General features: G+C 68.5%; 109 protein-coding genes and 4 pseudogenes (2 of these 113 running past the window's edge). 44 read left to right on the top strand and 69 right to left on the bottom strand.

Features of this window, described 5'->3' with window-relative positions; translation table 11 throughout:
- The 3 genes in view from ACQ859_RS20540 to ACQ859_RS20530 are tightly spaced (at most 17 nt apart) and all read left to right on the top strand, a layout consistent with a single transcriptional unit that may run on beyond the window.
- Positions 1-2,477, top strand: partial view of a winged helix-turn-helix domain-containing protein gene (locus ACQ859_RS20540; RefSeq protein WP_431262514.1) — the 3' portion only. The gene continues 1,129 nt to the left of window position 1, outside the view; the window shows 2,477 of its 3,606 coding nt (coding positions 1,130-3,606); its start codon lies off the left edge, out of view; it ends in the stop codon at positions 2,475-2,477.
- On the top strand, positions 2,474-3,004 hold the full coding sequence (locus ACQ859_RS20535; protein ID WP_431262513.1) for a hypothetical protein: 531 nt from the start codon (positions 2,474-2,476) through the stop codon (positions 3,002-3,004). Before ACQ859_RS20540 ends, ACQ859_RS20535 begins: the two co-directional genes overlap by 4 nt.
- 17 nt (positions 3,005-3,021) lie before the next feature.
- Positions 3,022-3,528 carry a hypothetical protein gene (locus tag ACQ859_RS20530; protein ID WP_431262512.1) on the top strand — a complete coding sequence of 169 codons (507 nt, stop codon included), beginning with the start codon at positions 3,022-3,024 and terminating at the stop codon, positions 3,526-3,528.
- Positions 3,529-3,610: 82 nt separating this feature from the next.
- On the opposite strand, the gene ACQ859_RS20525 is transcribed toward ACQ859_RS20530, so the two are convergent.
- From ACQ859_RS20525 to ACQ859_RS20495, 7 genes are all read right to left on the bottom strand, one after another.
- Entirely contained in the window at positions 3,611-4,156 is a 546-nt protein-coding gene (locus ACQ859_RS20525) for a hypothetical protein (protein ID WP_431262511.1), read from the bottom strand.
- 89 nt (positions 4,157-4,245) lie between these two features.
- A complete protein-coding gene (locus ACQ859_RS20520; RefSeq protein ID WP_431262510.1) occupies positions 4,246-4,647 on the bottom strand; it encodes a hypothetical protein in 402 nt (133 codons plus the stop codon).
- Between the two features lie 170 nt (positions 4,648-4,817).
- On the bottom strand, positions 4,818-5,243 hold the full coding sequence (locus tag ACQ859_RS20515) for a hypothetical protein (protein WP_431262509.1): 426 nt from the start codon (positions 5,241-5,243) through the stop codon (positions 4,818-4,820).
- Positions 5,244-5,422: 179 nt separating this feature from the next.
- Complete coding sequence (locus ACQ859_RS20510; RefSeq protein WP_431262508.1) at positions 5,423-5,944, bottom strand: GAF domain-containing protein; 522 nt, start codon at positions 5,942-5,944, stop codon at positions 5,423-5,425.
- Positions 5,941-7,173: an EAL domain-containing protein gene (locus ACQ859_RS20505; RefSeq protein WP_431262507.1), complete on the bottom strand. Its 1,233-nt coding sequence runs from the start codon at positions 7,171-7,173 to the stop codon at positions 5,941-5,943. The genes ACQ859_RS20510 and ACQ859_RS20505 overlap by 4 nt, the downstream gene beginning before the upstream one ends.
- A 132-nt stretch (positions 7,174-7,305) precedes the next feature.
- Complete coding sequence (locus ACQ859_RS20500) at positions 7,306-7,776, bottom strand: MarR family winged helix-turn-helix transcriptional regulator (RefSeq protein WP_431262506.1); 471 nt, start codon at positions 7,774-7,776, stop codon at positions 7,306-7,308.
- A gap of 104 nt (positions 7,777-7,880) precedes the next feature.
- On the bottom strand, positions 7,881-8,189 hold the full coding sequence (locus tag ACQ859_RS20495) for a DUF3224 domain-containing protein (RefSeq protein ID WP_431266611.1): 309 nt from the start codon (positions 8,187-8,189) through the stop codon (positions 7,881-7,883).
- A gap of 286 nt (positions 8,190-8,475) precedes the next feature.
- Here ACQ859_RS20495 and ACQ859_RS20490 point away from each other — a divergent pair, with 286 nt between their 5' ends.
- Complete coding sequence (locus ACQ859_RS20490) at positions 8,476-9,336, top strand: DUF6597 domain-containing transcriptional factor (protein ID WP_431262505.1); 861 nt, start codon at positions 8,476-8,478, stop codon at positions 9,334-9,336.
- A gap of 42 nt (positions 9,337-9,378) precedes the next feature.
- Here ACQ859_RS20490 and ACQ859_RS20485 read toward each other — a convergent pair whose 3' ends face one another.
- From ACQ859_RS20485 to ACQ859_RS20450, 8 genes are all read right to left on the bottom strand, one after another.
- On the bottom strand, positions 9,379-9,711 hold the full coding sequence (locus tag ACQ859_RS20485; protein WP_431262504.1) for a hypothetical protein: 333 nt from the start codon (positions 9,709-9,711) through the stop codon (positions 9,379-9,381).
- An 11-nt stretch (positions 9,712-9,722) separates the two neighbouring features.
- Positions 9,723-10,379 carry a hypothetical protein gene (locus ACQ859_RS20480; RefSeq protein WP_431262503.1) on the bottom strand — a complete coding sequence of 219 codons (657 nt, stop codon included), beginning with the start codon at positions 10,377-10,379 and terminating at the stop codon, positions 9,723-9,725.
- Positions 10,363-10,716 carry an Imm8 family immunity protein gene (locus ACQ859_RS20475; protein ID WP_431262502.1) on the bottom strand — a complete coding sequence of 118 codons (354 nt, stop codon included), beginning with the start codon at positions 10,714-10,716 and terminating at the stop codon, positions 10,363-10,365. The genes ACQ859_RS20480 and ACQ859_RS20475 overlap by 17 nt, the downstream gene beginning before the upstream one ends.
- Positions 10,713-10,955 carry a hypothetical protein gene (locus ACQ859_RS20470; protein ID WP_431262501.1) on the bottom strand — a complete coding sequence of 81 codons (243 nt, stop codon included), beginning with the start codon at positions 10,953-10,955 and terminating at the stop codon, positions 10,713-10,715. The genes ACQ859_RS20475 and ACQ859_RS20470 overlap by 4 nt, the downstream gene beginning before the upstream one ends.
- Positions 10,956-11,568: 613 nt before the next feature.
- Positions 11,569-12,078, bottom strand: a complete 510-nt coding sequence (locus tag ACQ859_RS20465; RefSeq protein WP_431262500.1) for a hypothetical protein — start codon at positions 12,076-12,078, stop codon at positions 11,569-11,571.
- Between the two features lie 11 nt (positions 12,079-12,089).
- Entirely contained in the window at positions 12,090-12,356 is a 267-nt protein-coding gene (locus ACQ859_RS20460) for a hypothetical protein (protein ID WP_431262499.1), read from the bottom strand.
- Positions 12,357-12,519: 163 nt separating this feature from the next.
- Positions 12,520-13,092 (bottom strand): YceI family protein, encoded by a 573-nt coding sequence (locus ACQ859_RS20455; RefSeq protein WP_431262498.1) that lies wholly within the window; start codon positions 13,090-13,092, stop codon positions 12,520-12,522.
- A 123-nt stretch (positions 13,093-13,215) separates the two neighbouring features.
- The gene (locus ACQ859_RS20450; protein ID WP_431262497.1) at positions 13,216-13,830 is read right to left on the bottom strand and encodes an FMN-dependent NADH-azoreductase; all 615 of its coding nucleotides are present in this window, start codon (positions 13,828-13,830) and stop codon (positions 13,216-13,218) included.
- A gap of 72 nt (positions 13,831-13,902) precedes the next feature.
- Here ACQ859_RS20450 and ACQ859_RS20445 point away from each other — a divergent pair, with 72 nt between their 5' ends.
- Positions 13,903-14,310, top strand: a complete 408-nt coding sequence (locus tag ACQ859_RS20445; protein WP_431262496.1) for a winged helix-turn-helix transcriptional regulator — start codon at positions 13,903-13,905, stop codon at positions 14,308-14,310.
- A 21-nt stretch (positions 14,311-14,331) separates the two neighbouring features.
- On the opposite strand, the gene ACQ859_RS20440 is transcribed toward ACQ859_RS20445, so the two are convergent.
- Positions 14,332-16,527 (bottom strand): DUF4132 domain-containing protein, encoded by a 2,196-nt coding sequence (locus ACQ859_RS20440; protein WP_431262495.1) that lies wholly within the window; start codon positions 16,525-16,527, stop codon positions 14,332-14,334.
- A 130-nt stretch (positions 16,528-16,657) separates the two neighbouring features.
- A complete protein-coding gene (locus tag ACQ859_RS20435; protein ID WP_431262494.1) occupies positions 16,658-17,629 on the bottom strand; it encodes a zinc-dependent alcohol dehydrogenase family protein in 972 nt (323 codons plus the stop codon).
- 209 nt (positions 17,630-17,838) lie between these two features.
- Between ACQ859_RS20435 and ACQ859_RS20430 the strand changes: the two genes are divergently transcribed.
- Complete coding sequence (locus tag ACQ859_RS20430) at positions 17,839-18,150, top strand: ArsR/SmtB family transcription factor (protein WP_431262493.1); 312 nt, start codon at positions 17,839-17,841, stop codon at positions 18,148-18,150.
- 45 nt (positions 18,151-18,195) lie between these two features.
- Here the strand turns inward: ACQ859_RS20430 and ACQ859_RS20425 are convergent, their stop codons facing one another.
- From ACQ859_RS20425 to ACQ859_RS20390, 8 genes are all read right to left on the bottom strand, one after another.
- A complete protein-coding gene (locus ACQ859_RS20425; protein WP_431262492.1) occupies positions 18,196-18,654 on the bottom strand; it encodes a hypothetical protein in 459 nt (152 codons plus the stop codon).
- A 27-nt stretch (positions 18,655-18,681) separates the two neighbouring features.
- Positions 18,682-19,272 carry a GNAT family N-acetyltransferase gene (locus tag ACQ859_RS20420; protein ID WP_431262491.1) on the bottom strand — a complete coding sequence of 197 codons (591 nt, stop codon included), beginning with the start codon at positions 19,270-19,272 and terminating at the stop codon, positions 18,682-18,684.
- A gap of 74 nt (positions 19,273-19,346) precedes the next feature.
- On the bottom strand, positions 19,347-20,783 hold the full coding sequence (locus tag ACQ859_RS20415) for a chloride channel protein (RefSeq protein ID WP_431262490.1): 1,437 nt from the start codon (positions 20,781-20,783) through the stop codon (positions 19,347-19,349).
- A 109-nt stretch (positions 20,784-20,892) separates the two neighbouring features.
- Complete coding sequence (locus ACQ859_RS20410) at positions 20,893-22,152, bottom strand: hypothetical protein (RefSeq protein WP_431262489.1); 1,260 nt, start codon at positions 22,150-22,152, stop codon at positions 20,893-20,895.
- A gap of 111 nt (positions 22,153-22,263) precedes the next feature.
- Positions 22,264-23,928, bottom strand: coding sequence for a hypothetical protein (locus ACQ859_RS20405; protein WP_431262488.1), 1,665 nt, complete (start codon positions 23,926-23,928; stop codon positions 22,264-22,266).
- A gap of 215 nt (positions 23,929-24,143) precedes the next feature.
- Complete coding sequence (locus ACQ859_RS20400) at positions 24,144-24,578, bottom strand: hypothetical protein (RefSeq protein WP_431262487.1); 435 nt, start codon at positions 24,576-24,578, stop codon at positions 24,144-24,146.
- Between the two features lie 13 nt (positions 24,579-24,591).
- Positions 24,592-24,846, bottom strand: coding sequence for a hypothetical protein (locus ACQ859_RS20395; protein WP_431262486.1), 255 nt, complete (start codon positions 24,844-24,846; stop codon positions 24,592-24,594).
- 112 nt (positions 24,847-24,958) lie between these two features.
- Positions 24,959-25,858, bottom strand: a complete 900-nt coding sequence (locus ACQ859_RS20390; RefSeq protein WP_431262485.1) for a GlxA family transcriptional regulator — start codon at positions 25,856-25,858, stop codon at positions 24,959-24,961.
- Between the two features lie 11 nt (positions 25,859-25,869).
- Here ACQ859_RS20390 and ACQ859_RS20385 point away from each other — a divergent pair, with 11 nt between their 5' ends.
- Positions 25,870-26,556, top strand: coding sequence for a DJ-1/PfpI family protein (locus tag ACQ859_RS20385; protein WP_431262484.1), 687 nt, complete (start codon positions 25,870-25,872; stop codon positions 26,554-26,556).
- Positions 26,557-26,596: 40 nt separating this feature from the next.
- Here ACQ859_RS20385 and ACQ859_RS20380 read toward each other — a convergent pair whose 3' ends face one another.
- Together ACQ859_RS20380 and ACQ859_RS20375 are read right to left on the bottom strand one after the other, a co-directional pair.
- Positions 26,597-27,892, bottom strand: coding sequence for an aspartate aminotransferase family protein (locus tag ACQ859_RS20380; protein ID WP_431262483.1), 1,296 nt, complete (start codon positions 27,890-27,892; stop codon positions 26,597-26,599).
- Positions 27,893-27,999: 107 nt separating this feature from the next.
- Positions 28,000-28,854: a LysR family transcriptional regulator gene (locus ACQ859_RS20375; RefSeq protein WP_431262482.1), complete on the bottom strand. Its 855-nt coding sequence runs from the start codon at positions 28,852-28,854 to the stop codon at positions 28,000-28,002.
- Between the two features lie 650 nt (positions 28,855-29,504).
- Between ACQ859_RS20375 and ACQ859_RS20370 the strand changes: the two genes are divergently transcribed.
- The 4 genes from ACQ859_RS20370 (at position 29,505) to ACQ859_RS20355 (ending at position 35,037) form a co-directional block, all read left to right on the top strand.
- Positions 29,505-30,287 (top strand): hypothetical protein, encoded by a 783-nt coding sequence (locus tag ACQ859_RS20370; RefSeq protein WP_431262481.1) that lies wholly within the window; start codon positions 29,505-29,507, stop codon positions 30,285-30,287.
- 86 nt (positions 30,288-30,373) lie between these two features.
- Complete coding sequence (locus ACQ859_RS20365) at positions 30,374-30,760, top strand: hypothetical protein (protein ID WP_431262480.1); 387 nt, start codon at positions 30,374-30,376, stop codon at positions 30,758-30,760.
- Positions 30,761-30,903: 143 nt separating this feature from the next.
- Complete coding sequence (locus ACQ859_RS20360; RefSeq protein WP_431262479.1) at positions 30,904-32,868, top strand: M6 family metalloprotease domain-containing protein; 1,965 nt, start codon at positions 30,904-30,906, stop codon at positions 32,866-32,868.
- 63 nt (positions 32,869-32,931) lie between these two features.
- Positions 32,932-35,037, top strand: coding sequence for an OmpA family protein (locus ACQ859_RS20355; protein WP_431262478.1), 2,106 nt, complete (start codon positions 32,932-32,934; stop codon positions 35,035-35,037).
- A gap of 102 nt (positions 35,038-35,139) precedes the next feature.
- Here ACQ859_RS20355 and ACQ859_RS20350 read toward each other — a convergent pair whose 3' ends face one another.
- The 9 genes from ACQ859_RS20350 to ACQ859_RS20310 all read right to left on the bottom strand — a co-directional run bounded on the left by ACQ859_RS20350 (position 35,140) and on the right by ACQ859_RS20310 (position 45,315).
- Entirely contained in the window at positions 35,140-35,994 is an 855-nt protein-coding gene (locus tag ACQ859_RS20350) for a hypothetical protein (protein WP_431262477.1), read from the bottom strand.
- A gap of 248 nt (positions 35,995-36,242) precedes the next feature.
- Positions 36,243-36,677: a hypothetical protein gene (locus ACQ859_RS20345; protein ID WP_431262476.1), complete on the bottom strand. Its 435-nt coding sequence runs from the start codon at positions 36,675-36,677 to the stop codon at positions 36,243-36,245.
- Positions 36,631-37,713, bottom strand: coding sequence for a response regulator (locus ACQ859_RS20340; protein WP_431262475.1), 1,083 nt, complete (start codon positions 37,711-37,713; stop codon positions 36,631-36,633). The genes ACQ859_RS20345 and ACQ859_RS20340 overlap by 47 nt, the downstream gene beginning before the upstream one ends.
- A 90-nt stretch (positions 37,714-37,803) precedes the next feature.
- Complete coding sequence (locus ACQ859_RS20335; RefSeq protein WP_431262474.1) at positions 37,804-38,592, bottom strand: sensor histidine kinase; 789 nt, start codon at positions 38,590-38,592, stop codon at positions 37,804-37,806.
- Positions 38,593-38,788: 196 nt separating this feature from the next.
- Positions 38,789-39,400: a hypothetical protein gene (locus ACQ859_RS20330; RefSeq protein WP_431262473.1), complete on the bottom strand. Its 612-nt coding sequence runs from the start codon at positions 39,398-39,400 to the stop codon at positions 38,789-38,791.
- Complete coding sequence (locus ACQ859_RS20325) at positions 39,397-40,326, bottom strand: DUF2272 domain-containing protein (protein WP_431262472.1); 930 nt, start codon at positions 40,324-40,326, stop codon at positions 39,397-39,399. Before ACQ859_RS20325 ends, ACQ859_RS20330 begins: the two co-directional genes overlap by 4 nt.
- Positions 40,327-40,535: 209 nt before the next feature.
- A complete protein-coding gene (locus ACQ859_RS20320; RefSeq protein WP_431266610.1) occupies positions 40,536-41,414 on the bottom strand; it encodes an aliphatic sulfonate ABC transporter substrate-binding protein in 879 nt (292 codons plus the stop codon).
- A gap of 190 nt (positions 41,415-41,604) precedes the next feature.
- Positions 41,605-42,981 (bottom strand): LLM class flavin-dependent oxidoreductase, encoded by a 1,377-nt coding sequence (locus ACQ859_RS20315; protein WP_431262471.1) that lies wholly within the window; start codon positions 42,979-42,981, stop codon positions 41,605-41,607.
- Positions 42,982-43,032: 51 nt separating this feature from the next.
- A complete protein-coding gene (locus ACQ859_RS20310; RefSeq protein ID WP_431262470.1) occupies positions 43,033-45,315 on the bottom strand; it encodes a TonB-dependent receptor in 2,283 nt (760 codons plus the stop codon).
- Between the two features lie 144 nt (positions 45,316-45,459).
- On the opposite strand from ACQ859_RS20310, the gene ACQ859_RS20305 reads away from it, so the two are divergent.
- On the top strand, positions 45,460-46,479 hold the full coding sequence (locus ACQ859_RS20305; protein ID WP_431262469.1) for a LacI family DNA-binding transcriptional regulator: 1,020 nt from the start codon (positions 45,460-45,462) through the stop codon (positions 46,477-46,479).
- A 54-nt stretch (positions 46,480-46,533) separates the two neighbouring features.
- Here ACQ859_RS20305 and ACQ859_RS20300 read toward each other — a convergent pair whose 3' ends face one another.
- On the bottom strand, positions 46,534-47,163 hold the full coding sequence (locus tag ACQ859_RS20300; RefSeq protein ID WP_431262468.1) for a nitroreductase family protein: 630 nt from the start codon (positions 47,161-47,163) through the stop codon (positions 46,534-46,536).
- 254 nt (positions 47,164-47,417) lie between these two features.
- On the opposite strand from ACQ859_RS20300, the gene ACQ859_RS20295 reads away from it, so the two are divergent.
- The 4 genes and pseudogenes from ACQ859_RS20295 to ACQ859_RS20280 all read left to right on the top strand — a co-directional run bounded on the left by ACQ859_RS20295 (position 47,418) and on the right by ACQ859_RS20280 (position 50,965).
- A complete protein-coding gene (locus tag ACQ859_RS20295; RefSeq protein WP_431262467.1) occupies positions 47,418-48,452 on the top strand; it encodes a Gfo/Idh/MocA family protein in 1,035 nt (344 codons plus the stop codon).
- Positions 48,449-49,309 (top strand): LysR substrate-binding domain-containing protein, encoded by an 861-nt coding sequence (locus ACQ859_RS20290; RefSeq protein WP_431262466.1) that lies wholly within the window; start codon positions 48,449-48,451, stop codon positions 49,307-49,309. Before ACQ859_RS20295 ends, ACQ859_RS20290 begins: the two co-directional genes overlap by 4 nt.
- 110 nt (positions 49,310-49,419) lie before the next feature.
- On the top strand, positions 49,420-50,139 hold the full coding sequence (locus tag ACQ859_RS20285) for an MCP four helix bundle domain-containing protein (protein ID WP_431262465.1): 720 nt from the start codon (positions 49,420-49,422) through the stop codon (positions 50,137-50,139).
- Positions 50,130-50,965: pseudogene (locus tag ACQ859_RS20280) on the top strand (methyl-accepting chemotaxis protein). The gene ACQ859_RS20285 and the pseudogene ACQ859_RS20280 overlap by 10 nt, the downstream one beginning before the upstream one ends.
- A 94-nt stretch (positions 50,966-51,059) precedes the next feature.
- Here the strand turns inward: ACQ859_RS20280 and ACQ859_RS20275 are convergent.
- Positions 51,060-51,509, bottom strand: coding sequence for a hypothetical protein (locus ACQ859_RS20275; protein ID WP_431262464.1), 450 nt, complete (start codon positions 51,507-51,509; stop codon positions 51,060-51,062).
- Between ACQ859_RS20275 and ACQ859_RS20270 the strand changes: the two genes are divergently transcribed.
- Positions 51,452-52,360: an SMI1/KNR4 family protein gene (locus tag ACQ859_RS20270; RefSeq protein ID WP_431262463.1), complete on the top strand. Its 909-nt coding sequence runs from the start codon at positions 51,452-51,454 to the stop codon at positions 52,358-52,360. The genes ACQ859_RS20275 and ACQ859_RS20270 overlap by 58 nt on opposite strands.
- A 269-nt stretch (positions 52,361-52,629) precedes the next feature.
- On the opposite strand, the gene ACQ859_RS20265 is transcribed toward ACQ859_RS20270, so the two are convergent.
- The 3 genes from ACQ859_RS20265 to ACQ859_RS20255 are packed head-to-tail and all read right to left on the bottom strand — an operon-like array spanning position 52,630 to position 54,361.
- Positions 52,630-53,622, bottom strand: a complete 993-nt coding sequence (locus tag ACQ859_RS20265; RefSeq protein ID WP_431262462.1) for a hypothetical protein — start codon at positions 53,620-53,622, stop codon at positions 52,630-52,632.
- Entirely contained in the window at positions 53,619-53,966 is a 348-nt protein-coding gene (locus tag ACQ859_RS20260; RefSeq protein WP_431262461.1) for a hypothetical protein, read from the bottom strand. Before ACQ859_RS20260 ends, ACQ859_RS20265 begins: the two co-directional genes overlap by 4 nt.
- A 44-nt stretch (positions 53,967-54,010) precedes the next feature.
- Positions 54,011-54,361 (bottom strand): energy transducer TonB, encoded by a 351-nt coding sequence (locus ACQ859_RS20255; RefSeq protein ID WP_431262460.1) that lies wholly within the window; start codon positions 54,359-54,361, stop codon positions 54,011-54,013.
- Between the two features lie 225 nt (positions 54,362-54,586).
- Between ACQ859_RS20255 and ACQ859_RS20250 the strand changes: the two genes are divergently transcribed.
- The gene (locus ACQ859_RS20250; protein ID WP_431262459.1) at positions 54,587-54,967 is read left to right on the top strand and encodes a hypothetical protein; all 381 of its coding nucleotides are present in this window, start codon (positions 54,587-54,589) and stop codon (positions 54,965-54,967) included.
- Complete coding sequence (locus ACQ859_RS20245; RefSeq protein WP_431262458.1) at positions 54,964-55,461, top strand: hypothetical protein; 498 nt, start codon at positions 54,964-54,966, stop codon at positions 55,459-55,461. The genes ACQ859_RS20250 and ACQ859_RS20245 overlap by 4 nt, the downstream gene beginning before the upstream one ends.
- A 34-nt stretch (positions 55,462-55,495) precedes the next feature.
- Here the strand turns inward: ACQ859_RS20245 and ACQ859_RS20240 are convergent, their stop codons facing one another.
- The 10 genes and pseudogenes from ACQ859_RS20240 to dgoD form a co-directional block, all read right to left on the bottom strand.
- Positions 55,496-57,388 carry an NPCBM/NEW2 domain-containing protein gene (locus ACQ859_RS20240; RefSeq protein WP_431262457.1) on the bottom strand — a complete coding sequence of 631 codons (1,893 nt, stop codon included), beginning with the start codon at positions 57,386-57,388 and terminating at the stop codon, positions 55,496-55,498.
- 141 nt (positions 57,389-57,529) lie between these two features.
- Positions 57,530-58,474, bottom strand: a complete 945-nt coding sequence (locus ACQ859_RS20235; protein ID WP_431262456.1) for a LysR substrate-binding domain-containing protein — start codon at positions 58,472-58,474, stop codon at positions 57,530-57,532.
- Positions 58,475-58,476: 2 nt separating this feature from the next.
- Complete coding sequence (locus ACQ859_RS20230) at positions 58,477-59,244, bottom strand: SDR family oxidoreductase (protein WP_431262455.1); 768 nt, start codon at positions 59,242-59,244, stop codon at positions 58,477-58,479.
- A 4-nt stretch (positions 59,245-59,248) separates the two neighbouring features.
- A pseudogene (gene araH, locus ACQ859_RS20225) lies at positions 59,249-60,133 on the bottom strand (L-arabinose ABC transporter permease AraH); the annotation flags it as partial.
- Positions 60,134-60,327: 194 nt separating this feature from the next.
- Positions 60,328-61,839 carry an L-arabinose ABC transporter ATP-binding protein AraG gene (gene araG, locus ACQ859_RS20220; protein WP_431262454.1) on the bottom strand — a complete coding sequence of 504 codons (1,512 nt, stop codon included), beginning with the start codon at positions 61,837-61,839 and terminating at the stop codon, positions 60,328-60,330.
- Position 61,840: 1 nt separating this feature from the next.
- Complete coding sequence (locus ACQ859_RS20215; RefSeq protein ID WP_431266609.1) at positions 61,841-62,833, bottom strand: arabinose ABC transporter substrate-binding protein; 993 nt, start codon at positions 62,831-62,833, stop codon at positions 61,841-61,843.
- A gap of 102 nt (positions 62,834-62,935) precedes the next feature.
- Positions 62,936-63,895: an SMP-30/gluconolactonase/LRE family protein gene (locus ACQ859_RS20210; protein ID WP_431262453.1), complete on the bottom strand. Its 960-nt coding sequence runs from the start codon at positions 63,893-63,895 to the stop codon at positions 62,936-62,938.
- 25 nt (positions 63,896-63,920) lie between these two features.
- Positions 63,921-64,538 (bottom strand): 2-dehydro-3-deoxy-6-phosphogalactonate aldolase, encoded by a 618-nt coding sequence (locus tag ACQ859_RS20205; RefSeq protein WP_431262452.1) that lies wholly within the window; start codon positions 64,536-64,538, stop codon positions 63,921-63,923.
- The gene (locus ACQ859_RS20200) at positions 64,538-65,476 is read right to left on the bottom strand and encodes a 2-dehydro-3-deoxygalactonokinase (RefSeq protein WP_431262451.1); all 939 of its coding nucleotides are present in this window, start codon (positions 65,474-65,476) and stop codon (positions 64,538-64,540) included. Before ACQ859_RS20200 ends, ACQ859_RS20205 begins: the two co-directional genes overlap by 1 nt.
- The gene (gene dgoD / locus ACQ859_RS20195) at positions 65,476-66,624 is read right to left on the bottom strand and encodes a galactonate dehydratase (protein ID WP_431262450.1); all 1,149 of its coding nucleotides are present in this window, start codon (positions 66,622-66,624) and stop codon (positions 65,476-65,478) included. The genes ACQ859_RS20200 and dgoD overlap by 1 nt, the downstream gene beginning before the upstream one ends.
- Positions 66,625-66,748: 124 nt before the next feature.
- On the opposite strand from dgoD, the gene ACQ859_RS20190 reads away from it, so the two are divergent.
- The 5 genes from ACQ859_RS20190 (at position 66,749) to ACQ859_RS20170 (ending at position 71,516) form a co-directional block, all read left to right on the top strand.
- The gene (locus tag ACQ859_RS20190) at positions 66,749-67,201 is read left to right on the top strand and encodes a cupin domain-containing protein (protein ID WP_431262449.1); all 453 of its coding nucleotides are present in this window, start codon (positions 66,749-66,751) and stop codon (positions 67,199-67,201) included.
- A gap of 290 nt (positions 67,202-67,491) precedes the next feature.
- Positions 67,492-68,889, top strand: a complete 1,398-nt coding sequence (locus ACQ859_RS20185) for a radical SAM protein (protein WP_431262448.1) — start codon at positions 67,492-67,494, stop codon at positions 68,887-68,889.
- Positions 68,890-68,896: 7 nt separating this feature from the next.
- Positions 68,897-69,931: a hypothetical protein gene (locus ACQ859_RS20180; protein WP_431262447.1), complete on the top strand. Its 1,035-nt coding sequence runs from the start codon at positions 68,897-68,899 to the stop codon at positions 69,929-69,931.
- On the top strand, positions 69,928-70,680 hold the full coding sequence (locus ACQ859_RS20175) for a class I SAM-dependent methyltransferase (RefSeq protein WP_431262446.1): 753 nt from the start codon (positions 69,928-69,930) through the stop codon (positions 70,678-70,680). Before ACQ859_RS20180 ends, ACQ859_RS20175 begins: the two co-directional genes overlap by 4 nt.
- 77 nt (positions 70,681-70,757) lie before the next feature.
- On the top strand, positions 70,758-71,516 hold the full coding sequence (locus ACQ859_RS20170; protein WP_431262445.1) for a gamma-glutamylcyclotransferase: 759 nt from the start codon (positions 70,758-70,760) through the stop codon (positions 71,514-71,516).
- Here the strand turns inward: ACQ859_RS20170 and ACQ859_RS20165 are convergent.
- From ACQ859_RS20165 to ACQ859_RS20150, 4 genes and pseudogenes are all read right to left on the bottom strand, one after another.
- Positions 71,501-72,265: a 2OG-Fe(II) oxygenase gene (locus ACQ859_RS20165; RefSeq protein WP_431262444.1), complete on the bottom strand. Its 765-nt coding sequence runs from the start codon at positions 72,263-72,265 to the stop codon at positions 71,501-71,503. The genes ACQ859_RS20170 and ACQ859_RS20165 overlap by 16 nt on opposite strands.
- Positions 72,262-73,410, bottom strand: coding sequence for a bifunctional DNA-binding transcriptional regulator/O6-methylguanine-DNA methyltransferase Ada (gene ada, locus ACQ859_RS20160; RefSeq protein WP_431262443.1), 1,149 nt, complete (start codon positions 73,408-73,410; stop codon positions 72,262-72,264). The genes ACQ859_RS20165 and ada overlap by 4 nt, the downstream gene beginning before the upstream one ends.
- A 145-nt stretch (positions 73,411-73,555) precedes the next feature.
- Entirely contained in the window at positions 73,556-74,206 is a 651-nt protein-coding gene (alkB, locus tag ACQ859_RS20155) for a DNA oxidative demethylase AlkB (RefSeq protein ID WP_431262442.1), read from the bottom strand.
- A gap of 4 nt (positions 74,207-74,210) precedes the next feature.
- Positions 74,211-74,920: pseudogene (locus ACQ859_RS20150) on the bottom strand (2OG-Fe(II) oxygenase).
- A 302-nt stretch (positions 74,921-75,222) separates the two neighbouring features.
- On the opposite strand from ACQ859_RS20150, the gene ACQ859_RS20145 reads away from it, so the two are divergent.
- A complete protein-coding gene (locus ACQ859_RS20145; RefSeq protein WP_431262441.1) occupies positions 75,223-75,675 on the top strand; it encodes an ester cyclase in 453 nt (150 codons plus the stop codon).
- Positions 75,676-75,732: 57 nt separating this feature from the next.
- Here the strand turns inward: ACQ859_RS20145 and ACQ859_RS20140 are convergent, their stop codons facing one another.
- Positions 75,733-76,278, bottom strand: a complete 546-nt coding sequence (locus tag ACQ859_RS20140; protein WP_431262440.1) for a GNAT family N-acetyltransferase — start codon at positions 76,276-76,278, stop codon at positions 75,733-75,735.
- Between the two features lie 132 nt (positions 76,279-76,410).
- On the opposite strand from ACQ859_RS20140, the gene ACQ859_RS20135 reads away from it, so the two are divergent.
- Positions 76,411-76,785 carry a hypothetical protein gene (locus tag ACQ859_RS20135; protein ID WP_431262439.1) on the top strand — a complete coding sequence of 125 codons (375 nt, stop codon included), beginning with the start codon at positions 76,411-76,413 and terminating at the stop codon, positions 76,783-76,785.
- Positions 76,786-76,894: 109 nt separating this feature from the next.
- Here ACQ859_RS20135 and ACQ859_RS20130 read toward each other — a convergent pair whose 3' ends face one another.
- Positions 76,895-77,344 carry a hypothetical protein gene (locus ACQ859_RS20130; RefSeq protein WP_431262438.1) on the bottom strand — a complete coding sequence of 150 codons (450 nt, stop codon included), beginning with the start codon at positions 77,342-77,344 and terminating at the stop codon, positions 76,895-76,897.
- Positions 77,345-77,421: 77 nt separating this feature from the next.
- Here ACQ859_RS20130 and ACQ859_RS20125 point away from each other — a divergent pair, with 77 nt between their 5' ends.
- The 3 genes from ACQ859_RS20125 to ACQ859_RS20115 all read left to right on the top strand — a co-directional run bounded on the left by ACQ859_RS20125 (position 77,422) and on the right by ACQ859_RS20115 (position 79,326).
- Entirely contained in the window at positions 77,422-77,907 is a 486-nt protein-coding gene (locus ACQ859_RS20125; protein WP_431262437.1) for a hypothetical protein, read from the top strand.
- Between the two features lie 124 nt (positions 77,908-78,031).
- Entirely contained in the window at positions 78,032-78,832 is an 801-nt protein-coding gene (locus ACQ859_RS20120; protein ID WP_431262436.1) for a DUF4198 domain-containing protein, read from the top strand.
- A complete protein-coding gene (locus tag ACQ859_RS20115) occupies positions 78,829-79,326 on the top strand; it encodes a hypothetical protein (RefSeq protein ID WP_431262435.1) in 498 nt (165 codons plus the stop codon). Before ACQ859_RS20120 ends, ACQ859_RS20115 begins: the two co-directional genes overlap by 4 nt.
- A gap of 388 nt (positions 79,327-79,714) precedes the next feature.
- Here the strand turns inward: ACQ859_RS20115 and eutC are convergent, their stop codons facing one another.
- Positions 79,715-80,506 (bottom strand): ethanolamine ammonia-lyase subunit EutC, encoded by a 792-nt coding sequence (gene eutC, locus ACQ859_RS20110; RefSeq protein WP_431262434.1) that lies wholly within the window; start codon positions 80,504-80,506, stop codon positions 79,715-79,717.
- Positions 80,503-81,924, bottom strand: coding sequence for an ethanolamine ammonia-lyase subunit EutB (locus tag ACQ859_RS20105; RefSeq protein WP_431262433.1), 1,422 nt, complete (start codon positions 81,922-81,924; stop codon positions 80,503-80,505). Before ACQ859_RS20105 ends, eutC begins: the two co-directional genes overlap by 4 nt.
- 151 nt (positions 81,925-82,075) lie before the next feature.
- Between ACQ859_RS20105 and ACQ859_RS20100 the strand changes: the two genes are divergently transcribed.
- Positions 82,076-82,678: a hypothetical protein gene (locus ACQ859_RS20100; protein ID WP_431262432.1), complete on the top strand. Its 603-nt coding sequence runs from the start codon at positions 82,076-82,078 to the stop codon at positions 82,676-82,678.
- Between the two features lie 58 nt (positions 82,679-82,736).
- Entirely contained in the window at positions 82,737-83,183 is a 447-nt protein-coding gene (locus ACQ859_RS20095) for a GNAT family N-acetyltransferase (RefSeq protein ID WP_431262431.1), read from the top strand.
- Between the two features lie 199 nt (positions 83,184-83,382).
- Here the strand turns inward: ACQ859_RS20095 and ACQ859_RS20090 are convergent, their stop codons facing one another.
- Positions 83,383-87,030 (bottom strand): hypothetical protein, encoded by a 3,648-nt coding sequence (locus ACQ859_RS20090; RefSeq protein ID WP_431262430.1) that lies wholly within the window; start codon positions 87,028-87,030, stop codon positions 83,383-83,385.
- Positions 87,031-87,438: 408 nt separating this feature from the next.
- Positions 87,439-88,548, bottom strand: coding sequence for a pirin family protein (locus ACQ859_RS20085; protein WP_431262429.1), 1,110 nt, complete (start codon positions 88,546-88,548; stop codon positions 87,439-87,441).
- Positions 88,549-88,837: 289 nt separating this feature from the next.
- Here ACQ859_RS20085 and ACQ859_RS20080 point away from each other — a divergent pair, with 289 nt between their 5' ends.
- The 3 genes from ACQ859_RS20080 (at position 88,838) to ACQ859_RS20070 (ending at position 94,072) form a co-directional block, all read left to right on the top strand.
- The gene (locus ACQ859_RS20080) at positions 88,838-90,766 is read left to right on the top strand and encodes a diguanylate cyclase domain-containing protein (protein WP_431262428.1); all 1,929 of its coding nucleotides are present in this window, start codon (positions 88,838-88,840) and stop codon (positions 90,764-90,766) included.
- Positions 90,767-90,917: 151 nt separating this feature from the next.
- Positions 90,918-92,417, top strand: a complete 1,500-nt coding sequence (locus ACQ859_RS20075; protein ID WP_431262427.1) for an ATPase domain-containing protein — start codon at positions 90,918-90,920, stop codon at positions 92,415-92,417.
- A complete protein-coding gene (locus ACQ859_RS20070) occupies positions 92,414-94,072 on the top strand; it encodes an ATP-binding protein (RefSeq protein ID WP_431262426.1) in 1,659 nt (552 codons plus the stop codon). The genes ACQ859_RS20075 and ACQ859_RS20070 overlap by 4 nt, the downstream gene beginning before the upstream one ends.
- 27 nt (positions 94,073-94,099) lie before the next feature.
- On the opposite strand, the gene ACQ859_RS20065 is transcribed toward ACQ859_RS20070, so the two are convergent.
- Positions 94,100-94,441 (bottom strand): YciI family protein, encoded by a 342-nt coding sequence (locus ACQ859_RS20065; protein WP_431262425.1) that lies wholly within the window; start codon positions 94,439-94,441, stop codon positions 94,100-94,102.
- Between the two features lie 131 nt (positions 94,442-94,572).
- Here ACQ859_RS20065 and ACQ859_RS20060 point away from each other — a divergent pair.
- The 4 genes and pseudogenes from ACQ859_RS20060 to ACQ859_RS20045 form a co-directional block, all read left to right on the top strand.
- Positions 94,573-94,926 (top strand): annotated as a pseudogene (locus ACQ859_RS20060) (antibiotic biosynthesis monooxygenase family protein); the annotation flags it as partial.
- Positions 94,927-94,962: 36 nt separating this feature from the next.
- The gene (locus tag ACQ859_RS20055) at positions 94,963-95,406 is read left to right on the top strand and encodes a GNAT family N-acetyltransferase (RefSeq protein ID WP_431266608.1); all 444 of its coding nucleotides are present in this window, start codon (positions 94,963-94,965) and stop codon (positions 95,404-95,406) included.
- Positions 95,403-96,056, top strand: coding sequence for a helix-turn-helix domain-containing protein (locus tag ACQ859_RS20050; RefSeq protein ID WP_431262424.1), 654 nt, complete (start codon positions 95,403-95,405; stop codon positions 96,054-96,056). The genes ACQ859_RS20055 and ACQ859_RS20050 overlap by 4 nt, the downstream gene beginning before the upstream one ends.
- Positions 96,057-96,099: 43 nt before the next feature.
- Positions 96,100-97,329 (top strand): hypothetical protein, encoded by a 1,230-nt coding sequence (locus ACQ859_RS20045; RefSeq protein WP_431262423.1) that lies wholly within the window; start codon positions 96,100-96,102, stop codon positions 97,327-97,329.
- 21 nt (positions 97,330-97,350) lie between these two features.
- Here the strand turns inward: ACQ859_RS20045 and ACQ859_RS20040 are convergent, their stop codons facing one another.
- The 3 genes from ACQ859_RS20040 to ACQ859_RS20030 form a co-directional block, all read right to left on the bottom strand.
- Positions 97,351-98,640, bottom strand: a complete 1,290-nt coding sequence (locus ACQ859_RS20040; protein ID WP_431262422.1) for a hypothetical protein — start codon at positions 98,638-98,640, stop codon at positions 97,351-97,353.
- The gene (locus tag ACQ859_RS20035) at positions 98,637-98,783 is read right to left on the bottom strand and encodes a hypothetical protein (protein WP_431256879.1); all 147 of its coding nucleotides are present in this window, start codon (positions 98,781-98,783) and stop codon (positions 98,637-98,639) included. Before ACQ859_RS20035 ends, ACQ859_RS20040 begins: the two co-directional genes overlap by 4 nt.
- A 205-nt stretch (positions 98,784-98,988) precedes the next feature.
- On the bottom strand, positions 98,989-101,391 hold the full coding sequence (locus ACQ859_RS20030) for a TonB-dependent receptor plug domain-containing protein (protein WP_431262421.1): 2,403 nt from the start codon (positions 101,389-101,391) through the stop codon (positions 98,989-98,991).
- 272 nt (positions 101,392-101,663) lie between these two features.
- Between ACQ859_RS20030 and ACQ859_RS20025 the strand changes: the two genes are divergently transcribed.
- Positions 101,664-103,070, top strand: coding sequence for an APC family permease (locus ACQ859_RS20025; RefSeq protein WP_431262420.1), 1,407 nt, complete (start codon positions 101,664-101,666; stop codon positions 103,068-103,070).
- Here ACQ859_RS20025 and ACQ859_RS20020 read toward each other — a convergent pair whose 3' ends face one another.
- A complete protein-coding gene (locus tag ACQ859_RS20020) occupies positions 103,071-103,754 on the bottom strand; it encodes an O-methyltransferase (RefSeq protein WP_431262419.1) in 684 nt (227 codons plus the stop codon).
- A 135-nt stretch (positions 103,755-103,889) separates the two neighbouring features.
- Between ACQ859_RS20020 and ACQ859_RS20015 the strand changes: the two genes are divergently transcribed.
- A complete protein-coding gene (locus ACQ859_RS20015; protein WP_431262418.1) occupies positions 103,890-104,615 on the top strand; it encodes a TetR family transcriptional regulator in 726 nt (241 codons plus the stop codon).
- On the opposite strand, the gene ACQ859_RS20010 is transcribed toward ACQ859_RS20015, so the two are convergent.
- On the bottom strand, positions 104,593-105,825 hold the full coding sequence (locus tag ACQ859_RS20010) for an arabinose transporter (RefSeq protein WP_431262417.1): 1,233 nt from the start codon (positions 105,823-105,825) through the stop codon (positions 104,593-104,595). The two genes, ACQ859_RS20015 and ACQ859_RS20010, sit on opposite strands and share 23 nt — an antisense overlap.
- A 252-nt stretch (positions 105,826-106,077) precedes the next feature.
- Positions 106,078-106,704 carry a TetR/AcrR family transcriptional regulator gene (locus tag ACQ859_RS20005; RefSeq protein WP_431262416.1) on the bottom strand — a complete coding sequence of 209 codons (627 nt, stop codon included), beginning with the start codon at positions 106,702-106,704 and terminating at the stop codon, positions 106,078-106,080.
- Between the two features lie 174 nt (positions 106,705-106,878).
- Between ACQ859_RS20005 and ACQ859_RS20000 the strand changes: the two genes are divergently transcribed.
- Complete coding sequence (locus tag ACQ859_RS20000; protein ID WP_431262415.1) at positions 106,879-107,619, top strand: SDR family NAD(P)-dependent oxidoreductase; 741 nt, start codon at positions 106,879-106,881, stop codon at positions 107,617-107,619.
- Between the two features lie 7 nt (positions 107,620-107,626).
- Here ACQ859_RS20000 and ACQ859_RS19995 read toward each other — a convergent pair whose 3' ends face one another.
- Complete coding sequence (locus tag ACQ859_RS19995; protein ID WP_431266607.1) at positions 107,627-108,418, bottom strand: MetQ/NlpA family ABC transporter substrate-binding protein; 792 nt, start codon at positions 108,416-108,418, stop codon at positions 107,627-107,629.
- Between the two features lie 205 nt (positions 108,419-108,623).
- Between ACQ859_RS19995 and ACQ859_RS19990 the strand changes: the two genes are divergently transcribed.
- The 3 genes from ACQ859_RS19990 to ACQ859_RS19980 all read left to right on the top strand — a co-directional run.
- The gene (locus ACQ859_RS19990; protein ID WP_431262414.1) at positions 108,624-109,016 is read left to right on the top strand and encodes a hypothetical protein; all 393 of its coding nucleotides are present in this window, start codon (positions 108,624-108,626) and stop codon (positions 109,014-109,016) included.
- Positions 109,017-109,035: 19 nt separating this feature from the next.
- Positions 109,036-109,503, top strand: coding sequence for an OsmC family protein (locus ACQ859_RS19985; RefSeq protein ID WP_431262413.1), 468 nt, complete (start codon positions 109,036-109,038; stop codon positions 109,501-109,503).
- Positions 109,504-109,611: 108 nt separating this feature from the next.
- Positions 109,612-110,136, top strand: the start of a protein-coding gene (locus ACQ859_RS19980) for a hypothetical protein (RefSeq protein ID WP_431262412.1). 1,200 nt of this gene lie beyond the right edge of the window; only the first 525 of its 1,725 coding nucleotides appear in the window; it begins with the start codon at positions 109,612-109,614; the stop codon falls past the right edge of the window.

Here is a 110,136-nt window from a genome sequence, read left to right as displayed (position 1 = left end):
GCAAGGAGGAGGGCGCCCATCTCGACCTGGCCCCGCCCGACGCGCGCGCGATCGCGCAGATGATCCGCCTGCCCGCGCGTGCGGCGGGGCTGAGCTACGGCGCGGACGAGAGCGGCCTCAACCGCCTCGACGACCGGTTGTGCATCGACGCGATGCAGGCGTCCGATGCCCTGCCGCTGTTGCAGTACACGCTGCAGCAGCTGTACCTGAACCGCGCGCCGGGCGATGTGCTGGCGTGGTCGGCCTACGAGGACCTGGGTGGCCTGGAAGGGGCCATCGGCCGCCGCGCGGAGGCGCTGCTCGGCGAGCTGCCGCCGGCGCAGCAGGAGGCGCTGCCGCGGTTGCTGCCGCGTCTTGTCGCGCTCGGTGGCGAGGAGGCCTCGCCGACCAGTCGCTGGCTCGCCGCCTCGGAACTGACCGATGCGCAGGAGCAGGCGCTGGTGCGCGCCTTCGTCGACGCACGGCTGCTGGTGGCGGACCGGGTCGGCGGCATGAACGCCGGCGCGGACGCAGACGTCGACGGAGGCCTCAACGGCTCGGGCGGTGGCTCGGGCGGCGGCGGGATCAGGAGTCGGGTCGGCGGTGTGAGCGGCTATCGTGTCGCCCACGAAGCGCTGCTGCGACGCTGGCCGCGCGTCACGGCGTGGGTGGCGCAGCACCGCGCGTCGCTGGCGGCACGCGACGAACTGCGTCCGTGGGTCGCTCGTTGGATCGAGGCGGACCAGGCGGGCCCGTTGCTGATGCCGCGCGGTTCCACGCTGTGGACGGCGGCCCGCGCGCTGGCGGAAGCGCCACAACTCTTCGACGCCCAGGAGCGCGACTTCATCGAACGCTCGCAGCGACGCTTGCGCCGCCAGCGCTGGGGCCTGGGCGCGGCGAGCGCGGGGGCCTTCCTGCTGGCCGGCGTCGCCGGCATCGCCGCGATCGGCTACGCGCGGCAGGCCGAGGTCGCGGCGGAGCGCCAGCGGCAGAGCCGGCAGCTGGCGTCCTTCATGCTGGGCGAGCTCGCCGACAAGCTGCGCCCGATGGGGCAGCTCGACGTGCTCAGCCGCATCGGCGAGCAGGGCCTGAAGCTGCTGGCGCCCGCGGAGGGCGGCCGCGAGACGCCCGGCGACGCGCTGCAGCGCGCCCGCGCGCTGGTCGTCATCGGCGAGGTCAACAGCAGCCGCGGACAGGGGCGCACCGACATCGCCACGGACGCGCTGCACGCGGCGCTGCAGCTGCTGCTGCCGCTGGATCGCGCGGCGCAGCAGGATCCGGCCGCGTATTACAAGACGCTCGGCGCCGCGTCGTTCTGGCTCGGCCAGATGGCCTTCGATGCCGGCGACCTGGAAACGGCCTCGCAGGAGATGGCGCGGTATCGCGACGCCTCCGAGGCGTGGCGCCAGGTCTTGCCCGAGGACGGCGGCGCCCAGGCTGAACTGGGGTTCGCGGTGAACAGCCTGGGCTCCATCGCCTACCGGCGCGCGGCCTGGGACGAGGCGCAGCGCTGGTTCGAGCAGGCCCTCGCGCTGAAGCTGGCGGCGCTGGCCCGCAAGCCGGACGACGCCGATGCGAAGGAGGCGGTCGCCAGCTCGCGGATGTGGCTGGGACGCGTGGCGCAGATCCGCGGCAATCCGGTGCAGGCGCTGGCGCTGTTCGACGTTGCGCGGCAGCCCCTGGCCGAGCTGGCCGCGCGAACGCCCGACGCCCTGGTGCGTCAGCGCGACCTGGCGGCGGTGGAACAGCGTCGCGCCGATGCCATGCGGGCGTCGGGGCGGTTGCGGGACGCCGTCGACACGATGGGCGTGAGCGTGGCGCTGCTTCAGGAGGCGGAGCGCCGCGAGCCCGGCAATCGCTTCTGGTCGGTGGACCGGCAGCATGCGCAGGCCAACCTTCTGCTGTTGCGCGACGACGCCGGCATGGACGTGCGCGATGCGCTGGACGCGCTACGCGCCGAAGTGCAGACGCGGCCTGAGTCCGAGCCCGGTCGCGAGTTCCTGAGGCGCACGGTGCTGGCGCGTCTGGCGGTGGCCGAGGCCACGATCGCCGCGCGCAGGGGCCGTCCCGCAGACTTCGATCGCTGGCGTGCGACAGCCGAGGCCGCGATCCAGACGCTGCTCGCGTCGTCGCCGCGGGATTGGCAGAGCCTTGAACTGGCCGCGCGGCTGGGCTTGCTGTCGCTGGCGATGTCGGCGGGGCCGACGCCGCCCGCGTCGGCGTCCACGATGCAGTCGGCGGCTTCACGGCCCGCCGATGCCCAGGCCGTCCACGCCGGACCGCGCGCGATGTGCGAATCCCTGCGCGACACGCTGGGACCGGCGGTGGCCGCCGGTCAGGCCGGACTCGCGCTCGAGGCCTGGCTGGCCGCGCGGCGCTGCCTCCGGCAGGACGCCGGCGACGACGCGGACCTGGCCCGCCTGCGCGCGGGCGGCTACGCGCCGGGTCTTCTCGAATTTTCTTCAACCCTCCCGACGAAAAGGAAGTCCCCCTCATGAGCCCGCTTGCCCCTGCCGACGACCGTCGCGAACCTTCCGCCGTCGCCTCCGGCGCCGAGCCCGGCGCCGACGCGCTGCTGATTCCCTCGAGCTCGCAGTTCTATGTGGTGCCTTGGGAGATCATCCGGAGAGAGGGTGAACCGATCTCCTTGACGTGCATGTACTTCGATTCGAACGGGGTGATGGTCGGCACGCAACCGATCGCGCGGCCCAACGCCTTCTTCCTCTTCACGCAAGGCGGCCCGAATACCGTTCCCAGGCTGCCCCAGCCGCCCCAGCCGGTGGATGTCTCACTGTTCTCCGCGGTGGCCAGGACGCTCACGACCGCCTGCATCCTCAATAGCACCTTCAACGCGGCGCCGGGGCCCGGCGGCGCGCCCTCGGTCATGCTGCCGGTGTCGCCGGGCTCGACGCGCGGGGTGATCCTGGTGTTCCGCTACCCGGCCACCGGCGTCGTCCAGGGTCTGGTCGCCAGCTCCGATCCGGAGATCAAGAACACCAGCGGCACATCGGATCCGTCGGCGTGAGGGGAGGTGCCAGAGCCATGACCGATTTCGCGACGACCGACCCCGCGACGGACGCCATGCCCCTGGCCCCGGGCGTGGCGCAGTTCTACGTGGTGCCGTGGTCCCTGCGGACGGTGCGCCACGATGCCGGGGAGACGACGCTGGTGGAGTGCCGCTACTTCGACGAGCGCTGGAACCGGATCGATCACCAGCCCATGCGCGGCGACGACGCCTTCATCCAGCTGACGCAGCGCGCCACCACGAAGCAGGGAGAGAAGCCGCCGCGGGAACTGGATCTGACCTTGATGTCGGCGGTGGCGAAGCCGGCGGATGCCGCGAAGGCGAGGCATGCGCCGGCCGATCTCAACCACAGCTTCATCGCGTCGGGGAACCCGGGCGCGACCTCGCTCATCGTGCCGGTGCTGGCGGACCCGACGCGCGATGTCGTCCTGGTGTTCCGCTCGCCGGCGGACGGGGAAAAGATCGACTACCTGGTCGCGACCTCGGATCCGGAGATCAGGAACGGCAGCAACGGCGACGATTGAGCGCGCTCCTGGCCTCGACCGGCGTGCTGCGCGTCGTCGCGTGGCAAGCCGCTCGGGGCATTTTCTCCATCGACGCCCAAGGTCAGTGCATCACCAGATCGTCGATCATCTGGTCGAAGCCGTCCAACTCCGGATCGTCGCCGGTCCTGCCGCCCACGCTCATCATGATCGCCACGGCCCCGAACGGGTACTTGGGATGCCTGCACATGGCGAGCCTGGACTTGGCCATCATCGGCTTGGCGCTGTTCAGGGACGGGCGCGCCACACCCTCCACGCAGAGGTAACGCCGCTTCTTGGCCGGCAGGATCTCCAGGCGACCTCCGTCGATGGACTCCGGCAATGCGCGCATGCCGCGCGATGCGTCTTCAAATTCCCGGATCAACTGCGCCCTCGTCTCGGAGGGCTTGATGGTCACGGCCGTCAGCTGGATGTTCCAGGATCGGAGGTGTTCCTGGTCCTGCCACTGGTAGGTCAGCGAGGTCTTGCTCGATTCAAGCAGCGTCCATTCCGGACCCGCAGGAATCGTGCTGGAGAACAGATCGCTCTTCACTGGGACTCGTCCTGCCAGCTGCGCATTGGCCGACAGTGTCACGGCCGACAGCAACAAGGACGCGACGAGATGCTTCATCAGACAAGTCATGTTCTTCGGGGAATGGGAATTGGGAAATGGGAGAAGGCGCAGGTGGTCGGTGATGTTCAGGCCGGCTCGGCCGTGTTCTATTTCTTGCGCTTCGAGTAGGTGCCGATCACAGCGCAGGTCGAGCTGCCCTCGTCCTCGGGCGACACGCAGGAGTCCGATGCGGATAGGCCGTTCTCACTGAACGCGAAGCGCACCACGCATGGCGTCTTGCCGCCCTTGTAGCGACCCTCCAGAGCGTCCCGGCTGAAGCGGGCGGGGCCGTCAAAGATCGCCACGCCGCCACAGCTTCCGTCGCCAACCACCCAGCGGACCTGATAGACATTCACGGCCTTGCGCTTCACGGTCAGGTATCCATGACAGTCGTTGCAGAGGTACTCGCCGTCGATGGGGTGCACGGGCACATCCGTGGCAAACGTCGAGCCGCAAGCAGCGATGAGCGAGAGCAACGCGATCCGGAAGTGGCGATGAAGGGTCGACATGGGGGCTGGACGTTCGATCGGGAGGCGAGTGTCGCCGAAGTGATCGAGGCCCGGTGTGGCACGGCGACGAAGGCGATCCCATCGGCGAGCTTCGAAAGAACGCCCAGGTGTGGCGCGCCATCCGCGATGTGTACCGCCGGATCGGGATTCGATGTCGACGAGATGGGCGTCTATCCCGGGCCGCCGCTCACCAGACCGCGGCCGCCGTTCGCGAGCAGCGCCTTGTGATACGCCATGCTCCGCATCGGCGGGCAGGCGAGGACCCCATCGATGAAGACCTGGGGCGGCAGGTAGCGGTGGGCCGCGACGTAGTGGACGATGCCGACCGGTGCCACGTAGATGCTGCCGTTGAACGGCACGAAGACGTTGCTCGAGAATCTGGGACCGTCGAACTGGCACAGCCCGCATTGATGAAAGCCGGCGGAGGCCACGGGCTGCCAGGGTTCCACGCAAAGCGCCTTCAGCTTCTCGAAGAAGTCCGATGACACCTCGCCGCGCCGGAAATCGCCATCGACGCCCAGCCAGCCTACGGCGAGAAGCGCGTCGCAGTCGAGCGGCAGACAGGTGCAACGATCCAGGTCCTTGAGGGCCGTCATCGGACCCGCCCTTTGCAATCGAGAACGGTCACGCGCGTGCACATCGCGGCGCAAGCCCGTTGCCGCAGAGTCATCGTCATCGATCCCTCCCCATGTGCTGAGCCGGGGACCTTATCACCTTGTCCGGGCGAGTTCTGGAGGCTGGCGGAGCGGGATCGTCCATCGGGACGAGGCGGCATTCAATGCCGCCGGGATTCAGGGGCGTGCGCGGCTGCCGTCATCTGGATCAGCCGCTCCTCCACCGCGCTCGCGGCGCCCTTGAGCATGCGCACCTGGTTGTCGTCGAACCCGGTGCGCGGCCGGTGGTCGATGACGCACAGCGAGCCGAGGCAGACGCCGCGCAGGTGGACCGGCGCGCCGGCGTAGAAGCGGATGTGAGGCGCATCCAGCACCAGCGGGTTGCCGGCGAAGCGCTCGTCCTCGCGGGCATCCAGGACCACCATCGGCTCCGGCCACCACAGCACATGGGCGCAGAAGGAGCAGCTGCGCGCGGTCTCGCGGACGTCGAGGCCGGTGATCGCCTTGAAGAACTGGCGTTCCCGGTCGATGAAGGACACCGCGCTGATGGGCGCCCGGAACGACCGCGCCACGGTGACGGTGAGCGCATCCAGGAAGGGGTCGTGCGCCTCGGACAGCAGGTCGTAGCGTGCCAGCGTGGCCAGCCGCCAGGCCTCGTCCTCGGGGTAGGGCGCGCAGATCACGGCAGGTCTTCCGCGGGCACGTGCACCCGCAGGTCGCCGCAGAGGATGGCCGTCCGGCCCTCGAGCTCGAAGGCGATGGAGCCGGTCAGGCACATCCAGCCGCCCTGCAGCGTCAGATAGGGCCGTGTGAGCTGGACGGAGCCCGGGAAACTCACCGCGCGCCGGAAGTACTGGCGCCGCGACCAGCGGGCGCCGGCACTGTTGTGGAGCGGCTCGAACTGCTCCGAGCGCTGCAGGCCTTGCCGGGCCGCGTCGTCGCGGAAGGCGATGTCGGCGAGCTGCCGGCCCTGATCGTCGAGCAGGTAGCACATCGACGCGTTGGGCGCGGCCAGGAAGTCCGCGCAGGCCTCGTTCAACGGACGGCCCGCCGCCACCGCGATGCTGGCCAGGCGGAGCCGATCGCAGTGCAGCGCCATGGACTCGCGCCACCGGTCGTCCTTGCGGGATTGCGCCTCGTCGAAGCTGCTCCACGCGGCGTCCAGTGCCTCGCTGCCGTCCTCGAGCGCCAGCGTCGTCCCCTGCGGCCGGCCAAAGTAATAGCCCTGGACGAAATCGGCGTCGCAGGTGAGCGCGATGTGGGCACCCTGCAGCGTCTCGATGCCTTCGACGAGGACGAGCGCGCCGCATTCCTGCAGCAGCGAAACCATGCGCTGGAGGATCCGCAGCGCCTTCGGGTCCTGCTTGGCCCGCATCAGCACGCGGCGATCCAGCTTCACCAGGTGCGGGGCGAGGTCGAAGACGCGCTCGAAATTCGAATGCCCGGCGCCGAAGTCGTCGAGGGCGATCAGGCAGCCCTTGGCGCGCAGGCGCTGCAGCGCCGGATAGACGCGTTCGTCCTCGAACAGCGGGGACTCGAGCACCTCGATCACGACGCGGGACGGGCGGATGCCGCTGGCGTCCAGCGCGCGCTCGATCTCGTGGAGGGCGCCGGTCGATTCCAGCAGCGTCGCCGGGTGGAGGTTCAGCAGCAGCCACTCGGACGTGTCGCGCTTGCCCATGGCCACGTAGGCCTGCAGATGCTGCCGCACGGCGCGGACGTCGAGGTCGGCGCGTGCATGATGGTTGGGCAGCCCGTCGAAGAGCAGGTTCGGCGGGATCGGCCGACCGTCGGCGTCGCTCGCGCGGAGCAGCGCTTCATGACCGACCAGGCGGCCGTGGGTGAGGCTGAAGACCGGCTGGAACGCCGTGGCGAGATTGCAGGTCGCCGACCCGTCGGTATGGAGGCTCATCGCGACGATGCCGTGGCAGCTTTCATGCCTGCATCATCGGAGGGAAGCGGGCGCCGCGGCAGAGGGCGGAGGAGGAAGGACGTGTATGGCGTTTGCCTACAGCGCCTCCGGGCCGAGTCGCGGCGCATTCATTCAAGTCCCGCCCAGGGTCTCTCGCGCTGCCGCGATCCGCTCATCGTAAGAGCGCTTCTCGAGCGCCTGGATGGCGTCTTCCAGGACGGCGCCGAGGGGCGTTTGCATGTCGTCCTCCAGGCTCTTTGCCGCGAGCGCGGTCGCTTCCCAGCACTGCGCCAGCCTGGGTGCGAGGCGTTTGCCCTTCTTCGTCAACTGCACGATGCGCTGCCGGGCGTCCGTTTCTGAAGGGCTCACCGACACGAGGTCAGCCTCCATCATGCGGCTCACGGTCTGCGTCACCGCCGGCTGGCTGATGCCTGCGGCCTGGGCGATCTCGCTGATGGTGGAGGAGTTCTCCCGCATGAGCACGCGCATCACCGGCGTGTAGCGCGGGCGGTAGCTGGCATCCACGTGCTCATAGGAGCGTTCGACCGCGCTGTCCAGCAGCTCGATCAGGTGGCGCAGTTGCGTGCCCAGAGTTCGTTTCATGCGGGCGCATGCTACTGATGCATTGCCGCTTATGCAAATGCCGGACGCCACGGCGCTGCCGTGTCCTGATGCCGTTGCGGCCGAGGTCCCGCTCGTGGCGAGCCTTACTCCGCCGGTAGGCTGTAGCTGAACTCGTAGAAGTGCTTGCCGTCCCGCACGTCGATGCCGAGGGTGCCGCTCAGGCCGGCCAGTTCGCCGGTGCCGGAGTCGGGCACGACCTGCACGATCAGCTTGGGCGTGCCCCGGTTCATCTCGCCGAAATGCATCAGCACGAACGAGCCGCTGCGACCCGCCACGCGTCCCTCGACGCGCTCCATCGCGACGTAGCCCGCCGAGCTCGGCTCCGCGCTGCGGAAGGCCATCATGTGGCCGAGGCCGGTCGCGTCGAGCTCGCCGTGGAACTGCTTGCGCAGGAGCAGGTGGCCGAGGTTCGCCTCCGCCTCGTCGGGCGCCGGGGGAAGGGGGACAGCTGCACGTCGAAGGTGCCGCGGAGGGTGTGGGTCTGGGTCATCGATGGCCTCGTTGCTGGAGAGGGTCGCAAGGCGCCGGGAGGCGTGGCCGCTGCCACGGAAGCGGCGGTCATGATCACGGCGATACTGGTCGCGAAAGCTCGCATGGGTGTCGGAGGATGTGGGAGGTCGCGCTCATTGCACCGGACCCACGCCCCGGACGATAGGAAAAACGCGACAGCGACACGGCATGACGGAACACGGACTCGGCGCCGCTCGAGGCATTCTCCACCCCGGGCTGGCACCGGGGCATTTCGTCCATGAACGGCGTCCCCCGTCGCCTGACCTGGCGCCTTGGATCGAGCACCATTGGTTCGTGGCCTGGGACCTTCGCGGGCAAGCCCCGCGGTCGCAGGCGACGCTGCCGCATCCGAATGTCCATCTGGTGGTCGAAGGCGACGAGGCGCAGGTCTGTGGCGTTCAACGGGCGCGGTTCACCAGGACGCTGGCGGGATGCGGACACGTCCACGGCGTGAAGTTCCGGGTGGCGGCGTTCCCTGCGTTCCATGCATCGCCGGTGGCGGACCTGGCGGACCGGCAGATCGATGCGCGACAGGTGCTGGGCGATGAGGTGCAGCGGCTGATCGAGCCGCCGATGGCCGGGACGCCCGAGGCGGGATGGGAGCGCATGGAGGCGTTGCTTCGCCCGAAATTGCCTCCGGCCGTGGACGTCCGCGCGGAGCGTCTGGCGGAGATCGTCCGCGCCATCGGCGCCGATCCGGCGATCACCACGGTCGACCAGGTGTGCCGGGCCACCGGCGAGTCGTTGCGTCGCCTGCAGCGCGACTTCCACCACTACGTCGGCGCGAGTCCCAAATGGGTGATCGCGCGGTACCGCCTGCACGAGGCGGTCGCACTGCTGCAGAGCGGCGAGGCCGGGCCCGATGCCGATCTGGCCCAGCGCCTGGGTTACTTCGACCAGGCGCACTTCATCCGGGACTTCCGGCGCCTGGTCGGGGAGACGCCGGGGGCGTATGTCGAGTCGCTTCGACGGGATGCGGACGACGTCGGCGCGGCAAAGTCTCGGACGGGTCTGACGGACAAGCCCTGACCCCGGAGGACACCTTCTTTCCCGCGTTCCGCGCTGAGAAATTCAGGCCGCCGGCTTGCCATCCATCGCGTCCGCTTGCGCTCGCAACTGGGCGACACGGTCGTCGTCGCCTGGCCCGTGGAGCCACAGGTGCTGCGCGAATCGTCGAAGCAGCGTCGGCGTGGCGGCTTCCAGTTGAAGCAGGCGCTCGAAGGCCGCGGTCTTGTCGGCGATCGGAAGGTCGTCGGTTGCGTCTTCGTCGAGCACCGCGACGATGGACGCCGCATCGCCCGCCTGGCCTTGCGCAAGCGCCTGCAGCCATCGCGCGGAATCGTCCGCGTCGCGCGACGCTATCAGCCGGCGCCCCAGGTCGAGAATCGAATCACTTGTCGTCATCACGTGTCATCCTAATCAGGCCGGTAGTAGGTGCCGATGCCCATCTTGCCCTCGTCGAAGCGTGAGAACCGGTATTCCACCGCCTCGCCGGCGACGGTGATGGCCCGCGTGCCGTTCTCGCCGACCGCAGGAATGCCGCCTGCGCCATGGATATGGCGCAGGATGGCCAGCTCGATCTCGTTCATCGAACCGAGCTGGGTGATGTCCTTGCTCGGCGCCACGTTGGGCTTGTGGTGGTTGACGCGGTACCCGTGACCGGACGAGAAGATGAATGAGATCGAGCCCACCGTCCAGGTCTGCCGGAAACCGTCGCCCGAGCCGGAGCTCGAGTCGGCCTCGGCAGGCAACACCGTCGGCTCGACCCAGTAGACCTTTTCCTCCGGCGAGCTGCCCGGCCGGTACCACCGATTGTCGCTGTCTCGCGACCAGACCAGGCCATCGCTGTCCTCATAGGTGAAGACATGCGGATCGCTGGGAGGTTTCAACTGGGCCACGGCGGCGGGACCCGCCGCGGTGCCGAATGCCGCGGCGATCTGCCGCCGTTGGGCCGTCAGGCGAGGACTGTCGTCCACCCAGCGTTGCAGCGCACCGGCCGACTCGACCCGTGGCGCGGCACGGCGATCATCCGAATGTGGCAACGGCGCGCGGAACTCAACGGTCTTCGTCATACTCCCACCGCCCGTCGAGGTTGAGCCGCGCCGCGACCGCCGGCCAGTCCGGGCCGGTCGCGCCATCGCACAGCCTCGCGATGGCTGCATGGATCTGGGCATAGTCGTAACGCGTCACGATCAGATAACCCCGCGCCGGCAGCGGTTCGGTCACGCGGGCCGCCAGCCATGCGGGCGTGCAGACCATGAAATCGAAGCTGTCCGCGGCCTCCTGCCCGGCCACGCCGACCAGCGCCTGGACCAGGATCCGGAAGTTGCCGGGATCAGGGGGATGGCCGTTTTGCAGATCGGGAAGATCGGGGCTGTGCAGCCGTTTCAGTTGCGCTTGCAGCGTCATGAGGTCTCCTGGTCGAACATGCTAAAACCCACGTCGTCGTCGCCCGAGCCGTCGTCATCGGGCGTGTCGACACTCGGTTTCGTCGGTGCTTTGTAGCTTGCCTTGTTCTTCCAGCCCTCATGCTCGTCGAGCCCGGTGATGGTGACATGCGCGTTGAAGTTGTACCCGCCTTCGGCGCCCACCTTGGCTTCGTAGTTGGCCTGCGCGGATCCACTCGCCTGGCCGGACATCTTCTTCATCGGTGGGCGGTATTGACGTTCCCCGCTGGCGGATACCTTGGAGTCCCAGGCCGATGCGCCGTAATACGAGGCAACGGGTGACGCCTCGACCCATTCATCACCCACGGCATTGGCCTGGTCCGGCGTGGTGTCGGCATCCAGCGTGCCGTGATAGCTGCCCCCCTCTGGGACTTCACCTCGGCCAGTTTCTCTGTGAGCGCAGCCAGCGAGATGGCCCGCTGCAGCACCGTGCCGGCAGGCGACTGCGGCGCGGTTGAACCGTTGATCGCGGCTGACAGGAGTCGTCTCTGGGCCAGCATGCGCGGCGAGTGATCGATGGCCGTCTGCAACGACGCATGCCGCCGCACGTCGGGCGCCTGGGCGGTCACCCGCGTCAGTGGGTGGTCCGTCACTGCGGCCGGCCGGCGTTGAGCGGTCGAGGCATCGGTCCTGCGGTCTTTCATCGGAACGTCCCTGGGTGCGGCAGATCGTCGATTCGTACCGTCTCACTATCGGGACGAGCGCGGGAGCGCGCCATCGGCCCGATGCTGAGATGTCGATTCAGGATTTCCGACGCCGCCTCCAACGGCGGGTCGTGGAAGTCTTGCGAATTGACGGAGCCAGGGGCGTGGAACTAGCGACGCTCGATGCCCGCAATAGCCGATGCAGACACCACCACCACGCGCACCGGTTGCGTGAATGCCGGACTGTTTGCATGCAACGCGGCCAGCAGCGCCGCCGCGGCGGCGGCGTCACACTCGCGCACCATCAACAGCGTGGCCCGGCGCGGTCGGAAGGCCTCCGCGGGCCCCAGCGATCCCGGGCGCCACCAGCCGCAATCCCACGGGTCGCGCGCTGACGGGCCTCGCATCGTCACGCACTCGCGCCACAGGATCTGCAGACGCCACGACAGGCCTCTCCAGCGGCCCAGACGCGCGAGGGCATGGCTGCCGTCGAGCGCGCAGGCCACGCCGTCCAGGCCGTCGTGCGGCGCGATGCTCGCAACGCGCAACGGCTTGTTCGGCGCGTCGACGTCCGAACCCTCGCACCACGCGCGCAGCGACGCGAGCAAGGCGCCGTCGACAACCCCGCGCTGAGCGGGCGGCATCATCAACGCGTTGTCGAAACCGCGGGGCAGCCGCATGGCGGGACGGTTCAACCGCCGCCGGGTTTTCCGGCACTGGCCGCGCTGGCCGGCCGGGCCTGCGGAGCCACGCCGATCGGGATGACCTTGACGCCGGACGGCGTCGCGCTGACCTCGGTCTGCCGGGGCGCCTGCGCCGGCTTCGGGGAACTCAGGCGGATGACGGAGAACATGTTCACCACGCCCTGGCGGGCCTCGGAGGCGAAGAACAGGCCGCCCACGGCCAGGACGACGGCCGCGATGCCGGCGATGAGTTTGACGGGGGAGATGCGCAACATGAGGAAGCCTTCGACGGGGCACGAAGGTTAACAGCGCGGCGCCTGGCCGCGCCCGGTCGCATTCCGGCTTCCGTCCTGCCGCAGGCCCCCGGACGTTCCCCGACGTCGCATGCGGATCAGCGGGGGCTGTCGCTGACGAGGCCGGGGGCGGTCCTCCAGGAGGTCACTCCTTGGCGATCGCTTCCACCTGGATGCGCAGGTTCACGTCCATCTTGAACCCGTAGTCCTTGCCCGCATCCAGGCCGAACTCGCCCCGGTTGAAGCTGCCGGAGGCGTCCGCGCCGCACAGTTCGCGCTTGAGCATCGGATGCGGCACGCACTTGAGCTGGTTCACCGTCAGCGTCAGGGGCCAGGTCTTGCCGTTGAGCGTGAGTTCGCCCACCACCTGGGTCGGCACGCCGCCCTTGGCGCCGTCGAAGCGGCCCTTGAAGGTCGCGCTCGGGTTCTTCTCGACGTTGAAGAACTTCTCGCCGGTCGCCCAGGCGTTCATCGCGTCCAGGCCGAAGTCGATGCTGGCCAGGTCCATCTTCACGTCGACGCTGCCCGCGCCGGTCGCCTTGTCGTAGACGATGGTGCCGGCGCTCTTGTTGAGCTTGCCGCGCCAGTTCGACAGGCCCATGTGGTCGGCCTCGAAGCTGGGGTAGGTGTGGGTCGGCTCGATGTCGTAGGTCGTGGGCGCGGCCTGGGCCGCGACGGCGAAGGCGAGAAGGGCGGGGGCGAGCAGCAGGGGTTTCATGGGGAGTCCTCGAGGTGGTTTGGGAGGGATGCCACCCTGACGACGATCGGGGCGGGCGGTTCTCGACATCGTCGCATCATTGCCCGGGGCAGCCGCTGCCCATCATCCCCTGCGATGGCCTGCTCAGGCCGCGAGCGTCGCGATCCTGTCCTGGGCGCCGGCGATCGCGGCCGCGCGCTGGTCGGGTCCGTAGGCGATCCCGTCGGCGGCGATCACCTCGATGTCGCGGATGCCGATGAAACCCAGCGTCGAACGCAGATAGGTCTCCGCATGTTCGAACGGGGCGTACGGCGAACCTTCCGCGTAGACGGCGCCGCGGGCGATGGCGAGGATCGCTCGCTTCCCGCCGGCCAGGCCTTCCACCTGGCCGTTCGCGTCGTAGCGGAAGGTCTTTCCCGCCACGAGGATCCGATCCAGCCAGGCCTTGAGCTGGCTGGGAATGGTGAAGTTGTAGAAGCCCAGGCCGATGACGAGGACGTCGGCGGCGAAGAGCTCCTTCAAGGTCTCGGCGCCGGTCGCCAGATCGGCCTGCAGCGCGGCGCCGTGCGCGTCGTCAGGCTTGGCGGTCGCCGCCAGGTAGGCGCCGGAGAGATGGGCGATCGGATCGGCCGCGAGGTCGCGGTAGACCACGGTTGCCTCGGGCGTGGCCGTCTTGAGTTTCGCGACGATGTCGGCGGACAGCGCACGGCTGACGGAATGGGCGCCGAGGATGCTGGAGTCCAGGTGGAGGATGTTCATGGTCAGTCCGGTTCCTAAAAGTGACCAGGGCTATTATTGGTACCGGACTTTTCGACGCAAGGAGGCACAACGTTGACACCCAGGCACAAGGAAGTGACCGTCCCGGAGGAGCGGCCTCGGGCGGGTCAGTGCGAGTCCATCAACGCCGTTCTCTCGCGCATCGGCGACAAGTGGACCATCCTGACGGTCATGCTGCTGGCCAAGGGTCCCCGGCGCTTCAGCGAACTCAAGCGCGAGATCGGCGGGGTGTCGCAGCGCATGCTGACGCTGACGCTGAGGAATCTCGAACGCGACGGACTCGTGACGCGCACGGTCTATCCGACGATCCCGCCCCGTGTGGACTACGAGCTCACCCGCGTGGGCCACTCGCTGCGCATCCCCGTCGAGGAACTCGGGCAATGGGCGTTCGCCAATCTCGACACGATCGCGCAGGCGCGGGCGGCGTTCGATGGCCGTCGGCAGGAGGAAGCGGGCGGTTGACCGGATGCGGGCCCCGGGACGTCAAGCGTCGCGCGCTGCCAGCAGATGCCCCGCCGTCTCGGCGATGCGCTGGAGCAGCACTTCGTCGTAGGGCAGCCAGGGCACCGCGGCGAGGCGGCGTCCCGCCGGCGCGGGCGGGATGCCGAGCTCGACGGGTTCGCCGCGCAGCGTGACGCGGGCGGTGGCGAGGTGCACCGCGTGCTCGCCCACCTGCAGGTGCCGCGCGGTCATCGCCACACGTCCGTCGGCGATCGCGTCGGCGAACACGTGCGAGAGCGTGTCGCGCCGCGCGCGGGCCATTTCACCGAGCGAATGCGCCGACAGCGCTTGGAGGCGGCGCCAGCGGGCGACTTGCGGGTGCGGCGCTCCGTGGCGGCGCGAAGCGTCCAGATCGTCGACGGTCAGTGGCAGGTCCGACGCCCCGTCGTCCAGCGCGAAACCGGCGGTGCTCACGAGCAGGTCGACCGCTCGGCAGGCTTCAGAAAACACGGTCGGCTCGACCGACGCCGGTGTGCAGGTCCGCCACCGAAGGCCGTCGCGGCGCTCGAACATCACAGCGCCGCTGTCCGCGTTGCCGTCGGCGCCCGGATACAGCCGCCCGATCACTGCAAAGGTCACTCGCACTGCGCCGAAATCGCGGACCAGGCCTTGATCGCGTGCAATGCGCCACCCCTCCTTGCGCGCCAGCCCGAGCAGCGGCCGCACCGACAGCACATGGCCTTTGAACATCGACGTGGTCGCGCCATCGCCATCGCCATCGGCCCGGTCGATCGGCGGCACGTAATGCTCGCGGAACGCCTGTCGGAAGGGCTGGCGCAGGCGACGGGCGACCACGGCGGCCTGCCAGCGGTGACGCTCGTCGACCGTCGCGGTGACCGGGTGCCAAAGCGACACGCGAACGTCGTCGTGCAGCGTGACCGGCTGCCCGTCGACATCGGCGGGCACGCCGTCGCGACCGGTCAGCATGAAGGCGGACGCCGCGCCGTCGGGCCGCGTGGCCACCCAGATGAGCGAGCGCGCCAGATCGCGTCCACCGGGCGCGTCGGCCAGGCGCTCGCGCCACACGGCGACGGGCAGGTCCAGCCCCTGCCAAAGCCCAGCCTCGACACTGGTCACGAGCATGGCCGACCGCTGCTTGTCCTTCGGCCCCGAGGTCAGGCGGAGCGCCACCTCCGGGCGCTCTGCGAGTCCGCGTTCGGCCGGCTTCAAGTGGCGGGCGAGCTTCTTGGCGACGCCCGCGTGACGCACGACGGCGAGCGCCGCCTTGAGCGCCTCGACAGCCTCGGGCGTGGGCACCGCTTCGATGGCATGGCCGAGCGCGATGGCGACCGCCTGTGAGGGCAGGGTCTTGGCCGCGGTGGGGGCCACGCACACTTCGGGGAGCAACTGCCGGATCAACGGTCCCAGCCACGGCTCGTCCCGCAGGGCCGCGACGCGCAGGGCGCGACCGATCGCCTGGGCGTCGTCGGGGGTGAAGGCGCCGTCCGCCTGGTAGGGGATGTCACCGCGGTGGATGGCGCCCACCCGGTCCGCCGCGCGTTTCAGCACCTGCTCCGCGTGAAGCACGAAGGCGGGCTCGGCGGCGAGCGCCGGTGTGGGCTCGGCCGGCAACTGCGATTCGAAGAACTGCGCGCTTGGCCCCCCGCCGGCCATCGCCAGCCAGGCATCCAGGCCGAGATCGGGCAGCACGTCCAGTTCGCTGCGCCAGTACGGCGAGCGCGATGCCCGCGGCGACAACGCCTCGCGCAGCCGATCGAACGACGGGCGGCCGGCGATGAGGGCCAGTGCGAGGCCGCCATGGATGTCGTGGCGCTCGGTCACGTTTGCTTCGCCGAGATCGCCAAGCACACGGTCGGCCTCGGCGGCCAGGGCCGGCGAGGGCACCTGGGTGAGCAGCGCGAGGAGCTCAAGCGCCGGATTCCATTGACGGGGCTGCACGTCCTTCAACGCGGCCAGCGCGGCGCGTTCGCTCAGGGCCGGCACGAGACCGGTGTCCCGCACCTGGACGAGGATGGACAAGGCCGCATCCTTCGCTGACCGAGGCCCATCGGGGTCGCTCGCGGCGCGCTGGATCTCGGCCCACAACTCGCCCAGTTCCAGCGGTTGCAGATCGGCGATGTCGACCGGGGCGCCGACGAAGCCGGGATGCGAAGGGGCAGGTGCCGTGAGCCGGTCCCTGAGGGTCGTGACGAGTGGCCGTTCGATGCTTTCGGTCATGCGCCGCCCCCGCCGATCAAGCGACACATGGTGTCGGCGTATGCGGGCAGAAGTTCGATGCGCATGAGCTTCGGGCAGTTGGGCGATGGGCGGCGTGGATCATAGAGGCGCGCCGCGCCGGCAATGATCGTCAACCCACCTCGATGACCACCTTGCCGCGCAGCGGCTGATCGCCGACCCGCCGCTGCTCAAGCGCCGTGTGTGCCGCGCCGATCTCCGCCAGCGGGAAGGTGGCCCCGATGACCGGCCGGATGCGTCCGCGCTCCAGCAGTTCCTTCAGCGCGAGCAGCTTGCCGCGGTTCTGCCCCGTGAAGACGAAGTGGTACTCCGCGTTCACGCCCCAGGCGGCCACCAGGTTCTGCGGCGTCGCGATGTCGACGATCGACACGACGCGTCCTCCGTCCGCCAGCACGTGCGGCGAGCGCTCGAGCGTGTTGCCGCCGATGGTGTCCAGGACGACGTTCGCGCCGCGGGCGCCCGTCAACTCGCGTACGTGGTCGACGTAGTCGCCCGCCTCGTAGTCGATCGCCTCATCCGCGCCGAGCGAGCGGACGAACTCGAACTGCGAGGCGCTGCAGGTGGTCAGCACCCGGGCGCCCATCGCCTTGGCCAGCTGGAGGGCGATGGACCCGACGCCGCCCGCGCCGCCGTGGACCAGGACGGTCTCCGCAGGCTGCAGGCGCGCCCGAGAGACGAGCGCTTCCCAGGCGGTGCCCCCGACCAGCGTCATGGATGCAGCCTCGGCGTGCGTCAGGTTGCGCGGCTTGTGTGTCACCAGCTCCTGCGGGACGACGTTGAACTCGGCATAGCTGCCGCCCTTGGGTCCGAAGATCTTCGGCGTGTAGAAGACCTCGTCGCCAGGCTTGAAGTCGTGCACGCCGGCGCCGACGCGCTCGACGACGCCGGACACGTCGTGCCCGATGACGGCCGGCAGGGGCACGTAGGCCGGGTAGTCGCCGCGGCGGATCTGATAGTCCAGCGGATTGATGGACGTGGCGACGACGCGCACCAGCAGTTCACCGGCATCGACGGCCGGCACGGGGATGTCCTGCAGTTGCAGGTGATCGACACCGCCGAAGGCGGTCAGGACGATGGCTTTCATGGGGACTCGCAAGGTTGGGTTGGCCGTCGTTCCGCGGATCTGTGCGGAACCCTTGCATTGTCATATCGCAAATTATCGAAATGTTGAGGGGCAGTCCGTGACCCTCCTGCCGTCGATGGTGATGGGGCAGGTCTTGCGTGGCCGGATGTGGGCTGCTATTCGCGGCGCGGGCCCACTTACACTGCCCGGTCGATTGCTTGATTCAGCCTATGTCCGAAGAAGTGCCGTTGCTCCGCGTGCTGGAGGTGCTGGCCAACGCGCAGCGTCTGGAGATCCTGCGCAAGCTCAAGACGCCCGGCAGCTTCCCTCCCCAGGACGAGGGCGACCCGCTGGTCGACGGCGTCTGCGTGTCGTCGATCCAGGCGGGGCAGGGGCTGGCGTTCTCGACGACCTCGAAGTACCTCGCCGATCTGGCGAGCGTCGGCCTGGTCATCGTCAAGCGGTCGGGCCGGTGGTCGTACTACCGGCGCGATGAGCGGGCCATCGCCTCGATGGTCAAGCGCATGGGCAGTGGGCTTTAGCCAAGCCGGAGAAGCCCGCCATCGGCGGGCGGCTGCGAGACGTCGTCAGTCCGTTTCATCGAGATCGACGCCGATCGGCGCTGCGTATTCAACGGACTGCACCACCCTGAAGAGCGTCCGGATCGACCGATGGGCGTATCGCCGATACGGCGTGTAAACCTGTCTGGAGTATCCCAGCGCTCGCACGTGAACGCGGATGGCATCGGGGAATGGGGCCGAAAGATTCGCCGGGACGTTGACGTCCGCGGCGATCGCGGAGGCCTTGGCTCTGCCGTTGGAGGCCATGGCGTTCAGGGAGTCGAAGAGGAGTCGGTAGAGCTCTTGGGCTTGGGGCCGCTCCTCGCCGTTGTGGACGCCGACGGCTTCCATCTTTCCGTCCTGATTGATGATCGCGGCGAACGGATAGAACGCGCCCTGCTTGGCAAGCATCTGCTTGGCGAAGTCCTCGCAGTAGCGAACCAGTTCGGCGAGGGCCGCTTCAGAGTCGGGGGGATGTCCAAGCATCTTGACTTTTTGCTCTCTTCATTCGGATCAAGATCCGGCGCCTTGTGCCGGAACGATCGCCGCATACACGCAGGTGCTGCGCGATTCTCCGCCGGGTGTGAGCCGGTCGTTGCGCAGGGTGCCTTCCAGCTGCATGCCGATCGCTTCGCACACGCCGCGGCTGCCGGCATTGGCCTCATCGGGAAACGCTTCGACGCGTCGTGCGCCGAGAGAGTCGAAGGCGTAGCGCATCAGTGCCGCCGTGGCCTCGGTGGTCAGGCCCTGGCGTTGGCGACCGGCCCTGCACCAGAAACCGAGTTCGAACTTGGGCACGATCCAGTCGATCGAATGCAGGCTGAGACTCACGACCAGCGAGCCCTGGCGGTCGAACGCGAGGTACACCAGCGAGGTGCGTTTGATGAATTCGGCGGCGCTCTGCCTGCAATAGGTCTCGGAGGCCGGCACCGAAGGCGCCGCCATCGCCCAAGGCAGCGATGCGGGCCACGCGCGCAGATCGTCGAGCGTCTCCAGGACCGCCTCGTGGACGATCTCCCCGTCACCGGCGCGCGGCGTGCGCAGCAGCAGGCGCTCGGTCTGCAGTTCAGAGGCGACGTTGCGAAGGATGGGATCAAGAGGCATGGGACTCGAAGTGTATGGGCGGGCAGCGAGCGATCACGGCATGAGGTCTCGCATGAAAGGCGCCGGCAATTGCGCTACGCGGGAGGCGGTGCCGTCGCCGCCGGCGCAGCCCCTTCCGCTGGATCCGGCAGCCGCGCGAGCTGCGCCTGCGCCAGCCGGTGATAGATCGGCACGCTGATCCATCGCGACACGAGGCTCGCCAGCAGCGCGGCCGCCATCAGGCTCAGGACCATCGAATGGCCATCCACCATCTCCATCACGATGATGAACGCCGTCACCGGCGCCTGCGTCACCGCCGCGAGGAAGGCCGTCATGCCGATGGCGATCATCGCCGCGGCGCCCTCGGTGGTGTGGGTCAGCTGCGCGATGTCGCTGCCGATACCGGCACCGATGGCCAGCGATGGCGCGAAGATGCCGCCGGGAACGCCCGACCAGACGGCGAGCCAGGTCGCGACGATGCGCAGCGTGACGTAGAGGAGCGGCAGGTCGAGATGGCCCTCGACGAGTCCGCGGGTGTAGTCGTAGCCGCTGCCGTCGGTGGCGCCATGGCTGACCAGTCCGAGGACGGCGATGGCCAGGCCGCAGGCGAAGGCGAAGCGCACGGGAAAGCGGGCGCGCCACCGGCTGAAGCGGTCGTTCCCGCCGAGCAGGCTGCGCTGGAGCAGCCGGGAGAACACGCCGCCGGCCAGGCCGCAGCCGATGGCCGTCAGCAGGCCTGGCAGCAGGTGGGACCAGGTCAGATGGTCGACGCGCAGCCGGCCGAAGTAGCTGGCGTTGCCGAAGACGGAGACCGCCATCAAGCCGGCCAGCACGATGGCGGCGATGATGAGGCCGCTGCTGCGTTGCTCGATCTTGCGGGTGAGTTCCTCGATGGCGAACATCACGCCCGCCAGTGGCGCGTTGAAGGCCGCCGCGATGCCGGCGGCGCCGCCGGCGACCAGCAGTCCGTCATGATTGAGCGGCGATCGCCGCGGCAGCCAGCGCTGGGCGTGCTGCATGACGCCGGCGGCGATCTGCACCGACGGTCCCTCGCGCCCGATGGCGAGGCCGCCCAGCAGCCCGCCCGACACCAGGAACAGCTTGGCGATGCTGAGCTTCAGTGAGACGAACAGTCCCTGCTGTCCGGGGCCGACTTTCGGGGACAGGGCGGCCATGACCTGGGGGATGCCGGAGCCGGCGGCTCCCGGGATGAAGCGGCGTGTCACCCACACCAGGAAAGCGGTGCAGACCGGGGTCCATACCAGCGGTGCCCAGGGCGACCAGGCGCGCATGGCAGAGAACCCCTCGATCGCCTGGTCGCTGACCCAGGTGAAGAGCACGACCGCCAGGCCCGCGGCCACGGCGAAGGCGAGCACGACGGTGCGTGCGAGCCATTGGCGCCAGTCGGCCAGGTCGTCGCGGACGGCGGAGAGGAAGTCGGGGTCGAAGTGGGCGGTTGAATCGGCGTCACGACCGCCGGTCTCGCCATGAGGCGCGGACGGCGGCCGCTGGGGTGGGGTGTCGTCGGCCATGGGCGCAGTATCCCGCTGTCCGCAAGGCGGGCCGGACGCGATGCGTACAGGGAGGGCGAGCGTCCCCGGACAATCCTTCGCAAGCTGCGACGGCCCCGAACTCTCGAACTCAGAACACCTTCACCGCCCGCAACTGCGCCTGCTCGTCCTCGGTCGGGAAGACGGTGACGCGCATGCGCCGCGGGAACAGGTCGTCGACGGCCTGCATGTGATGCCCGGCGATGCGCACCGCATCCGCCCACGCCACGACCACGGTGTCGTCCGGCCTGTCCAGCGAGGCGAAGGCCAGCAGGTCCGTGTGCGGGAGCAGCGTGTCCACGCCGTCCGACCACACCGAATAGCTCAGGACGCGTTCGCTGTCCTTGAACTGCACCAGTTGCGCGGTCCCCACGAAGGGCGCCGACGGATCCTGCGCGTTGCGCTGCTCCATCAGGTTCTTCTGCGCGGCGTAGTCCTCGGAGTCCTCGACGGCGATGAGCTCCTGGTACATCTGGCGCAGCGCCTCCGGCGCCTCGAAGGGCTGCCATTCGCGATCGACGAGCTGCAGCGGGCGGCACGACAGCCAGCGCGACTGCTCCTGTCTCAGCTGCTTGCACGCCGAAGCCATCAGCGCGAGTCCGGCGATGTCGTTCGCGTCCGCGACCAGCAGCACGTGCCGCAAGGGCACCATCGTGACGGGATGGGCCACGCCGGAGCGGTAGATCACGTCCGGCAGCAGCAGCCGCGAGGGTTCGTACGAGTCGTTCCAGGCACCTTGCCACAGGCCGGGCGCGATCTGCCGCCAGGCGCTGTCCGGCGACATGCCGCGCAGGTTGCGCAACGCATCGTCGAACGCGGTCTCGAAGCTCACGCCCCATCGGTCGAGCATGGCTTGCACGACGCGGGCGGTGCTCTGCGGCGTGTCCAGGCCGAGCATCGCGACGTAGTCGCCCGACACCGCACGCCACGGCGTGGCGTTCGCCTCGCGCGACAGCGCTTCCTGATCCAGGGACAGCGAGGCGGCGGCATTGAGCGCGTTCTTGCCCATGTCGGCGCGTGTGCGCAGCAGCGGGAGCAGGCGTGACTGGATGCCGGCGTAGTCCTCGGCGTCCTCGGGGAGCACATCCGAGATCGGCCGGAGGACGACGCCTTCCACGTACCGGTTGAACTCGGCGTCGCGCGCGCGGCTGCCCTTGGCGCGGAGCAGGTCCTTCATCAGGTGCACGAGATTCGAGTGCATCTGGACGTCGTTGAGCGAGAAGCGGACCTCCGGCGGGTCCTCCTTGGACGTCACATCGGTGGCGCCAGCGCCGTCCAGGCGCTTGACCACGCGCTGAATGACGTCCGCCACAGTCGGCTGGCCGAACTGCCAGCGGATCCAATCCATCATGAGCCACTCCCTGTCGTCTTGTTGGACGGCAATTGTCGAGTGCGGTGTCGATGGGGCCGGTTGGATTCGCCCGAAGGATGCGGAATCTGCCGCAAGGTTCCGGGATCGGTGTCAGGTCTGTTCGAGCGCCGCGATCACCTGTGCATCCACATCGTCGGGCTCATCGGCCTGCCGTTGCCGCAGGCGTTCCAGCACGGAGCCCTCGGAGGCGAAGTGCCACGTGTGGCCCGGCCATTGCCCGTGGAGGTAGACGTCCGAGAACCCGCCTTGCCATGGGCCGGTCACCGCCACGGCGTCTGCCTGAGGAGAGGCGCCATGCTGCATCAGAAGCTCGACCAGCGGGAGGCAGAGCGGCCGCATGTCGCTGCCCCGACCGCACAGCAGGCAGGCGATGGCGCCCAGCAGCGGGCCGCGATAGCGGATGCGCGGGTACCGGATGTCCTGCTCAAGCCGCCGGCTCAGCACCATCACCGTCAACGTCAACGTCACCTCCATGTTGGCATCCAACCCGCGCTCGAGCAGTCCGCGCATGAAGTCGACGATCAGCGCGCCGTCCCGGGTCACGTCGAACGGCGGGTCCTCCTCCGTCGGGAAACTCTGGGACGACACCCGGTCCTTCGCCGTGAAGAGGTTGCTCAGCACCTCATGCCGGAAGTCGTCGGGCTTCATCCAGAAGTCGGCGGAGGCGCCCGCATCCAGCAGGGCGTTGGCCATCGTCAGCGGTCGCAGGCCCGCGCAGGGCCTGCGCATCAGATTGCGCAGCAGCGGGAAGTCGTTCCATACCGGCGTGTCCAAGTTCACGCCGGCGGCGGCCATCTGAGGAATGGTCTCGGCGTCGCGGCAGCGCCAGTACAGGCGATCGATGCGCCGCTGGTCAGGCATGGTCGTCGGCCGAATGGAGCGCGCGCCGTGGGCAGCGAGCACGTCCAGCGTCTCCGCGCTGTCCTCGAAGAGCTCGACGCTGTTGAACAGCAGGCTGCCCATTTCCTGAGGGGGGACCTCGTCGGAGATCAGCATGGCGTTCACGTCCACGCCGTCCTGTGCGAGGAGCCACGCCAGCTGCCTGGGGAATCTGCTGAGGACGCGCATCAGCTCGTTCGAGCGCCACAGCGCAGCGGCGTCCGCGCCCGGCGCGCTGATCAGCGTGTGCAGGAAGGTCTCGTTCTCCCCACCGCCGTAGCTCTGGATCGCGGCGGCCACTTCTTGCACCCAGGGCAGGCAGGGGGCGAGTGCCGCCTGTGCATCCAGGAGCGCACGGAATGACTTCTCCAGGGAGGCCCGGGCGACGTGAACGAGCAGCGGCTTGCCGTCGACGATCGCGTCCGGCGAGGCGCCGGCCTTGATCTCCTTGGCGAGGGCGGTGTCCTTGCCTTCCAGCACCAGTTCGTAGAGTCGCTCGCCTTCGGTCAGGGGCGGCTGCGGGAAGAGCTTGGCGGCGATGCGCTTGCCGCCGTGGATGTGGATCGTCTTCGTTTCACCGACCTGGCTGTAGAAGGTGCGCACGCGGATGTGCTCCGCGCCGGCGGCGTGCAAGGCCTGGAAATGCGACTTCTCCAGCTCGTCGCCCGACGAGCTGTCGATCACGAAGCGCAGTGTCTGACCGTGCAGCGAGGCGCTTGTGACGTAAGGCCGTTCCCAATCGTCGAATGCACTCCGGAGCGGCTCCGGCCACTGCTCGGCTTCGGTGCCGATGGCTGCGGTCAGGCGTTGATGCAACGCGGCGAGTGCGGAAGCATCGTTGCCGATGCAGGTGAAGGTCAGCGTGTTGGAGGACATTCCTTGACCGCGAACGGCGGATGGGCGACGGGATGGGAGGGCAGCATAGTCGAGCGGGATCGCTGCCCTCGCCGCTGACGGGTTGCGCTGCAACAAGACCTGACCCCTCCGGTAAGAAGTCACTCGCAGGTGCTTCCTCCAGCATCGAATCGGTTTCTACGCCCGCGTTCAGTGCCTGGATGGTGGCAGGCCAAACGCCGGGCGGACACTCGCCGTCAGAGGGAGCGGTCCTCGAATTGCACGAAGCGCCAGCACCCCGCGTGCCGCGAGAAGCGGTACGACATCTCGATATCGGAGCCGTCCTGGAAGAGCTCCACGGCCATGTCCTCGGTCGACGAGGGCTTGAGGCGGTGGGTCAGCGCTCCTTGTTTCTCCAGCGTCGCGATGGTCTTCCACCGCATGAATTCGGCTCTCGATGTCGATCGCACGGTCGGCGCGGACGCATCCGCGCCCGCCTTGTCGGCCCCATAGGTCCATCGGACGGTCCGCAGCGGAAATGTTGTCCGGTCGGCAGCAAATCGCTGATCCGTCGAGAACGGACCGAAAAACGAGGTGAAGTCTTCAGGGTTCGACGCGCTGCACGTGGCCGCCTCGGCGGAGGCCGCGAGCAGCAGCGTGGCGGAAACCAGGAGTTTTCGGAGCACTGTCATCGTGAGGGCGAGCTTAACGCCTGAGCCCCTCTTGACGCGCCATGCGGCGATCCCGCGACCAGGCGGAGACATTGAATACGGCAATGACGATCAATGTGACCTGCAGCGTCGAGAAAGCGATGGTGACCGCGACCAGTCCGGCGCCAAGGTCGTCCGTGCCTGGAGGAACTGGCGGGAGCCAGCGCTCCATCAGAAACGCCGTCACGCCCATCCACCCGGCCAGCCCGACGACCGAGGACACGAGCAGCCGCACCAGGATCCGTTTCATTTGACTCCTCCCTATCGATGAAAGGCGGGAGCATGACCGGTGACTGTGAGGGCAGTGAGAAGTGTGCGAAACCCAGGGCGTGGGCGACCTGTCGCAGAACGACGAGGCAGGTTCAAGAGGCCTTCTGCCGACCGACGCCTTGCTCTTCCCGCAGCCGGCTGAGCGCCATCCGCGGCGGAACGCCGAACGACGCCGTGAACCGCCGCTGGAAGGTCCTGCGCGACATGTGGCAGAGGTCCGCCATCTCGTCGATGGTCCAAGGGTGCGACGGGCTCGACAGCACGCGATCCATCAGGTCGGAGAACGGCGCGCCCGCACGGTCCTGCGCGCGCAGCGCCTGGCTGTACTGGCGCTGATCGCCATCCCTTCGCCACGGCACCACCAACCGCCGCGCCACCCGTTGCGCCACCGTCCGGCCGCAGTCGCGCTCGATCAGCATCAGCGCCAGGTCGATGCCCGCGGTCACGCCCGCCGAGGTCCAGTACTTGCCGCTCTCGCTGTAGATCAATTCATCGGAGACCTGCAACGCCGGGAACCGCCGCCGCAGCAGCGCGGCGGAGCGCCAGTGGGTCGTCACGCGGCGGCCGTCGAGCAGGCCCGCTTCGGCCAGCAGGAAGGCGCCGGTGCACACGCTGCAGGTCCGCTGCGCCTTCGCGTCCGCTGCCCGGAGCCAGTCCAGGACTTCGGGCGTCCTGGCGACGCGGTGCACGCCTTCGCCACCCGGCACCATCACGGTGTGGATGTCCGCCGCGAGTGACTCGGCCAGGCCCCGGTCGACCTGCAGGCGCAGTCCGTCTCCGGCCGTCGCGGCCACGTCGGCGGCGCCGCAGGTGGCCAGCCGGTAGCGCACCTGACCGCTCTCTTCATTGGCCGAGACGAACGCCTGCCACGGTCCCGCGAGGTCGATCGGCTGGAAGCCATCGAACAGGAGGAAGGCGATATGGATTGGCGCAATCTGACCCGTTTCTGGCACGCGTGCCTCCTGTCGCTTCTTTATCGTGACGAGTCTCAAGGAGCCTCTTCATGCAAGTCAATGTCCTGCTGTTCCCCGGCGTCACGCAACTCGACCTGACCGGGCCCTACGAGGTGCTCGCGCGGGTGCCCGGCGCCACGGTCTCGCTGGTATCGGCGAGCCTGGATCCGGTCGCCTCCGACCGCGGCCTGGTGCTGACGCCGACTGCGACCTTCGCGAGCGCCGGTGCCTGCGACATCTTCGTCGTTCCCGGCGGTCCGGGGGCCGACGACCTGCTGACGCAGGCGCCGTGGATCGATTTCATCGCCGCGCAGGCGGAGCGCGCGTCCTACGTGATGGGCATCTGCACCGGCTCGCTGCTGCTGGGCGCCGCCGGACTGCTGCGCGGCAAGCGCGCGAGCTGCCACTGGACCGCACGCGAGTTCCTGCCGGCATTCGGCGCATTGCGCGAGGATGCGCGCGTCTGCGTGGACGGGCATCTCCTGACGTCCGGCGGTGTGACGTCGGGCATCGACATGGCGCTGCAGGCCGTCGCGCTGATGCGCGACGAGGACACCGCTCGCCAGATCCAGCTGCAGATCGAATACGACCCGCAACCGCCGTTCCCCGGCGGTACGCCGGAGACCTCGCCGCCACACATCGTGCAGCGGTGCATCGAGGCCGGTCGGGCCCGATACCCGATACGTGCGGCCGCGGTCGCGCAGGCGACGGAGCGCCTGGCGCGTCGCGAGGCCTGAGACGCGGGAGGAGGGCGCTGGGCGCTGGACGCTCGACGCGTCAGACGACGTCTTCGATCGCCCGCTTCAGCAGCGACAGCCCCAGGTCGATCTCCTCGTCGCTGACAGTCAACGGCGGCGCGATGCGGAAGACGCCGCCCATCAGCGGCAGCTGCACGATGTTCATGCTCAGGCCGTGCGCCATGCAGGCGCGGGTGATCGCCGCACCGAGTTCCGGCGCGGCTTCCTTGCCGGCCTGGCTGCGCACGATCTCCACGCCCAGCAGCAGGCCGCGGCCGCGGACATCGCCGATGCAGTCGAACTCGCGCTGCAGCGAGCGCAGCCCCGCCTCCAGCCGCGCGCCGGCGACGCGCGCGCGCTCGACCAGGCCGTCGCGCTCGACGATCTCCAGCACCTTGAGGCCCACCGCCGCAGGCAGCGGGTCGGAGACGTGCGTCGTGTAGAACAGGAAGCCGCGTTCATGGCAGCGCTCCTCGATCTCCGCGGTGGTCAGCACCGCGGACAGCGGAATGCCCGCGCCCAGCGTCTTGGACAGGGTCAGGATGTCCGGTGAGATGCCGTCGCGCTCGCACGCGAACATCATCCCGGTGCGTCCGACGCCCGTCTGCGCCTCGTCGAGGATCAAGAGCATGCCGCGCTCGCGGCACTTCGTCTGGAGCGCGCGCAGGTAGCCCACGGGCAGGTCGATCAGGCCGCCGGAGCTCAGGATGGGTTCGGCGATGAAGGCCGCGAGGTTGCCGCTGGACTGGCGGTCGATAAGGTCGAAGGCGTAGTCCAGCTCGGCCTGCCAGTCGTCGGCACCGCCGAAGCGAGGCCGGTAGGGATTGGGTGCGGGAATCGCGAGGGAGCCGACCGCCGCGGGACCGTAGCCCTTGCGGCCGGCGCAGTAGGTGGCGGACGCCGCCGCGCCGGTCATGCCGTGCCACGACTGCGCGAAGCCGACGATCTCGTACTTGCCGGTGTACAGCTTGGCGAGCTTGATCGCGGCCTCGTTGGCCTCGGCGCCTGTGCTCAGCAGCAGACTGCGCTCGAGGCCTGCCGGCGCGACCTCGGCCAGCTTCGTCGCCAGATCGACCACCGGCCGGCTGAGCATGCCGCTGAAGAGGTGGTCCAGGTTGGCCGCGTGGTCGGCGATCACTGCGGCGACTTCGGGGTGGCCGTGTCCCAGCAGCGAGCTCATCTGGCCCGAGGTGAAGTCCAGGATCGCGCGTCCGTCGGCGTCGTGGACGAAGCTTCCCCGCGCGCGCTCGATGATGAGCGGCTCGAAGCTGCCGCCGTAGCGGATCAGATGCTGGCGGGAACGGGTCCAGAACGTGGGGTCGGTGTTGCGTGACATGGGAGCTTCCTTGGACTCGTGACGGGCATGAGCCTACGGAGATCCCGACCGCCCGGGTAGCGAGTAGTGCTGATGGCTGGCATCAGCAGCGTGCATCGGTGCCCGGCTCAGGCGGCAGGCAGGGCCTTGCGCACATGCGCCGCGAAGGCGGCGGTCAGTGGCGACGGACGCTCCCGGTCGATCGCCAGCGTCACCCCGATCACCGGCAAGGGCGGCAGGCCGCTGTCCTCGCCGAGGATCTCCAGGTCCTCCGGCACGGACGTCCGCGTGAGCACGGTCACCGCCTGTCCGGAGCGCGCCATGCCGATCAGTCCGGCCAGGCTGCTGCTCGCGTAGGCGAGCCGGAACTCCCGGCCGACGCCTTCGAGGGCCTGTCGCGCGAGCACATGGTCCAGCGCGTCCTGCGCGCCCAGCGCGAGGGGCAGGGGTGTCATGCCGGCGACGGCCGAGCCGCGCCGGGCGACCCAGACCAGCGGCTCGCGGCGGATGACGCCGTCCTCGTCCGCGTTCTCCACCGACACGAGGGCGAGGTCCACCGCATGTCGCGCCAGCAGCTCGTGCAATCGCGGCGTCGGGGCGCAGACGACTTCGAGCTGGACGCGCGGATGCAGGCTCGCGAAACCCTGCAGCAGGTGCGGCAGGAAGACGACGGCGTAGTCCTCGGGGCAACTGAAGCGCAGCACGCCGGAGACGTCCACGCCGCGCAGTTCGGCGAGGGCTTCGTCGTGGTGGCGCGTCAGCTCGCGGGCGTGGGCCAGCAGCCGTTCGCCGGCGGCGGTCAAGGTGACGCCGCGGGCGGAGCGGTGGAGTAAAGGCTGGCCGGCGACGTCCTCCAGGCGCTGCATCTGCATGCTCAGCGCGGACTGCGTGCGGCCGACGCGTTCGGCGGCCTTGCTGAGCGCGCCGGTCTCGGCGACGGCGACGAGGCTGCGGAGCAGGTCGAAGTCGAGGTGGGCGGTCACGGGCGGGGTGAGCTTGGCGGTGGGAGGAGATGAGGGGAATGAGCATCGTACGCGTAGCTCCATGGCTCGCCACCGCGACCGCGCCGACGATACGAACGCGCATCGTCGAACCCGACAAGCTGCTGCGCTCGTGTCGCCCGATCAGTGACGGGTCCGGCAAGTTGCTGCTTACGGCAACTCCCACTTCTGCGGCGGAATCTTGAAATCAAACCGTTATCCCACCTTGAGGCTCTTCGTCTCGCTCCGCACTTGGACGGCGACTTAAGGCTGATTGCAGTCGTTCGCGGCTTGGTCCTTGGACGGCGGCAGCCGCTAACACCGGTCATTAGCATCAACGGTGACCTACGTCTGATGGGTCAAGGCCCTCATCCGCTTCCATGGGCGACAGCATCCCGCCAAGACGGGTTGGGCCAGAGGTGGAAGCCTTATTGACGCACTCGCCTGACGACTGCTTGTTGGCACCGTCAATCCACAGCCAAGCCCTGTTCGCGCTGCTGTCCTTCCATATAAAGGTGCTACGTCATCACCTGCTCTGGCTGCTACACCCCCTGCATGGCCGGCGCCGACGAGGCCTCATAAATATTGTGGATGCCACATTCCTATGCTCGCCCTAATGTCCTGTTTGGACTCGCACCCAGGGAGGTTGAGAAATGTTGAGGCTGACGACTGGAGCCCTGCTTGCTCTTGCGCTGTCTGGCTGCGCTTCTCTGAGGCATTCCATAGAGCCGGAGCGGATTCTTCCGCTTCCAGGTGAATCTGTGGTTGTGCCGAAGTCGCTGACGGACGACAACGGCGTGAAATGCGCACTCGCCCCTTCCGTCGCTAGCGACGGTTCTATTCCTACGGAGGTGGAGCAGTTCAGCCAAGCCATGTACTGCGCATATACCGCAGACGCCAGTCAGCAAGGTCCCTGGATCAGGCGTTTTGTTGAAAAGGGTGTGACGCTCTCCGATCGGGCATGCACGCTTTTCTTCGACACGCTCGAGCGACGTCGGGTCGATGCGGCGTATGCGCAAACGAATATGAACATCGGTGGAACTGCCGTTACGGCGATTCTGTCGGCGGCGGGGCACAACGCTCGTTCTGCCTTTAATGTGGCTACTGCGCTCGCTTTTGGCAATGCATGGTTTGAAAACTACAAGGGCAACTTTGTTCTCACGCCACAGCTCGGCAAGCTTCACGAGAAGCTAAAAACTGACTTGAGGAAGCCCATTGGAGATCGCATTAGGGAGCGGGCGGTAGACGGTGATTACGCCACCTTTGACGTGGCAAAGAGTGACCTTCAGGAGTACGACGAGTTGTGCTCGCACAAGGCTATCGTGCTACTGCTTGAGCGCAGCGTAGAGGCGGCGCAGATTCGGCCTTTTGCCGTGGGTCCTGCAACGGCCGATGTTGAACAAGCTGAGGTGATCGAAGCCGAACTTTTTCGATAGCTAACCCCGGAGGCTCAGGAACCTTCGCCAAGGGAGAGGTCGAGGAGATCTACGTCGTCGCAACGACGGGAGGCAAAGAGCGGCGCATGCCGGTGGCCAAGGCGATGGCTGAGCTTGATTCCAAAGTTGCCCCATATCTGAAGAATCTGAAGTTGGATGCGGACGTGCCGGATGCCCGTGGCATCGCCTACCTCACGAGCATCGGCAAGCTCCGTCTTCTCAACGATTCGGAGAAGGTCAGAAAGCTGAGGTTGGAGGTCGACCTAAAAGTCGAAGCAAACCAAAAAGTCGCAGTGGCCGAAGCAGGAAGGCAACCCGGTCCCCAGGCGGCGTCTTCTCAGTCTGCAGTGACATCCGAGGCTGAGGAGCGCGCAAGAGCAGCTCGAATGGCAAAGATCAGGAATTCTGCATCGTCCAGCCAACAGAGCATCTCCTTCGGCTACGAGGTCGTGAGGCCGACATCGGCACGGTAGCGCTGCGAATTCGCGCTACAACTGTTTCTCGCAGCAGACTGATCCTTCGATTTCTATTGCCGACAACTCGCGATTCGTCCCGGAGTTTCTGGGCGAAGGCCACGCGTATCGCGCGCCCTTGAAAATTCCAGGAGTAAGCAAAGATGAAGATATCGTTCTGCGCGCTATTTATCGCAGGTGTGCTGCTTGTGGCGGCGCCCTTCCCGGCGGTAGCCACCGAGGCCCCCGCAGCAGGAAAAGGTTTTCCGGAGGCCTACCTCAATAGACTACAGCGTGACCCAAACTCGTTCTCCTTCAAACGATCGCTGCTGAACGTGACGGAACGAGCTCGGGTAGCCAGACAACTGGCGAGTGAAACGAGCTTCGCCGCGTCGGGTGCAAATCCTCTAGCCGACCAAATTTCCTCACTCCTTGGTGGCAAGTTGGGAGAGCAGCCGCCCACCGCCGTTCAGGGAGAAAGGCAAGTGCCCGTCTTGATGGCTCGCTACTCCAACGGTTCCGCAAATGCGCCCTATCCCGCCTCCCAGTTGCAAAAGCAACTTTTCCAAGGACCATGGCCGACAGGCACGATGACCGACTACTACAAGGAGGTGTCTGGCGGGAAACTGAAGGTCGGAGGTTCTGTGAAAGATTGGGTGCCTCTCCCCAACGCTAGCGCATTCTACGAGGGGCAGCCTTACCGCAACTCAGCCGGAAATATGGAGGAGTGTCACGGGATGTGCGACAGTGCACAGATAGTCCAGTTCATCAAAGAGACCATCTCTAGCCAAGGCAAAATCGACTGGGGCCAATATGACAACGACGGACCTGACGGCATTCCAAACTCGGGAGATGACGACGGCTTCGTCGACTTTGCCGCGTTTGTGCATGAGGGGATAGGCGGAGAATGCAACACCCCGAACAACAAGAACATCTGGTCGCACCGATACAGTATCTCCGGATGGGGAGGGGTCGAATTCACTACAGCGACGCCAAAGAATGGGGGCGGCTTCATCAAGATCGACGACTACGTTATCATGCCGGCGCTCGCGTGCGACGGCTCGACGATGGTGCAGATCGGCGTATTCGCGCACGAGTTCGGCCATGCTTTCGGCCTACCGGATCTGTATGACACCGATGGGACCGATGGGAAGAGTTCTGGCCTCGGCGGTTGGTGCCTCATGGCCAGTGGCTCCTGGGGGGCAGACGGACTTTCGCCCGCGCGTCCCACCCATATGTCGGCCTGGGCCAAGGCATTCCTCGGTTGGATTGTGGTTGAGGAGATCGATGCTGATCAACTCAAAGCCACAGTTCCGCCGATTCAGACTTCGCGCAAGGCGTTCAAGATACGGGGTACCGGCAAGATTCACTACCTGATAAATGGAACGACACCAACGGGCTTTGACTCTCAACTTCCCGGTCCCGGCCTTCAGATCTGGCGAATCAACGAGACTGTTGTGAAAGCGGGATTGGCCTCGAATCGAGTTGAAGCTGACAACTCCAACCCGGGAATCTGGCTTATGCAGGCCGACGGAAAGAACTCTCTTGCCAAGGCGGGTCACTACTCCTCAAGGGAGGATCTTTACCCATTTCCGATAAACGGAAAAAGCAACTTCGACAACGCGAGCAAGCCTGCCTCTGTAGGTACGCTTGCGATCTGCGACGTTGGCATGAACAGTGGACGTATCGGCGTCTCAGCATATGTATCTCGAAGCGCTTGCCCAGCTTCCCAGCTCACTCAAGTTGCCGATGTGGCAGCGCCTGCAGCATCCAGTGCAGCTGTTTCGCCGTCCAACATGGCTGGGACCATTGCACAGGCGAGCAACATGAGCCTCGGCTCGTCGATTGTCGTTAGCGGGACCTTGGTCAACACTGGGCCCAACTACTTTGATCGGAAGACTCGCCACATCGTTTTAGTCGACGACAGCGGCCATGAGATTGCCGTTAGCGTGCCGGCACACCTTGAGACACCTCCAGCCGGCCCTGGCACCGCCGACACGTCGGGATCGAAGCCTCTGAGCAGCTTTCTGCAGAAGCGCGTCGAAATATCCGGCGTCATTGAGCAGGCAGGTACTGACTCCAATCGACGGGTGCTGCGAGCTCAAGAAGTGAAGATTCGTGCGAACTGATCTGACGACTCTATTGAGCGCAAGAGCGGGGAGCGCGAAGTGAAAGCGTCATGGCAACCCCCGATGCGATGGCTGCTCTTGCTCGGAATATTAGCTTTCGCGTTCTTCGCCTGGATGCTGGTTCGTTCCTCAGGCTTGCCTGATGCGCCAGCCGATGCGAAGGTGACAGATCCGATAGAGCAACGCACTACAAGCAGCGAAGAGCCTTCAGATTCCGCATGTCCTCCGGATATTCGTTCGCCTAGACCGATGCGCCTTATTCTCAGGGTGCACTTCTTGACTCCGTTAGGTCCAGCATCTCAAAGGACGGTGGAATCTATGATGGATTTAGAACGCGCCCGCAATCTGTATCAATCACTCGGTATTCAACTCGACTTTCTCTTCTCTTCAGCACCATCGGATGTCAATTGGGGGGATCTGCCTACCGACCTCGAACCGATCTCTCAGCGCAAGTACGTTGACCTCGTCAGGGCACATGCGCATTCCAGATTTTTCTCACAGGACGCAAGTAGGCGGCCAAATCCAAGTCCGGCCAGTCTGGCTCAAGCGGACATCTACATCACGTTGGCAGGAACACCTGCAAGAAACTTCTTTCGGCCGCTCGAGTCTCGAGGCAATGAAACAGTTGATTTTTTTGGGTACTCGCCTTTGTTTGGCTTTTATGACGAATCCGGAGAATTCGTTACAGAAAATCGCTTGCCTCGCAATGATGCGATCATCTTTCTGGGGAATATATGGCGACGTGAGACGGCCGAAGGATCTCGACGCCTCGCCTTAACCAGGACGTTTGCCCACGAACTGTCCCATCTATTGAACATCACCCACGGGGACGCGATCCTTGCGAGGAGGAGTCGCGAGAGCTTTCCCTACTACTCAATAGAGCATGCCACATTGGCGGATGCAGACTTCTTATGGGAGTTCACTGTCGGAAGTATCCAGCACTTGATGGCAAGCGAAATGAGATTCATCGCTCCGGGCGCCGGAAACGAGCCCTTCATCTTCGAACACTTGACGTACCGGCCTTGCAAACCACAACCTAATCCGATCCGAGTGAATACCGATGACGCCTCAGACCTCGCGCTGTCCGATGCCGCGCGGCCCTGGAGCGTCGATCCGAACACTATGGAAATGCGGATCCAGACAGTACCCAGCATGGCGCTCATTGGAAGTCCGATTGCTGGGGAGCTTCAGTTGAAAAACACCGGCAGTGCACCTGTCAGCGTTCCAAAACGCTGGGGCCAGCTTGGCGCTGGTTGGCTTCGCATCGATGTCAAGGACAGCGCAGGCTCGGTCAAACGACTGAGCGCCATCACCAATTACCAGGAAATCGTTGACTCGAACGAGTTCTTTGAGCTTCCGGCCGGCGGAGCGGTCAAAGCAAAAGTTGAGTTATCTCTCAGCCAGAGTGGACTTGTGTTTGTTCAAACGGGTCGTCACGAGCTTCACGCATCATTGATAGATCGAGCGACACAAGCTGCGGTCCTCGCCGCGAGTAGCGCTGCAATCGTTGACGTTGTCGAGCCGACATCTGACCGAGATTTAGACGCAGCTACCTTGCTGGGGGATAGTAGTCGGAGGTGGGAATACGCCGTTTCGTTGGCGTTAGGCCCGTTGAACGAGGAGGTTGCTAGCGTCTTCCGGGAGCTAGCTGCTAGGTTTCCAGAAACATCTTTGGGTAACGCCGCATCTCTATCTCTGAGCTCCTTAACGGGCAGCACAGCCAAGTCGCGCTGCATCAATCAGATCGAAAGAGTTGCGGACGATGCTCTGTCGAGATTTTTGCTCGAAGACGTAGGGCGATCGCAGCTAACTCCGAATAGGTCTGGCTGGGAAATACGATTTGCGACCGCCTCATGGGAAGTCAACGCTGCAGACACTACACGCATACGCGCTTCTATCCGAGAGAGCCTAACGACAGTTCGCAGGGCAATACTCATCGACGGTCATACGGACTCAAGAGGTGATTGCGCGATGAATCAGAAGTTGAGCCGTGATCGGGCAGAGGCGGTGGCCCGAATTGTGCGAGCCGCGCTGAAGGACAGCGATGATCCCGCCGTGCGACAGATTCGTGTTCTAAGCCTTGGTTGGGGCGACACCAAGCCAATCGACCCCCGGTCCACCGAAGATGCTTGGAAAGTCAATCGGCGGGTTCTAGTGACGGTGCTCTGAACATTGGCTCTACATGAAATCCCGGCTCCGCGATCGCAAGCGATGGTAATGCACTGATAGTGATGTCGCGCAAGGCTGCTGCCGAAGCTTTTGCGTGAAAGATTAAGATCGATTTTCCTCGTTCCGAGGAGCCCTTAGCCATACGATCTTTTGGCGACCATTTTCACCGCCCTTCATGCCAATTTTCGGCGAAGCAGAAGTGCTTATCGGCGCAGACTCGGGTGGCAAAAACACACCGAAGAACTGCAGATCCGCTCCCCATTCCCTCGCCCCTTCAAGTTCTTTGAGCACGTCGTCTGATACCAGATGCAATTGCATCGTACTGACCTCAAGCCGCGAAGCCAATATTCTTTTCATCTCATCGGCCTTCAGTCCCATCAAGGTTTTAAGTACATACTTATGGAAGCCGCTGACCGCCTTTAAGACCGCTTGCGAACTCTGATGAGACCAAAACATCGAGCGTTTCGAAATCCCTAACGAAGGCCAAAGCTCGCTTTCAAGTGAGATCGGAACAAACGAGTGCGTATCGCCGACCTTTTCGCTGCCCAATTCAGCAGGAATAGTCGACGTTCGCGGATGTACGTGGTCGTTGCGGATTTTCACAAGTTCAGCAATTTGCTGAACCTCGCGGATGCCATACGCAATCGAAGAATGACCGCGAAGGCGCAAGCACGCGTCGATCTTGCCAAGTGGCGTCATTCGATCTACCTCGCTTCGAAGAGTCTTCGGTATATCCAAAGTCTCGAGCAGGCAGTTGGCTGCGCTCTCCACGCTCAGGGCAGCAGCCAGAATAGCCGCGCGGGCAAACCGCTGGCTAGCATAGCCCTCATCATCCAGCTTCGATGCGTTCGCCGCCTGCTTGTGTTGAAACGCCGCGTCGGCAAGGAGGTCGAAGAACGCTCCGTCCCGCCACATGCACGGCACCGTTCCTTCGTTCGGCGATGTTCCGTCATTCATAGGTCACCCCACACAGCCCTCTATAGCGTCACGCGGCCAGAACGCGTCGCTCGCCGACGGCAATTGCCCGTTCAGGTAACGCGCTTGGCCGTGCCAGCCACGGCGTTCACGCACACACTTTACGTTGTGTGTCGCCCGTAGTGGCCTGGCCCCTTAGCACCCAGCCAATGTCCGCTCCCGCTGCGAAGCGGTCATGTGCGATGGTGCCGCTGATTGCGGCTCTTGGTCAGTGCGTTGCTCCGCCATCCCTACCTCTCCGCCCCCATCCCACTCCTCGCATCCCACCTCTGCATGTTCTCAAGCGCGCTCTCGATCGGCTCTGAGGTCACGCGCTCCGCGCCGAGGAACGGCCGATCCATCGCCGCCACGAAGTGAAAGACGAGTCCCAGCGCGAGTGCGAGCACCACGATCGCACTCCGACTGCATGCCGTGACCGGCAGCACCGCCACCGGCGCCAGCGTGAGCAGCGAGCTCACCATCACCACCACCCACAGCGTCGTCGGCACCTTTCCATCGCTGGCCGAGAGCCTGGCTCTGCGCTGCGTCAGCAGGTCGTTCGTCTCCGTCCACATCTGCTGTACCAGCACCGTCTCCGTCGGACTCACCGGCCGCAGATCCCCCAGCGTCCGATACACGTCATCGAACGCATCCAGCGTCGGCTGGCTCGGCTGCTCCCGCTGCATCGCCGCCCACTCCTTCCCGATCACGCTGCGCCCGTATCCGCGCAGCCGCTCCCTTGCCAGCCTCGACTCCGGCGTCCCATACACCGACAGCGTCCTTGCCAATTGCGCCATCGCCGTCGCCTCCCGGCTCACCGCCTGTTCCGCCGCGCTGAACGAGTCCCACACCGACACCGCCGAGAACGCCAGCAGCAGCGAGTTGATCGTCGCGATCACGCCCAGCGACGCGAGCGCGACGTTCCGGTCCGACTCCGTCGCCCGCGCCCGCCAACGCCGCGGGAACAGCGCCTGCGCGCCCAGCCCGAGCACCACCCAGCCGAGCACCAGCGACAACCCCAGCACCCAGTTCGGCCAGTCGTAGATGATCAGCGGCATGACGTGCCCCCTCGCTGAGGCCTTCGCTCAGCGCGTACCGCGTCATCCCCGCCACCCCGCGCACGCCCAGCTTGCGCGTCACGTTCTCCCGGTGCGTCGCCACCGTCTTCGCGCTCAGCTTGAGCCGGTCCGCGATCTCCTGCGTGCTCAGGTCCTCGGCGAAGAGCTGGACGATCTCGCGCTCGCGCGCCGTCAGCGCGGGACCCGCCGGGATCGGCATCCCGGCCTCCGGCAGCCGGTGCCGCGTCCGGATCTCGTCGACCAGCCCGCCCATCAGCCCCGGGCTCAGGTAAATGCGCCCGCCGGCCACGTCGCGTACCGCGCGCAGCAGCTCCTCGCTCGACGCGTCCTTGAGCACGTAGCCCGACGCCCCCGCCTGCAGCGCCGTCACCACGCTGCGCTGGTCGCCATGCATCGACAGGCAGATCGCCTGCACCGACGGGTGATGCGCGCGCACGCGCCGGGTCGCCTCGATGCCGTTCAAGCCCGGCATCGCGATGTCGGTGATCAGCAGGTCGGGCTGCAGATGGCGCACGAGCTTGACGGCGGCCGCGCCGTCCTCGGCCAGCCCGACGACGTCCAGCCCCGCGTCGCGGGACAGCAGCGCGCGCAGGCCTTCGCGCACGAGTTGGTGGTCGTCCGCCAGGACGATGCGGAGGGTCATCGGAATCTCCCTGAAATTGAAAGGCGGTGAGGGCGCCGGCTCACGTTGGATCAGGCCGGATCACGCCGGCTCACGTCGGACCGCGTGGGATCACGCGGGTTGGCGGGGAATGGCGTCGGGATCCAGCGGGATGAGCAGCGTCGCGCAGGTGCCGCGGCCCGGCTCGGAGCGCAGCACCAGCGCGCCGCCCAGCGCCTGCAGCTGCGCCCGCGCGCCGCCCAGGCCCAGTCCGCGCGCGTCGGACTCCAGCGGACCGCTCGGGAACCCGCATCCGTCGTCGCGCACGCGCACGCTCAGCCAGCCGGCCTCGACCTTGGGCACGATGTCGACGCGGGTGGCCGAGGCGTGCTTCTGGACGTTCAGGCAGAGCTCCCGGACCACGCGGCAGGCCACTGTCCGCTGCACGGCCGGAATCTCGGCCGTGCCCGGCGCCGCCATCGCGCTGCCGTCGACCCGGATCTCCAGCGGGCCGAGCAGGGCCAGCTCGGCCGTCAGCGCCTCCAGCGCCGCCTGCAGGTCGCCGTGCCAGTCCGGCGGCGCGAGCGCGAAGGTGAGCGTGCGGACCGAGCGCGACAGCTCGCCCAGCAGCGCCGTGACCTGCGCCAGCCCCGGGTCGTCGCCGACCGGCTCCGTCCGGCCCTGGGTCCATTCGCCGAAGGCCAGCCGCAGCCGCACGATCAGGCTGCCGACCTGGTCGTGCAGCAGCTGCGCGACGCGCTCGCGCTCCCGCTGCTCGGCATCGGCGTGGGCTTCCGCAAGCGTCATCTGCAGGCGGGTCAGCCGCTCGATCCGGTGCTCGCGGCTGAGCCGGGAGGTCGGGCCGGAGACCCGCGGACGGGCCGCGGGCGGGGAATGGGGACGGTGCGGGGTGAGGTTCATGCGAGCTCCCTGTGCGCCTGGACGGCGTCGTCGTGTGGGTACCGACCCTCGGGGGATCGGTGCCGCAGACGGTAGGCGGCGGCGCCTTCCGCGACCTTCCGGAAACCTTCCGGAGACCCGCCCCGGGGACGGGAAGCCCCGGAAACAGGCGCTTGCGGGGACCTCGGCGCGCTTGGGGCGCATGGCGTCGGCGCGGTCATGCGCGGGGGCAGTGGGGCCGCTCGTGGGGCGTGGCGCGGCTGAGGTCGTAGCAGGATTTCAGGAAATCGATGTTGGCGCCCAGGTCCGGCAGCGGGCGTCCGATGCCTTTCCAGTGCTCGGCGAGCGCCCGGCGCAACGGGTCCACGGCGGCCATGTAGTCGTCCGGGAAGGGGATGACCTCGTAGACCAGCGGGAACTCGATGTACTCCAGCTTCACGAGCGCGCCGAGCTGCTCATAGTGGAAATGGACCGCGGCGAAGTCCTCCATGTCCTGGCTCAGGTAGAGGTCCTCCCCCGAGCCCGCCCGGCGGATCAGTTCCTGGGCATTCGGCCCGATCTCGGGCAGCAGCTCGCGCTGGAAGGCCCGGGCGCGCAGCCGGATGCGCTCGTCGCGTTCCAGCAGGTGGGCGACGTGCTGCAGCGACTGCAACCGCTCGGTCAGGTTGGCGCGCTTGCTGTCGTCGACCCACTCGACCAGTTGGGTCACCGAGATCAGCACGCCGACGATGACGCTCAGCCCCGTCGCCACCCCCACCGCCCCCTGCCAGTAGTTGAGGACCGCCGCGCGGCGGTCGCGCGGCGGCGCGGCCTCGTCGGACGCGCTCAAGGCGGCACTCCCTTCTGCCGGAGCAGGACGGTCCAGGCGCGGTCCGGCGTCGGGACCAGCCGGCCGCCGGCATCCAGTGGCGCGCGCGTCCAGCTGACGCTCTCGCTGATGTTGCCGCCGATGGCGCCCAGCTCCAGGCCGTCCACCTGCACGACCAGGTCGCAGTGCCAGGTCCAGATGCGGGTGCGTTGCGCGCGGGGCAGGGCGGTCCACTGGGCGAAAGTGGCCGGCGCGTCGGGCTGCGCGTCCCGCGGCGCGCAGATGAGGTCGCCCGCACGCGGCGGTGTGACGGCGGCATCGCGGGCCTCCAGACCCGGACGGCTGCCGTCCAGCGCGGCGCGGATGTAGTGCCAGTGCAGCTCGCTGGCCTCGAACTGGCGGTCGCCGAAACCGGCGTTGCGCATCAGCCAGGAAATGAAGACCGCGCTCCAGGGCTTCAGCGAGCCGTCGTCGAAACGGGTGCGCTGCAGCGGGTAGTCGGGGCCCTTCACGCCGATCCAGTACAGCAGCACGCGGGCGTGGAGGTAGGGCTCGGTTTCCTGGCGGCGCGGAATGTCGAGCCGGCGCTCGGTGAGGTGGGTGGTGGCGTCCCAGCGGCCGCCGCCCCAGAGTTCCCACTCCTGCAGCGCGAGGGCGATCAGGCGTTCGGTCGACGGCGCTGGCGGCGCCGTCTCGCCGCCCAGACCGGCGGTCGCGGCACCGGTCAGCCCGGCGTCCGGACCGGCGGGCGGGCGCTGCGGCTCGACTTCATAGACCGGCGCCGGATCGTCGAGCGGCCACGGCGGTGGCGCCGCGAGCGGCTTCGTCTGCGCGCAGCCTTGCAGCCAGAGCGCGACGAGCGCGAGCAGCACCAGCAGCGCGGCGTGCGAGAGGTCGCGGGGGAACGGATTCCGGTGGAACAGGCGCCGGGATGGACGCTGTGACATGGGGCCTCCTGCGCCGGAGATGGGGGCGCGGAAGGCTCATCGTCGGGGTGGTCCGAAGCTCATGGCATCGGAGGAAGGCTGAGCTTGCGGGTGGGGAAATCCGGAACCGTTTCCGGGGGCGCCGAAGCAGCACTATTTTTGACTGCGGAGTCCGCTGGCCCTCACCCCCACCCTCTCCCGCAAGCGGGAGAGGGAGTCGAGGTGTCGCGTCACAACCCCCAGAACGCGTCCTTCACCGTCACCTTCGCGGGAATGATCTTCTGCGCGAAGAAGGCATCGGCGATCTTCTGCTGGTCCGCCGCGATCGCCGCCGTCAGCGGCCGTGCGCCGTAGCGCAGGCGCTTCTGCAGTTGCAGCAGCTGCGCCTCCGGCACGCCGAAGAGCGGCGCCACCAGCTTCGCGCTCTCCTCGCGGTGCTCGTTGGCCCAGGCGCCGGCTTCCGCGAGCAGCGGGATCACCTGCTCGCGCAGCAGCGCGCCGTGCTCGGTGGCGAAGGCGCGGCGCGCCTCGTAGAAGCTCCACGGCGGCGTCTCGGGCGCGAGCGCGCTGAAGTCCGCCAGCACCCGCGCCTGTGTGGCCGCCTGCGCGAAGGTCAGGTAGGGATCCCAGACGACCCACGCGTCGATCGCGCCGCGCTCGAAGGCCGCGCGCGCGTCGGCCGGCGAAAGAAAGATCGGCTGCACATCGCGCAGCTGCAATCCCGCTTTGGCCAGCGAGGCCAGCAGCAGGTAGTGCGAGCTCGAGCCCTTCTGCAGCCCGACCCGGCGCCCCTTCAGATCCGCGACGCCGCGCAGCGGGCTGTCGGGTTTCACCAGGATGGCTTCGCTGTGCGGCTGGCCGGGCTCGGCGGCGATGTAGACGAAGTCGGTGCGCGCGGCCTGCGCGAAGATCGGCGGCGGCGCGCCCGTGACGCCGATGTCGACCGCGTCCACATTGAAGGCCTCCAGCAACTGCGGCCCCGCCGGAAACTCCAGCCAGACGACCTGCCAGCCAAGCGGGGTCAGTCGTTGCTCCAGCAGCCCGCGCACCTTCACGAGCGGCAGCAACCCGCCTTTCTGAAAACCCACCCGCAGCGTGCGCTTCGCCAGTTCCGTACGTTGCGTGCGCGCCGTTGACGCCGTGGGCTCAGCGCGCGCTGTGGTGGCGTTGCTCGGTCGGACTCCCTCTCCCGCTTGCGGGAGAGGGCGGGGTGAGGGTCAGCGGCCGCGGCAGTAGCATCCCTGCCGACGGCAATCGCCGTCGACAGCAGGGGCAGGGCGGCGAGCAGGGAACGACGCTTCATGAGGGTTCCTTGGAGAAGGATGGGGATGTCGTGTGAACGCGATGGACCGGCCGGGTCAGGCCGAGGTGCTCGCGCAGCGTCGATCCTTCGTACCGCGTGCGGAACAGCCCGCGCCGCTGCAGCTCCGGAACGAGCAGCCGCGTGATCGCTTCGAAGCCGGTCGGCAGCAGCGGCGGCATCAGGTTGAAGCCGTCGGCCGCGTCGTGCTCGAACCAGTCCTGCAGCACGTCGGCGACTTCGCTCACGCTGCCGATCACGGACAGATGGCCGCGACCGCCGGCGATCTTCATCGCGAGCTGGCCGAGCGTCAGCCCGCCGTCGCTCCCGAGCTGCGTCAGCAACTGCTGCCGGCTGCGCTGGCCGCTGTCGGTGAGCGGCAGTTCAGGCAGCGGCGCGTCCCAGTCGAGGCCGCGCAGGTCGATGTTGCCGATCATCCGCGACAGCAACCCGAGCGCCGTGTCGCGGTGGACGAGCGATTGCAGCTCGGCCTGCCGGTCTTCCGCCTCGGCCCGCGTCGGCGCGACGACGACGTAGGCGCCGGGCAGGATCTTCAGCGATTCGCGTGCGCGCCCGGCGGCTTGCGCCCGCGACTTCAAGTCGGCATAGAAAGCCTGCGCACGCTCGCGCGTCGGCTGCGCGGTGAAGACGAGTTCCGCGCTCGCGGCGGCGAGCTGCCGTCCCGGCTCGGATGCACCCGCCTGCACGATGACCGGCTGCCCCTGGGGCGAGCGCGGCACGTTCAGCGGACCGCGCACGCGGAAGTGTTCACCACGGTGGTCCAGCACATGACGCCGCGCCGGGTCGTAATAGAGACCGCGCCCCCGATCGTCGATCAGCGCGTCGTCATCCCAGCTGTCCCACAACCCCTGCACGACGTCGAGGAACTCCTCCGCCCGCCGATACCGGTCGCCGTGCGCAAGGTGCGCGTCGCGGCCGAAATTGCCAGCCTCGTTCGCGTTGTCCGAGGTGACCAGGTTCCAGCCCATGCGCCCGCCGCTGAGCTGGTCCAGCGACGCCAGCTGACGCGCCACCGTGTACGGCTCGTTGTAGCTGGTGGTCACCGTGCTGACGAGCCCGATGCGCGAGGTGCCCGCCGCCAGCGCGGACAGCAGCGTCAGTGGCTCGAAGCGCGAAGACCGCGACAGCCGCTCCGCGCCCGGGCCGTCCTCGGTCGCGACGGAGTCGGCCAGGAAGATCGCATCGAGGCAGGCGGCCTCGGCCTCACGTGCCAGGTGTTGATAGAGCGCCAGATCGATCCCGGCGCGAGGCGGCACATCGGAATGCCGCCATGCGGCGACATGATGGCCGGACTCCAGCAGGAACGCGCCGAGATGCATGCGGCGGCCCGCGCCGCGGGACGCCTCAGAAGTCATACCGCGCCTGCACGCCGAAGTAGCGCTGGTCGTCGCGCGGGACCCAGCGGTTCACGAAGGTACCGCCGCGGCCGAGGAAGGACGCATACGACTTGTCGAGCAGGTTCTTCGCCACCAGCGCGACCCCCAGCCCTGGCTGGGCTGCTGCAGCGCGATGCTGGCGTTCCAGATCCCGTACGCGCCCTGGATGGTGTCGGCGAACTGGCCGATGTCGTACTGCACGCGGCTCTGCCAGGCGTAGTCGCTGCCCAGCTCCAGCTGCCGTCCGCCCGCCAGCGGGAGGCGATAGCTCGCGCGCACCGCGCCTTTCCAGTCCGGCGAGAACGGCAGCGGCCTGCCGTTGACGTCGCAGCTCGCGGCCGCACCGACGGGGCAGTTGAACCGGTCGATGCGCGCATGCACGTAGGCCACCGACGCGGCGACGCTGAAGTCGCGCGTGACGCGCGCCTCGAGGTCGGCCTCCGCGCCGCGGCTGGTCACGTCGCCCGCGTTGATCAGCCGCGTGACCACGGTGCCGTCGACGGTGTCGAAGAAGTTGGCCTGGTAGTTGCGGTAGTCGGTGGAGAACACCGCCAGGTTGAGCCGCAGCCGGCGGTCCAGCCATTCCGACTTCAGGCCGGCCTCGACGCTGTTGGAGGTCTCCGGCTTCAGCGCCAGCGCGTCGCGCGCCAGCATGTTGAAGAACACGTTGAAGGCCGGTCCCTTGTAGCCGCGCGACCAGGTCAGGTAGGTGCTGAGGTCCTCGCTCACCGCGTACTGCAGGCCGACACGGCCGGAGCGCCCGATCGCCTGGGTATCGCCGCCGAGCGCCACCACGCCGTTCACGCCCGGGATGGCCCCGGCGAACTGCGCATCCGGCGTGCTGCGGGCGCGCTCGTGCGTGAAGTCCAGCCGGTCCTGCGTCCAGCGCGCGCCGGCCAGGACCGTCCACGCCGGCGTCACGTGCCAACGGCCTTCGCCGAACAGCGCGGTGCTGTGGCTGTCCGTTCCGTAATGCGACTCACCCCAGTCGGCGTAGGTGCCGATCGCGGTGACGCGTGCCACGTCGCGGCGGTAGATCTCCTTGTCGCGCGTGTGCATGGTGAAGAGCCCCGCGACGTAATCGACCGGCAGCCCGAAGGTCGAGCCCTGCGGCGAGGCGATGCGGATCTCCTGGGACAGCTGCTCGAAGTCCACGACGCCGCGGTCGTGCGATTGCGGCAGCCCGGCGGCCGGCGCGGCCAGGCGATCGCCGTCCTGCACCTGCGTGTTGTCCCAGCCGCGCCAGCCGGTGATGGCGGTCAGCTGATGGCCGGCGGGCAGCTTGCGCTCGTAGCTCAGCGACGCGCCGCGGTTGCGGTCGTTGACGGTGGTCGCGAGGTTGGTGTTGATGCGGCGGTTGTCGTCGCTCGCCACCACTGGTCCGAGCGCCGTCGCGAAGGCGGGGAAGTCCGTCACCGCACCCGATGGATAGGCGATGAGCCGCGTGCGCGTCACGACGCCGGTGGGGATGTCGTCCTTGGACTTCAGGTAGTCCGCGGTCAGCGCGAGCTTGCTCAGCGCGTCGATGTCCCAGTCCACGCGCGCCCGCACGCCGCGCTTGTCGTAGCCGTTGACGCGGCTGCCGTCCTGCACGTTGGTGACGTTGCCGTCGTAGCGGGCGCCCAGCGCCGTCAGCGAGGCGCGCACGCCGGCGCCGAGCGGGCCCGAGATGCCGCCGCGCAGCCGGGTCTCGTTGCCGCCGCCGTAGTGGCTGACGTCGAGGAAACGCTCCAGCTGCGAGGCCGGCGCGCGGCTGACGATGTTGACCACGCCGGCCGATGCGTTCTTCCCGAACAGCGTGCCCTGCGGGCCGCGCAGCACCTCGACGCGCTGCACGTCGAGCAGGTCCAGCGTGCTCTGGCCGGGGCGGGCGAGCGGCACGCCGTCGATGACGGTGGACACGGTGGGCTCGACGCCCGGCGAGGTCGAGATCGTGCCGACGCCGCGCACGAACAGCGAGGTGTCCTTGTTGGACGCGCCGGTGCGGAAGTTGAGGCTGGGCACTGCGGCGGCCAGGCTGCCGAGGGTGTTGCGGTTGGCGTTCTCCAGCGTCTCGCCGTCCAGCACCGACACGGCGACCGGCACGCGCTGCAGCGACTCGCTGCGCTTGGCGGCGGTGACGGTCACGGCGGGGAGGGCGTTCGGCGCGGCGTCGGACGCCGCGGCATCCGGCGCCGTGGCGGCGGCCTGCTGCCCGAGCGCCTGGTCCGCGGCCATCGCGCACAGCAGGCTGCAGGCGGCAGCGAGCACGCGGTGATGCCGGTCGGGTCGGCGCCGGACAGGGCGGGGCAGGTCGTTGGTCGGGCGGCGCATGGCGATCTCCGTTTTCCTCAGAAGCGTTTGATGTGGCCAACAAGCTGTTAGCGCTAACATGATTCGCATCATCCGAATCGGCGCCGAGTCGCGTCAAAGACCAAAAGATGATTTCCTTAAACGGTTTCCGTACTGGAGCCGCCGATGCGTAAGCGCAAGACCACGCAGCGCACCACGCTGATGGACGTGGCGGCGGAGGCGGGTGTTTCCGCGATCACGGTGTCGCGCTTCTTCAACGAGCCGCATCGCGTCGGCGCGGAAGCGGCCGCGCGCGTGAAGGCCGCCGTCGACGCGCTCGACTACGTGCCCAACCTCGCGGCCGGCGGGCTGGCGTCGGCGCAGAGCCGCGTCGTGGCGATGGTGGTGCCCAACATCTCCGGGCCGATCTTTGCGCACACGCTGGAGGCGCTGTCTGACGGGCTGGCGGCGGCGGGATATCAGCTGCTGCTCGCGTCGAGCTACTTCTCGAAGGAGAACGAGGAACGCGCGGTGCGCGCCTTCCTCGGCTGGCGGCCGGCCGCGCTGGTGCTCACGAGCCGGCATCACAGCGCCGCGACCGAGCGTCTGATCGAGGCGACGCAGGTCCCGGTCATCGAGACCTGGGAGCTGACGCCGCGCCGGCCGACGCTGCAGATCGGGTTCTCGCACCGGCAGGTGGGACGTGATGCGGCGACGCATCTGTGGGCGCGCGGGTATCGGAAGCTGGCGTTCGTGCACAACAGCGCGGCGGGCGACCTGAGCGCGCAGGAGCGGCACGACGGCTTCGCCGAGGCGCTGCGCGAGCTTGGCCATCGCGGCGATCCGGTGGCCATCCGCCCCGTCGCGCCCGCACCGATGGACGCGGGCGCCGAAGCGCTCCGTGCGCTGGTGGCGCGCAAGCGGCAGCGGCCGGACGCGGTGTTCTTCGCCAACGACAACCTGGCCTGCGGCGCGCTGCTGGCGGCGCAGCGCGAAGGCTGGTCGGTGCCGGGTGACGTGGCGGTGTTCGGTTTCGGCGACTACGCGTTCGCCGACAAGCTGCTGCCCAGCCTCAGCACGATCCGACCGCCAGCCCGCCAGATCGGCGAGCACGCGGCGGCGCATGTGCTCAAGCTGGTGGCCGGGGAGCAGCCGGAGCGCCTCACGGCGCTGCAGTGCGAGGTGATCGCGCGCGAGAGCGCGTGATCCTGTGAGCGGGCAACGACCAGGCGGGGTCAGTCGCTGCCGCCTCGGTCCCGCTCAATCGAACGGGAAGTGACCTTCCGCCGCGATCGCGCTCAGCGGCAGGCGCGTGTTGGGCTGCTCGCGCGCCTGCAGCGCCTCGGGCAGCACGGCCTTGTCGCCGCGGCGGCCCAGCGCCACGATGACCTGCGGCGTGTAGTCCTCGGGGATGCTCAGCGACTCGCGGGCCCGCTGGCGGTCGAAGCCGCCGATGCTGTGCGCATGCCATCCCGACAGCGAGGCCTGCAGCGCCAGATGCGACCAGGCGGCGCCGGCGTCGAAGGCGTGGGTGGCGTTGGGCTCCAGCGCGGACTTGCCCGGCGGCAGCCAGCGCTGCTGCGACACGACCAGCACCAACGCCGACGCGCGGTGCGCCCAGCTCTGGTTGGTGACGCTGAGCGTCTCGAACAGCGTGGCCCAGGCGGGCGTGCCAGCCAGGGCATACACGAAGCGCCACGGCTGCACGTTGTAGCCGGACGGCGCCCAGCGCGCGGCTTCGAGGAAGCGCAGCAGCGTGGCGGTGTCCAGCGACTCGCCGGTGAAGGCGCGCGGCGACCAGCGGTTCAGGAACAGCGGATCGATCGGGTGGTCGGCTTCCCGCGCGTGGGGAAGGTCGGCGGGCACGGCGGTGGACAGGACTTGGGACATGGCGAGACTCCTGATGGCGGAATGGGCCGGACCTTGGCATGCCGTACGCCGGTACGCCACGCAGAAAGCCGCATAAGCAACTGCGGATCGCCGCCGCATCCGCATTCGAATCCGCGTCCGCGTCCGCGTCCGCATCCGCACCGGGACCGTTTAGCTTTCCTCAAGCCCCCCGGCGGAATTAATCGTTTGTCGCGGGGCAGGGCGATCCATAGAGTGCCTGCTCATCGACGCCCATCATTTCCTCCGGACTCCTCATGCCCGCTTCGCTCGCCCAACGCCCCGACCGTACCGCCTCCCTCGGCTTCGGCATCCTCAGCACCGGATCCATCGCCAATCACTTCGCCGAGCAGGTGAAGGGCTCGTCGACGCTGCACGTCGCCGCCGTGGCGAGCCGGACCCAGGCCGCCGCTGAAGCCTTCGCGGAGAAACACGGCATCGCCCACGCGCACGGGTCGTACGCGGCGCTGCTCGAGGACGAATCGGTCCAGGTCGTCTACATCGGCCTGCCCAACAGCCTGCACACCGAGTGGTGCCTGCGCGCGCTCGAAGCCGGCAAGCACGTGCTGTGCGAGAAGCCGCTGACCGGCTCGCCGCAGGAGGCGCGGCTGATCCACCAGACGGCCCAGCGGCTGGGGCTGCATGTCGCGGAGGCCTATCCCTACCGGGCGCAGCCGCAGACCGTCGAGATGCTGCGCCTCCTCGAGTCCGGCGAACTGGGCCGGCCGCTGTCCATCCAGGCCAGCTTCGGCTTCAAGCTGGAGAACCCCGACGACATCCGGCTCGATCCGGCGCTCGCCGGCGGGGCGCTGATGGATGCGGGCGCCTATCCGCTCAGCCTGGTCCGCGCGATCGCGGGCGCCTATCCGGAGCAGGTCCAGGCCTTCAAGCGGCAGGGGCCGCGCGGCACCGACACCGCCGTCATCGCCAACCTGGCCTTCCGGGGCGGGCTGATGGCGCAGATCTCGTGCAGCTTCCACGCGGCGGCGCACCGCTACGCCGTGATCGCCTGCGAGGGCGGCGTGATCGAGACCAGCTATTCCAACAGCACGCCCGGCAACCAGCCGGCGACCTTGCGCATCAAGCGCGGCAGCGGCTTCGGCGCCAGCGTCGAGACCGTCTCCCTGCCGGCGGTGGACGCCTTCCGCGTCGAGGCCGAGTCCTTCGTCGAGCAGGTCCTCACCGGCAAGCCGTGGATCGGCGTTTCCTCGCACGAGTCGGTGGACGTGGCGGCGCTGCTTGAGCATATTGCGCAGGTGGCCGTCGACGTCGACGGCAGGAGCTTCGGATGATCCTGGACCTGGTGGCGCTCCGGACGCTGCTCGCGGCGGTTGACCTCAAGGGGTTCGGCCGCGCGGCGGAGCGCGTGAACCGATCCCCCGGCGCGGTGAGCCTGCAGATCAAGGCGCTGGAGGAGCGGCTCGACCTGAAGCTGTTCCGCAAGGTCGGCCGGCAGCAGGTGCTGACCGATGAAGGCGAGGTGCTGGTGGGCTACGCGCGCCGGCTGCTCGCCTTGAACGACGAGGCGATGGTGGCGCTGCACCAGCTCAATCCCTGCTGCGAGATTCTCTTCGGCATGCCGCAGGACGTCGCGGACAGCCTGCTGCCGACGACGCTGGCGCGTTTCCGCGAGGCGCATCCGGGCACCAAGGTGCGGGTGAACGTGGACCTGAACGATCGCGTGCTCGACGAGCTCGAAGCGGGGCAACTCGACCTCGGCCTGGTCTTCCGTCCGGCGGACGAGCGCGATCCGGCCGCGATCGCGACCTTGCCGATGCGCTGGTACGCGGCGCCCGGGTTCACACCTGACCCCGCGGCGCCGTTGCCGCTGCTGGTGTCGGACGCGCCGTGCCTGTTCCGGCAGACGGCGATGGAGGCGCTGGACACGGCGGGCCGCGCCTGGCGCCCGGCGATGTCGACGACCAGCCTCTCCGCGCTGTGGGCGGCGGCTCGGGCGGGACTGGGCGTGCTGCCGCGCGTGGCGCTTCAATCGCCCGCCGGCCTCCAGGCCGCGGACGAGGCGATGGGACTGCCGCCGTTGCCTGAACTGTCGCTCTGCCTGGTCAAGGATGCGTTCCGCGTACGGCCGACGGTAGCGCGGCTGGCGGCGATCTCGAAAGAGGTAGCGATCGAGACCTCCTTGACCTAAATCAAGGAAATCCGCGCAAGTTGGGCGCAGCACGCCCACGCGGGGCGATAGGCCCTCAGGCTTCCCGGGTTGGTGCCGATCCCAAGGGCATTCACAACAAGGGAGTGCCCATGTCTTCGGTGTTCAATCTCAGGATCGGCGGGCGACTGGCCGTCGCGTTCGGGCTGATGGTCCTGCTCATGCTGCTGATGGCGGGCGCGTCGAACGGCGGGCTGACGTCGGTGGACGGCCGGCTGGACCAGGTGATCGGCGACCGCTACGTGAAGGTGCGGTCGGTGGGCCGCATCTTCGACGAGCTCAACCTGCAATCCCGCAATGCGCGCAACGTGCTGCTGCTGGACACGGCGCAGGAGCGCGAGCTGGAGCTGGCCTCGATCCGCGAGTCGCGGCAGCGCGCGGCGAAGATCTATGACGAGCTGGTGCCGACGGTCCAGGACACGCAGGCCAAGGCGCTGCTCGAGGCGTCGCTGAGCGTGCGCAAGGGCTACGGCGAAGCGCTGGACGCATTCTTCGCGCAGGTGAAGGCGGAGGACATGGACGGCGCGAAGCTCGTGCTGATGCAGAAGCTGCGCCCGTCGCAACTGGCCTACGTGGATGCGCTGACGAAGCTGGTGGATCGCCAGGAGCAGTTGATGGCGGAGTCCGGCACGCAGGCGAAGGAGGCGGTGCGGGACACGACGCTGGTGCTGTGGATCGCGGTGATCGCGGGCGTGGTGGCAGGTGTTGCCTTCGGCGTGATGGCGACGCGGTCGGTGACGCGGCCGCTGGCGGAGGTGCGTCGGTTGATGGAGTCGGTGGCGGGGGCGACCTCACGGCGGACGTGCGCGTGACGCGCAGCGATGAGCTGGGGGAGCTGCAGGAGAGCCTGGCGCGCATGGTGGGAGGCCTGCGCGGGCTGGTGCGCGAGGTGCGCAGCGGCGTGGACTCGGTGACGACGGCGTCGAGCCAGATCGCCGCGGGGAACCTGGACCTGTCGAGCCGCACCGAGGAACAGGCGAGCAGCCTGCAGCAGACGGCGAGCTCGATGGAGGAGATCACCGGGACCGTGCACCAGGCGGCGGACAGCGCGCGTCAGGCGACGGCGCTGGCGGCGGAGGCGTCGGGGACGGCGAAGCGCGGCGGGGAGGTGATCGGGCGCGTGGTCGCGACGATGGATGCGATCACGGACAGCAGCAAGCGGATCGAGGACATCATCGGGGTGATCGATGGGATCGCGTTCCAGACGAATATCCTGGCGCTGAATGCCGCGGTGGAGGCGGCGAGGGCGGGGAGCACGGGCGAGGATTTGCCGTGGTGGCGAGCGAGGTGCGCGCGCTGGCGCAGCGCAGCGCGAGTGCGGCTAGGGAGATCAAGACGTTGATCGGGACGTCTGGGGTGTCGGTGGCGTCTGGCGGCCGTGAGGTCGCAGCCGCTGGCGAAACGATGCGGGAGATCGTCGAGCAGATCAGGCGCGTGAGCGAGCTGGTGAATGAGATCTCCGGCGCCGCCGGAGAACAAAGCCGCGGCATTGAGCAGATCAATCAGGCGATCACGCAGATGGATCAGGTGACGCAGCAGAACGCGGCGTTGGTGGAAGAGAGTGCCGCGGCTGCCAACAGCCTCGAAGCGCAGGCTCAACGATTGGCGGAGTCGGTGGCCTCGTTCAAAGTCCTGTGAGGGTTAGAGCACGCGAGAAAGGGGTGCGTGCGGGGGCATTCATTGCGTGAGTGGTGTCACTGAGTAGTGATAGGCGTCACTCGTCCAGCAGTGACTAGAGCGCGGAATCATGAAATCGATACTGGCGTCCCCGCTCGTTGATGATGCTGACATGGCGTAATGCATCAGCGTCTGAGATGCCCTGTTGCCTGAGAACGGCATATAGCTGATAGAACTCCCCCTTGAGGTTGCCAGCAAAGATGCCGGGGTCGTCTGATCCAAGCGACACCATGATGGGAGTGTCGCCTTCACGCACATGACCTGCAGCGCCAATCCAACGAAGAGCGTGGTGCTCTTCAAATCGTTCGTATTGGCTAATGCGAACGTTGCTGCTGGGTAGAGTCTCAATTACGACTCGTCGCTCTGCAACACGCCGCATCAGCGCTTGCTGCAGTCGGAGATAGACGAAAGGTGTGAACAGCGAATCTTGAGTTTCAACGCTTAAGAGTGATTCAGCACGCTCCCGGAGCTTCTGATCGTTATGCCAATTCCACAGCAACGTCACGGCTTCCTGATCTTGTTCATTCGATTCGCTTACTAGGCGGGCTTCTTCGCGTAAGCTATCTACAAGCGAGGCATGGGACGCCGGCGGCAGTCGCGCAAGCGGAAGCGGCACTCGGCGTGAAGTTGCCGGACGCCTATCTGGCCTGTCTCCAGGTGCAGAACGGTGGCTACATCCGTTATGAATTACCGGACAAGGAACCGCCGCACAACTCGATCTGGGGCATTGGGCCGCACTTCCCCAACATCAACGAATACCACCAAGCCCTCGATCCGGAAGCTGCCGAAGACGACGGATGCTGGTCGCCGAGCGACTGCAATCGGCTGGTACCGTTCGATGGCGACGGGCATTGGTTCCTCTGTCTGGACTATCGGAACGCTGAGGAGCCGCGCGTCGCCTTCGTCGATGTTGAGGCGGAGCTTGACCTTCAGGTCGCCGCCACCTTCGAGGGCTATCTGCGCCTGCTCGTGCCGAGCTACGGCAGCGACATCCTGGGCCTGCGCCATGCGGCTTCGATCGATGAGGCGGCGCGCCGCCTGCGACCGTTCACCGGCGTCGATTTCGATCCTGCCGATGAAGATGACCATGGCTACCCGGTTCGCCGTTGCAAGTTGCAATCGGGTGGTGATCAAGAATGGATCTGGTTGTCGCCCAATCAGGCAAAGCGCGGCTTCGTACGCACCTCTGATCGACGCTACGCCGAGCTGAAGGATGCTTTGCAGGGAGATGCGCTTCGCCTGCCCGAGTACCCAGATGTCCAGGTATTGATTGGCTGCACAGATGGCATTCGCGACCGCCTCGTCAGCTGGTGCGTCAACGAAGGCATGGAGCCCGTGATGCTGGGAAAGGACTGAGGGTGCCGATTGCGCTGATTTCCTTGGCCCCCGCTTCCTGCCGTGGCGAGCGCTGCACGGTTGAAGAGGGCGGAGGATTCTTTGAGGGCGGGCTTGTCTTGATGGCGCTTTGGCTCTTCTGCTACAGCGTGGCCTACGTCGGTGTCACCCTGGCGATTGCGAGGTATCACGTTCGCAAGGGCGAGGGGCAGTGATCAGCGGAGGGAGCGGTGTCCCGATGGGGGCTCCGCCGCCAGATGCGGACGCAGGCCAACCCCCATGTGTTCTCGTCAACAACCGCTGCTTTCGCCTTGCACAAGGAGCTTCCAGCCGTCCGCGCTCCGCCCCAGCGCCTCGTACCACCACCACTCGTATCCCGACCCGGAGAACACCAGGTCATCGTGGCCATCCTGGTCGATGTCCATGTAGGTCAAGAAGCGGCGGGGCGAAAATTCCTGGACGGCCTCGGTGTGGTTGAACTCCTTGTGCGTGAGCCGATAGCGGCCGCTCTTGTCCGCCTCCGCGATCATCCGTAGTTCGTAGCCGTGATAGGACAGTTCCGGTTCGTCCTGTCCAGATTGGCTTTCGAAGCTGGCCGTTGCGATCAACACCGGAAACGGAGAATCGCCGGATGGGCCGACATCGATGATCAGCCCCGCCGGCCCGTTGGCATCGTGGGCGTTCAGGAGCGCGTTCATGGGGCCTTCGCCGACGGCTTCGGATTGCAAGACGGAACGGACCAGGTCGACCATCTGTCGTCGCTGCTCTCCCGTCAGGGCGGGAGCCGGCTTCGGCTTTCCTGACTTGAGGTCGAAGTTCGTCGCGATGCCGCCTTCGAGCGTCGAGGCCCCCTTCGGTACGCGCGCGAAGCTCGCCATCATGGAGTAGCAACCCGGCTCCTCCTTCCTGTTCACCAGTGCCAGCCCCTCCGCTGCGCCCCTGGAATAGAGGTGATACGCGCGCCGAGTGGCGAAGTACCGTTCCGAGAAGCGACGAGCGGCATCGGCCATTGCCTCCTGGTCGCCCGAGCCCGTTGAATACGACATGAGCTCGCCATGGTCCAGCGTGGCGAGAGGACTAATCGTGCCCCCATCGACGACGAAGATCAGTTGGGGCTCGTCGGACGCCCGCCGCACCACGGGGTTCCTCAAATCGGCGAGTTGCTGGCGCAGCCGCGCCGCGCCGGCGCGCTCGCCCGCCATCTCCAGCGCGCGGATCGCGGCCTCGTGCGCCCCTTCATCCAATGCGCCCAGCGCCACGACACGGTCGGCGAGTTGCTTCACCAGTCCCCGATCCTGGGGGAGGCCGCCCTCAGTCGATCAAGTTCGCCGGGCAGGGAGGGTTCCTCGTCCCCGACCAGGTCGGCGCGGATCCAACCCGTGTTGCCGCCGTGCATCGGCGCCCAGGCCTGCAGCCAGCCGCCGTCTTCACAGGTCACGCGAAGCGGCGTCGCGATGGGCAGATGAATTCGCAAGCCCGACGAGGTGGCAGGTCCGTCGCGCAGGGCCGCCGAACTGGCGATGACGAAACGCTCGAACGATTGGCGTGTCGGGGACTTCTCGGCGCAGGAGGGGACAACGCCTTCCGCCGACGCCGCGCTGCAAGCCCACAGCGCCAGCCAGAGCATCACGCTCCGGACGCACCGTGTTCGCCGCCGTTGTCCTTGCGCAGTCATCCCCATTTGTGGCTCCACACGCATCCATGAGCCGTGCCGCGCGAAGGGAATCGCATCTTCTCGAAGAAGGCCATCGTGTCGGCGTCGAAGGTCTTTTCCGGACTCGAGTCCGTGATCTGCAGATTCACGACGTCGCCTTGCTCCACATCGAACCGGATGAGTGCCCAGCCATGCTTCGCGGTGCTCGACTTCGGGCTGTCCGCCAAGTCCGGCGGGCCCAGTTCATTGCAGGCGGTGCTGTTGCGGACGGTAGCCGGTTCCGGTCGCACGGGAAGTCGGAGCGCAGTGGTGCTGCAGCCGATACACAGCGATAGCGCTCCGAGAGTGATGCAGGCGAGACGTCGCATGGCGCTCCTTGTTTGAGGAGCTGGAAACTAACGCGTGTCGCGGAGACGGGGATAGGGCGAAAACCCGAGCGGGCAGTGCCGCCGGCATGCGCGGGTTCATTGACTTCACCTCCGCTTCACCGGGACATCGCTCTGGCCACTCGCGACGAAGCAACACTCGATGACATGCACGTGCTGTCATCTCCTCGCTCTCCCGCCCCCGCCCCCGGAATCCGGTTCCTGACCTTGAGCTTCCGCTGGTTGGGCCACGTCGCGGCGTTGACCTTCTGGTCGGGAGCCCTGCTGCTCCTGCTCGTGAACGGAATCGGCGCTCGCGCGGAGTCCGTCAAGGTGTCGCCGAGCGGTCGATACGTCTTGGTCGAAATTCACTTCGATCCAGGTGCCATAGGAACGGCACGTCAGGGGTTTGCGTTGAGGCAGAGCCGCGATGGTTCCGGGGAGGCATTCGTCGACCTGAAAGCTTCGCCCGCCGTCGCCGGCATCGGTCGGGAATGGACGGCCGAGTCGATCACCTTGAGCGGGGTTCCCGCATCGTCCTTGCGACGGATCGTGCGCAGTGGTGCTCCAACCATGCACATGGTCTTGCGCTTCGGAGCCGATGAATGATCGCGTGGCAACAACTCGTCCGCAGCGCCATCGACCGTCCCGCCGCCTTCGTCATGCGGTGTCTGCGGTGGATCGGCATCGCGGGGTTTCTCTGGGTCTTCGGACAGTTGCTCGTCGAGCAGGCGGTCATCCTGATCCAGGACCGTGACTGCACGTCCACCGTCGCGCAGCGCATCATCCTGCCGAACCCGGAGCGGGCGGTGGAGGCCAGGATCCATCGGTGCACGACGGCGATTCAAAGGCGGCCAAGGCTTCGATGGGACGCTTGGGCCATTTCCACGGAGCCCGGCAAGGAGGGGAGCCGCTTGCTGATCTCCTTGGAGTACCACGAGAACGCATCGCCGAGATTGCGTCTGGATCCGGCTTCACATGCGGTCATCGACCGGTTCAGGTTTGCCGACATCCTGAATTGGGATCACGGCCGCGGCGAGGGCTTCGTGCCGACCGATTTCCTGTTCATGGACGACGAAGGCGTCGAACGGCAGCTGCCTTGAGTGATCTTGCTGTTCAGACCTGGCACCGCCCCGCCTATTCGACCCGCGCCTCACCCCAGGTCACCACCACCGGCCCGTCGGCATCCTTGCCATGCTGCCGCGCCACCAGCTCGACCAGCTTCACCCCGCGCAGGTCCGCACGGAGCTCGCGGACCGGCTGGCCGAACTTCATCGGCGGCGTCGATGCGAGCCGTTTGCCATCGCCCCAGACTTCGAAGCTGACCGGCGACGTCTTGCCGCGCGTCGAATCATCGACGCCCACGTTCGCCGTGAAGCGGAGCGACCCCGCCGGCACGCGCACCTGGAGCCGCGAATCGGCCAGCGTGCCGATGCCGTGCCGAAAGAGCCGGCCCTGGACCTGGAGCGCCTGGTCATACGGTGTCGAATCGGCGCGCGGTCCGCCCCAGCCGGCGTAGGCAGGCCGCGTCCCGCCGGTGTCCGTGCTGCCCCAGGACGCGAGGGAGCGGTAGCCGATGGGGTCGGGCTCCAAGGCGCGGACGCCGTCGCGCGCCACGTAGACGTCGCCGGGTCGCTCGGACACGTAGTAACCGCGAGGCAGCGCGTGCCGGCCCGTCGCCGTCAACAGCAGCGTCTCGCGCGGCTTGAGCTCGAAGACGCGCTCGCCGGTGAAGGTGCCGTCGTCGGAGCGCGTCCAGCTGTTGCGCAGCGCGATGGGCGCGGCCGCGTCCATCTTCAGATGCGCGGCCGTCAGCGTGATCTTGCCGGGCTCCGAGCCGCGGTTGAACAGCAGCACCGCCTTGCGGCCGTCGGACAGCGTCTTGACGAGGATCTGGCGGTCGCTGTCGGCGTACGCGATGACGCCCTGGTGTCCGGCGGGATCCTGGTTGATGGCGACGACCTCCGGCGCCTTCAGGATGTCGATGATGGCCGGCGACGCCTTCGAGAGGTCGGTCCCCATCATCAACGGCGCGGCCACGATCGCCCACAGGGCCATGTGCGTGCGCGCCTCGTCGAGATGCCGGCCGTCGAAGTCGCCGTTGCCGATCTCGAGCATGTCGGGGTCGTTCCAGCGGCCGGGACCGGCGTAGAACTCGCGTGTGGACACGGAATCGAAGTTGTGCACCATCTGCGAGAAGCCGCTGGCGATGTCGCGGCTGGTCCGCCACATCGTGCCGTAGTCCTGGCCCCAGCTGCGCACGTTGACGGTGCCCCACAGGCAGACCGACAGGACGTAATCGCCCTTGGGCCGCACCTCGTGCAGCGCGCGCCGCAGGCGGCCGTAGAGCGCCTTCGTGCCCGCGACGTCGGACTGGTTGACGTTGCCCTCGACGATCATGGGCTTGAAGGCCCGGTACTGGCCCGAGGCGACGTGGGCACGGTCGCGTCCATAGGACGAGAGACCGCAGCCATCGACCTTCAGGTAGTCGAAGTTCCACTCGCGGAAGAAGAGCGCCACGTCCTGTTCCACGAAGTCCATCAGGCCCACCTCGCGCTCCGCGGGTGTGCCTTCGGGCAGGTTGGGGCTGTCCGCGTCATAGGCCTGCGAGCAGGCGTTGCGGCCGATGTCGCTGTAGAGGCCCGCCTTCAGGCCCATCGCATGGATCCTGTCGGTGAAGGGCCGCAGCGACGAATCCTTGCCGGCGATCGCCGCGCTGGGGAACAGCCCGGTGCGGACCTGGAGCCGGCCGTCGCCGGTGCGGCGCTTGAGCCACCAGCCGTCGTCCACGTTGATGCTGCGGTAGCCGGCGCTGGCCAGTCCCGAATCGACGATGACCTGCGCGGAATCCAGGACCTTCTGCTCGGTGATGTCGACGCGGAAGGCGTTCCAACTGGACCAGCCCATCGGCGGCGTGGGCGCGGTGCCCACCGGCTGGTGTTCCCAGCGGCCGGTCGGCTGCAGCGGCGCCTGCTGTGCCTGGGCCCCGAAGGCGGTGAGGAGGGCGAGGCACAGGAGAGACTTTGTCATGGCCCCAGTCTACGAATGCTTTCGTTTGTCGCCGTCTCTCGTTTTCCACGAGATTTTCTCTTGCGATTGTCGATCGAACGAAAGTGCTCGAAACTTCTGCCTTGCTTGGTGCCCGCAGCGGGCGTCGCGCCGGTGGCGGCGTCAGAGGACCCGACGCGCGGCTTCTTCCCTCAGGCAGTCGAGCATGAGCTCGGCGCCCGGCGACAGCTGGTGGCCGCGCCGCGTGACGATGCCGTAGGCGTCCATGCGCAGCCCCAGGTCGAAGTCGAGGACCGTCAGCAGACCGGCGTCGCGGTAGGGCTGGATCAGTTCCTCGGGCAGGGCGACGACCATGTCGGACATGCCCAGCAGGCTGGTCACGACCGGCAGCGACAAGGTCTCGACCGCCTGGTGCGGCTGGTCCAGGCCGGCGCTGAGGAACAGCGCGGTGAGCCGGTCCCGCAGGATGCTGCCGCCCGGCGGCAGGATCCAGGCCTGGCGGGCGAGCTCCTGCAGGCTGAGATCACTTCGCCCGGCCAGCGGATGCCCGGCGCGCACGATGATCCGGTGCGGCTCTTCGGACAGCGGCTCGAAGCTCAGCTGGGCCGCGGACTCGCTGTCCAGCACGCGGCCGATGACGAGGTCCAACTCGCCATTCTGCAGCTGCTGGATCATCGGTTTGCTGGTGTCCACCGTGATGGTCACGTGCACCCGCGGCTGCCGGGCCTTGAGCGCGACGACGGCCCGCGGCAGCAGGGTGGTCGCCGGCGTCAGCACCGCGCCGATGGCCACGCGGCCCGACAGCCCCGACGACAGCTCCATGACCTCCTGGTGCCCGGCGTCCAGCTCGGCGAGGGCCGCCCCGGCGCGGCGGATCATGACCGCCCCGTAGTCGGTGGGCGCCACGCCGCGCGGCAGGCGGTCGAACAGCTTCATGCCCAGCGCGTGCTCCAGCTCGGCCAGCAGCTTCGAGGCCGCGGGCTGCGTCAGGTTGGCGGCCTGCGCCGCATGCAGGATCGATCCGTGGCGGCCCAGCTCCACGAGCAGCACGAGTTGCCGGACTTTCAGATGGGATCGGACGAAGCGGTCGGAACGCGGATCGGGCATGCCTAGTCGTGATAAAGCTGCGAACGCCCGCCATCGATCAGGATGTCCGTGGCGTTGATGAACCGGGCCTCGTCGCTGGCCAGGAACAGCGCGGTGTAGGCCACCTCGATGGGCTCGCCGATGCGTTTGCAGGGGAGCAGGTCGATCTGGCGTTGCGCCTCCTCGGGAGTCAGGCGCTTGAGCCATTCCACCACACGCTCGGACAGGATGAGCCCGGGCGAGATCGAGTTGACGCGCACCTTGCGCGCCGCGTATTGGATGCCCAGCGACTTGGTCAGCCCGATCAGCGCGTGCTTGGCGACCGCGTAGGGGAACGCGTCCGGGATGATGCGATGGCCGTGCACCGACGCGATGTTGACGATGCTGCCGCCGCCGCCGTCGAGCATGCCGGGCAGCACGGCGCGGCTGCAGTGCATCGGCCCCTCGAGGTCCACGGCGAGGCAGCGTTGCCACTGCGCCGCCGTCATCGCCAGCGGCTCGGTGAAGATGTCCAGGCCGGCGTTGTTGACCAGCACGTTGATCGGACCGAAACGGTCCGCGCCCCTGGCGACCATCGCCTGCACCGCCGACTCGTCGGCGATGTCGGCCGCGATGAAGAGCGCGTTGTCCTCGCCCAGTTCGGCCAGCAGCGCCTGCGAGTGGTCGTCGACGGCCAGGTCGTTGAGGATGACCTTCGCCCCCTCCGCGACGAAGAGACGGGCCACGGCCTTGCCGATGCCCTGGGTGGAGCCGGTCACCAGCGCGACCTTGCCTCTCAGACGTGCACTCATCGTGTCAGGCGCGGCGCTCGCCGCGCGTTTTCAGTTGATCGAGCAGGACCGCGGCCAGCAGGATGAGGCCGCGTACCAGGTATTGATAGAAGGCGTCGACGTTGAGCAGGTTCATGACGTTCTCCACCGTGCCCATGATGAGCACGCCGACGACGACGCCGAAGATACGCGCCTTGCCGCCCTGCAGCGACACGCCGCCCAGCACGCACGCCGAGATGACGTCCAGCTCGAAGCCGGTGGCCGCGTTGGGCTGGCCGCTCGTGATGCGGGCGGACAGGATCAGCCCGGCCAGGGCCGTGACGACGCCCTGCAGCAGGAAGATCCAGACCCGCAGCCGCTCCACGCGGACGCCCGCCAGGCGCGCCGCCTCCGGGTTGCCGCCGATGGCCAGGGTGTTGCGGCCGAAGACGGTGCTGTTCAGCAGCACGCCGAAGACCAGGAAGCACAGCGCCGTCGTCCAGATCGGCAGCGGCAGGCCCAGCCAGGTGCTGTCGCCGAAGCTGATGAAGTCCTCGTGGTCGATGCCCACCGCCTGGCCCTTGGAGGCGATGAAGGCCAGGCCGCGCACCATCAGCATGGTGGCCAGCGTGGCGATCAGCGCGTTCACGCGCAGGTAGGCGATCAGCACGCCGTTGCCCGCGCCGATCAGGGCGCCGGCCAGTAGCCCGCCGCCCACGGCCAGCGCCGCGCTGCCGGTGCGCTCGAGCACCATGGCGCCCAGCACGCCGGCGAAGGCGACGGTCGAGCCCACGCTGAGGTCGAAGTCCCGGGAGGCCAGGCACAACATCATCGTGCACGCCACCATGCCGATCTGGGCGACGGACAGCAGCAGGCCGACGACGTTGGCCGTGGAGAAGAAGTTCTCGACGGTCAGCGCCAGCACGACGAAGAGCAGCCCGTAGCCCAGCGTCATGCTGTGCTCCTTGAGGAGGGCGCGGGCGGTGGGGTGCATGCCGGGAGGGCGTTCCGTGGGAGGCGCGGAGGACGGAGAGGAGGAGGGCGCGGAGGACACCGCGGATGACGCCGGGGAGGGCGCCGTGGATGACAGGGCGGATTCTGACGTGGAGTGCATGGTAGTCATGGTCAATGCAGGGGCGCCGGCGGCGCTCCGTCAGGGAGCGCCAGCGCGAGGGCGGCCGTCTCGCTGGCGTCGGCGCGCGAGAGCTCGCCGCTGATGCGTCCGCCGCGCATGACGATCACGCGGTCGGCGATGCCCAGCACTTCGGGCAGCTCGCTGGAGACGACGATGACGGCGCAGCCGGCCGACGCCACGTCGTGGATGATCCGGTAGATCTCGTTCTTGGCGCCGACGTCGATGCCCCGCGTCGGCTCGTCCAGGATGAGCAGCTTCAGATGCGGCTCGGCCAGCCACCGCGCCAGGATGACCTTCTGCTGGTTGCCGCCCGACAGGAGGCGGATCTCCTGCCCGCGATGCGGCGTCTTGATGCGCAGCTTGCGGATGAAGGCGTCGGCGCGCGCCGCCTCGAGCCGCGGCCGCAGGAAGAGGCCGCCCGCCAGGCCGTGACGCCGGCAGCTGATGTTGATGTTCTCCGCGACGGAGCTGTGCGCCAGGATGCCCTGTTCCTTGCGGTCCTCGGGACAGAGCACGATGCCTGCCGCGATGGACGCGGGCGGGCCGCCGTCGGACACCGCCCGGCCGTCGAGCAGGACCTCGCCGCCGCGGCGCGCATCGGCGCCGTAGAGCAGCCGCATCAGCTCGGTGCGGCCGGCGCCGACGAGACCGAAGAAGCCCAGCACCTCGCCGCGGCGCACGCTGAAGCTCAGCGGCTCGGGCAGGCGGTCCCCGTGCAGGCCCCGCACCGCCACGCGCTCGGGACCGTGCTCGCGCGCGCGGTAGTCGTAGATGTCCCGCAGCTCGCGGCCGACCATGTCGGCGATCAGGCGTTCACGCGGCACCTCGGCCATGACCTCGTGCGTGACGATCTTGCGGCCGTCCCGGAAGATCGTGCAGGCGTCGCAGAGCTCGTACAGCTCTTCCAGACGGTGCGAGATGTAGATGAGCGTGCGGCCCTCCGCGCGCAGGCGCTTGACGAGCCGGAAGAGGATCTCCGTCTCGCGGTGCGACAGGCTGCTGGTGGGCTCGTCGAAGGCGATGACCCGCGCGTCCTGCAGGACCGCCTTGCAGATCTCCACCATCTGCCGCTGGGCGATGGACAGCTCGGACAGCCGCGCGCCCGGATCCAGGTCCACGCCGATCGCCGCCAGCTGATCGGCCACGCGGCGGCGCGCGGCCTGGTGGTCCACCAGGCCCAGGCGCGTCGGCAGCCGGCCCAGCAGGGCGTTCTCGGCCACCGTCAGCTCGGGGACGTACTGCAGCTCCTGGTGGATGATGGCCACGCCGGCGGCGATCGCGTCGCCGGCCGAGCTGAAGCGGCACACCTCGCCGTCGAGCCGCAACTCGCCGCCGTCGGGCCGGTACTGGCCGCCCAGGATCTTCAGCAGCGTGCTCTTGCCGGCGCCGTTCTCGCCGAGCAGTCCCATCACCTGGCCGGCGCGCGCTTCGAAGCAGACACCGTCCAGCGCCTTGACGCCGGGGAAGTGCTTGCTGATGTTGTCGAATCGCAGCGACGCCATGTCACAGGCCCATCTGCTTCCGGATCTCGGCCTGGTTTTTGCGCGTGACCAGCGTGCCGCTGGTCAGCGTCACGGGCGGCGGCGCCTTGCCCTGCGTGACCCAGTCGTAGACGGCCACGGCCGTCTCGTAGCCGTGACGCTTGGGGCTGATCAGCACCGTGCCGAAGAAGCCCGTCGGCGTGGGCTTGGAGAACTCGCTCAGCGCGGTCTGGCTGCCGCCGATGCCGATGCCGACCATCGCGTCCTGCTTGATGCCGCGGCCTTCGGCCGCGCGCACGGCGCCGAGCACGGCCTCGTCGTTCAGGCCGAAGGCGACCCAGCGCTTGAACTTCGCGTTCTTGGTGAAGGCGATGTTGGCGGCGTTGAAGGCGCTTTCGGTGTCCGTCTTGGCCTGGGGCGCGTCGACGACGTTGGCGGCCGGCAGGCCGGCGGCCTTCAGCGCGTCCAGCACGCCCTGGTTGCGATCGCGCGCGGTGGGCAGCTGGTCGTAGGCCACGCGCAGGGCGCCGACCTCGTCCAGCTTCCAGCCGCGGGCCTTGATCTCCTCGACCATGCCCAGGCCGGCCTGCTTGCCGATCTCGTAGGCGGAGATGCCCATGTGGGGGATGTCGGCGATGGGCTTGCCGGCGCCGTCGACGAGCTGGTCGTCCACCGACATGACCTTGAGGTTGTGGCGCTTGGCCGCGCGGTTCACGGCCGCGCCCAGCTTCACGTCGGGCGCGCAGATGACGAAGCCGGCCGCCTTCTGCGCGGCGAGGTTGTCGATGGCGGCCATCATCTTCTCGCCGTTGGGCACGCCGATCTTCACCAGCGTGAAGCCCTTGTCCTTGGCCGCCTGCTCGGCGAAACGCCATTCGTCCTGGAACCAGGGCTCCTCGGCCTGCTTGACGAGGAAACCGATCTTGACCGGTTCGGCCGCGCGCGCGACGTGCGGCAGCGCAAGGCTCGCGGCCAGCGGCACGCTCAGCAGGGCAAGGACGGCGCGTCGCGGCATCGTCGCCGCGCCGCCCGTCGTGATGGTGGTGGTCTTTGTTGTCGTCATGTTGTCTCCTTTGCTGATCGTCTATCGGTCGTCTATTGGTCGTTCATCGGTCGTTCATCGGTCGTCGAACAGGGTGTCGGGCACGCCCAGGGCCCGGGGCAGGCGCAGGCCGAAGAGGCTGCCGGACAACGGCTGCGCCGCCAGGGCCTCGCGGCTCAGCTCCTGGCGGGCGGTGGTGAGCATCAGCTGGTCCAGTCCCGGGCCGCCGATGGCGGGGCAGCTGGTGTGGGCGGCGGGCGCGGTGAAGACGCCCATCAGCCGGCCCTCGGGGTCGTAGCGCGCGACGCGGCCGGCGCCCCATTGCGCGTTCCACAGGCAGCCTTCGGCGTCGATGGTCGAGCCGTCGGGCCAGGCCTGCGCCTGGTCCATCTCGGCGAACAGCCGAAGGTCGGACACCTGGGCGCTCTCGGCGTCGTAGGCGCACTGCTGGATGCGTCGGGTCAGCGTGTCGCAGAAGTACATCGTGCGGCCGTCGAGGCTGAAGCAGAGGCTGTTGGCGATCGCCACGGCGGGCAGGGCCAGGCGGCGCAGGCCATGCCGCATCGAGAACTGGTAGAAGCTCGCGATGGTGCGGCGTTCCTTGGCCTCGTTCATGGTGCCGAACACGAAGTGGCCGCGCCGGTCGGTGCGGCCGTCGTTGATGCGGGTGCGCGGCTCGGCGGCATCGACGGGCGTCACGGTCTCCAACGAGCTCAAGGCCAGCGCGTCGTCCAGCGTCGAGAAGGCCAGCCGCTTGCTCAGGCCCAGCAGCACGCGCCCGGACCGGCAGTGCGCGAAGCTGCCGAGCCGATCGGGCAACGGGCAGACGCTGGTCGCCGCATCGCCCGGACGCCAGGCCTGCAGCGTGGCGCCTTCGATGTCGGTCCACCACCAGCGTCCGTCGTGCCACTGCAGTCCCTCGCCTAGCGTCGCGCTCTGCGTCAGGACGAGTTCAAGCGGCGCGTTGAACAACGCGTCGAGCGACGTGTTGAACGAGGTGTCGAACGACGTGTCGAGCGAGGGGGCGGAAGCCATGGGGGCGTGTTGCGGTGAGGGCATGTCAGAGGGCGCGCCAGGCGTTGACGAAGGACCGCGCGCGCTGCCCGACCTCGACCGCGGCTAGCCCCGGACCATAGAGCGCCGATCCCAGGCCGAATCCGGCGGCGCCCGCCGCCTTGAACGCGGCCATGGTGTCCGGCGTGATGCCGCCGACCGGCAGCAGCGGCAGGTCGCGCGGCAGCACGGCGCGCATCGCCTTGATGACGGCGGGCGTGACCAGCTCCGCCGGGAAGAGCTTCAGCGCGTCGGCGCCGGCATCGAGCGCGGCGAAGGCCTCCGTCGGCGTGGCCGCGCCCGGCACGCAGGACAGGCCGAGCGCCTTGGCGGCCCGGATCACGGCGGCGTCCGCGTGCGGCATGACGATGAGTCGTCCGCCCGCGTCGCGCACCTGGGCGACGGCGGTCGCCGTGAGCACCGTGCCGGCGCCGACGACCGTGTCGGCCGGCAGCCGCCGCGCGAGCCGGGCGATGGACTCGAGCGCGCGCGGCGAGTTCAACGGCACCTCGATGAGGCGGAATCCTTCGGCGTGGAGCGCATCGCCGATGGCCTCCACCTCGTCCGGACCCACGCCTCGCAGGATGGCGATCAGGGGCAGGTGTTGCAGCGCGGTCGTCAACATCAGGCGAGCTTCATGGTTTGCGCCAGCCGCCACAGGCCGGCGGGCGCGGTGTTGTCGAGCAGGAGCGGCGAGGGCCCACCGAATCGCCCGATGGCCAGCGCGTAGCGCCTGCACAGGGCCGGATCGCCGATGAGGGCGAGACGCTGCGATGCCGCGCCGCCCGTCTCCTCCGGTCGGCGCAGGTCGCCGAGCTCGCTCGCGACCTCGTGACCGATCAGCAGGCCGGACAGGTAGTCGGGCAGTTCCTCGGACCGCAGCTGCTTGAACAGGCCCAGCGTGCGCACGCCGAAGAGCTGACGGCCGAGCCCGGCGGGCTCCTGGGCCGCGTCCAGACCGCGAAGGAATGCGTCGTCCGACGCGGGCGGGCCGTCGTCGGCCGGCATCAGCCGCGAGAGCACCGACTGCCGGCGCAGCAAGGCGTAGAGCTCGCCGGTCATGTGCGTGGCGAAACCGGTGACGCGGCCATCGCGGACCCGCGCCCATTTCGAATGCGTGCCGGGCAGCACGAGGCAGGCATCCGCCGACAACTCGGGATGTCGCGCCAACGCGCCGATGATCTGCGTCTCCTCGCCGCGCATGACGTCCGGCTGTCCCGCATCGTCGACGAGGCCGGGAATGATCCAGAACGCATCGTCCAGCGGCAGCGCCTGGGCGGCCAAGGCGGCGGCATCGGCGGGGCAGGGCACATACGGGACCTCGCGCCAGCCGTGCTGGCTGCCGACCATGCCGCACGCCAGCAGCTTGATGCCCGCGTGCTGCGCGCGCCAGCTTCCCACCAGGTCTTCCAGGGCCCGGGCGAACGCGTCGGTGCCGCCCAGGGTGGAGGCCCCGGCGTCGGACTCGCGCGTGGCCAGCACCTCGCCGTCCGCGCCCAGCAGGAAGGCGCGGAGCCGCGTGCTTCCCCAGTCCAGCGCGATCAGGCGCGCGCGCTGAGTCATCACCATTCCGCGACGCTGCCGTCGGCATGACGCCAGACGGGATTGCGCCAGTCGGGGGCATGGCGGCTGGCCTCGATGACGCGCTGCTCGTCGATCTCCACGCCCAGGCCCGGCTTGAGCAGCGGCCGGATGAAGCCGTCCTCGATGTGGAAGTCCTCGCGATTGGTCACGAAGTCCAGCAGCTCGGCGCCCTGGTTGTAGTGGATGCCCATGCTCTGCTCCTGCAGCACGGCGTTGTGCGACACGAAGTCCACCGCCAGGCAGGCCGCCAGCGCCACCGGTCCCAGCGGGCAGTGGGGGGCGAGGGCCACGTCGTGCGCCTCGGCCATCGCGGCGATCTTGACGCACTCGGTGATGCCGCCGGCATGCGACAGGTCCGGCTGGATGATGGCGATGCCGCCGGCGGCGAAGACGCGCTTGAACTCGAAGCGGGAATACATGCGCTCGCCGGCCGCCAGCGGGATGGTGGTCTGCTCGGCCAGGCGCGGGTAGTACTCGGCCTGCTCCGCGAGCACGGGTTCCTCGACGAAGAGCGGCCGGTACGGCTCCAGCGCCTTGAGCAGCGGCTTGGCCATGGGCGCGGCCACGCGGCCGTGGAAGTCGATGCCGAACTCGATCTCGTGGCCGAACGCCTCGCGGATCTCGGCGATGCGGGCCACCGCCTCGTCCACCTTGCGGGCGCTGTCGACGATGGCCATCTCTTCGGTGCCGTTCATCTTGAAGGTATCGAAGCCGCCCTCGCGCATGCGCCGGATGTCGTTGATGACGTCGGCGGGGCGGTCGCCGCCGACCCAGGAATAGACCTTCATCCGATCGCGGACCAGCCCGCCCAGCAGCTCGTGGACCGGCTGGCCGAGGACCTTGCCCTTGATGTCCCACAGCGCCTGGTCGATGCCGGCGAGGGCGCTCATCAGGATCGCGCCGCCGCGATAGAAGCCCGCGCGGTACATGAGCTGCCAGAGGTCGTTGATGCGGGAGGGATCCTGGCCGACGACGTATTCGGACAGCTCGTGCACCGCGGCCTCGACGGTGCGCGCGCGACCTTCGATCACGGGTTCGCCCCAGCCGACCACGCCCTCGTCGGTGTCGATCTTCAGGAACATCCACCGCGGTGGAACGCGATAGGTCGTCAGCTTCGTGATTCGCATGGCGCCGGCTCGTTGAGGAACGCTGCCCAGCTTAGGAGCTTCAGCCAGTGGGGAAACATCCAATCTTCGACCGCTGCCATACGAGTTTGGAATACGTCCGAGGGACGGGTAGAGTCGCGGCACCATGATCATCCGCAAGACCGAGGCCCAGGCCGACCATGCCGAGCATGCGTCGTTCGGCATCACGGACACCGTCCGACTGTCCGCCTTCGGCGGCCTGACGCAGTACGGCGCCTACGTCCAGACGCTGCAGCCCGGGGCGAGGTCGTCGAACAGGCACTGGCACGAGAACGAGGACGAGATGCTCTACGTGCTGTCCGGCCAGGTCACCATCACCGAAGGCGACCGCGAGGAGGTCCTGCAGCCCGGCGATACCGCGTGCTGGCCGGCCGGGGCGCCGATCGCGCACCGGGCCTCCAACCAGTCCGACGCGCCGTGCACCTACATGATCGTGGGCACGCGCGTCGAGCGCGACATCTGCCATTACCCGGACACCGGGCGGACCTTGCATCGGGAGGGCAGCGCGTGGCGCCTGCTTGAAGCAGACGGCCGGGTCTTCAAGACCGGCAGTTTCTGAGGCGCATCGCCGGTTCTAGTCGCAGGCAGGGCCGTCTATAGGCGAGGCCCTACAACTGGTGACATCACCAACGACCTCCCTCCCGGGCGGCAGCCCGGGCAGCGGATACGAGTGCGGGTGAAACTGGCAGCCCGCCCGGCTGGTGGATGACGCAAGCCGACAGCTTGACAGTCGGCATTGTGGGTTGTACTGTGCAACTTATTGGGTTGTTCAGTGCAACTCACGTTGCCATCCGACCCGGCGGAGAACGAGTCGACAATCCCCCGGCGCCCTTTGTCATCGCCATGCCCATGACCCTGTCATCCCCCTTCCTCGCCGAGGTCGCCGTGCACCGCGCGGCGCCCGTGCGGGACGACGTCGTCCCGATGTTCCATGTGACGCTGCTGTCGAACCTGGCGCGCGCCTACGACAAGTACCAGGGGGCGTACCGCAAGTCCGCAATCCCCGAGAGCCGCTATCCCGAGGTCTTCCATCTGCTGACGCTGGCCGATCTGTCCATCGGCATCGACAAGGCCGAGCGTCTGCGCGCCAGATCGGCCACGGCTGGTGATCGCCTGATCGTGCTGCGGGCCGAGTTGCCGCGCGAGTCCTTGCAGCCGAATCTGCGCAACGGCATCGGACTCGTGTGGCCGTCGCCGGACCTGCCGCTCGCCGGGTTGCACGAGGTCGCGCCCGACGGGGGCCTGGGACCGCAGGTGCGGCTCGAGGAGGCGATGGCCCGCTCGCTCGCGCTGCATGCGGACGCGTTCCTGCCCTGGGACGCGATCCGCCCGCGGTCGGTCTCGTTCCTGCCGATCGCGCGCGGCTGCCAGGCGAAGTGCCCGTTCTGTTTCTCGGAGGCGTCGGCCTCGGTCGAGCAACCGCAGGCGCGCATCGACTGGGCCGGCGTCGACCAGTGGGTCCAGCGCGCACAGTCGCGGGGCGCCGAGCGCGCCGTGATCACCGGGGGCGGCGAGCCGACGCTGATGAAGCGCGCCGACCTGCTGCAGCTCGTGCGGGCCTGCCGTGCGCGTTTCGACAAGGTGGTGCTGATCACCAACGGCGTGGCGCTGGCGGGGCAGGGCGAGGCGGAAGCGGCGGAGCAGCTGATGGCGCTGCACGAGGCCGGTCTGGGCGTGCTGGCCGTGTCGCGACACCACGTCGACGAGGCCGCGAATGCCGCGTTGATGAAGATCGCCACGCAGACGCCGGTGCTGCTGCGCGCCCGGCGCGATCGCGCCGACGCGTTGCAGGGCCTGCGGATGCGGCTGGTGTGCGTGCTGCAACGCGGCGGCGTCGATTCGGTGCAGGCCGTCGATGACTACGTCAGGTGGGCCGCCGGGAACGGCGCGGACGAGGTCTGCTTCAAGGAGTTGTACGTGTCGACGAGTGAGGAGTCGGTGTGGTTCGCGCATGGCGCGAACGAGTGGAGCGCGCGTCACCAGGTGCCGCTGTCGCTTGTCCATCGATGGGCGGAGACGGCGGGCTTTCAGGAGGTCGCGCGCCTGCCGTGGGGCGCGCCGGTCTACGGCGGCTCGATCGCCGGCCGCGAGATGCGCGTGGCGGCCTATACGGAACCCAGCCTGTTCTGGGAACGCCGCAACGGCACGGCGCGCAGCTGGAACGTGATGGCGGACGGCACCTGCCTGGCGTCGCTGGAGGACCGGACAAGCCTCGTCGGACCTGGGCAAGCGGTGTTGTGTGCATGACGCCCCCATGAACGCTCCCACCTTGGACTCCTCGATGGATTTCACCGCCTTCGTTGAATGGCGCCGCGCGCAGCGGGCCATGCACACCGACCTGATCGATGTCGCCGAGACCCGCATCGTGCAGGCGCTGGCGCCCCTGCGGCCCGATGTCGTCGTGCCGGACACCTTTCCCCGGGTGCATCGCTGCCACCTCGCGCCGGTGTGGTGCGAGTTGCGTGGTCTCCCGGCTGAACTGGCGCCGCGGGCCTTCGCCTGCGACGGCGTCCGCCATGGAATCGAACTGCTGCTGCGCGCCTTCGCGCAGGCCGGGCGACGCGTCGCGTTGCCGGGCGACGTCTACCCCGTCTACTGGCGGATCGCCGCGGCGGCGGAGGTCGCGGCCAGCGCACTGGACACCTTCCCGGACTTCGATCTTGCACGGCTCCTGGGCCAGGCGGTCTCGGACGGCGCGTCGGTGGTGCTGCTGCCGGCGCCGCTCAAGCTGCATGGCCGCGCGTGGACCGAGGACGAGGTCGATGTCGCCATCCGCTGGCTCGCGCAGGATGGCGAGCGCCGTCTGATGCTCGACGGTGTCTACGCCTTCGGCCAGCCGCTGGATCCCGCGATGCTGCGGCTCATCGCCACCGATCAGGTCTTCTACCTCGACTCGCTCTCGAAGGGCTGGTTGCACGAGCTCGTCTTCGGCATGGCGCTGGTGCCGGAGCGCGATCGGGAGTCGCTGCAGGACATCTTCCGCGCGCTGCACCCGACCCAGCGCCAGCTGTTCCAGGCGCGCGAGCTGATGACGCGCTTCCGCGACTTCCCGGCGCGGCTCGCGGACGAGCTGGCCACGCATCGGGCCGGGCTGATCCGCCGTCTGGCCGAGGCGGGCGTGACCGCGAGGCCGGCGGCACAGGGCTATCTGATCGTGATCCCGTCCGATGCCCGCGCCTTGCTCGCGGACCACCGCGTGCTGGCGCTGCCCGCCTCGGTCTTCGGCAGCGCGCGCACGGATCTCTCCATCGCCAGCGCGCTGCCGACCGCAGCGACGATGACCCCATGACGCTGCTTGCCGAGGATACGGACCTGTGGGACGTCGTGTTCCGCGAACCGCCGGCCCGCGCGCGCTTCATCGAGCAGCTCGCGCGCGATGCCGGCGGGCGCCTGCTCGACGTCGGCTGCGCCACCGGCTCGTTCTGCCGCCTGCTGCGCCGTCGCGGCATCGAGGCGGAGGGCGTCGACATCAATCCGCGCTTCATCGAGGCCGCGCAAGCCAAGGATCCGGGCGGGCGCTTCCACGTCGGCGACATGCGCACGATGGCGCTCGGCCAGACCTTCGATGTCGTGGTCTGCATCGGGACGACCTTCTGCTACAACCTCTCGAACCGCGAGATCGCCGCGACGCTGTCGCGCCTGCGCGAGCACGTCAGGCCGGGCGGGCTGCTGCTGCTCGACGTCCTCAACGCGATCGCGTTCACCGGGCCGCGACCGTTCCGGCCCGTCACGCATCACGCGTTCGCGCGAGGGGGCGTCGAGGCCACCGCCACGATCCGCCACCGCCTCGATCTGGCGGCGCAGACGATGACCGAGCAGGTCACCTGGCGCCGTCCCGGGCAAGCGCCGCGGCGCGATCCCGAAGAGTCGCTGCGGCTGCTGTTCCCGCAGGAGCTCGCGTTCCATCTCGACACGGCGGGGTTTGACGACGTCCAGCTGCGCGGCGGCTTCGGTGTCGACCCGCGCGCCCGCCTCGATGGCCGCAGGCTGGTCGCGATCGCGCGTCGTCCTTTGCATCGCAAGAATCGGAGTGTCTAGGCGAGACCTCCTCGGCACAGTGCGCTCAAGCGTGGATCGTCCCGATGCACGCAACAGGACCTGTGGACGAGGACACGATGACGACGCGGAATGCCGAACCCGATGGGTTCGCAGAAGAGCAGGGGAACGGGGCAGGGAGCGTCCTGACACGCGGACTGCTGGAGTCGGGACTGCTCGACACGCTGGTCGCGGCGGACGATCCGATGGCGCGACGGGTGACCGAGATCGAGCGGCTGGCCTCGCTGCGCGAGACGCTGGCCCTGCGCCCCGACGGCGATGTCTGGGTCTTCGGCTACGGCTCGCTGGTGTGGAACGCCGCGATCGACGCGGTGGAGAAACGCCTCGCGAGGGTGGTCGGTTGGCACCGCGCCTTCTGCCTGTCGATCACCGCGCTTCGCGCGACGGCCGAACAGCCCGGCCTGATGCTGTCGCTGGACCGCGGCGGACAGAGCTGCGGCGTGGCCTATCGATTGGCGGAGGACGTCGTCGAGCGGGAACTTCGACTGCTGTGGCGCCGGGAGATGGTGATCGCCGGTTACGTGCCGCGCTGGGTGCCGCTGGTCGATGCCGAGGGCCATGGCATCGGCACCGCCATCGCGTTCACCACCGATGCGGCCCATCCGCTGTATGCGGGCGGACTCGGCGAGACCGGCATCGCCCACCGCCTGGCCACGGCGGCCGGCAGCCTGGGCAGCAACGCGGAGTACCTCGATCGGACCTGCGACGGTCTGCAGGCGGCCGGCATCTTCGATCCGGCGCTGGGACGGCTGAAGGACGAGGTCAGGAGGATCCGGAGGGCGTCCCGGGGACGTTCAGCGACTCAGCTGGCGTCGTGAAAGAGGAGGCCCTGCCTCCTGTCGACTTCATGCCGATCCCGTGTCGGCATCGCCTCGTCGAGCAGCAGCTCGAGCCCGATGCGCTCGCCGCTGCGGACGCGGCTGATCGCGTGCTTCAGGTTCACGCGGTAGTAGCCTCGCGAGCCCTGGTGCGGTCGATGCGCCACGGTGATGACCGCCAGATCGCCGCGGCGCAGCGGCAGCACCATCGGCCGGGATTGCATGCGCGGACGCTGCTCGGTCATGACGAACTCGCCGCCGGTGAAGTCCTCGCCCGGCTCTCCGAGCAGGGCCACGAGCTGCAAGGGAAACGCGTGGGGCTGCTCGGCGTATTGATGAAGCGCTTCGTAGTCGTCGACGCGCAGGCGCGTGAAGCTGGAGCGCGCCGGCCGCGCATCGACCCCGGCGCGTAGCGTCATCAACTCGTCCAGGGTGGCCGGAAAGGTCTGCGCCACGTCAAGCAACGCGTTCCAGCGGTTGGCCACCGGCACCAGGCGTTGATAGAAGCGTCGACGCAGATCGGCGATGGATGGGGGAGAAATCGCCGGCAGCGCGAAGCGCTCGCCTTGGCCCAGGCCCTCGACCGCCAGCGACGTCTTTCGAATCGCATGGTCGCCGCTCACGAGCGAGGCCAGCTCGGCGACCTGCCGGTCGTCGAGCACGCCAGGCAGGACCACGAAGCCCTCCTGGCCCAGTTCCGCTTCGATCCCTGGCCAGTTCAGCCGATCGACGGCGTCGCGCAGGCTCATCGCTGCTCGCCGGGCTGGCCCGCGTGGCTCGCCTGGCCCGCCTCGCGCAGCAGCAGTTCGCGCTTGCGATCGACGCCCCAGCGATAGCCCGACAACTCGCCGTTGTTGCGCACCACGCGATGGCAGGGAATGGCGACGGCCAGGTGGTTCGCGCCGCAGGCCTGGGCCACCGCGCGGACCGCCTTGGGCTGGCCGATGCGCGCCGCCACCTGCGCATAGCTGACGGTGGCACCGGGCGGGATCTCGCGCAGCGCCTGCCAGACGCGTTCCTGGAAGGCCGTGCCTTGCACGTCCAGCGGCAGGTTCAGGCCGAGGGAGGGCGCCTCGATGAAGCCGACGACCTGCGCCACCAGCAGCTCGAAATCGGCATCGCCGCCGATCAGCTCCGCCTTCGGGAACTGGTCCTGCAGGTCCTGCACCAGCTGCTCGGGATCGTCGGCCAGCAGGATGGCGCAGAGGCCGACCTGGCTTTGCGCCACCAGGAGGGCGCCGAGCGAGCATTGGGCCACGGCGAAGCGGATCTGCATGTTCGGCGCGCCGGCGCGGTACTCGCGCGCCTGCATGCCGAGCATGTTGTCCGCTGCGGCGTAGAAGCGGCTGTTGGAATTGAAGCCGGCGTCGTAGATGGCCTCCGTCACCGTCGCGCCCTTCTGGCCGAGCTCCTGCCGCAGCTTGTTCGCGCGGAACGCCGACGCGTAGCCCTTGGGGGTCAGGCCGGTCTCGGCCTTGAAGATGCGATGGAAGTGGAACGGGCTCATCCCCGCCTCGCCGGCCAGCTCGTCCAGGCTCGGCGGCGTCTCGGCGCGCTCGATCATCCGGCAGACCTTCGCGATCGCCGCGGCATGCTGCCTGGCCATCGCGGTCCGGTCGCCGGAGGCGCGCTGGCTGGCCCGGTAGCCGGCGGCCTCGGCGGCCTGCGCGGTGTCGAAGAACTCGACGTTCTCGCGCTTGGGCAACCGGGTCGAGGAACTGGGCCGGCAGTAGACGCCGGTGGTGCGGACGCCGTAGACGAACTGTCCGTCCGCTCTGGCGTCACGCGCCTGGACGGCGGCCCAGCGCTGCGCCTCGCTGGCGTAGGCCTCGGCGGCGCTGTCGGCGGCATGGTCGGCGTCGTGGTCGGCGTCGTGGGGGGTGAGGGGCTTCATGGGGATGCTCATGGTCTTCGATTCGGTGAATGCAGTGTCTGGCCGCGCGGGATCACAGGCACTTCGTTTCTTGCGATCGAATTCGGGAGCGGACAGGAAGGCGATCGGCAGCCGATCGCACGACCGCGTCCTGCCCGTTGTCGGCTTAGCCCGCCTTGCGGAAAGTGAGGTTGATCCGCTGGCTCCCCAGCGTGGGATGGGGCTGGTCCTTCAGCGGCATGACGCCGTGATAACGCAGCCGGTCCTCGGCGCCCCACACGGCGACGTCGCCATGGAACAGCGGTACCTTCGCGGTCGAGTCGTCGCGCCGCAGACCGCCGAACAGGAAGACCGCCGGCATGCCCAGCGACACGGAGACGATGGGCGCATCGAGGTCCCGCTCGTCCTTGTCCTGATGGAGGCTCAGCTTCGTACCGGGTGCGTAGCGGTTGACCAGGCAGGCGTCGGGCTCGAACCGCTCGAAGCCGGCCGCCGCCGCGGCGTCGTGGGCGAGGCGCCTCAGCGCGTCCGGCATGGCCGGCCAGGGCTCGCCGGTCTCGGGATCGATCGCCGCGTACCGGTAGCCGCGTCGATCCGAGGTCCAGCCGAGCGCGCCGCAATTGGTCATCGCGACGGACATGGTGTAGCCGCCCGGCGTCACCAGATGCCGGAACGGGGAGATCAGCGCCACCTCCTCGATTGCCTTCAGCAGGTCGTCGGCGACAGGCCGCGCGAATCCCCGCAGCACGCAGGCGCGCGGACCGAGCGCCTGGACGCCGTCCCTCTCCATGTCGTTGAACAGTCCCAGCGTGCCCACGGGGTCACCTCGCGTCGTGAAAGATCAATCCCACCGTATGACGGTGGCCGCTGCGGATCCGGCTCACGCCGTGACGCATGGCGACGGCCCGAGTGTCCCCCGCTTCCCGGCCACGGGACGCTGGTTCACGGTGAACACCAGGCCGTCCCCCTGCGACAGCGGGACGACCTCCGCGCGCTGCTGGCCCGACCGCGTTTCCGTCATCACGAACTCGCCGCCGGCGAAGTCCTCGCCGGGTCGCGACAACAGGATCGCGACCTGCAGCGGGAAGACGTGCTCGCCGTAGAGATCCTGATGGAGACAGTTGTAGTCGCCTTCGCCATATTGCAGGATCAGCGGCGTGGGGCGGGTCTGCCCGGCGCGATGGCATCGCTCCAGGAAGGCCGTCAGCGTGTCCGGATAACTCACGGCGATCCCGAGCCGCCGGTTCCAGCCGTCGGCGATCGGAGCGAGCCTCGGATACAGCGCATGGCGCAGACCGTCCAGCAGTGGCGGCAGCGGGTAGGCGAAGTACTTGTACTCACCGCGGCCGAAGCCGTGACGGGCCATCGTGATCGTCGACCGGAAGCCGTCTTTCTCCGGATACAAGGCCGCCAGCTGTCGGCATTGCGTCGCCGTCAGCAGACGAGGCAAGACAGCGTTTCCGCCGTCGTCGAGCGAGCGCTCGACAGCCGGCCAGTCCTGCGCCGCGAGGCCCGGGATGAGCGGCGGCATCGGCTTCGGGCTGGGGCTCTCGCGAGCGACGGCTGCATCGGTCATCTCAGTTCCTTCCATGCGAGGGCATGAGTCCAGTCTAGGCGCGGCGTGGCGTTCAAACACTCCGATCCTTGCGATCGAATTCCGATCGCATCGTCATGGCACGGAACGTCGCGGCGCGGCGCGGCGCGGTGCGGGGTCAGGTCTGAAGGGGCGGCAGGTTTGTCGATTCGGTGGCAAGAAACGGATGTTTCGCATCGGACCCGATCGATACGCTTTCTCCCACTGATTCGCCAACCACCACTCCCAAGGAGTTCTCCATGTCCATCGAAGAAAACAACAAGGCCATCGTCGGTCGCTGGTTCACCAGCTTCTGGGGCGAGACCTGCGATCTTTCCATCGTTGACGAGCTCGCGGCACCCGACATGGTGCTGCACTACTCGCTGCATGAGCCGCGCCGAGGCCGCGACGACATCAAGGCTTTCATGACCGACTTCCGCGAGGCCTTCCCCGACCTGAGCTTCTGGGGCGCCGCCGATCTGATCGCGGAAGGCGACTACGTCGTCGGCCGCTGGGAAGGCGGCGGCACGCACACCGGCCCGGCGTTCGACGACTTCCTCGTCGGCGGTCTGCCGGCGGCGACCGGCCGCCGGATGCGCTTCACCGGCACCACGGTGCTGCGCCTCAAGGACGGCAGGATCGTCGAGGAGATCGGTCTGGACGACGGCGTCAAGGCGTTGACGCAACTGGGTCTGATCAAGACGACGGCCTGAGCGTGGCGTGCCGCGCTCCGCGACTGTGGAGTGCGGCCGCCGGGCGTTGTCTCTTCTTCAGAGCGCCGGGTCCGTCGCCAGTCGCGAATAGACGTTGAAGTCCCCCGGGCGGCCGCGAACCATGCGAAAGGCCCTGAGCAGGCCTTCGTGCGCGAAGCCGCTGTTCTGCAGGACTCGGGCGGAGCGTTCGTTGCCGACCAGGACCGTGGCTTGCACACGGACGAATCCATAGGTCTCAAACGACCAGTCCGTCACCCGCCGGCACAACTGCGTCGCCAGTCGCCGTCCCCAGTACGGCGGCGCCAGGTCGTAGGCGATCTCGGCGGCACGGTTGAGGTCAGAGACGGTGTGGAAGCCGATGGTTCCCGCCAATCGTCCGCTCTCCAGATCGACGATGGCCAGGCGACGAGGAGACGTCGGGCTCACGGACTCATGGATCTCGAACAGCGGATCGAGGTCCTCCGGCTGATGGACGTTCCAACTCGTGTGCTCATGCACTTCGGGCAGACGCAGGTAATCGAACCATGCTTGCCTGTCGCTGCGCTCGATCGGTCGGAGACCGATGCCTGGAATGCCGGAAGGTGGGGGCGATTCGATTCTCATGAACGTGGCGGTGTGCTTGTCGAAACAGTCTACGTGCCGTGGGCATAGGGGCAGGCAACGCTCGCTCGATCGGATTCCGCCTCGGGCAGAATCCGGCGAACTCCGACGCCGTCCCCACGTTCCTACGTCCCCGTGACCATCCGACCCGCCTGCCGGAACTGCCGCGCCCCCATCCTCGCGCTCACCGCCACTGTCACCGGCGGCGTGTGTCTGCCGTGCGCGGCGAAGTGGCGTCACTCGTCCAAGAACGCGTCCGTGCTCGCCGACCAATCGGCATGGTCCGAGTCGAGCAAGCGGTCCCGCTCCTACGAGCCCGACGCGACGATCCACTACTTCGACGAGTTCTACTGGTGTGAGCGCTGCGATGCGCCATGCGTGTTCACGGCGGCGCAGCAGAAGCACGCTTACGAAGTGGAGAAGCGCTACCTGTTCCAGACGCGCAAGCTCTGCGACGGGTGCCACGCGCTGTCCGGGCAAGCACCGCCGGCCAGTGACTCTGCCGGCTGAACGCTCCATCATGCGTTGACGTGCGATTCAGTCTTGTCTGACGTGGTATCTCTCGGAGGAGGACCACAACGTGTCCTGCGTTGCCGCGGTCTGAGTTGCCGCTGTGCCATCAGTCATCCCACGAGCAGTGGATCGCGCAAGAACCGATGTCCATCCCGAACACGTAGATCGACCAAAAGGCTCCCTGGTCGCCGGGTCTGCTTGGGACCGCGCGTGCGACAGAAAACCAGGCGGGCGCTCTCTGAAAAATTCCGACCAATTCGGCCACGAGGCCGGAGACCAGTCGACGATCAATTGCGGTACCCACCGCCGAACGCACTCGATTCAGCATCCAGTCCTCCAGCCCCTTCGGAATGTTCTCTGGGGTCAGGCTGTCACTTTCGGAAACGAGCTCTACGGAACCTGGATCGAACCGGAAGTGTTCGGCGACTTCCGACGCCTTGCCGGACGGGCCGCCTTCTCCAAGATGCACACAGCGAAAGGCAGTGCCATCCTCCTTGAGAGAGGAGATGGCAAGGAGGTAGCCGTCGATGCGAGAGGCTTCTTCGATCAGATTCATAGCGCAGTCTTTCGGATCCGCTGTTCGAGCTCAATATACTTTCGACTAGGCAGTCTGTCTCGCCCGTGGAAGCAGCCATGCAAGCTCAAGAGTTTAGAAAGAGATTCCATGCAGCCCTTCCCGACAATGAAATTTTCAGAGATCGGAAAATCAGCGATGAGCACTGGGTGATCGAATCTCAAAAATGTTGCATTTCATTCCTCTATGAGAGGTACGAGCCAGAGGGAAGTGCGGTGATTCTGGTCTCCCGGTTCGCGGAGTCGCAGGGAATGAGCATCTTTCTCCTTCGACACATGCGTGGTGCCGCCGATGTGCTGCCAGATGGCGACAGCCCGGAGAATTTGGCCTTGGTATTCGGACGCTATTTCATGGATCTGTTGGCCGGAGATTTCTCCATTCGGGATGAATGTGAGCGGCTGAGCAACAGGTTCTTTGCGTTGAGCTTTGAAGTTGATCGACTGCCGGAAAGTGATCCAGTCAGGCGCATGTACGACACCTATGACATCGGTTGGATGGACGCCCTTGAGAAAAGGAAATCGTCATCCCCCGGTGCGTCGTTCTGATGCGTTCGTTCAAGGGCAACTTTCGTCATCGACAGGGGTCATCCCGTCTTTGTTGATAATAATTCGCAATTGAGATCAATTCTCATCTATAGTGCCGCTCCGACTCAACCCGGCACGAATTGCGATGTCTCTTTCCACGCTCAAGAAAATCGGTCTCTGCCTGACGCCGCTGCTGTTCGGCGCAGCCGCCCAGGCCCATTCGCCTTACCTCAAGCCCAACACCTTCAGCGCCGAGGAGCAGCGCAAGCACGTGACCGTCGAGGCCTCGTTCGCGGAAGGCGACCTGCGGCCCGACGTGGCGATGAAGTCCGACACCTTCCAGGTGGTCGGCCCCGACGGCAAGCGGCAAGCCCTGACCCCGGCGGCGGTGCTGAAGGACGCGAGCTACCTCGAGGTGCCGCTGGGCGCCGGCAACGGCACCTACCTCGTGTCGTCGGGCGTGCGCAAGGGCCGCCTGGCCAAGGGCGTGCTGCGCCAGGGCAAGGTGGTCTTCTCGGAACGCGCGGAAGACACGCAGCCGGGCGACCAGCCGATCGAGGTGCAGAGCATCACCCGCGCCGACGTCTACGTGACGCGCGGCCGCCCCAGCGCGGTCGACTTCGACGGGGAGGGCGTCGAGATCTTCCCGGTGACGAAGCCGTACGAGCTGTATGCCGGCGAGCCCGTCACCGTGCGCGTGCGCGAGAACCGCAAGCCGCTGGCCGGCGAGACCCTGACCGTCATCGCGGACGGCCAGAACTACGTGAGCCAGAAGCAGCCCGAGCTGGACTTCAGCACCAATGCCGCCGGCGAAGTGAGCTTCAAGCCCAAGACCGCCGGTCTCTACCTGCTGCAGGTGCGCGTGCGCCGTGCCTCTCCGGACAACCCCGCGCTGTGGATCAGCACCACGGCCACCCTGACCATCGAAGTGCAGCCCCAGCCATGAAGACCACGTTCCAATCCGCCCTGACCGCCACCGTGCTGGGACTGGCCGCGCTGCCCGCGCTGGCCGCCTCGCATTCCTCGACCACCTTCATCGCCGAGCAGGACCTCAACGGCGACGGCAAGGTGCTGCTCGCCGAGTTCAAGCTCGGCCGCGAGGTCGAGTTCGTGCGCATCGACTTCAACGCCGACGGCCAGTTGAGCGAAGCCGAGTACCTCGGCGAATTCGAAGGCCGGTTGATGCAGCGCATCGGCAAGATGGCCGATCCGGAGAAGCGCCGCGAGGAACAGCAGCGCCAGATGCGTCAGGCCAAGGTCCGCTTCGGCGTGCTCGACAAGGACAAGAACGGCAGCATCAGCCTGGACGAGTTCATGGCCGCCGGCATGAGCATGTTCAACCTGCACGACCGCAACAAGGACGGCGTCGTGGACGAGACCGACGTGAAGATCGCCGAGGACGAGAAGAAGGCGGGCAAGGAGAGCTTCGTTTCGCCTTGAGGCTGAAGGCTTCAGTACTGCCGCCGCCGCTGGCCCTCACCCCCGCCCTCTCCCGCAAGCGGGAGAGGGAGTGAGAATGCACCGAGTGGACCGTGTGACATCCTCTGTCGTAAGAAGAGATGGTTAGGAGGCGCAATGCCCGACTCCCTCTGCCGCAGGCAGAACCGGCGGTAGAAGGAGCAGTGCCGGACTCCCTCTGCCGCAGGCAGAACCGGCGGTAGAAGGAGCAGCGCCGGACTCCCTCTGCCGCAGGCAGAACCGGCGGTAGAAGGAGCAGTGCCGGACTCCCTCTGCCGCAGGCAGAACCGGCGGTAGAAGGAGCAGTGCCGAACTCCCTCTCCCGCTTGCGGGAGAGGGCGGGGGTGAGGGCCAGCAGCCGTGGCAGTACTCAGCGCCCGTCCAGCCGGAAGGAAGCCGTCGTTTCAACCGCCGGCGCTGCGTCGGCGCTCTCGTCCTTCAACGCAACACCTGTCACCTGACGGGTTCGCGCCTCGTTGAGCAACCACGCCAGCCGCGCCGCCGCGGCCTCCGGCGCCAGCCCTTCCGGCCGCACGTTGGAGATGCAGTTGCGCTCCGCGTCCGTGCGCCCCGGCCGGGGCGCCCAGGTCACGTACACGCCCATGCTGTCGGGGGAGCTCAGCCCCGGGCGTTCGCCGATCAGCACCACGGCGAGCTTCGCGCCCAGCGCATGACCGATCGGATCGCCGATCGCCACGCGGGCCTGGCGGACGATGGCCACGGGCGCCCAGCGCCAGTCCTGCGCGAGCAACGGCTTGAGCGCGGAGACAAAGGCGAGGGCATGCCGCTCGATCGCCAACGCGGACAGGCCGTCCGCGACGATCAGCGCCAGATCCGGCGCGTCGTCCGATTCACGGTCGGCCAGCAGCGCGCTCGACGCTTCGTCGAGCCGGCGCCCGAGATCCGGCCGCTGAAGGTAGGTGGCCCGATCCGCGGCCGCGCTGTGCAGATCCAGCGTCTCCAGCCCCGTCGCGCTCAAGGAGGCCGCGAGCGCCTCGTGGTCCAGCTCGCGATGCACGGCATCTCTCGCCTGCGCATGGGCGAGCTGGAACGCCAGATGCGCCGAGGTCGGCTGGCTCACCCCGGCGCGGCCCAGGCCGATGCGCGCGGGCGTGTGCTGGCGCAGCGTGCGCCAGGGATTGGGGATGAGGGTGTCGCTCATGACGACAGCAGCAAGGCGGCGAAGGCCGGCGACATGCCTTCGACCAGATGTCCCGGCGGGCCGGGCCGCGCGATCCGCATGCGCTCGAGCCAGCGCTCGAACTCCGGCGCGGGGCGCAGCCCCAGCACCCGACGCGCATACAGCGCGTCGTGGAAGGACGTGGTCTGGTAGTTGAGCATCACGTCGTCCGATCCCGGGATCCCCATGATGAAGTTGCAGCCCGCCACGCCCAGCAGCGTGAGCAGCACGTCCATGTCGTTCTGGTCGGCCGCGGCGTGATTGGTGTAGCAGATGTCGCAGCCCATCGGCAGGCCGAGCAGCTTCGCGCAGAAGTGGTCCTCCAACCCAGCCCGGATGATCTGCTTGCCGTCGTACAGGTACTCGGGCCCGATGAAGCCGACCACCGTGTTCACGAGCAGCGGCTCGAAGTGCCTCGCCACCGCGTAGGTCCTGGCCTCGACGGTCTGCTGGTCGCAGCCGTGTTGGGCGCCGGCCGACAGCGCGCTGCCCTGGCCGGTCTCGAAGTACATGACGTGCCGGCCGCGCCGGCCGTCGTCCAGCAGCGCGCCGCGCTCCAGCGACAGCGCCGCGGCCCGGGCCTCGGCCAGCAGTTTCAGATCGACGCCGAAGCTGCGGTTGGTCGCCTCCGTGCCGCCGATGGACTGGAACACCAGGTCGACCGGCGCGCCGCGGGCGATGCATTGCAGCGTGTTGGTCACGTGCGTGAGCACGCAGCTCTGCGTGGGGATCTCGAAGCGCTCGATGACTTCCGCGAGCAGGTGCAGCAGGTGCGCGACCTGCGCCACGTTGTCGGTGGCGGGATTGATGCCGATGACCGCGTCGCCGCTGCCGTACATCAGGCCGTCCAGCACGCTGGCGGCGATGCCGCTGGCATCGTCGGTCGGGTGGTTGGGCTGCAGCCGCGTCGACAGGCGGCCCGCGAGGCCCACGGTGTTGCGGAAGCGCGTGACGACCTCGCACTTGCGCGCCACCAGGATCAGGTCCTGGTTGCGCATGATCTTGCTGACCGCGGCGGCCATCTCCGGCGTGAGGCCCGGAGCCAGGCGCGTCAGCGTGGCCGTGTCCGCCTCGTCCGAGAGCAGCCACTCGCGCAGGCCGCCGACCGTCAGGTGGCCGATGGGAAGGAAGGCCGCGGCATCGTGCGTGTCGACGATGAGCCGTGTGACCTCGTCGTCCTCGTACGGGATCAGGGCCTCGTTGAGGAAGGTCTTCAGCGGCAGGTCGGCGAGCGCCATCTGCGCGGCGACCCGCTCCTGTTCGGACTCCGCGCCGACGCCCGCGAGGCGGTCGCCCGAGCGCTCCGGCGTGGCCTTGGCCATCAGCTCGCGCAGGCTGTCGAAACGGTAGCTGACGGCACCGACGCGCTCGCCGTAGGTCGAGGCCCTGGAAACGTTCATCGCTGGCTCCTTGGGGCCCAGCTTAACCCGGTCGTGTGACCGACTTACCCCGTGCCTTGCGCCAGCGACGCGGACCGACTGTTCAGCGCCACCGCGAGGCGACATGCGCCACAGATAACATTGACCCGCCTATCGTCTCCGGATCGGATCCATGCGCAGTTTCGAGGACCTTCCCGCAAGTTGGAACTTGCAACGCGTTCATGCCTGCCGGACAGGCACGCTCTATCAGTTCAATAAGCCCCAGGATCTCCACGATCCGCACAGTTGGGGCATGAGCTTCGTCATCCACTACAACCGCGATGTGGATGTCTTGGATTGGGTCGCCTTGCGCGAGCGTGTGGTGCGGATATTCAGCTCGGATGATGAGTTGAAGCGCGTTGTCACCTTCGTGCCCTATGCCGAGGTCGGTACGGATTTCATCGTGCAATCCAAGCCGCCTTACGACGGCGGATATTTCCTGAGCTCGCTTCATGAGTGGACCACCGAAGGCGACACCTGCAGGCCGCCGGAGGGTTGCGAATCGTCGTACGCAGAGCTTCAAGCCGCCGTGGAGCGCGTGATCAGCGCCTTGCCTGCGGCCGAGCGGCCGCTGCTCGAACCTGTCATCCGCTCGACGTTCACCATGAACGCGGGCTCCTGGTTGCAGTTCGTCGGGGACGACGGCTGGGTCCTCTACGAGTTGGAGATATCGACGGCACACATCGAGCGATTCCTCGTGGCGCCGCTACCCTCTTCGAGCTCAATGGGACCTTGATCCTGCCCACAACGAGAGTTCAGGACGGCGTCGCTGAGGCCCTTGCGACAATGCGCGCATGCAACCTTCCTGGTCCCTCCGACGCGTCGCCCCGTCCGACGCCGATCAAGTCGCCGCCCACGGCTGTTTCCGCGAGGACGACGTCGAACGTCGTCCGGGCTACGCCGCCTGGGTGAAGCCCCGCATCGGCGCCGGCGCCTACGTGGGCTGGTTCGCCGTCGAGGCCGGCGAGGTGGTCGGCGGTGCCGGCGTGGTGCTGCTCGACTGGGGCCCGACGCGCCTCAACCCGGGCGGCCAGATGGCCCGCATCACGAATGTGTTCACGGCCGCCACGCACCGGCGCCAAGGCATCGCGCGGACGCTGGTCGCGACCGCGCTCGATCACCTGAAGACACTGAGCATCGGCGAGGTGCGCCTCGGCGCGACCGACGATGCGCGCGAGCTGTACCGGTCGCTCGGCTTCGACGCGTATCCGGCCGAGATGCGCCGGAAGATCCCGGGCTGAGCGTCCCCGGGGCCCGCTTGACGCGGGCTGATTCGGCTTGAATCAGGGCGGCCGGCAAGTTCATCGCCAGGCCGCCCTCAGCTGCCTCAGAACGTGGCGATGGCGCCCAGCGTGAACGAGCGGTCCGTCCGGTTCTCCCGGGTCTGCCCGCTGACGCCGGCGTAGACGTAGCCGCCGGGCATGACCAGCCAGGTCCCCGTCAGTTCCGCGCGCAGGTATTGACGGCTGACGCGCGGCGCGTGGATCTGGATGGCCGTGCCGGCCAGGCTCGCATCGACGAGCACGCGCTGCAGCGCCCCGACTCGCGGCCCACGGCCAGGCGCCCGCCGAAGGTGAAGCGTGAGGTGCCGGGATCCTTGTCCGTGGAGCCCACGCCGAGGCCGACCTCCATGCGACCGCCGCCGGCCGACAGCTTGCCCAGGTTCAACGCGGCCAGCGATCCCGAGTCCTCGACCGTGGCATCGCGCTTGACGCGCTGCGTCTCGACGCGCGCGTACGGCACCAGCCGCACGTTCTCGTAGTTCATCGCCGTGCGCACGCCGATGCCGGCGAACATCTGGCGCGTGGAGGCGTCGGTCTTCAGCGGGCCCTGGCTCAGGCCGAGCGCCGCCAGGGGATCGTCTCGGCTGCTGAGCGCCTTGCCGCCGCCGCCTCCGATCTGCCCGTCCAGGATCAGCCCGGCGCCCAGGCCGAACTGGCCGTACGCCATGCCGAGCGTGTCCTTCACCTCGCCCGTGCCGCCGCTGTCGGAGCTGAGCTTCTGGTTGGATTGCGACAGCGCCACGCCGAAGCCGTTGGTGCCGTCGTTCAGCACGTCGAAGCCGATCGTGATCTGATGGCGATCGCGCGCGCGCGCCGCTGACGAGGCGCCGTCCGCGGCCCAGCGGCTGCTGCCGCCGCTGTAGTCCACCCACAGGCCGCGCTGCCGCGTTTCCAGGGCCGACACGTGCCGGGACACCGAGTCCTGCAGGCGCTGGCCGGCCGCCGGCAGGGCGGCCCCGACGGCCCCGTGGATCTCGCCGCTGAGCGAGCGCATCGTGCCCAGCAGCGTCGCGTCGTCGAGCACGGCGACCGCGTTGGACAGGGTCGTCTGCGCCGCGGTGGCGGTGGCGGCGTCCTGCGCCGCCGACATCACGTCCAGCGCCGCGGCGACCGACTGCGTGTTCAGGTTGGCGCGCTGTGCCTGGGCGAGGGCCAGGAAGGCCGTCCGCACGACCAGCAGGTCGACGCCGTTGGCGGAATAGAGCGCCCGCAGACGCGTTCCCGCCTGCAGTCCGGTGGGCTGCGAGAGGGCGCCGAAGGTCGTCGCATCCAGCCCGCCCTGCGCAGTGACGATATGGAAGCGTTCCCCCAGTGTCGGCACGTACGGCGTGTAGGTCCCGAGACCGGAGATCCCGACGAGATTGACCGTGAGCTGCGCGCCGTTCGCGCTGAACTTGCTGCCGGCGCCGGTCAGCACGAGCTGATCATGGTGTCCTGCGCCGTTGCCTGGCGTCGCGCCGTTGATGTCGACCTCGAAGGTCGATCCCGGCGCCAGGCTGACGCTGCCGCCCACCGTCATCACGCCGGGGGAATTGCCCGGCGACAGCTTGCCGCCCGACGCGACCGTCACCGGGCCGGCGATGGCGCCGCTGCCTTGCAGCACGGCGCCGCTGCGCACGTCGACGCCGCCGGCCAGGCTGCCGTTCACGTGCAGCGTCGAGGCGGCCAGGATGGTCAGGCCCGTGTAGGCCTGCGCGTTGCCGACGGTCCACTGCCCGCCGTTGAGCCGCACGCCGCCGCTGCCGCTGATCGCGCCGTTGAAGGACGCCGCCGTCGTGTCGATCGTCAGCGTCTTGCTGCCGAGCACCACGTTGCCGCCGCCCGCGAGGGAGTGCACGCTGGTGCCGGCGCTGGTGCCGGAGATGTCGAGCGTGCCGCTGTTCGTGACGGCGCCGGAGGTCGCGATGCTGCCCGTGCCCGAGAGCGCCAGGGTCGCGCCGCTGGCGACCGAGGTGGCGCCGGTGAAGGTGTTGACGCCGGACAGCGTCTGCGTGCCGCCGGCAACCGCCAGACCGCCGCTGCCGGCGATCGTGCCCGCATAGGCGCCGCTGGCGTTGGCCAGCGTCAGGGTCTGGGCGCCCAGGGCGACCGTGCCGCCGCCGGTGAGGCCCTTCAGCGTCGCGCCTGCCGTCGTCGCGGAGATGTCGAAGCTGCCGTCGTTCGCGAGTCCGCTGGACGCGACGATGCTGCCCGTGCCCGTCAGTGCCAGGGTCGCGCCGCTGGCGACCGAGGTGGTGCCGGTGAAGGTGTTGACGCCGGTCAGCGTCTGCGTGCCGCCGGCAACCGCCAGACCGCCGCTGCCGGCGATCGTGCCCGCATAGCCGCCGCTGGCGTTGGTCAGCGTCAGCGTCTGGGCGCCCAGGGCGACCGTACCGCCGCCGGTCAGACTCTTCAGCGTCGCGCCTGCCGTCGTCGCGGAGATGTCGAAGCTGCCGTCGTTCGCGAGCCCGCTGGACGCGGCGATGCTGCCCGCGCCCGAGAGCGCCAGGGTCGCGCCGCTGGCGACCGACGTGGCGCCGGTGAAGGTGTTGACGCCGGACAGCGTCTGCGTGCCGCCGGCGACGGTCACGCCGCCGCTGCCGCCGATGACGCCGCCGAAGGTGTCCGCGGCATTGCTCAGGGTCAGGACTTGCCCGCCGAGCGCCACGGACCCCGAGCCCGCCAGGCTCGTCAGCGTGGCACCGGCGCTGGTCCCGGCGATGTCGAACACGCCGTCGTTCACGAGCCGGCTCGAGGTGGCGATGCTGCCGGTGCCGGCCAGCGCCAGCGTGGCGCCGTTGCCGACCGTCGTCTGGCCGGTGTAGGTGTTGATGCCGGTCAGCGTGATCGAACCGCCGCTCGCGCCGGCGTTGACGAAGCTCATCGCGCCCGGCGTGCCGGCCGTCTGATCGGACAGCACGCCGCTGAAGGTCGAGTTCAGGCCGTTCTGGTCGATCGTTCCGCCGGTGCCCTTGATCGCCAGGTTGGCGCTGTAGACGGCGTCGGCGACGTCGGCACGCAGGGTGCCGCCGTCGAACACCGGATTGACGGTGCCGTTCACCAGGTCGGAGCCGGTCACCGTGCCCGTCGTGATGTCCGGCGTGGCGGGCGGTGCGTTGGTGCCCGCCAGCGGATTGCCCGTGTAGGTCCCGATGGTGTTGGCCAGGAAGAAGTTCGGCGGGACGGCGAGGTCGTTCCAGTTGTAGTCCGCGAAGCTGACCTTGTAGGTCCCCGTCGTCGCGATGTTGAAGGTCGTGGTGAGCCAGGGCGTGACGCCGTCCGCCGTGTCGAAGAGGTAGGCCACGTAGGTGTTGGGCGACGGACCGGCCGTGTCCCCCGGACCGCCCGCCCGGGCCAGGGACTCGAGGTACTCCAGTCCGTTGCCCGACAGCGAGAAGAGCGCGCCGTCATTGAAGCCGTGATCGGTGACGTTGAGCGCCCAGGAGAACGAATACGTCCCGGCGTTGAGCGTCATCGTCTGCGTCAGCACGGAGAAGTTGGTGACGCTGCCGCCGAAATTCGGGTTGTGATTGAGCAGCGCGTCGACGGTCCCGTTGGTCAGCCCCAGCGCGGCGTCCGCGGCGGAGGCCCCGTTGATGGTGCCGGAGACCGGCGTCAGCCGCCACATGCCCTGGCCGGTCGGCGGCGTCAAGGTGAACGGCGTGCCCTTGCTGGTCGTCGTGAACGGCGTCGTCTGGTAGGTGACGTTGTTGCCGACGCCGGTCCAGCCGGTGGAGAAGTCCAGGGTGGTCTGCGCCTGGGCCGCGCCAGGTAGCGCGCCGAAAGCGCCGAGGGCGCCGAGAGCGGCGAGGTACAGCAGGTTCAAGCGCGGAAGCGGTCGCGGCCGGCGCACGGTGCGCTCCGCCACGGCAGTGAAAGACGGCCGCGCGCGGCTCAGGCAAAGACTGTCACCCATGAGGCATCCCCTATGTTCAATGGTTTGAGTCGGCCGACTCGGATCCCCTGAGGCGCATCGCCTCACCCGCACTGGCGGATGACGTACTGCGTATGCATGGACTCGGAGATCTCTCGGGCCGTGACGGCAATCAGTCTTGCATGAACCTTTGAATCGGCTCCCCGGAAAAGACCGATGAATAAGGTGGTATGCGCTGAATTGCCGAAAATCAAATGAACGGCCATGAACGGGCTGCTCGCAAAGCAACAGCGCCGGGAGCGCCGCGGCGCGCCTCCCCGTAAGGGGGTCAGGACTTGTGTCCGCCGGGGCCGGGGCGATTCAGTCCTGCGACGGCGGCCGCTCCGTCCGCCCGTCCGCATGCCGCGCGAAGCGGTCTTCCTTGTCGCCGTGCACGGGCGCTGGATCCGGCCACGGCCAGCCGCCGAACTCGGTGCGGCGGTAGTCCTCGAAGGCCTGGCGCAACTCCTGCTCGGTGTTCATGACGAAGGGGCCGTACTGGGCCACCGGCTCGCCGATGGGCCGGCCCTGCAGCATCAGCAGTTCGGCGGGTTCGTCGCCGTTGAGCAGAGTGACAGCGGACCCCGCCCGGACTTCGACTGACGAACTCACGGGCACGACCTGTCCCTCGATCGTGAGCCGGCTGCCGGCGAAGAAGTACAGCTTGCGGCGCGTGCCGTCGCCCAGCGCCGCGGGCAGCGTCCATTGCGCGCCGGGCGCCAGACGCAGCGTCCACATCGCCAGGTCCGAATGCAGCCGCGCGCCCCACGAGTCCGGTGGCGGCGCCAGCGGCCTGGTTCCGTGAGCCCCATGCGCCTCGTGGGCGCCGCCCAGGGCAGAGGCGGGCAGGTCACCGGCGATCACCGCCACCTCGGTGGCGCGCCCGGCCTCGTCGACGAAGCGGTGCCGCGGGATGTCCTGCGACCAGAACATCGTGAAGTGCGGCTCGACCATCTTGCTGTCCGCCGGCAGGTTGAGCCAGATCTGGAACAGCTCCAGCGGGTTGGCGCGGTCATCGTGCAGCAGCGGGAACATCTCCGCGTGGACGATGCCCTTGCCAGCCGTCAGCCACTGGACGTCGCCGCCGCCGAACCGCGCCGAGGCGCCCAGCGAATCGGAATGGTCGATGCGGCCCTGGCGCACGATGGTCACCGTCTCGAAGCCGCGGTGCGGGTGGGCGGGGAAGCCGGGCACCTGCTGGCCGTGATACATGCTCCAGCCGTCCTTGCGGGAGAAGTCCGAGCCCATCTGCCGGCCCGCCAGCAGCGTCGCGTCCGGTCCGTGGCGGCCGTTGCCACGCGGATAGGCGTCGTCGTGGTGGACGCAGAACAGGAAGGGGTCGATCGTGTCCCAGGGCATGCCCAGCGGCTGGACGGAGACGACGGGCGAGGAGGGCGAGGAGAGCGATGCGGGCGATGCGGTGTCGGTCATGGCGATTCCAGGTTGTCCCGTCACCCTAACCTCATCCGGCAGTCCTTGGAGGGGGCGGCCCAATTTTCGCGGTGCCATGAGCGGGTCATGAGCGGGTCACGAGCGGCCATCACCCGAGCCCCCGCCGGCGACGCGACGCCCGTCGTCAGGGCAATCCCCGTCGGGGGACGCCCTACACGAGCTTCAGTCAGTCCTGGATGGTGCGCCGCGGGGCGCGGACGTACAACGTCCGCTCGGACCATTCACGGGCGTTTCCCCGGCGATGCGTCCGCCGGGAGGACGCCTAGCCATGCAACATCAACGCACGATCGTCAGGAATTCATTGACCCGCCTGCGCCGTGGGCTGGTCGCCGGCAATCTGATGCTGGGGCTGATGCTGTGTCTGGCCGTCGGATTGAGCCTGCGCAACGCCCGCGAGGGCGACGAGGAGGCGGCGCGGCTGACCGCCGAGAACCTCGCCACCAGCATGAGCAGCGAGGTGGCCGCGGAACTCCGCCTCATCGACAACGCCTTGGCCACGGTGGCCGAGCGGTATGCGAAGACGTCCCGTGAGGCGGACCGTCCCGAAGTCCTGTCGCAAATGGTCGCCGAACAGCGGGTGCTGCTGAAGCATGTGAGCGCGGTGCGCGTGGTCGACGCGGCCGGGGACGTGGTGTCGGAGGAAGGCGCACCCGCCACGGCGATCCACCTCGGCGACCGGTCCTACTTCGAGCGCGCCAGGGCCCGCGACGCCACCGTGGTGTCCGAGCCGCTGCTGAGCCGCGTGGCGGGGGACTGGTGCATCGTGGTCGCGCGCCGGCTGATCAATGCCGACGGGGGATTCGACGGCGTCGTGCTGACGGAGGTGACCTCGGAGCATTTCGCGGAACACTTCGCCGGGATGGCGCTCGGGCGCTCGGGCGCCATGTCGATGCGCATGAACGACAACTTCCTGCTGGTGGCCCGCCATTCGGCGTCGGAGCCCCGCTCGCTCAAGGGGCTGGGCGAGGCCACCGTCTCCCAGGCCCTGCGCGACAACATCCGGCGCGACGCGGCGCAGGGCTGGTACGTGACGCCGACGGCGCTGGACCAGGTCGAGCGCATCACCGCGTACCACCGCGTGCCGGGCTACCCGTTCACCGTTTTCGCCGGCCTGAGCACCGGCGAGTACCTCGGGGCCTGGTACCGCCAGGCGGCCGAGCTCTGCGCCCTCGTGGCGCTGATGATCGCCCTGGTCGGCGGCGTCTCCGTGCTGCTCTACCGGGGCCAGAAGCGTGAGCATGAGGGCCGCCTGGCCGCGGACCGCACCGCGCGCGAGCAGTCGCTGATGCTGGAGAACGACCTGGTGGGCATGGTGCGGCTTCGCTCGCGCGTGATCCAGTGGGACAACCGCGCCCTCGAGCGCATCCTCGGCTACGGCCAGGGCGAGATGCGCGGCATGTCGATGCGCGATCTCTACCTGGACCAGGCCACCTTCGACCACATCGGCCGGGCCGGCTATGGCGCGCTGCGCGCCGGCGAACGCTTCCGCACCCAGGTGCAGATGCGCAGGAAGGACGGCACCGCGCTGTGGATCGACCTGAGCGGCATGCTGGTCTCCGAGGAAGAGAGCCTGTGGATGCTGATGGACATCGACGCGCTCAAGCAGAGCGAGGAGAAGGCCTACGGCATGGCCTTCCGCGATGCCTTGACCGGCCTGCCGAACCGGCGCCTGTTCGAGGAAAAGCTCGCCGACGCCCAGGCCACCGCGCTGCGGGCGGACGCCGGGATCGCGGTCTGCTACCTGGACCTGGACGGCTTCAAGCCGGTCAACGACCGCCACGGCCACGAGGCCGGGGACGAGGTGCTGCAGGCGGTCGGCGCCCGGCTGCAGCAGACCTTGCGCGCCAACGACATCGTGGCCCGCCTGGGCGGCGACGAGTTCGCGATCGTCCTGGCCGCCAGCAGCGACGCGGGCGGCGCGCGCACGGTGCTCCAGCGCTGCCTGGCGGAGATCGAGCGGCCGATCGAGGTCGCCGGCGGTCACCGCGTGACCGTGAGCGCGAGCATCGGCATCGTCCTGGCGCGGGGATCCTGCGACCTGGCTTCGGTCATGCGTGGCGCCGACGACGCCATGTACGCGGCCAAGCGCGCCGGCAAGGGACGCATCCAGATCGGATCGGTCGCGTCGCCGGCCGCCTCGTCCGCGGTGAGACCGCTCGTGGCCGCTTCGGCGGCGCGGTCGTTGCTCGTCGCCTGACGGCGGGACGGCAGGGGGTGAGCGGGCCGCTCCGAGACCGCCGGGGACGAGGCGGGATCGGAAATTGCCACGGCGCGGCATCCGACCTCTCCAGACCGTCCCCACAGGCGACCGGCGAGAATGGCCCGACCTCATCCGCACCGCCTTGCCCATGTCCCAACCCCGCAGCTCCACCGGCATCGCCGGCCTCGACGACATCCTCCAGGGCGGCCTGCCCCAGGGGCATCTCTACCTCTTCGAGGGGGAGCCGGGCACCGGCAAGACCACGCTCGGCATGCACTTCCTGCTCGCGGGCCTCGCGGTCGGGGAGTCGGGTCTGTACGTCACCCTGTCCGAGACCGGCACCGAGCTGAAGGAGGTCGCCAAGTCGCATGGGTGGGACCTCGACCAGCCGGGGCTGGAGGTCTTCGAACTGGTCAGCGCCGAGCAGCTCGGTCCCGAAGCCGAGCAGTCCATCATCCATCCGGCCGAGCTGGAGCTGAACCAGACCGTGCAGGGCGTGATGGCGCGGATCGAGGCGACCCGCCCCAAGCGCGTCGTCTTCGACAGCCTGTCGGAGATGCGCCTGCTGGCGCAGGACCCGCTGCGCTACCGGCGCCAGGTGCTGGCGCTGAAGCACTTCTTCGCGCACCACGACTGCACGGTGCTGATGCTGGACGACCTCAGCGCCGCGACCGGCGACATGCAGCTGCGCAGCATCGCCCACGGGGTCGTGTGGCTGCAGCAGATCGTGGGCGAGTACGGCGCGGACAAGCGCTTCCTGCGCGTGGCGAAGATGCGCGGCATCGGCTTCCGCAGCGGGGAGCACGACTTCACCCTCAAGACCGGCGGGCTGGAGGTGTTCCCGCGCCTGGTCGCGGCCGAGCACCACAAGGCCTTCGTCCCGGAGAACGTCAGCAGCGGCAACGCCGCCTTCGACGCCGCGCTGGGCGGCGGGCTGGCCCGCGGCAGCAACACGCTGTTCGTCGGCCCTTCCGGCGTCGGCAAGACGACCACCGCCATCGCCTGCGTCCATGCGGCACTCAAGCGCGGCGAGCGGGCCGCCTATTACCTGTTCGACGAAGGCCTGGGGACGCTGCTGCCGCGCGCGAAGACCTTGGGCTACGACCTGCAGGGCTACATCGACGACGAGCAGTTCCTGCTCAATGCATTGGATCCCGCGGAGGTCACCGCCGGGGAGTTCGCGTCACGCGTGCGACGCTCGGTCGAGCAGGACGGCGTGCGCACGGTGGTGATCGACAGCCTCAACGCCTACCTCCAGGCGATGCCCGGCGGCAAGTTCCTGATGCTGCAGATGCATGAGCTGTTGACCTACCTCAACCAGCGCGGCGTGATGACCATCCTGGTGCTGGGCCAGCACGGCATCCTCGGCCAGGGCCGCATCGACATCGACCTGAGCTACCTCAGCGATGCGGTCGTGCTGTTCCGCTACTTCGAGGCCCGCGGCAATTTGCTCAAGGCGGTCTCGGTGGCGAAGAGCCGCACCAACAAGCATGCCAGCACCATCCACGAGTTCCGCCTCGGTGAACAAGGGGTGGAGATCGGCGTGGCGCTGACGGACTTCGAAGGCGTGGTGTCCGGCGTCTCGCGCTACGCCGGTGACATCGCGCTGCTGAGCGACAGCGACGACGATCAGCGCGGCGCTGAATGACGAGTGCGTTCGAATCCCGTGTCATCGTCCTGGCGCCGTTCGGCCGGGATGCGCAGGTGATCGCCGAGGTCGTGACTGGCCTGGCGCCACCCTATCCCGTCCACACGCCGGAACAGCTGCTGGCGGCGCTGAACGAGGGGGCAGCGGCGGCCGTCGTGACGGAGGAGGCCCTGTCCATCGCCTCCGGGAGCCCGGTGCACCTCTGGCTGAGCCGGCAGCCACCCTGGTCGGACTTCCCCTTCGTGGTCCTGACCAGCAAGCGCACCGGCCGGCGCGCACCCAATGCGGCGGCGTCGCTGCACCTGATGGGCAACGTCATCCTGCTGGAACGGCCGCTGAGCCCCGACACCCTGCATACCGCCGTGGAAGCCGCGGTACGCGCCCGGGCGAGGCAATACGCCAACCGGGCGATGCTCGCCGAACTGGCAGTCGCGCACGACGCGGTGGAGCGGCTCAACCGCGAGCTCGAGGACCGCATCGAGCACCGCACGCGGGAGCTGTCCATGGCCAACAACCGGCTCATGAACGAGATCGCCGAGCGCGAGCGGGCGCAGGCGGCGCTGCTGCAGGTCCAGAAGATGGAGGCCATGGGGCATCTGACCGGCGGCATCGCGCACGATTTCAACAACCTGCTGCACGTCATCGGCACCAACCTCGACCTGCTGGCGCGGCTGGACTGCCCGCCGCCGGCCGGCCGGATCGTGGAAGGCGCGCGGCGCACGGTGAAGCGCGGCGCACGGCTGACCGAGCAGCTGCTGTCCTTCGCCCGCAACCAGTCGCTGGTCCCCCAGGCCACCGACATCCACGCCTCGATCAACGACATGCAGGAGCTGCTGCTGACCTCGGTGGGCTCGCGCGTGCACATCGACCTGGCGTTGGCGCATCCGCGGCCGGTCGTGCTGCTGGATCCGAACCAGCTGGAGATGGCCGTCCTCAACCTCGCGCTGAATGCGCGTGATGCGATGAAGGAGGGCGGCACCATCGTCATCAGCACGCAGGAGGCCGAGTGCGAGCGCGAGGGTCAGGTCGTGCCCGGTGTCCGGGTGACGGTGGCCGACAGCGGCGCCGGCATTCCGCCGTCCATCATCGAGCGCGTCTTCGAGCCCTTCTTCACCACGAAGGCGATGGGCAGCGGCACGGGCCTGGGCCTGGCGCAGGTGTACGGACTGGCGAAGCAGTCCGGCGGCCAGGTGGGCATCGAGAGCGCGCCGGGGCAGGGGACGCAGGTCCACCTGACCTTCCCGCTGGCCGCGGAGACCCTGGCGGAAGAGGCCGAGGTCGACCCGTCCAGCCTGGCCACGCCGAGCCAGGACATCCTGGTGGTGGAGGACGACGACGAGGTCCGCCATTCCATCGTCCAGAGCCTGGAGCTGCTGGGCCATCGGGTGACGGCGGTGTCGAACGGCACGGAGGCGCTGCTCAGGCTCGACCAGCGCCAGCCCAGCCTGCTGATCGTCGACTACGTGATGCCGGGCATGAACGGCGGCGAGCTGATCCGTCGCGTGCAGGACGCCTGGCCGACGATCCCCATCATCCTGGCGACCGGGTATGCCGACATGGACAAGGTCGGTCAGGTGCTGGGCGCGCGGTCCATCCTGAAGAAGCCGTTCCGCGTGGACGCGCTGGCCGAGGCGGTGCACCTGGCGGTGGCCTGAGCGGCCGCGCTCGAACGCAGCCGCGCCTCAGGACGCCGGATCGAAGAAGAACACGCGCAGTTCTTGCTGGCAACGGCAGGCCTTGGCGATGCGCGCCGCCCAGTCGACGGCCGCTTCGCGTGAGGGCAGTTCCAGAACGCAGAATCCGCCGTTGAGCGCGGGTGCCCAGGGGTAGCCCCCTTCGGCGACCGTGCCGTCACCGGCGACCAGCACGGGCGGGACGCTCTCGTCGATGCCGCCGCCGAAGACGTAGACACCGGCGACCTTCGCCTCCTCGATCACGGCATGCGAATCGCGGACCACCGCGTCCCATTCGCCGTCGGGGACGACCATCGCGGCGCTGGGGAAGGAGATCAGGTACTTGGCCATGGGGTTCCCTTTGAGAAGTGGGGCCGACGGAACAAGGGCGATCATGCCCAAGAAGGTCGATGGGGGCACTCCCGGCCCGGGATTGATGTTGAAATCGCGCCGTCTTGCAACCTGCCACCTCGAATCGACACGTGTTCACTTCCACCTTCACGTTCTACAAGGGCGAGTACGACGCCGACTTCCACGCGCTGGACAACGCCATCGCGGAGATGGCGAAGGCCATCCCCGGCTACCTCGGCGAGGAGAGCTGGGAGAACGCCGCGCTGGGGCTCATCACCAACGTGTACTACTGGGAGTCGATGGACGCGTTGCGCGCGTTGATGGCGCATCCGCTGCACCTCCAGGCCAAGCAGCAGCACGAGCGGTGGCTCAAGGGCTACCAGGTCGTCATCGGCGAAGTCGTCGGCATGTACGGCAGCCTGGACATCCATCCGCTGGCCGGGCGTAGCGTCTCCGCGGCCCAGGTGACCGCGGTCCAGGCGCGTGCGGGACAAGACGAGGTGCCTCCGCCTGCTTCTGGCATGCTGCGTGTCTCCACGGACAAGACCGAGCTGGAGGTCGACATGATCCATGCGTTCCTGGCGGACGAGTCGTCGTGGGCCCGGGGCATCCCGCGCCAGGTCGTCGAGCGGTCCATCGAACACTCGCTGTGCTTCGGCGGGTTCATCGACGGACGCCAGGTGGCCTTCGCCCGGGTGATCACGGACTGCTCGACCTTCGCGAACCTGGTCGATGTCTTCGTCCTCCCGGCGCATCGCGGGCAGGGGCACAGCAAGCGCCTGATGGCGGCCGTGATGGCGCATCCCGATCTGCAGGGCCTGCGGCGATTCACGCTCGCGACCGGGGACGCGCATGCGCTCTATGCACCGTTCGGTTTCACGCCGCCGTTGAAGCCGGCGACGCTGATGGAGCGTTACTTCCCCGGCCTGTATGAGTCGAGGTCCGACGAGCGGCCGCAGCGATGACGACCTCGATCTCCCTTCACCGCGCCTTCGAGCGGATGGCTCGCCACCGCCATCGGGACGGCTACGTCGCGCTGGTGCTCGCCGGCGGCTACGTGGAGGCGGGAGATCGCGGCCGGCTGCGCGTCGAGGCCGGTCAGGCGGTGTTCCACGGCGAGCACGAGTCGCATCAGAACGAGTTCTTCCGTGCTGGCGCCCGGGTGCTGAATCTGCCGGCGGACGGGCGCGATGCCGGCGATGCCTTCGGGCATGTGGACGATGTCGACGCGATCGCGCGGCTCGCCGAGCGCGATCCGCGCGACGCCGCGGCGTTGCTGACGACGACCTTCCGTCCGTCGACCGCGCGGCTCAACGACTGGCCGGACCTGCTGGCCGCGGCGCTGGCGGGTGATCCGGCGCTCCGCCTCGCCGAGTGGGCCGATGCCATGGGCATCGCGCCGCAGTCGCTCAGCCGGGGCTTCCACCGTGCCTACGGCATCACGCCGAAGCGCTACCGCCTGGAGCTGCGCACGCTGCAGGCGCTGCGCCGGCTGCCGGGATGGCAGGGATCGATGGCGACGCTCGCGGCGGAGACCGGTTTCGCCGACCAGGCGCACCTGACGCGCGCCGTCGTCGCCCTGACGGGACGGACGCCGACCCGCTGGCTGGGTTAAGTCCGTTCAAGAACGTCCGGTCCGGCGTGCCTACGATCGAGGCATGCAACGACGAACCTTCCTGACCACGCCGCTCGTCGCGCTGCCCCCGGCGCGACTGGCCGTCCCACTGATCGCTTCGGTGGCGTCCCTGCGCGCCGTCGACGCGCGCGCTGCGCCGGCGGGCACCCATCGCACGCGATGGCGGGTGAGGTCCTCCGAGGGCTTCGATGCGATCGCCTTCCTCGGACCGCTGTCGGGCACGCCGCTCTACCTGGACTTCTACGCCGAGGACGCCGCCGCCTTCGCGCCGCGACTGCCCGAGGCGGTCCGCACCGACGTGGCGGCGCTGTGGAACCAGGCGACGAAGGACGGCTTCGGACTGCTCGGTCCCAACCTGCAGGTGCTGTTCTCCGCGAACGGCCACGACGCGACGATCGCCACGCTGCTGCGCGCGTTGCGCTCGCGGCAGACGGCCATCCTGCCGAGCTACCAGGCCAGCAGCTACTGGAGCGCGGAGGACTGGGCCTGGTTCGACCGCGCGGCGCCCCGGATCGACGCGATCTTCAGCGCGATGCAGCGCGCCGGCTTCGCGGCGTTCCGCAGGGAACGGATCGGCCAGGACCTGGACCAGCGCGTCGCCGAGGTGCAACGGGCATTGGCCGGCTTCGACGTGATCTCCTGGCAGGAGAAGCTGACCGGCCGGACCTTCGATCCCGAGATCCAGATCGTGCTGCTCCAGTTCTCCAAGCCGCACGGGATCAAGGTGCAGGGACAGACCTTCCTGCAGGCGGCCGACTACGACACGGCCACCACGGTGCGGATCGCCGCCCACGAGATGCTCCATCCGCCGATGCCGATGGACGGCGCGGCGGCGACCGCCGCGCTCGCGGCGTTCGGCCGCGACCCGCTGATCACGGCCATCGTCCGCGATCACGATCCGCGCTGGGGCTACACGACGCTGAAGGGCCTGGTGGACGAGGACCTGTGCCAGGCCCTGGACCAGCTGATCAGCGAGGCGCTGGGCGTCGCCCGCAATCCCGCGGACCGCTGGCGCAGGTCGGACGACGGCATCCACGTGATCGCGGCGGGCCTCTACGGATTGCTGCGTCAGGATCGATGGACGGAGACGGGCGGTTCCATCGAGCGGTGGCTGGCCGGGGCCGCCGCCGGAGGGCGCCTCGATCCGGCGGTGTTCCATCCGGTGGCGGCGCGGGTACTGGAGCGGCCGGTCGATGCGCTGTGGCCCGCGGCGCCGCCGGTGCAGGCGAAGGGCGCGTCGGCTGCCGGCTGATCGTCCCCGCGCGCGCGGCGCTCAACGCTCGCGTTCCCTTTCCTTGTCCCGTTCCTTCTCCCGTTCCTTCTCCTTCTCGGCCTTCTCCCGTTCGCGCGCTTCCTCCTTCTTCGCGTCCTTGTCCTTGTCCTTGGCGTGCGGCCTGTCGTGCTCGCGCTCGCGGGCCTGTTCCTCGCGACGACGCTCGTCCGGATGCCCGGCGTCGCGCGCTGGCGCTGGCGCTGGCACTGGCGCGACGGCGGCGGGTCGCTGCGCCTCGGCGGCCGCTTCGCGATGGCGCGCGGCATCGCGCTCACGCGCCATCTCGTGGTCACGCGCCGCGTCACGCTGGCGTTCCTGCTCCAGTTGCCGGTCGCGCTCATGCTGCGCATGGGCCGGATCCTGCATCGGTGGAACGGCCGGCGTCGCTGCGGTCGATGCCGGCATCGGCGCCGCACGGTTCATCTGTTCCCGCTGTTGCTGTTGCTGTTGCTGTTGCTGCGCGGCTGGCGATGGCATCTGCCCCGGCGGGGTCGCGCGGGGTTGCTCAGCCGCAGGCGGCAGCGCCGATGCGTGCGGGGGCTGCGCCGATGGAGGACGGCCTTGGCCCGGCATCGGGACCGGTGTCGCGTTCGCCGGCACGGGCGCGGGCGCGTGGACCTGGGCCGGCAGCGCCGCCGCGAGATGCGCGGCGGCGGGGACCTCGCCCTGGAACGCCTTGCCGCTGGCCGTCGAGTTCGCCGGCGCCACGATGGTGACGTTCGTGATGTTGGTGACGTTGCGAACGTTGTTCACGTTCGTGGTGTTGTTGGTCACCGAGTTGTTGACCACGGTCTGATTGATCTGGGTGTTGTGCTGGATGCGCATGCCGATGTTGGTCACCGGTGGCGCGCTGACCACCACCGCCGGCGGCGTGCCGATCGGCGCCGGCACGATGAGACCCGGCCGTGACCCCGGCGGCGGAGGCACGAACACGCCCATCGGGCCCATCGGCCGTGCGCCGCCGCCGATGGCGACCTCGACGCTGAGATGCAGCCCCGGAGGCGGCGGCACGAAGCCCACGCCGTGCGCCGCCCAGAAGCCGGAGACGAACACGACGGCGCCGTCGCGATGCTCGTAGTAGGGCTGGACCCAGACGTAGTCCGGTCGCGGCGGCGAGGACCACCGCCCCGCACACCAGACCCAACGGCCTTGCCAGCCCCAGTAGCCGCCGGTCCAGACCGCACCGGGATACGGCGGGGGCGGCGGCACCTCGACCAGCATCGGCGGCGGCGCGACATCGACGAAGACCGGTTCCGGCTGGGCCAGCGGCGGCTCGACATAGACGCTCACGATCGGAGCGGGGGCGGCATCGGGGCCCAGGCCGGCGGCGCGCGGTAGGACGCATCGGCGTGGACCACGGTGTGCGACGGGGCGACGCAGCCCGCGAGGAGGGTCGCGACGGCGACGGCGGTCAGGCACAGGGAGTGGCGCATGGTGATCGGCGGTTGACTGCGATGCCGGGCCAACGGCGCGGCAGCCCCTCGCGTTGACGCGTTTCCGGCCCATCCGTATCCGCTTGTCAGGCCGATCAAGACGGCATCACGAGCACCTCAGCGCGGAGTCATGCCGGCCTGATGAACGCGTCGACAAGTCGCTGCGGCCGCGTGATTCACAGGGTCTGAACAGTCCCGCGAACACTCAGAAGAGCAGCTTCGCCCGCGCGTAGTAATAGGCCCCGTTGAACCCGACCGGCGACAGTACGTCGTACGGGAAGTTGCCGAAGTACGCGATGTCGGCGGTGGAGCGGCTCGGATACCGGTCCGTCGCGTTGATCGTGCCGATGCTGAGGCTCAGCGCGCGCGTCGCCTGCCATTGCGCCTCCAGGTCCAGCTGCCAGACCGGCGCGTAGGTCTGCGACGGCACGAAGCCGTCGCCGAAGTCGAAGACCCGTTTCGTGCTGCCGTGACGGGTCACGCGGCTCAGCAGCGACCACGCGCCGCCGCGCCATTGCGCGGTGAGGAGGTGGCGCTGACGCGGTGCGGCGTCGGTCAGCGTGTTCAGTTCCTCCAGGCCGACGTTCGCGTCCGCATGCGGGCGCACCGTCGTCTTGCTGAAGGAGGCCGCCCACGACAAGCGCAGCTCGCCGCCGAGGGCCGCGCCGTTCCACTCGGTCACGAGGTCCGCGCCGCGCGTGCGCGTGTCCAGCGCGTTGGTGAAGAAGTTGACCCCGTCGATGCCGGGCACGCCGAAGCGCGAGGCCAGGTCCTCCGACAGTCCGTCGCCGCTGATGCGCTGCGACAGCGTGACGCGGTCCTTGACGCGGATCGTGTAGGCGTCGAGCGTCGCCGACCAGTGGCGGTCCGGCTGCCAGGTCAGGCCCAGGCTCGCGTTGCGGGAGCGCTCCGCCTTCAGGTCCCGCGCGCCGAGGTAGCGCGCGATCGGGTCGTCCACCGGCAGCGTGCGGATCTGGCTGAGCGCGCCGCCGTCGCCGCGGTCGGTCACCGTGAAGCTGAAGCCGCGTTGAGCGAGCGAAGGCGCGCGGAAGTTGGTCGACACCGCGCCGCGCAGCGCCACGCCCTCGGCGAGCGCCAGGCGAGACGAGAGCTTGGCCGTCGTGGCGTTGCCGAAGTCGCTGTAGTGGTCGTGGCGCAGCGCGGCTTCCGCCTGCCAGTCGCGGGTGAGCGAGGCGCTGAGGTCGACGTAGGCGCCGATCACGCGGCGCGACAGGCGGGCCGCGTCGCCGGCTTGAAGTCCCGGACCGGCCTGCGCGCCGCCGGGGCCGTCGAACGGGCCGACCGCGTAGGACGCCGCGTCGCCCGCGCCGGTGACGAAGCGCTCGTGCCTCCCGTCGAGGCCGGCGGCCAAGGTGGCCGGGCGGCTCAGGCCGGGCATCGCCACGGATCGTGTCAGATCGAGGTTCACCGTGGTCAGCCGGGTGCCGAAATCCCCGAGATGGAATTCGGTCGGACTGGCCGTGCCGAGCGAGGTGTTCAGCGACTGCCGAACGCCGTAGTCGAAGTCGTTGCGGCCGTGATCGAGCGAGAGGTCGTAGTCCCAGCCGGCCCAGTCGCCGCGCAGGCCCGCGACGAACTGCAGGTCGCGGTTGTCGCCGGTGGTCTGCGGCCGGTAGCCGTCCGGATAGACGCTCCGGAGGTTGGCGACGCTGTCCGGGTAGCGGTAGTACGCCGCGCCGGTCGAGCGCCGCTGCTGCCAGGTACCGAAGGCGTAGAGCTGCTGCTGCGGCGTGAGGTCGACGGCGCCGTTGAAGAAGGCCTGCCACTGTCGCGTGGCTGGCTCGCCGGCGGCGTAGTTGCGCTGACCGACGGTGGCGAGGTTGTCCGGCGTCGGGTCTTCCCACGGCGGCAGCTGGTCGAGGCCGCTGCGGTTGGTCGCGTTGCGGTGCAGGCCCTCGAGCCCGGCGCGCAGGAAGCCGCGCTCGCCGAGGGCCCAGCCCTGCGACAGGCTGGCCGACTGCGTCTGGCCGTCGTTGATCGTGCGGTCGGTGGGGGCGAAGCTCGTGTGGAAGAGGCCGGCCTCGGTGCTGAGCTCGCCGCCGCTGCGGCGCTCGTCGAGGATCACGTTGACCACGCCCGCGATCGCGTCGGAGCCGTACTGCGCGCCCGCGCCGTCGCGCACGACCTCGATGCGCTGCACGGCGGCCAGCGGGATGGTGTTGAAGTCGACGGGGTTGGTGCCCTTGCCGGTCTTGGACTCGAGGTTCACGAGCGCCGAGGTGTGGCGGCGCTTGCCGTTGACGAGCACCAGCACCTGGTCCGGCGACAGGCCGCGCAACTGCGCCGCGCGCACGTGGTCCGCGCCGCCGGAATTGGACTGGCGCGGGAAGTTGAACGACGGCAGCAGTGCCTGCAGCGCGGCGGCGAGGGTGCCGTCGGGACCGGCGGCGCGCAGCAGGTCCTCGCGGGAGAGCACGTCGACGGGCACCTGGCTGTCCGCGAGCGTCCGGTCGCGGGCGCGCGTGCCGGTGACGAGCACGGGGCTCAGGGAGAAATCCGGCGATGTCGCGGGCGCCGACTGGGCGAGGGCGGAGACGCTGCCCGTCAGGGTCAAGGCGGCGAGGGCGGTGTGGCGAAGCTTCAGCATGGGCAAGCGGGAGAGGAGGTGAGAAGGGCGCCGGTCGGACCCCTCTCCCGCTTGGCGGGAGAGGGTGGGGGTGAGGGCCAGCGGCCGCGGCAGTCAACGAGGGCAGTCGAGCCGTCAGCCTATCGGCGCGCAGGCCGCAAACCCGCATTCCGCTTCAGACGACTCCCTCATAAGCTCATGCCGTCGCGTGGTCACGACGAAGTCCGCCGCGCGGCCTGGACCGTCGGTAGCATCGCGCGTCCCCGTCCCCGTCCCCGTCCCCGTCCCCCACCATGCCCCCGTCCGTTCCTGCCAGCATTCCCGCCGGCGATCCTTCCGGCGCGTCACCCCAGCGCATCCTCGACGTCCGTCACGCCATGGCGCTGTGCATCGGCATGGTGGTCGGTGCCGGCATCTTCAAGACCTCGCCGATGGTGGCGCAGTTCCTGGCGACGCCGGAGCAGCTCTATCTCGCCTGGGCGCTCGGCGGCGTGCTGTCCTTCGTCGGCGGGCTCTGCTTCGCGGAACTCGCGGCGGCCTTCCCGGACGCCGGCGGCGACTACCACTTCCTGCGCCGCGCCTTCGGCGCGCGGCTCGGTTTCCTGTTCGCGTGGTCGCGTTTCGCGGTGATCCACACGGGCTCGATGGCCTTGCTCGGTTTCGTGTTCGGGGACTACCTGGCGCAGGTGGTCGACCTCTCACCGTGGCTCGGCGAGTACGTGAGCGCGTGGCTTGCGGGCGGGCTCATCGTCGCGTTGACGGGGCTCAACCTGCTCGGCGTGCGCGTGGGGCTGGGCACGCAACTCGGTCTGACGACGCTCGTCATCGGCGGGCTCCTGCTGCTCGGCGTCAGTGCCGGCGTGCAGCAATGGCAAGGACTGGCACCGGCCACGCCCGCCGCACCGGGCGGCGGGGCTGGCGCGCTCGGCGCGGTGAGCGGCGCGACCGTCTCCTGGGGCACGGCGATGGTGTTCGTGTTCCTCGCCTACGGCGGCTGGAGCGACGCCGCCACGCTCTCCGCCGAGATGAAGGACCCGCGCCGCGGCATCGTGCGCGCGCTGCTGCTGGGCCTGGGCACGGTCACGGCGCTGTACCTGCTGGCCAACTGGGCTTACGTCCGCGTGCTCGGCATGGGTGGCCTGGCCGCGAGCGCGGCGCCGGCGGCCGAGTCGATGCGCGTGGTCTTCGGCCGCGGCGCGGAGCTGGTCATGGTCGGCGTGGTGACGCTGACCGCCCTGTCGGTGATGAACGCGATCCTGATCGCCGGTCCGCGCACCACCTACGCCGCCGCGCGCGATCTGGCGGAGGAAATGCAGCTCGCGCGCTGGGACGCCGATCGCGGCACGCCCACGGTCGCGGTGATCGCCACCAGCGGCATGGCGCTGGCGCTGGTCGCGTTCGGCGCGGCGACGCGCGGCGGCTTCTCGACGATGGTCGACTACCTGTCGCCGGTGTACTGGTGCTTCCTGACGCTCAGCGGCCTGGCGGTGCTGGTGCTGCGCCGCAAGGCGCCGGCGCATCCACGGCCGTTCCGCGTGCCGCTGTACCCGGTGCTGCCGCTGGTGTTCGTCGGCTGCAGCGCGTACGTGCTGTGGTCCAGCGTGGTCTACGTCAGCTCGGGTGCCGTGGTCGGCGTCGCCGTGCTGGCGGCCGGTGCGCTGCTGCTGTGGAGCTACGGCCGCCTGCGCCGGCGGCCTTGATCAGCCCACCCGGAGCGACACCTCGACGTCCTCGCCGAACGGCAGCGACAGGTAGCCGCCGTCGGCGGAGCGGATGCGCGTGAGGTAGTCGGGGCTGTAGTCGACGTTGTCGGCGATGACGATCGCCCCGGGCCGAAGGCGGGGTTCGACCAGATCGAGCACGTCGTCGTACAGCGACTTCGCGCCGTCGAGCAGCAGCAGGTCGATCGACGCCGGCAGGCCGTCGCGCAGCGTCTGGAGCGCGTCGCCTGCGCGGAAGTCCACCAGGTCGCTCAGGCCGGCCTCGGCCACATGCGCGCGTGCCTGGGCCACCTTGGACGGCTCGAACTCCGTGGTGATCAGCAGCCCGCCGCCGTTGTCGCGCAAGGCCGCGGCCAGGTGAAGCGTCGACAGCCCGAAGGACGTGCCGAACTCGACGACATTGCGTGCTCCAGCGTGCCTGGCCAGCAGGTAGAGGAGCCGGCCGGTCTGCGGCGATACCGGCAGCCAGAGGTCCTTGAGCTGGCCGTAGAACTGCAGGTACTCCGTCTTGCTGCGCATGAGGCGCTCGCGTTCGGCGCGGGGGATCGCGGCCGCCGCGGGGCTGGTCGCCGCCTCCGCCTGCGCGAACAGGCGGGTCAGCAGCGGCGCGAGGGGCGCCGTGGTCAGCGTGGTCGACGGGGTCGATGAGATCGATGAGGTCATGGTGAGGTCGGGTTGTGGTCGGGTTGCGGGCGGCTCGGCGCCCTGGGGTGAATACGATCAATCCATCGTGTTTTTAGAATACGATGGATCCGTCACATTCGCCATTCGCATTCCAGCGGCCACCTCCACCTCGCCATGTCCACACGCAAAACGCCCCAGATCTCCTCCCGGAAGCTGCCTCAGCAGGCCCGCTCGACCGACCTCGTGGCCGCCATTCTTCAAGCGGCCATTCAGGTTCTGGAGACGGAAGGCGCCGCGCGCTTCACCACGGCGCGCGTCGCGGAACGGGCCGGTGTCAGCGTGGGGTCCGTCTATCAGTACTTCCCGAACAAGGCGGCGATCCTGTTCCGGCTCCAGACCGATGAGTGGCAGGCGACCACGGAGACCCTCCGACGCATCCTGGAGGACCGGAAGCGGCCTCCGCTGGAGCGCCTGCGAGTCTTGGTCCTGGCCTTCCTCAAGTCCGAATGCGAAGAGGCTGGCATGCGCGTGGCGCTCAACGATGCAGCGCCGCTGTACCGCGATGCGCCCGAGTCGCAGGCGGCCCGGGCGGAAGTGACGCTGACCATGCAGGCCTTCATGGAAGAGGCCGCACCCGAGGCGGGCATCGCGGCCCGCGCACTGGCGGGCGATCTGGTCCTCACGACCCTGAGCGTGGTGGGTCACGACTTCTCGGCCAGTCCGAGGACGGCGGCCGAGATCAAGGCCTATGCGGGCGCCCTGGCGGACATGCTCTGCGCCTACATCGGCACTTTGAAGGCCGCTCCGGCGGGAACGTCGAAGGGGGCCTCGAAGGTGATGTCGAAGGCGACCGCGGAGGCAGTTCCGAAGGCGGCGCTTAGCCGCCGCCGACCGGCTTGAGGGCGACGCGGGGCTTGGCCACCAGCAGCGCCAGCGCCACCAGCGCGGAGGCCGCGACGGTCACCGCGGCGGCCAGATAGACCGCGTCGACCGAGTAGGCCCGCGCGAGCGCTCCGGCCGCCGGGCTGAGCAGGCCCAGCGAGACGTCGAGGAAGGCCACGTACGCGCCCATGGCCAGGCTGCGCGCCTGCGGCGGGGCGCGGCGCACGGCTTCCACGCCGAATCCCGGGAAGGCGAGCGAATAACCGAAGGCCGTCAGGGCCGTGCCCGCGTAGGCGACGGCGGCGCTGTCCGCCTGCCAGATCACCAGCAGACCGGCGGCCTCGATCAGCACGCAGACGAGCGCCACCTTGGCGCCGCCGATCTTGTCGGGGAGGTGGCTGAAGAGGATGCGTGCGCCGATGAAGGCGGCGCCGAACGCGGTGAAGGCGAGCGATGCGTCGCCCCATTGTTTCGAGACGAAGAGCAGGGCGATGAAGGCCGTGATCACGCCGAAGCCGGCGCTGCACAGGGCCAGGCCCAGCCCGGGGCCGCTGACGGCGGCGAGCACGGCGTAGAACGGCGTCCTGCGGCCGGCCGCGGGCGGCACGGCGGGCGCGCGGGTGATGACGAGCAGGCCCAGGATCGGGATCACCAGCACGGCGGCGCAGATGCCGGCGAAGCCGCGGCTCGCGTTCAGGGCGACGCCCAGCGGGGCGCCGACGGCATACGCGCCGTAGATGGCCGTGCCGATCCACGCCATCACCTTGCCGGCGTTCTGCGGCCCGACGAGACCGATGCCCCAGCCCATGGCGCCGGTGACCAGGAGGCTCTCGCCGACGGCCAGCACCAGGCGTCCCGCGACGAGCACCCAGACGGCGAGCGTCGGTTGCGTCGGGAAGCTCAGCGAGACCAGGTAGACAAAGCCCGAGACCGCCGCGAGCACGAGGCCCAGGCGGACGGCGCGATGGGTGCCGCGGAGATCGGCGAAGTTGCCGGCCCAGGCGCGCGACAGCAGCGCCGCCGCGAACTGCGAGCCGATGACGAGGCCGACCACCAGCTCGTCCATGCCCAGCGTGCGGTGCACGTGCAGGGGAAGGACGGGCAGCTGGATGCCGATCGTGAGGAAGCCGATGAGGACGGTCAGTGTCAGCGGCAGCAGCCGCAGGAAGATGTCGGCGCCCGACGGCCCGGAGGCGTCGCCGCGCGATGCGTCGATGGAGCGGTTCATGGTCGTATGCGAAGAGGGGATTCGGACGCCGCCGCCTGGCACGGAGGGTCCAGGCGACGACGCAATGCGATGGATTGATCGCATTGAAGAATACGAGGGATCCGTCGTATTCCCTATTCGCATTTGCTGACGGCGGCGGGCTGGCGCGCGCATGCGCCGCGACCCCGTCGATCCGTCTCTGAGCCGAAGGGCCCGCGCGGGCGGCGGGCGATCGTCAGACGCCGGACCGGCGGCCGGAAGCGTTCCCGCTGTTCAGGTTTTCATCCGGCCCGGGCCGGCACGGACCGCTTGCTTCTTCCGCGGCTGCGGTGGCGACTGCGACTGCTGGACGATGCCGTCCCAGCCGGCCATCGCGATCTCGGCGACCGCCTGGAGTTCCGATCGGTCGGCGCCGTCACGGGCGCGGATCGCCATGCCGCTCTGCACCGTCTGCAGATACCTGGCGAGATGCGCGATGTCGAGGGCAGGCGGCAGTTCCCCATCGGCGACGCCCTGTGCCAGACGGGACGAGAGCACGTCGAAGGCGCCGGCCCGCGTGGTCTTCATCACTTCACCGAGTGCGTCATGCCCCTCGCTGCCCACCGTGCTCAGCGTGACCAGGCACCCGTGCGGCAGATCGCAGTCGGCGCCCGTCATGGCCGCGGCAGAGTCACGCAGGTAGGCGAGCGCCGCTTCGCGGGCCGTGGCCGCCTGCCGGAACCGCCCCAGCACCAGGTGCTCGAAGGTGTCCGAGTAGAGCCGCAGTGTCTCGGCGTACAGCTCGTCCTTCGAGCCGAAGGCGGCATACAGGCTGGTCGAGCCGACGCCCAGCGCCGTGGTCAGGTCGGCGATCGACGTTGCCTCATATCCCTTGATCCAGAAGAGCCGCATGGCCTTCATCAACGCATCCTCGCGATCGAAGGCACGTGGCCGGCCACGCCCGCGAGGGGCGGGCGCGGCGGTCTCCGCCGGCACGGGAATTTCTTTTGCAACGATCGCTTCATAAATGCCTTGACGATGCCAGGATCCGGATTCTACTATTAATGCATCAATCACTGCATAAATGGTGGACCCATGAAGCAACTTGCTGGAAAACGTGCCCTGGTGACGGGCGGCTCTCGGGGCATCGGGGCCGCGATCGCGCTCGCGCTGGCCGAAGAAGGCGCTGACGTCGCGCTGACCTTCCAGAACTCGGGCGATCGCGCGCGGGCCGTCGTGGCGTCGATCGAGCGCCTGGGTCGCCGCGGCGTGGCCATCCAGGCCGACAGCGCGGATCCGGGCGCCATCAGGCGGTCGGTCGACGAGGCCGTCGCGGCGTTGGGGGGACTGGACATCCTGGTCAACAACGCCGGCATTGCCCGCTACAACACGATCGCGGATTTCAGCGTGGCGGACATCGACGCGCTGCTCGCGGTCAACGTCCGAGGACCCGTGCTGGCGACGCAGGCGGCCATCCCGCACCTGGTCGCGGGAGGCCGCGTGATCACCATCGGCTCCGCCGGCGCGGACCGCATCGTCGGCGCGCCGGGCACGGTCTACTACATGACGAAATCGGCGCTCCAGTCCTTCACGCGCGGGCTCGCGCAGGAGCTGGGTCCGAAGGACATCACGGCCAATCTGGTCCAGCCGGGCTCGACCGACACGGACATGAACCCGGCCGATGGCGAGAGCGCGGACTACCAGCGCAGCCTGGCGCCGCTGGGCCGTTTCGCCGCGCCCGCGGACATCGCCGCCGCGGTCACCTTCCTGGCAAGCCCGGGAGCAAGGCACCTCACGGGCACCATCATCAACGTGGATGGCGGACTGCTCGCCTGAACGCCGTTCAGAACGCGACGACCAGCGAATCCGCGAAGCGCTCCGCCACGAACTGGCGGACTTCGGGCGACTGGAAGGCGCGGACCAGCTTGGGCACCCAGGGGCGGTCCTTGTCCTGCGTCCTCACGGCGATGAGATTGGCGTAGGGGCTCTTGGCGTCTTCGATCGCGATGGCATCGCGCTTCGGGACGAGACCCGCCTGCACCGCGTAGTTCGTGTTGATCGCGCTGGCGTCGACGTCGTCCAGCGTACGCGGCAGCTGCGCGGCATCCACCTGGACGATCTGCAGCTTGCGCGGATTCCCGGCGATGTCGAGCGTCGTGGCCGAGATGCCCGCGCCGGGCTTGAGCGTGAGGACGCCGGCCTTGTGCAACAGCTGCAGCGCACGGCCGCTGTTGGTCGGGTCGTTGGGGATGGCGACGCGGGCTCCCGTCGCCAGCTGATCGAGCCGCTTGATGCGTTTCGAGTAGAAGCCCAGCGGCGCCGTGACGGTCACGCCGACCGCGCTGATCTTGTAGCCGCGCGCCTGGATCTGCGATTGCAGGAAGGGCAGGTGCTGATAGCTGTTGGCCTGCACGTCGCCGGCGTCGAGGGCGGCGTTCGGCTGCACGTAGTCGGAGAACTCGACGATCTGCAGCGTGAGGCCGTCGCGGGCCGCGACCTTCTTCGCGACCTCGGCGATCTGCGCGTGCGGGCCGTTGGTGACGGCGATCCGGATGATCTCCTCGGCGCGGCTCGCGCCGGTGAAGAGCAGGGCGGCAGCGGCGGCGGTGAGGCCGAGGAGGGCGGAGCGTCGAATGGCCATGGCGATGGGGGAGCGGGGGACCAGCAAAGGGAACGAAAAATAGCCCGGGAGGCGGGACTCCCGGGCTTGAATTGCTCGGAAAGAGCACACGGCAAAGGTCGACGTCAGGATCGCCGAGACCGCCTCGGAGGGCTACGAAGGGATGCGCAGGTGCTTATGCGTTCCGCCTAAGATCACCTCCGACTGGAGGAGGTGGATCTTGGTGAATGACGAAAACTTCCTGGCGCGGCGATTCGACGTGCTTTGGAAGTCGCTGGTGGTCGGCTCAACGGAACTGGAACACGGTGATCCACCGATGGGCGTTGCGACCGGGCGGTTCCATCCCTCCGAGAACTATGCGTTGATCCGCGAGCGCTGCCAGCTCGATGGCAGCGTTCGGGCCGGACTTCAATTGAGGGTCCGTCATCGGGACGGGAGGATCATCGACTGTGCGGCCGGCGTGTTCATCGAGGATGCGTCCGAGGAACTGGGGCCGAAAGCGATCGAAGTCAGCGTCTTGGGCATTGGCCATCTCCTCTATGAGGAGCTGTTCCCGCAACACGTCGTCGCGTATGACGCGATGTTTTCCGCCAAGGGCAACGGCTCGCCCTGAACTGCAAGAGCGACTAACGATGGCACATCGCGAACACAAGTACCACGTCACCGTGACGTGGACCGGCAACCAGGGCACCGGCACGTCCGGCTACAAGGCCTACAGCCGGGACCATGAGATCGGGTCGGCGGGCAAGGCCACGATCCTCGGATCGTCCGATCCGGCCTTCCTGGGGGACAGGAGCCGCTGGAATCCGGAGGACCTGCTGGTGGGTTCGACCAGCGCCTGTCACAAGCTCTGGTATCTCCACCTGTGCGCCGAGGCCGGCATCGCCGTGCTGGACTACGTGGACGAGGCCGAGGGCACCATGGTGGAAGGCGCGAAGGGCCGCTTCACGCAGATCGTCCTGCGGCCGCGCGTCACCGTTCGTGCCGGAGACGACGTCGACCTCGCCCGGCGTTTGCACCATGACGCGCACGAGCAGTGCTTCATCGCCAACTCGCTGAACTTCCCGGTGCTCTGCGAGCCGTCGATCCGGACGGAGTGATCCGGGGCGGCGCGTCAAGTCCCAGACGGACGCTTCCCCGTCCGGGCTGTGGCCGGGAACGCCCCGACAGGGCAGGATGCAGTCCTCCGAATCTCCGGATCCGATCGCATGCGTCTCCCCTCCATCCGATCCGCGCTCGCGGCCCGTGGCGCGTACACCGCACGCACCGCACATACCGTACACACCGCGTCTGTCGCGCTTACCGCGCGTTACGCATTGGCGGCACTGCCCGCCTGCGCCGCTGCGCTGCTCGCCAGTCCGTCCCACGCCGCGCCTGACGCGAAGAGCCTGGTCACCGACTCCGCCGCCATGAGCCAGCTCGTCGAGGCCGTGAGCTACGACGTGATGTCCGAAGCCGGGATCGACGCCTGCGAGGAGGCGGGCGCCGCCACCGCCCCGTCGATGCGCGAGGCCTGGATCGCCTGGCGCGGGCGCTACCAGATCGCCCCGATGCGGGTGGTGCTCACCCGCATGATGCAGCGGCGCAGCGGCGATGCGCCCTGGGACAAGCTCGTCGAGCCCATGCGCCAGCGCGTGCAGAGCGACCCGCAGGCCTGCGCCACGCTCGCGCGTGAGTGGCAGGGCGGCGGCAAGGACATCGCCGCGCGCTACCCGCAGGCGGGTGCCGTGGCG

Source organism: Roseateles chitinivorans, from assembly GCF_050632235.1.
Taxonomy (GTDB): domain Bacteria; phylum Pseudomonadota; class Gammaproteobacteria; order Burkholderiales; family Burkholderiaceae_C; genus Roseateles; species Roseateles chitinivorans_A.
The sequence above is the reverse complement of the archived record's forward strand: the minus strand, read 5'-3'. Positions and strand labels throughout refer to the sequence as shown.

Bases quoted from the DNA above. Each gene is read 5' to 3' on its own strand.
- ACQ859_RS20235 (WP_431262456.1), bottom strand. From the start codon at position 58,474: ATGCCCGATCCGCGTTCCGACCGCTTCGTCCGATCCCATCTGAAAGTC.
- ACQ859_RS19985 (WP_431262413.1), top strand. From the start codon at position 109,036: ATGGCACATCGCGAACACAAGTACCACGTCACCGTGACGTGGACCGGC.
- ACQ859_RS20025 (WP_431262420.1), top strand. From the start codon at position 101,664: ATGCCCCCGTCCGTTCCTGCCAGCATTCCCGCCGGCGATCCTTCCGGC.
- ACQ859_RS20370 (WP_431262481.1), top strand. From the start codon at position 29,505: ATGTTGAGGCTGACGACTGGAGCCCTGCTTGCTCTTGCGCTGTCTGGC.
- ACQ859_RS20170 (WP_431262445.1), top strand. From the start codon at position 70,758: ATGACGACGCGGAATGCCGAACCCGATGGGTTCGCAGAAGAGCAGGGG.
- ACQ859_RS20245 (WP_431262458.1), top strand. From the start codon at position 54,964: ATGATCGCGTGGCAACAACTCGTCCGCAGCGCCATCGACCGTCCCGCC.
- ACQ859_RS20490 (WP_431262505.1), top strand. From the start codon at position 8,476: ATGACGGAACACGGACTCGGCGCCGCTCGAGGCATTCTCCACCCCGGG.
- ACQ859_RS20015 (WP_431262418.1), top strand. From the start codon at position 103,890: ATGTCCACACGCAAAACGCCCCAGATCTCCTCCCGGAAGCTGCCTCAG.
- ACQ859_RS20410 (WP_431262489.1), bottom strand. From the start codon at position 22,152: ATGATGGATTGGATCCGCTGGCAGTTCGGCCAGCCGACTGTGGCGGAC.
- ACQ859_RS20255 (WP_431262460.1), bottom strand. From the start codon at position 54,361: ATGCGACGTCTCGCCTGCATCACTCTCGGAGCGCTATCGCTGTGTATC.
- ACQ859_RS20360 (WP_431262479.1), top strand. From the start codon at position 30,904: ATGAAGATATCGTTCTGCGCGCTATTTATCGCAGGTGTGCTGCTTGTG.
- ACQ859_RS20205 (WP_431262452.1), bottom strand. From the start codon at position 64,538: ATGTTGACGACCGCGCTGCAACACCTGCCCCTGATCGCCATCCTGCGA.
- ACQ859_RS20045 (WP_431262423.1), top strand. From the start codon at position 96,100: ATGCAACGACGAACCTTCCTGACCACGCCGCTCGTCGCGCTGCCCCCG.
- ACQ859_RS20315 (WP_431262471.1), bottom strand. From the start codon at position 42,981: ATGACTTCTGAGGCGTCCCGCGGCGCGGGCCGCCGCATGCATCTCGGC.
- ACQ859_RS20435 (WP_431262494.1), bottom strand. From the start codon at position 17,629: ATGAAAGCCATCGTCCTGACCGCCTTCGGCGGTGTCGATCACCTGCAA.
- ACQ859_RS20210 (WP_431262453.1), bottom strand. From the start codon at position 63,895: ATGGCTTCCGCCCCCTCGCTCGACACGTCGTTCGACACCTCGTTCAAC.
- ACQ859_RS20295 (WP_431262467.1), top strand. From the start codon at position 47,418: ATGCCCGCTTCGCTCGCCCAACGCCCCGACCGTACCGCCTCCCTCGGC.
- ACQ859_RS20165 (WP_431262444.1), bottom strand. From the start codon at position 72,265: ATGAGCCTGCGCGACGCCGTCGATCGGCTGAACTGGCCAGGGATCGAA.
- ACQ859_RS20465 (WP_431262500.1), bottom strand. From the start codon at position 12,078: ATGCGGCTGCCCCGCGGTTTCGACAACGCGTTGATGATGCCGCCCGCT.
- ACQ859_RS20300 (WP_431262468.1), bottom strand. From the start codon at position 47,163: ATGTCCCAAGTCCTGTCCACCGCCGTGCCCGCCGACCTTCCCCACGCG.
- ACQ859_RS20335 (WP_431262474.1), bottom strand. From the start codon at position 38,592: ATGAACCTCACCCCGCACCGTCCCCATTCCCCGCCCGCGGCCCGTCCG.
- ACQ859_RS20145 (WP_431262441.1), top strand. From the start codon at position 75,223: ATGTCCATCGAAGAAAACAACAAGGCCATCGTCGGTCGCTGGTTCACC.
- ada (WP_431262443.1), bottom strand. From the start codon at position 73,410: ATGAAGCCCCTCACCCCCCACGACGCCGACCACGACGCCGACCATGCC.
- ACQ859_RS20505 (WP_431262507.1), bottom strand. From the start codon at position 7,173: ATGAGCCTCCATACCGACGGGTCGGCGACCTGCAATCTCGCCACGGCG.
- ACQ859_RS20180 (WP_431262447.1), top strand. From the start codon at position 68,897: ATGAACGCTCCCACCTTGGACTCCTCGATGGATTTCACCGCCTTCGTT.
- ACQ859_RS20415 (WP_431262490.1), bottom strand. From the start codon at position 20,783: ATGGCCGACGACACCCCACCCCAGCGGCCGCCGTCCGCGCCTCATGGC.
- ACQ859_RS20105 (WP_431262433.1), bottom strand. From the start codon at position 81,924: ATGAACGTTTCCAGGGCCTCGACCTACGGCGAGCGCGTCGGTGCCGTC.
- ACQ859_RS20440 (WP_431262495.1), bottom strand. From the start codon at position 16,527: ATGACCGAAAGCATCGAACGGCCACTCGTCACGACCCTCAGGGACCGG.
- ACQ859_RS20020 (WP_431262419.1), bottom strand. From the start codon at position 103,754: ATGACCTCATCGATCTCATCGACCCCGTCGACCACGCTGACCACGGCG.
- ACQ859_RS20400 (WP_431262487.1), bottom strand. From the start codon at position 24,578: ATGACAGTGCTCCGAAAACTCCTGGTTTCCGCCACGCTGCTGCTCGCG.
- ACQ859_RS20215 (WP_431266609.1), bottom strand. From the start codon at position 62,833: ATGCCGCGACGCGCCGTCCTTGCCCTGCTGAGCGTGCCGCTGGCCGCG.
- ACQ859_RS20350 (WP_431262477.1), bottom strand. From the start codon at position 35,994: ATGAATGACGGAACATCGCCGAACGAAGGAACGGTGCCGTGCATGTGG.
- ACQ859_RS20005 (WP_431262416.1), bottom strand. From the start codon at position 106,704: ATGAAGGCCATGCGGCTCTTCTGGATCAAGGGATATGAGGCAACGTCG.
- ACQ859_RS20460 (WP_431262499.1), bottom strand. From the start codon at position 12,356: ATGTTGCGCATCTCCCCCGTCAAACTCATCGCCGGCATCGCGGCCGTC.
- ACQ859_RS20140 (WP_431262440.1), bottom strand. From the start codon at position 76,278: ATGAGAATCGAATCGCCCCCACCTTCCGGCATTCCAGGCATCGGTCTC.
- ACQ859_RS20260 (WP_431262461.1), bottom strand. From the start codon at position 53,966: ATGCTCTGGCTGGCGCTGTGGGCTTGCAGCGCGGCGTCGGCGGAAGGC.
- ACQ859_RS20380 (WP_431262483.1), bottom strand. From the start codon at position 27,892: ATGTCACGCAACACCGACCCCACGTTCTGGACCCGTTCCCGCCAGCAT.
- ACQ859_RS20425 (WP_431262492.1), bottom strand. From the start codon at position 18,654: ATGCTTGGACATCCCCCCGACTCTGAAGCGGCCCTCGCCGAACTGGTT.
- ACQ859_RS20525 (WP_431262511.1), bottom strand. From the start codon at position 4,156: ATGAAGCATCTCGTCGCGTCCTTGTTGCTGTCGGCCGTGACACTGTCG.
- araG (WP_431262454.1), bottom strand. From the start codon at position 61,839: ATGGCGTCGCTGCGATTCGACAACATCAGCAAGCACTTCCCCGGCGTC.
- ACQ859_RS20010 (WP_431262417.1), bottom strand. From the start codon at position 105,825: ATGAACCGCTCCATCGACGCATCGCGCGGCGACGCCTCCGGGCCGTCG.
- ACQ859_RS20530 (WP_431262512.1), top strand. From the start codon at position 3,022: ATGACCGATTTCGCGACGACCGACCCCGCGACGGACGCCATGCCCCTG.
- ACQ859_RS20065 (WP_431262425.1), bottom strand. From the start codon at position 94,441: ATGGCCAAGTACCTGATCTCCTTCCCCAGCGCCGCGATGGTCGTCCCC.
- ACQ859_RS20095 (WP_431262431.1), top strand. From the start codon at position 82,737: ATGCAACCTTCCTGGTCCCTCCGACGCGTCGCCCCGTCCGACGCCGAT.
- ACQ859_RS20285 (WP_431262465.1), top strand. From the start codon at position 49,420: ATGTCTTCGGTGTTCAATCTCAGGATCGGCGGGCGACTGGCCGTCGCG.
- ACQ859_RS20070 (WP_431262426.1), top strand. From the start codon at position 92,414: ATGACGAGTGCGTTCGAATCCCGTGTCATCGTCCTGGCGCCGTTCGGC.
- ACQ859_RS20000 (WP_431262415.1), top strand. From the start codon at position 106,879: ATGAAGCAACTTGCTGGAAAACGTGCCCTGGTGACGGGCGGCTCTCGG.
- eutC (WP_431262434.1), bottom strand. From the start codon at position 80,506: ATGAGCGACACCCTCATCCCCAATCCCTGGCGCACGCTGCGCCAGCAC.
- ACQ859_RS20030 (WP_431262421.1), bottom strand. From the start codon at position 101,391: ATGCTGAAGCTTCGCCACACCGCCCTCGCCGCCTTGACCCTGACGGGC.
- ACQ859_RS20230 (WP_431262455.1), bottom strand. From the start codon at position 59,244: ATGAGTGCACGTCTGAGAGGCAAGGTCGCGCTGGTGACCGGCTCCACC.
- ACQ859_RS20100 (WP_431262432.1), top strand. From the start codon at position 82,076: ATGCGCAGTTTCGAGGACCTTCCCGCAAGTTGGAACTTGCAACGCGTT.
- ACQ859_RS20035 (WP_431256879.1), bottom strand. From the start codon at position 98,783: ATGCGCCACTCCCTGTGCCTGACCGCCGTCGCCGTCGCGACCCTCCTC.
- ACQ859_RS20240 (WP_431262457.1), bottom strand. From the start codon at position 57,388: ATGACAAAGTCTCTCCTGTGCCTCGCCCTCCTCACCGCCTTCGGGGCC.
- ACQ859_RS20395 (WP_431262486.1), bottom strand. From the start codon at position 24,846: ATGAAACGGATCCTGGTGCGGCTGCTCGTGTCCTCGGTCGTCGGGCTG.
- ACQ859_RS20480 (WP_431262503.1), bottom strand. From the start codon at position 10,379: ATGACGAAGACCGTTGAGTTCCGCGCGCCGTTGCCACATTCGGATGAT.
- ACQ859_RS20185 (WP_431262448.1), top strand. From the start codon at position 67,492: ATGACCCTGTCATCCCCCTTCCTCGCCGAGGTCGCCGTGCACCGCGCG.
- ACQ859_RS20365 (WP_431262480.1), top strand. From the start codon at position 30,374: ATGCCGGTGGCCAAGGCGATGGCTGAGCTTGATTCCAAAGTTGCCCCA.
- ACQ859_RS20340 (WP_431262475.1), bottom strand. From the start codon at position 37,713: ATGACCCTCCGCATCGTCCTGGCGGACGACCACCAACTCGTGCGCGAA.
- ACQ859_RS20130 (WP_431262438.1), bottom strand. From the start codon at position 77,344: ATGAATCTGATCGAAGAAGCCTCTCGCATCGACGGCTACCTCCTTGCC.
- ACQ859_RS20175 (WP_431262446.1), top strand. From the start codon at position 69,928: ATGACGCTGCTTGCCGAGGATACGGACCTGTGGGACGTCGTGTTCCGC.
- ACQ859_RS20115 (WP_431262435.1), top strand. From the start codon at position 78,829: ATGAAGACCACGTTCCAATCCGCCCTGACCGCCACCGTGCTGGGACTG.
- ACQ859_RS20430 (WP_431262493.1), top strand. From the start codon at position 17,839: ATGTCCGAAGAAGTGCCGTTGCTCCGCGTGCTGGAGGTGCTGGCCAAC.
- ACQ859_RS20485 (WP_431262504.1), bottom strand. From the start codon at position 9,711: ATGACGACAAGTGATTCGATTCTCGACCTGGGGCGCCGGCTGATAGCG.
- ACQ859_RS20520 (WP_431262510.1), bottom strand. From the start codon at position 4,647: ATGTCGACCCTTCATCGCCACTTCCGGATCGCGTTGCTCTCGCTCATC.
- ACQ859_RS20290 (WP_431262466.1), top strand. From the start codon at position 48,449: ATGATCCTGGACCTGGTGGCGCTCCGGACGCTGCTCGCGGCGGTTGAC.
- ACQ859_RS20325 (WP_431262472.1), bottom strand. From the start codon at position 40,326: ATGTCACAGCGTCCATCCCGGCGCCTGTTCCACCGGAATCCGTTCCCC.
- ACQ859_RS20420 (WP_431262491.1), bottom strand. From the start codon at position 19,272: ATGCCTCTTGATCCCATCCTTCGCAACGTCGCCTCTGAACTGCAGACC.
- ACQ859_RS20355 (WP_431262478.1), top strand. From the start codon at position 32,932: ATGCGATGGCTGCTCTTGCTCGGAATATTAGCTTTCGCGTTCTTCGCC.
- ACQ859_RS20455 (WP_431262498.1), bottom strand. From the start codon at position 13,092: ATGAAACCCCTGCTGCTCGCCCCCGCCCTTCTCGCCTTCGCCGTCGCG.
- ACQ859_RS20080 (WP_431262428.1), top strand. From the start codon at position 88,838: ATGCAACATCAACGCACGATCGTCAGGAATTCATTGACCCGCCTGCGC.
- ACQ859_RS20075 (WP_431262427.1), top strand. From the start codon at position 90,918: ATGTCCCAACCCCGCAGCTCCACCGGCATCGCCGGCCTCGACGACATC.
- ACQ859_RS20515 (WP_431262509.1), bottom strand. From the start codon at position 5,243: ATGACGGCCCTCAAGGACCTGGATCGTTGCACCTGTCTGCCGCTCGAC.
- ACQ859_RS20470 (WP_431262501.1), bottom strand. From the start codon at position 10,955: ATGAAGAAGATGTCCGGCCAGGCGAGTGGATCCGCGCAGGCCAACTAC.
- ACQ859_RS20450 (WP_431262497.1), bottom strand. From the start codon at position 13,830: ATGAACATCCTCCACCTGGACTCCAGCATCCTCGGCGCCCATTCCGTC.
- ACQ859_RS20310 (WP_431262470.1), bottom strand. From the start codon at position 45,315: ATGCGCCGCCCGACCAACGACCTGCCCCGCCCTGTCCGGCGCCGACCC.
- dgoD (WP_431262450.1), bottom strand. From the start codon at position 66,624: ATGCGAATCACGAAGCTGACGACCTATCGCGTTCCACCGCGGTGGATG.
- ACQ859_RS20500 (WP_431262506.1), bottom strand. From the start codon at position 7,776: ATGAAACGAACTCTGGGCACGCAACTGCGCCACCTGATCGAGCTGCTG.
- ACQ859_RS20535 (WP_431262513.1), top strand. From the start codon at position 2,474: ATGAGCCCGCTTGCCCCTGCCGACGACCGTCGCGAACCTTCCGCCGTC.
- ACQ859_RS20200 (WP_431262451.1), bottom strand. From the start codon at position 65,476: ATGACTCAGCGCGCGCGCCTGATCGCGCTGGACTGGGGAAGCACGCGG.
- ACQ859_RS20345 (WP_431262476.1), bottom strand. From the start codon at position 36,677: ATGCAGCGGGAGCAGCCGAGCCAGCCGACGCTGGATGCGTTCGATGAC.
- ACQ859_RS20125 (WP_431262437.1), top strand. From the start codon at position 77,422: ATGCAAGCTCAAGAGTTTAGAAAGAGATTCCATGCAGCCCTTCCCGAC.
- ACQ859_RS20385 (WP_431262484.1), top strand. From the start codon at position 25,870: ATGCAAGTCAATGTCCTGCTGTTCCCCGGCGTCACGCAACTCGACCTG.
- ACQ859_RS20305 (WP_431262469.1), top strand. From the start codon at position 45,460: ATGCGTAAGCGCAAGACCACGCAGCGCACCACGCTGATGGACGTGGCG.
- ACQ859_RS20055 (WP_431266608.1), top strand. From the start codon at position 94,963: ATGCTGCGTGTCTCCACGGACAAGACCGAGCTGGAGGTCGACATGATC.
- ACQ859_RS20050 (WP_431262424.1), top strand. From the start codon at position 95,403: ATGACGACCTCGATCTCCCTTCACCGCGCCTTCGAGCGGATGGCTCGC.
- ACQ859_RS20475 (WP_431262502.1), bottom strand. From the start codon at position 10,716: ATGACGCTGCAAGCGCAACTGAAACGGCTGCACAGCCCCGATCTTCCC.
- ACQ859_RS20085 (WP_431262429.1), bottom strand. From the start codon at position 88,548: ATGACCGACACCGCATCGCCCGCATCGCTCTCCTCGCCCTCCTCGCCC.
- ACQ859_RS20120 (WP_431262436.1), top strand. From the start codon at position 78,032: ATGTCTCTTTCCACGCTCAAGAAAATCGGTCTCTGCCTGACGCCGCTG.
- ACQ859_RS20190 (WP_431262449.1), top strand. From the start codon at position 66,749: ATGATCATCCGCAAGACCGAGGCCCAGGCCGACCATGCCGAGCATGCG.
- ACQ859_RS20405 (WP_431262488.1), bottom strand. From the start codon at position 23,928: ATGTCCTCCAACACGCTGACCTTCACCTGCATCGGCAACGATGCTTCC.